Genomic DNA, 114961 nt, shown 5'->3' with positions numbered 1-114961 from the left:
CTCATTAGACCCGAGCGTGAAATCCGACGGGGTGATGTTGTGCTACAGCCGCAGCCGATCGATTTACCGGAAATCATTACGCCAAGCAATGGGGCGGCTGTTGATGGTTACGTCGTTGCTTCGTTAAACGCCCGCAACAAACATGGTAAGTACGACATGGTGGTGCTGGATAAAGGTGCTACGGACGGTGTTGAAGTTGGACAAATGTTCCAAGCGATTCGTCCTGGCGTATCGGTGTTTATGGATGGTGAGAAACCTGAGTTCGCCAACCTCTACAAACCTTACGATGATCTGTCTCGTAAATGGCGCGAATCGCTTCGCCTACCCGACCAAGCCAGCGCAGAGCTACTTGTCATAAAGACATTTCCAAATAGCAGTATGGCAATGGTCGTCGAAGCCCACGAGTGGTTCGAAGTCGGTACCTATTTCGTTCCCAAACTGATAGCGACTAACGATTAACGACTAACGATTAACGAATAACTAGCACAAGGAAGTGCCATGCAATTTTCACTCGCCGAGCTTTTGGCGCTGTCGCGCCTATCTGCAACTGATCGTCGTCAAGTCTACCGACTGAACACGATTGCGAAGTGTCGCGGGTTACTGCAACCCTATTTAGCTTCACTCCCGTCACGCTACGTTGATAACCTCGAAGGTTGGCTGAATAGCGGCTCCAGTGCTGGTCCACAGCGCGCAGTCGTTCACTGGTTTTCACCATTGTACCCAGAACGCTTAAGGCTTATTCACGATGCGCCTCTGGTGTTATTTGTAGCCGGCAACCTTGATTATTTATCTGCCCCGCAAGTTGCCATTGTAGGCAGTCGCGCAGCGAGTCATGAAGGGGTCGCCGAGGCTGCCTATTTTGCTGAGCACTTTACGCGCGCTGGACTTTTAGTGAGCAGCGGGCTGGCCAAAGGTATTGACCATCACGCACATCTCGGCGCGTTAAAAGCCGGCCCCACACTGGCTGTGCTCGGCACAGGACCCGATATATTTTTCCCCAAACACCACCAACAACTTCAGCAACAGGTAGAGCAGGCGGGGCTACTGGTTTCTGAGTTTGCACCAGGGATGGCGGCGCACCGTGATCACTTTACGCGGCGTAACCGTATTTTAAGTGGGCTTGCGTTAGGCGTGGTGGTGATTGAGGCAAAGCTACGCAGTGGTTCCTTGATTACAGCTCGTTTGGCACTTGAACAAAATCGTGCATTGTTTGTGTTGCCAGGCAGTATTTGGAACCAGCATCGCAGCGGCAATTTACAGCTGTTACAGCAAGGTGCAGCTTTAGTCGTTAAGGTCGATGATGTACTTAACGAATTGAATTTAAAACGCACGGCCCCCATTAATGCTGAGGAGGGGACCGAAGCCGATGAAAATAATTGTGGACGAAGCTTGGCAAACCCGCAATTGTTGGCTAATGTGGGCTATGAGGCTACATCGATAGACACTATCGTAGCACGCAGCGGACTACCGGTCGCTGTGGTTTCAGAGCAATTAGTGTTATTAGAATTAGAAGGCCGAGTAGCTTCAGTCACCGGTGGTTATATTAGAGTGGGGAGGCGCTAAAGATGTTTGATATCCTCATGTATCTGTTCGAGAACTTCATCCACTCGGATGTTGAGGTGGTAGTGAATCACGACGAGCTCACTGATGAACTCACGCGGGCGGGCTTCCGTCAGCAAGAGATTCACAAAGCGCTAGCGTGGTTAGAACGTTTGGCCGACCTACAGGACAGTCAGACGAAACCTTACCTCAATCGTTCTCAAAGCAGTGCAACACGTGTGTTCACCGCCGAAGAAACGGCGCGTCTTGATTGTGCAAGTCGGGGCTTCTTACTGTATCTCGAAAACCTTGGCGTACTTGATTTCGCAACCCGCGAAATGGTCATGGATCGCGTTATGGAACTCGACATGCCAGAAGTCACACTTGACGATCTGAAGTGGGTGGTCTTGATGGTGCTATTCAATGTGCCGGGTTGTGAAGACGCCTATAATCAGATGGAAGGACTCCTGTTTGAGGAACCAGAAGGTCTATTGCATTAAATGACCGATAACTTTCTCGAACCCCAATCACTGGGCGTACCTTGCCCCCGGTGCCAGCGGGACCTGCAACTCAAAAAAGGCCGTTATGGCCTTTTTGTCGGTTGTAGTGGCTACCCCGAATGTGACTATATGACCGCAGCCGATTTTGATCCTGGAACGGATGTGTCTTGCCCCAGTTGCCAACAAGGCAAGTTAGTCCAAAAGACCAGTCGATTTGGCCATTCTTTTTATGCATGCGATGGTTATCCAGCATGTAAGTTTTCAGTTCCGCTGCCACCTGTGGCAGAATCATGCCCTACCTGCAATTATCCGTTGTTGCTGCGCAAGAGAACCACAGCCGGTGAGCGCCTTGTGTGCGGTAATAGTGAGTGTGATTACAAATCAGAGATTCGTTGAGTAGGAGAATCGAATGGACTGGCAAGCCGCAAAACAAGCCTTCGCTGACGGCGAACTTTTGGCTTACCCGACTGAAGCGGTATTTGGCTTAGGCTGCGATCCGCGCAATGAACAAGCGGTCGAAAAGCTACTGGAATTGAAACAACGCCCGCGCGAGAAAGGCTTGATTTTACTTGCTGCGGACTACAGCCAACTCGTGCCTTTTGTAGCCGACTTGAAGATACCCCAAGACAAGCGTTTTAGTGTGTTTTCGCATTGGCCCGGGCCGATCACCTTGTTATTACCGGCGGCTCCGGCAACACCCGATTGGTTAACCGGCGGGAGCGACAAAATAGCCGTTCGCGTTACCGCACATGAGCCAGCCCGACAGCTATGCCGTGCGCTTGGCAGTGCTATTGTGTCGACGAGCGCTAATTACACCGGTGAACCATCGTTAACCACAGCGCAAGCCGTTAGAGATACTTTTGCTGAGCGTGTTGCTTGGGTTATGGATGACGCAGTGGGCGGTGCAACCAGCCCCTCTAAAATCATCGATCCACTTACCAACCAGGTTTATCGAGCTTAACTATGAGTCACCCTGCATTAGCTGAAGTTATCAGCTATTTGAAAGGTCTCCAGGACCGAATCTGTAGCGCGCTTGAAGAAGCTGATGGCGGCGCACATTTTGCCGAAGAGAGCTGGCAACGCGAAGGTGGTGGCGGTGGACGTTCCCGCGTGCTGCGTGATGGCGCCGTTCTCGAGCAAGGCGGTGTTGGCTTCTCTCACGTTTTCGGTGAGCAGATGCCCGCCTCGGCGACGGCCCATCGACCTGAATTAGCAGGTCGTAACTTTAATGCCTGCGGCGTCAGCTTGGTAATGCACCCGAGCAACCCTTATGTGCCCACGAGCCATGCGAATGTTCGCTTTTTTATCGCCGAAAAAGAGGGCGCCGAGCCGGTTTGGTGGTTTGGCGGCGGGTTCGATCTAACCCCTTTCTATCCGTTTGATGAAGATATCAAGCATTGGCATCAAGTCGCTAAGGCTGCTTTGGACCCCTTCGGAGCAGAGCTTTATCCGAAGTTTAAAGCTTGGTGCGATGACTACTTTTGGCTGAAACACCGTGATGAAACCCGTGGCGTTGGCGGGCTATTTTTTGATGACTTGAACGATCGCCCGTTTGAGGAATGTTTTGCGATTATGCGGGCTGTTGGCGATGCCTACTTAGAGGCTTATTTGCCAATAATCGAACGTCGCAAAAATACGCCTTATGGCGAGCGAGAGCGTGATTTTCAGCTTTACCGACGTGGGCGCTACGTTGAGTTCAACTTAGTTTGGGACCGCGGTACCTTATTTGGCCTGCAGACTGGCGGACGTACTGAGTCGATTCTCATGTCGATGCCACCGTTAGTGCGTTGGGAGTATGGTTACACACCAGAAGCAGATAGTCCCGAAGCGCGATTGTACACCGATTACTTGCGCCCGAGAGATTGGTTAAACGAGCTCTAGTCGGTGTTGATCATGTGATGGGCAAGGCGCGTGAACTGCTGTTTTAACTGCATGTGCAGAAGCTGATCGTGGACCTGCTCGTCAAGCACTTGATACATGCACAGCAGCCATTGGTCGCGCATTTCCACATCGATGCGAAAGGGCAGGTGGCGAGCGCGCAATTGCGGGTGACCGTACTTTTCAGTAAAAAGTTGCGGTCCACCCAACCAACCACTTAAAAACTCGAAAAACTTTTGGCGAATCGTGGTGAGCGGCTGAGGGTGTAGGGCGAGTAGATCTTGCGCCCGCGGGTCGCTTTCCATGATATCGTAGAAGCGTTCAGCCATGGCTCGAACACCCTGTTCGCCACCAAGTTGGTCGTACTGCGAGGTGGGGCCGCTGGTTTTTTTACTTTTCAAGAATGACAACATGATGAAATTTACTGTTTTTGGGAATCCAATTGCACATAGCTTATCGCCGTTAATTCATCAGCGCTTTGCTGAGCAGTTCGGTATCGAACTCGACTACACGCGCAGTTTAACATCGAAAGCTGGCTTCGCAGCGGCAGTAGCCAAGTTTTTTCGCAGCGGTGGCGCCGGTGCTAATGTCACCGTCCCTTTTAAAACCGTAGCTGCAGATGTCGTCACTCATTTGACCCCTCGTGCTGCGCATGCTGGCGCAGTGAATACGCTCATACCCCTGGGACATGGACAACTGGCAGGCGATACCACGGATGGTGAAGGTTTAGTGCGCGATTTGCAGCGTGTTTTAGAGCGTGACGAGTTGCCTTACGAAGTGCTTGTGATTGGTGCCGGTGGCGCAGCGAGTAGTGTGATCGAAGCGCTACAAGAAGCAGGGGCCAGAGTGGTAATGAGTAATCGCAGTGCCGCCAAAGTCAGCGCATTACAGGACGATTTTAACGACTTACAGGCTATACCGTTCAGTGAGTTAGCAAGGCCGCCAAGCCTAAACGGTCAAGTACAGCGGGTTGTGGTAAATGCCACGTCGGCGTCACTTAGCGGTGCTGAGTTGCCTATTCATTCGGCGTGGTTTCAAGAGAGTGTGCTGGCGTACGATATGATGTATGGCAAACAATCGACCGCTTTTCTTAAGCAAGCGCAAGCGGCTGGAGCAACTAAGGTGGCTGATGGTTTGGGGATGCTGGTTGAGCAAGCTGCGCTGTCATTTGCGTTATGGCATGATGGACAGTTGCCTAACGTGGAACCAGTGTTACCAGCTGTCCGGAGCGCGTTAGAAGCAAATTAATCGCGAATCTGGATGCTTGGGCTCAAGTCGACGTCACCAAGTTGATCGACTGTTGCGTAATCGCGATTACGTCGAACCACAGCCAAGGGCCCATGCGCTTGATTGCGAATAAACGCAAGTTCAAAGCCAAACTTGCTTAGCTGATAGACGCCAAATTTTTGATCCATCGAAAGGCGTTGCCACCACTCTTTAGAGTCAAAGGCACTACGACGTCGCTCTTGCACTGTAGTATCAACACTCTCAGTCAGTGCATGATTCATGGCTGTGTACTCCTTAGTCAGAAAAGCACTTGGGACCTAAAAAATTGATCTATGCGCTCACTAATATGACGATCTTCATAGAAAAGTTCAATAGCAAAGTCTGATTACAAAATAATCTAATAGCGCATTTTAATATGCGAAAAACATTCTAAAAATAATCATCGATCAGCTAGTAAAACGAACAACATGTGGTAGTCTTACTGTTCGGTTGGTTGAGACAACAGCCGAAGCTTCACGAAACTTAAGCGTTATAAGTAGTACGACCTTCTTGAAGCAGAAGATCAGTTTCCACAACTGACACAAAATAAAAAAATAAAGCTGTCAGGGAATATGAAGTCACAAAATTCCCCTAAAAACCAATAGGTTACACCAGTATCGACATCGTACGGCCGAGCCGTTTATCACGATGGGGTAAGCTATTGTCAACAGACTTATCCACATGCTATCCACACTAACTATCACCTTTATCCGCGCGGCAATGCTGGCGAGACGTAAGTGACTGTGGCATGCTTAGCGGCATCCGTAACCCAGCTAGAAAGCATGCAACTATGGCCGCAAAAGAAACGCCTCAAGTTCCCGAAAACCCGTTCATTCTGGTGGATGGCTCCTCCTATTTATTTCGTGCGTTTTATGCACCGCCACATATCACTACCAGTGCCGGTGAACCGACGGGCGCGATTTTTGGTGTGGTCAATATGCTCCGTAGCTTGATCAAAAAGTACAAGCCGTCGCACATGGCGGTAGTTTTCGACGCCAAGGGTAAAACTTTTCGCAACGACATGTACGAAGAGTACAAAGCGAATCGTCCGCCGATGCCGGACGACCTGCGCTCACAAATTGCGCCTTTGCATGCCATCGTGAAGGCACTCGGCTTGCCGCTCCTTTGTATTGACGACGTCGAGGCCGATGATGTGATAGGCACGCTCGCACAACAAGCCGGCGAGCAAGGACGTTTCACACTGATTAGCACTGGTGACAAGGATATGGCCCAGTTGGTCAACGAACATGTCATGTTAATCAATACGATGACCAACACGTTGCTCGACGACGCCGGCGTGAAAGACAAGTTTGGCGTGGCGCCCAGCCAAATTATCGACTTCTTGGCGCTAATGGGCGATAGCTCGGATAATATTCCGGGACTACCGAAGGTCGGTGAAAAAACCGCATTGGCGATGCTGCAAGGGATGCAGTCAATCGATGCAATGTATGAGGCTCCAGAAAAAGTCGCCGAACTAGGTTTCCGCGGCGCTAAAACCATGCCGGAAAAGTTGCGTGAGCACAAAGACATCTTGCTCCTCTCGCGAGAGCTGGCGACCATTAAACTCGATGTTGACCTCGACGGCATCACCCCGGAAGCATTAGAAATTCAAGCGGCCGATCGCGACAAACTGGTTGAGCTCTACACCGAACTCGAATTCAAACGTTGGCTTGACGAGTTGCTGCAAGAGGGCCCAGTGACCGAACAAGGTCAGGCGAGCGCGGTCGAAACACCAAGCGCTGCCGTCAGTCATGAAAACTACGAAGTGGTTCTGAGTGAAGACAAGTTAGATAGTTGGCTAAGAAAGCTCGAGCAGGCCGAGGTTTGGGCGTTTGACACTGAAACCACCAGCTTGAATTACATGGAAGCTGAATTAGTGGGGCTATCGTTTGCTTGCGAACAGGGTAAAGCTGCTTACGTTCCAGTTGCGCATGATTACCCCGGGGCACCAGAGCAATTGTCACGCGAACTTGTGCTGAAGAAATTAAAGCCTCTGTTGGAGAATAAAAAGCCAGCCAAAGTAGGCCAGAATCTTAAGTACGACAGCCATATTTTGCGTCGTTACGCGATTAGGTTGGCGGGTATTAAGAATGACACCATGTTGGCCTCGTACGTGTACAACAGTGTCGCGTCGCGCCACGACATGGACAGTCTTAGCTTGCAACATCTCGGCCACCGTCCGGTATCCTTCGAAGATATCGCCGGCAAAGGCGCCAAGCAACTGACCTTTAACCAAATCGGTCTCGATGAAGCCGCTCCATATGCCGCCGAAGACGCCGACATTACTTTACGTCTGCACGACAAGTTATGGGGCGAGGTAAGCAAAGAAAAATCACTGCTAAGTGTGCTGATGGAGATTGAATTGCCGCTGTTACCGATCTTGGTGGATATGGAGCAGCGGGGCGTACAAATCGATGCGCACTTGTTAGCCAAGCAAAGTAACGAAATTGCACTTGAGCTGGCCAAATTAGAAGAGCAGGCTTACACCATTGCCGGTGAAGAGTTTAATTTGGGCTCGCCGAAGCAGTTACAAACGATTTTGTTTGAAAAACTCGAACTGCCGATTCTCAAGAAGACGCCGAAAGGTGCACCTTCAACGGCCGAAGATGTGCTGCAAGAATTAGCGCTCGACTACCCGTTACCTGATGTAATTATGAAACATCGCGGTTTAAGCAAACTGAAGTCGACCTATACCGACAAGTTGCCGAAAATGGTGAATCCGCGCACCCAGCGGATTCATACGTCCTACCACCAAGCCGTGACAGCGACCGGGCGTTTGTCTTCTAGCGATCCAAACTTACAGAATATTCCGATTCGCACTGAAGCAGGGCGTCGCGTGCGCCAGGCATTTACCGCGCCTGAGGGATATCGCATTATGGCGATTGACTACAGTCAGATTGAACTACGAATTATGGCGCACTTGTCGCAAGACAAGAACTTGCTCGAGGCATTCTCGAAAGGGCGGGATATCCATAAGGCCACCGCTTCGGAGGTCTTCGGCGTGAGTCTCGAAGAGGTAACCAGTGAACAACGTCGGCGTGCCAAAGCGGTCAACTTTGGACTTATTTATGGTATGTCGGCCTTTGGCTTAGCACGGCAACTGGATATTCCTCGCAACGAAGCGCAAAAGTATATGGATAAATATTTTGAACGCTTCCCAGGGGTGCAAGACTATATGGAGCGTACGCGGCAACAAGCAAAGCGAGACGGCTATGTCGAAACGTTATTTGGGCGTCGCCTGCATTTGCCGGAAATCCGCGCGCAAAATGGTGCCCGCCGCAAAGCTGCAGAGCGTGCTGCGATTAATGCGCCGATGCAAGGCACCGCAGCCGACATTATTAAGTATGCGATGATCAAAGTGGCAGAGTTCATGCATCAAGAGGTGAAGGACGAGCAAGCTTGGCTGATCATGCAGGTCCACGATGAACTGGTGTTTGAAGTAAAAGAAGAGTTTGTTGAACAACTACAACAGCAGTTAGTCGAAATAATGGAAGCAGCGGTTGAGCTCGATGTGCCGCTCATCGCAGAGGCTGGAGTGGGCGCAAACTGGGACGAGGCACACTAACGATTTGCTCCGCCAAAAAACTTTTTTCAGAAATTTGGAATTTTTTTGAACTAATCAAAAAACAACCAGTCAGAGTTAGTGAAAGGCGCATTAAACGAGTTTATTTGTTCCGTTTGCGAAGTCCTTTCAGAGATGTTCTCTCCCTGGATTGTAAGTTTTTTGCCCGGCCTATGTGCCGGGCTTTTTCTTTTCTAGCGCTGCGTATTAAACGGTTGGCGCTTCCGTCTATTGGCAATCCACACGCCACTTAAAATTGCCGCAAGTCCAACACCTTGTTGTATGAAGAATGGCTCTCCGTCAAGGATACCTAGGATTAGCGCTACGATCGGAATGAGATAAGTCACCGAGCTAGTAAAGGTTGTATCCGTTATTTTCACTACCGTGTTGAATATCACTAATGCCATGGCTGTGCCGATTATACCGAGTACTAAAATGGCACCGAGCGGAAACCATAATTCAGGTTGCGTGACTTGTGCGGTAAACGGAGTGGCGAAAAGGAGATAGATGAGCGCAGCGGGCGCTACTAAAAATAGCGACACCCCAGTGATGGTCAAGGCCCCTAAATCCGGAATATGGTGCTTGATCAGGTTTAAATTGAGGCCATAGCAGATGGTCGCCGCAATAATCAGCAAACCGTAACGATTGAATTCAAAGTCGCCGTTGGCCGTAGCAGTGACCAGCAATAATGTACCGACCAAACCGATCACTACACCGATCCACTGCTGCACTAAAGCCGTTTGCTTGAACAAAGCGATGCCGATAATTAATGTGGCTAACGGGGTAAAGGTATTCAGTACGCCCGTGACGCCGGAAGGGAGTTCGGTTTGCGCAAAGGCAAACAAAAACGCCGGAATAAAGCTACCAACCAAACCCACGCAAATAAGCTTGAGCCAATGATGGGGCTGCACCGTTTTGAAGCGTTTTAAAATAAAGGGGAGTAACACGAAGCCAGCTGAGGCGATGCGAATAGCTGCGAGTTGATCAGGGGCGAAGCCGAGCAGGCCTTTTTTGATCAGTAGAAACGAGCTGCCCCAAATAAGTGCGAGTAAGCCAAGCAGTAACCAAGCCTTTAGCGGTGGCGTCTCACTCGTCATGCTGCACTAACCATTCGGTTAGCTTGGTTTCAACTTGTGGCAGACCAAGCTTGTTGAGCGAGGAAAACATTTCCACGGTAACGTCACCGCCAAACACCAATACCGCTTCACGTGCTTTCAGTAGTGTCGATTTACGTGGGCCAGGCTTGAGTTTGTCTGCTTTGGTGAGCAATACCAACACGGGGATTTCGCAGTCAGTCGCCCAATGCAGCAATTCTTGGTCAACATCACGGAACGGGTGGCGAATATCCATAAGCAGTACCAAACCGCGCAAGGACTCACGCTTTTGTAGGTATTCACTTAATGCGCGTTGCCATTTCTCTTTCACTGCGATCGGAACTTTGGCATAGCCATAACCCGGTAAGTCGATAAGGCGTTTACCAGGCAAAACCTCAAACACATTGATCAATTGCGTGCGCCCCGGCGTTTTACTCGTACGTGCAAGGTTACGCTGGCGCGTCAAAGTATTAAGCGCACTTGATTTTCCTGCATTGGAGCGGCCAGCAAAGGCAATTTCGACGCCGTCATCACTTGGTAGTTGACGGATATCTGCGGCGCTGGTGACGAACACTGTCGGCTGAAAGTTAAGGTTTGTAGGTTCCATGAGTTCTAAAATGCTTTGAAGGAATGCTTATACTATCACGATTAGGCGTTTAATCCTTAGAAGTTTTGTGTAAAATAGCGTCTGTTACAACATCCAGAGCAGAGATATCGATCATGAAAAAAATCGCATTGTTCGTTGGGCTGTACCTTGGTCTCACCGGTGCCGTAATGGCCGCTGAAGGTGATGCTGAAGCAGGCAAACAAAAATCGCAGGTTTGTGCTGCATGCCATGGTCCAACTGGTAGCTCGCCTTCAGATATGTACCCTAAACTGAACGGGCAGCATGCTTCGTACATCGAGAAACAACTGCACGATTATAAACTCGCGGCCGAAACGGGCGGTGAGCAAGGCCGTGCGAACGCCATCATGCAGGGCCAAGTGATGAATTTGAGCGATCAAGACATCGCTGATTTAGCGGCGTACTTCGCTAGCCAAGATCCAATGCAGGGCAGCGCACCGGAAGATGTGGTTGCTGCTGGACAAGCATTGTACATGGGCGGAGACGAAGAACGTAAAATCGCCGCTTGTGTAGCATGTCACGGTCCGCGCGGTGATGGCATGGGTCTTGCGAAGTTCCCAGACGTTTCAGGGCAGCACGCAGCTTACTTGAAAGCACAACTGGAAATGTTCCGCAGCGGCGAGCGTGCTAATGACATGAACGGCATGATGCGTGATGTGGCCGCAAAACTGACTGACAAGGATATCGAAATCTTGTCGCAATATATCCAAGGTCTTTATTAATAACGGCCTTAGAGTGCGTTTCAAGACGATTTGACTGAAAAAAGCAGCATGGAAATGCTGCTTTTTTGTTTTTATGTTACCAAAAACGCGTAAGAAAGCCTTTGAAAACCAAGCTATAAACCAATAGGGTATAAAAAAGAGGTTTTTTAGATCATAAAAATCATTGAATAAATATTTCGATTCAGTAGTCTGAATGCCATTCCAAATGACGGGAACTGCTGCGAAGCGTCACCCAACGGTTGCTTAAGCAACTTACAGTTTTAATCCAGGGAATAAGAATAGGCCAGGAGGCCACCTTTAGCCAAGCAAACAATAACAATCATAATGTTCGGTTAATGCGCGAAAAAATAACAATAATAATAAAAAACCTCACGGAAGTTATAATTAAAAACATGGATGAATTGACAACCGTTCTCGTGAATCGCACGTGCGCTGTGTGAGAAAGAGAGAATACCCTAGGCGATGCTTCGGCATCGCCTTTTTATTTTGCGCCGCTGTAAGTTAAACTACGTGTATTCATTCCATTGGAACCTCATCGTATATGACACGTAAAAAGAAGACGCGCAAAACAGGCCCGCTCGCTGCGCCGAAGAAATCCAAAGAAGAGCTAAAACGCAGCTCACCAGAGCCAACCAAGCACAAAGGTAAGGGTAAGAAGCCGGGGTCACGCTTTAATGTGGCTTCAGGGGCTTCCAAGGCGCCAAAAGCAGGCAGCAAGGCAGCTGACGATCCGCGTTTTGGCAGTAAAAAGCCGATTCAGCTGGTGTCGACAAACGCCCCCGTTACGCCTGCCACTGCGCAACCGAGACTTGACCAAGCCACCCTAGAAGCTGAACTCCGCAGTTTAGAAAATGATCCCGAATTACAGCGTTTACTCGCGGCTATTGAAGACGGCGAAGATCTAAGTGCGAGCGAAGAAGCGTACGTAGATGAACGTACCGAGCGGTTTGAGCAGTTAGCTGAACAGTTAGGCCTGACTCTCGACGACGATGAAGACGACGACTGGGAGGATAGTGATGTCTGAATTACCATGGTGGACTTGGGCGCTGTTAGTTGTTGGCGTCGTAACGATTGCCATACTAGCGTTTATTGCGGGCCGCCTACTGAGTCAATTGCAGAGCCAAAACAAGCGCCGCGATGAGGCCATAGGCAAACGTAACGAGCGTTTGCATGAGAGTATCGTGACCATCGCCAAAGCCATGGACCAAGGTCAGTGTCCATTGTCAGAGGGAGCGTTACGCTTGGTAGTACTGCTCGATCTACGAGTAGAGCCCAGCAAGATCGATTACGCCGAGCGCTATAGCGGTTTACACTCAATGTATGAGCGTATTAAGCATATGCCTACGCATGAAGCGCGAAAGCAGTATCCAAAGGCTGAGATCCGCAAAATGGATGATGAGCGGGAAGGTTATGAGAAAGAGTTGGAGGACGTCATACTGGCTGACGTCCGCCAACTGTTAAAGGATTTTAGTTAACGGTATTTTTGTACACCTTACCGTCTTTCATCACCAGGTTAAGATGACTCAACGCGTCGATGTTTTCCAGCGGGTTGCCTTCAGTGGCCACCACATCGGCGCGCTTGCCGACCTCTAAAGTACCAAAGTCATCGATGGTACCCAGCAAAGTAGCGGCCTCGAAGGTTGCGGCTTTGATGGCTTCTAATGCAGGCATGCCGGCTTCGACCATATAACCAAATTCGCGGGCGTTTTCACCGTGGTCAAACACCCCAGCGTCGGTACCGAAGGCGATTTTCACCCCTTGCTTGTATGCTTCGGCAAAGGTGCCTTGGATCTTCGGACCAATGGCCTTAGCTTTCGGCTCTACCAGTTTCGGGAAGTATCCCGGAATTTCTGCGCGTTCTGCGACAGATTTGCCAGCGGTAATGGTCGGCACGTAATAGACGCCTTTGGCTTTCATGGCATCCATCACTTCCTGGTCCATGTAGGTACCATGTTCAATCGAATTGACGCCCGCTTTGATGGCACGCAACATGCCTTCTTTACCGTGGGCGTGGACGGTGACTTTCATTTCATAATCACGGGCTGTGTTTACGATACCTTCAATTTCATCCATCATGAACTGCGGGTTTTGGCCACTTTTCGCCACACTCAGGACACCGCCGGTTACCGTCAGTTTAATTAGATCTGCGCCGTCTTGATAGCGAGCTCGGACCGCTTCACGCGCTTCATACGGGCCATTGATGACACCGTCAGCTGGGGTAGGTGAAGGGTAGAGGTCGGCCTTTGCACCGTTGGTCGGGTCTGCATGACCGCCTGTTGTGGCAATCGATTTACCAGAGGTGAAGATCCGTGGGCCTTCAACTTTTCCGGCATTGACCGCGTTACGCAAAGCAATACTGGCATCATAAGAGTCGCCCAAGTCACGTACGGTGGTGAAGCCGGCATGTAAGGTCTTCTTCGCGTAGTTGACCGAGTCGAGGGTGACATCAGCGGCACTCTTGGTGAACTTGTGAATATAACTGCCTTGTGACATCTCAGAGGTGAGGTGCGTGTGCATGTCGATAAACCCAGGCATGACCGTGCCATTGCGACGGTCAATCACGTCATCATCGGCAGTTGCCTGTTGAAAACCATCGACAATTGCTTTGATGCGACCGTCGGCGATAATGATGGTTTGATCCTCAACCGGCGCTGCACCCGTACCGTCAATCAGCTGCCCTGCGTAGATCAGAGTATCGGCATGGGCAAGCGTACTCGCAGCGAGCAAGCTCGCCGTTATTAAGGCTAGGGGCGTTTTCTTGGTCATCATTGGAGTCCTCTGTTTGCTGCTGATGAATTCTTCACCTTACGCCTTTCCGCCAAACGATGGCAAGCAAAGCGCCTTAAAGTTACCGCAGAAAACAGCACGGTTAACGCAAGGGGGCGGAAATTGGTATACTTAACCTTCAAGTACAAGTTTAGGATCAGAGCCTTATGTTTCAGCGCATCCGCGAAGATATTCAAAGCGTTTACGCCCGTGACCCAGCGGCGCGTAATTGGTTTGAGGTACTAACCACCTATCCAGGGCTACATGCTATCTGGTGGCACCGCCTTAGCCATAAGCTTTGGAGTTGGCGTTTCTACTGGCTGGCGCGCTTTACTTCGACGTTGGCGCGTTGGCTCACGGGTATCGAGATACACCCGGGTGCGCGCATCGGTCGCCGTTTCTTTATTGATCATGGTATGGGCGTGGTTATTGGCGAAACTGCCGAAATTGGCGATGACGTTACTATCTATCATGGCGTCACCTTAGGTGGAACGAGCTGGAACCAAGGCAAGCGTCATCCAACCCTGAAAGATGGCGTAGTCATTGGTGCCGGCGCAAAGGTGCTTGGCCCAGTAACCATCGGTCAAACAGCGCGGATAGGCTCTAATGCAGTCGTGGTGAAAGATGTGCCGGATGAAACGACAGTGGTGGGGATACCTGCGCGTGTGGCACATACCAAAGTAAGCAAAGAAGTTAATGAACGGCGTGCGGCGATGGCCAAGCAGTATGGCTTTGATGCTTATGCGATTTCACCAGATAACCCTGACCCCGTTGCCACTGCTATAGGCCGTATGCTCGACCATGTACATTTGCTCGATCAAAAAGTAGGGGATCTGTGCAGTGCAGTGAATCAGCTTGGTGGGAACGTCTGCGAAGAAATACCAGAAGTCGAGATGGACGATATGGATTTTATTTCGGCGGAACAGGAGGCTGCTGAACGGCGCAAACAAGAGCCTGAATCAGAGCAGGACAAGTCATAAAAAAAGCCGCTCAATGAGCGGCTTCTTAAAATTCGTTTCGCTAAATGCGTTGCGAAAGCAACGTCTTACATAGGTACTACGTTTTCAGCTTGTGGACCTTTAGGGCCTTGAGCGATGGTAAACTGTACAGTTTGACCTTCAGCTAAGGTTTTGAAACCTTCAGACTGGATAGCGCTGAAATGTACGAATACGTCTGCGCCTTGCTCTTGCTCGATGAAACCGAAACCTTTAGCTTCGTTAAAGAATTTTACTTTACCAGTTACAGTAGACATGCTGAATATTCCTCGTAATGCATGTGAAAATCTAGGGTCTTGCTAATAAAAATACGTGTATTACTTGGGACTTACAAAACGAGGTACAGCAATAGACTTCGTAACAGGCCACAATTAGACAGCCGAATTTTTCTAGCGGCGTTCAGTATACGCTCAATTAATCCCCTGTCAAATGAAGTTTTTTAGCAAGATCTAAAGCTTATCCTCGGATCCAGTTCTTGGTGATATGACGGAAAGTATCATTGCCACTGCGGTGCAGCCATTCGTAGGCGGCCATTTCCGAAGTAATGATTTCGATATTGTGCTGCCGTAGCCGTGCTAAGCCAGCTTGTTTATCAGTCTCACGACGTGAGCCGACGGCATCTTCGACAACAAACACCGAATAACCAGCAGCCTTCATATCAATGGCGGTTTGTAGAATGCAGACGTGGGTTTCCATGCCCATCAGTACAATTTGGCGCTTCTCGGCTTGTTGCACAGCATCGACAAAGGCTGGCTCTTGCCAGGCGCTGAAGTGCATTTTCTCAATCACGCGGGAGTTTTCTATCACCGCGGATAAATCGTCTACACTTATGCCCAGCCCTTTTGGGTATTGCTCGGTGACCACCATGGAGACAGATAATTCATTGGCGATTTCACCTAACCAACGCATACGACCAATAAGCTGATCGCGTTGATGAATAACTGGCGCAAGCTTTTCTTGCACATCAACAATCACAATAAGACTGTCGCTAGCATTGAGTAGCATGATAAAACCTCGTGAAAATAACCCATGATGATACGAGCATTGTGCCGCATTCGGCTTGCTATTCCTAGAACTAGGCGATAGCTTTGAGACAAAGGACTGGGAAATCTGATGCAGCGGACAGTTACGAAATCACACGCTTCTGCAGATGAGCTGTTGCAGAAGTTCAAAATCAAGGTCACCGGGAACATCATTTGGGCGGGTGGTATCACTGAGCTGCTTTTGTCGATCGCGCAATTCCTCTTGGGTAATACCGCACAAGCTTTAGTTATTCTTGCCGCAGGCATTTTCTTTACGATGATGGCATGGCGCTACCAAGGCCAGCGCATTCCAATTCTTATCCGCGTTGTATTTGTCGCCTTACTGACCGTTATTAGCGTGATGTCCATTTATTTAAACGGACATATTGGCGTTTACTGGACCTACCCTCTTCTGGTTGCCTGCTTTTTCGTATTTAGCGGCGCAGCCGGTATTGTTGCCGCAGTTGCGCTGACCCTTATTTTTTCAGCGACCGCTGTACTGACGATGCCCCTTGACGATGGTTGGCGGATTGCCACGACTTTAGTAATTATTTGTGTGTTGGGTTCGGTGTTCGTCGTTTTGCTCACTGAGCTGCAAAAGCTATTACGAAAAATGGTAGTGACGGACACCTTAACGGGGTTGAACAATCGGCACCTCGTCACCCAAGTTTTAGAACAATCGATTTATAGCAACGCGCGCTACGGCCGTGCAGCGACCTTGGTGATGGCTGATCTCGACCATTTTAAGCAATTAAATGACCAACATGGTCACTTGTTTGGTGACCAAATTCTCAAGCAGGTTGCCGAGCGCATGCGCACTGTGTTGCGGAAAGAAGACCAATTATTTCGAGTTGGCGGCGAAGAATTTTTAATTGTTCTTCCCTCGACCAAGCTCGAAGAAGCGATGCGGGCGGCGGAAAAATTGCGCGCTTTGGTTGCCGATACGGCTTTTAACGGCAAAAACGCAACAGTCTCTATTACCATGTCGCTCGGTGTCGCTGAGCTAAGCAAAGGACAAACCTGGGTAGAGTGGCTAAACGCTGCAGATACTGCTTTACTTGAAGCCAAACGTAAGGGTAGAAATCAAGTGCGTAAGGTCAGTAAAGCGAAGCCAGAGGCTCAGGCCATAACCTAGCTAGGCAAATAATCAGAAAGCAGTTAAAGTTAACAGCATAAAAACGAATTCGGACATAATTATGACGCCAGTATCTACAACTAGCCCATCTGCGACCTTCGATTTGTGGCAACACTTCCGCCTGCTGGCAATGCGTACCATCTACTTTGGTTCTGGATTGGTCATCGCTGGCACTTCTATCTACTCAGCTCTCGAAGGAAGTTATGCTGCGGCAGCCGCATTATTCTGTGTGGCTATTGGCTTTATTTTAATTGGCTACCTTTACCGCAACGAGCTCGCACCGCAGTGGATTAACTTCTTGGTTATCTGTTGTTTAGGGACGCTCGTCAGCGTATCGATGAAGTCTGCCGGCATCATGGGCGTGTATTGGATGTACCCGATACTTGCGATGGTCTTCTTTATGTTCGATAAGACCATCTTTGTGTTGGTCATCATGCTTATTTATGCCTTGTTCGCCGCCGTCATTTATCAAGTGTTACCCTTTGACTATGCGTGGCGTGTCGCAGTGTCAATGTTGGTGCTTATTGGTGTCGGTGCGGCGTTTTTGATCATGATGAGTAGCATGCAGCGTAAGCTCTTTACCGCAGCTGCGACCGACTCGTTAACAGGCTGCATTAAACGCGAGTATCTAAGTGATATGGTGATGCAGGCAATCCAAAAATCTGAACGAGCGAAGAAGCCTGTTTCGCTATTGCAAATTGATATGGACTCGTTCCAGAGTGTCAACGATCGCTATGGCTACCTATTCGGCGATAAAGTGCTCGAAGAGGCAGCGCGCCGCATCCGCAACGCCGCGCGCGAGCATGATAGTGTGATCCGTAGCAGTGGCGCGGAGTTTGTGGTGATTATGCCAAACACGGCAAGGAAAGCAGCAGCGGACGTCGCCACCGATATTCTCGATCGTATCCGACACGACCCGTTTACCGTGAAGTCGCTTACAGTGACCGTTACGGCAAGCGGTGGGCTCGCAGAGTTAAAAGCCGGTCAGCAGTGGGGCGAATGGATGGAAGCCGCGGATTCTGCGCTTTACCAAGCCAAAAGCCAAGGCCGCAACCGGCTAAAAGTCGCACAATAAATTTGCACCGAGCGGCGTGCCTAGCTACAATTCGCACCTTTCAAAAAGGAGCAGCTCATGGCACCCGTTCTCATTCTTATGGGCTCACAGTCAGACTGGCCCGTTATGCAACATGCCGCACAAATGCTGAAAGACCTTGGTGTTGAGTGGCGCGCTGAGGTTGTGTCTGCACACCGAACCCCTGATCTTCTTAAATCATCGATGGCGCAAGCCGAGCAAGATGGTGTTCCTGTCGTCATTGCTGGCGCCGGTGGCGCTGCCCATCTGCCGGGTATGCTGGCTGCGTACACGGCCATTCCAGTGCTGGGCGTTCCAGTACCAAGTAAGCAATTGAAAGGCTTGGATAGCTTATTGTCGATTGTACAAATGCCGAAAGGCGTGGCTGTTGGTACACTGGCGATTGGCCAGGCAGGCGCCGCAAATGCGGGCTTGTTGGCAGCACAAATCATCGGTACCACGGACGCGGCGGTGCGCGAGAATGTAAATGCGTTTCGTAAGGCACAAAAAGAAAAAGTGATGAACGGTCCAAAACTGGAGTTACCTGACGCATGAAGGTGTTGTTTGTCGGTGATGGCCAATTAGGTCAAATGTTAGGCGCCAGTGGCATCAGCCATGGCCATGAATGCCTGCTATTCAGCACGCGCACGCAAGAAGTGAAGCCACTTTCTGCGCATGTCGCTTTGCCATGGACGCTCGCTGAAGCAATTGACTGGGCCGATGTCGTGAGTTGGGAACATGAAGCGATTCCTGCTGATGTTATCGCTGCGGCACACGACAAATTCCTTATGGACCCGGCACGGATCAAAAGCCTGACCGACCGCCGTGCAGAGAAAAAATTGTTCGACGATTGCCGCGTTGGCACCTCGCCATGGCAAAGTTATGGCACGGTGAGCGAATTAGAGAAGCTCTTGAGCAAAGCCGAGCAGCCGCTGGTACTGAAGGCGGCTCGCGGTGGATACGACGGCAAGGGCCAATGGCGCTTTAAACCCGGCGATGACATTCAGGCGCTCGCTGCAGAAGCGGGCAAAGAGCCAGGTATTGCCGAGCATATGATTCCTTTCAATAAGGAAGTTTCGTTGGTCGGCGCTCGCGGAAAAGATGGCAGCGTTTGCTGTTATCCGTTGATCACCAACGTTCACACCCAAGGTATTCTGAGCTACAGCTTAGGCGGTATAGATGAGGTGCCGGAAGCACTGCAGCAGCAAGCTGAAGAAGCCTTTCACCGCTTAACCACGGCACTGAATTATGTAGGTGTGTTCGCAATTGAATTTTTTGTCGTCGGCGAAGGCAAAGAAGCTGAGTTATTGATTAATGAAGTGGCGCCGCGGGTCCACAACTCGGGACACTGGACCATGAGTGGCGCGAATTGCAGTCAATTCGACTTACACATGCGCGCGCTTACCGGCATGCCGTTCCCACAGTTGCATATCGAACCCACGCTGATGCTGAACGTTATTGGCGCCCAGCAAATTCCAGTAGGGTTGTGGCACCATCAAGACGCCCAATGTCATTGGTATAACAAGGATCCTAGACCGGGTCGCAAAGTCGGGCACGTGAATATTCGTACCGCGAACTTAGCGACTGCGAAAACTTGGGTCAAGCAATGGCGCGAGCGTTTACAGGTGCTCGCTTAACCACTTATTGATAGCAACGATCTGTTCGGCACAGACTTGGTGCTGCATCTGGAAGCTTTGATACTCCGCATGATAGCCTTGCTCGGTAAGCCACTGATAGGCATGCTTGCCGAGTGACTCGGGTACCACCGGGTCTTGGCTGCCGTGCTGAATGAGAATCGGAAGCTCTTTGTTGGCTGGGTCGAGTGCGATAGATTCATGGGTCGCCAAATAAGTGGAGAGTGCCATCAAACCACCGAGCTTTTCGTTGTGGGTTAATGCTGTCTCGTACGCCACCGCGCCGCCTTGTGAAAAGCCTGCCAGAATAATATGCTCGGCCGCAATACCACGCTCTTGTTCACGCGCAATAAGATCGCGTATGGCGGCTGCCGAGGCGCGTAATTGCGCATCATCCACTTTCCGTGCAATCGACATTTCTAAAATATCGTACCAAGCAGGCATACGCATGCCACCATTGATGGTGACGGGCATCTGCGGTGCATGAGGAAACACAAAGCGAATGTGGGCGCCCGCTGGCGCTTGAATGTGCGGGACAATCGGGGCAAAGTCATTACCGTCTGCGCCTAACCCGTGTAGCCAAATAATGGCACGGTTAGCGGGTTCATTCGGCTCGATTTCAACACATGGCAAAAGGGCCATTGACTACTCCTTGGCTTGTTTTTTGCCTAACCCAGCGCTGATAGTCAGCTGCAGGGCATCGGCAGGACTCATATCTATTGCTTCAATACAGCTACGTGGCACCATCACCATATAGCCGCCGACATTGTAACTCATCGGCAAAAACACAGCGACGTGGTCATCCTCAAGAAACTGCGCTAAGCGATCGCCGTCGCTACTTTTCTTGGTGACAATACCAATCAGTCGCACATCGCCGCCTGGCAACGTAACCAGAACCACCGACTCATCTGCGAAGTTCTTACCCGACATCATCTCAATGACATCGTTGATAGTGCCGTATACGGTATCCAGCACGGGCATTTTGTTCATAATTTTGCCGGGCAACTCCCATAGATTATTGAGTAATGCCCAGCGCGCACTGAAGCCAATTAAGAAGGCAAGGCCGAGAAAGCTTAAAAATGCGAGCCCCGGGAAGTAGTAAGTTTCGCCCAAGGCGGCGACCCAGATGGGCCTGAGCCCTGTTTCTATCGTGACCAGCAACCAGCGAACGACTGCAATCGTCACAATTATCGGTAGGAGTACCGCAAGACCTTTAAGTAAATACTGTATGGCTTTTTTCATTATGCTACTCTCTTGTGAGTTTGTTCTAGCTTAGCTTTTTCAGGACCTAACATGAAACTATTTGGCAGCTATACCTCACCTTTTGTGCGTCATTGTCGAATTGTCTTGGCGCGCAATGAACAGAAGTTCGAATTAGTGCCCACGGACTATGCGCAAAGTGCGCAGAATTCTCCGGCGAAACGTGTACCGTTCTTTACTCATAATGGGCTAAAGTTGCACGATTCGTCGTCGATTTTACGTTATCTTCGCAATTTGGCAGACCAAGGGTTTTGTGAAGACATCGAGGATTTTGACCTCTACTGCTTGGTCAATACCGCACTCGATACGACGATTAACCTATTCCTACTCGATCGCGACGGTGTTGCTATCGAAGAAATTGGCTATTTACAGCGTCAACATTCACGAGTGATTGCGATTCTCGATGAACTAAACGACCGCGATTGGCCCGAAGCGGATCCTGAAAACGACGCCCACTTACGCTTGGCCTGCTTCTTGAGTTGGGCGCAGTTCCGTGAGCGTTTGGATATTCATCAGTGGCCGAATTTGCAGAACTTTTTGGCCAGCGTGAACCAACAGCCTTGGTTCGCCAACACTCATCCAGCATTAAGTTAAATAATAAGAAGAAGGTAAATCTCATGCGTTTTATGATCACTATGGCGAGTGTAGCTGTGTTAGCAGCTTGCTCACCGCAACAAGAAACGAGTACTCCAGAAGTGGCGGAAAAGACAACAACGGTAAACACGCAAATGACGTACCCAACCACATTCCGTGGCAACGTGACCGATGAGTATTTCGGTACGGTTGTTGCCGACCCCTACCGCTGGCTGGAAGACGATCGTAGCGAAGAAACCGAAGCTTGGGTTAAAAAGCAGAATGAAGTCACTTTTGATTACCTAGAGCAAATTCCTTATCGCCAAGAGATTGAAGAACGTCTCACGGCGATGTGGAACTACGAGAAAATCAGTGCGCCGTTCAAAGAAGGCGATTACACCTACTTCTACAAAAATGACGGTCTGCAGAACCAAAGCGTGTTGTATCGTACCGACGCAGAAGGCAATACCGAAGTCTTCTTAGATCCAAATACTTTTAGCGAAGACGGCACCACCTCTTTGGCGAGCATTAGCTTCTCGAAAGACGGTTCAATTGCAGCTTACTCAATCTCTGAGGGCGGCAGCGACTGGCGTAAAATCATCATTATTGATGCGGAAACGAAAGAGCAGCTTGAACCTGAACTGGTTGATGTGAAGTTCAGCGGTATCTCTTGGTATGGCAACGAAGGCTTTTATTATTCAAGCTACGACAAGCCTGAAGGGAGCGAGCTTTCAGCGAAAACGGACCAGCATAAGCTGTACTACCATGAATTGGGCACCGAGCAAGCCAATGACCCAGTTATTTTTGGCGGTACTGACGCCGAGAAGCACCGTTACGTAGGTGGTTATGTATCTGAAGACGATAATTACCTCTACATTACGGCGGCCGTCTCAACCTCTGGCAATAAACTGTTTATCAAAGATTTGAGCCAAGAAAATGGCGAGCTAGTGACGGTCCAAGGACATACCGACGCCGATACTTATCCGCTGGATAATAAAGGTTCAACACTTTACCTCGTAACCGACTTGGATGCGCCAAACAAGCGTGTTGTTACTGTTGATGCAAGCAACCCAGGGCAGGAGAATTGGCAAGACTTTATCGCGGAAACCGAGAACGTGCTAAGTGTAGGTACCGGTGCGGGCTATATCTTCGCCGAGTACATGGTTGATGCGATTTCAAAGGTTGAGCAATACGACTTCGACGGCAACAAGGTACGTGATGTGACCTTGCCGGGCGTTGGCAGCGTCGGTGGTCTGGGTGGCAAAGCAGAAGCGGAAGAGCTTTACTACACGTTCACTAACTACAATACACCAAGCACGATTTATAAATTCGACCCTGAGACAGGCGAGTCGAGCGTGTATGAAAAATCGAAGGCCGATTTCGATAGCGAAGCTTATGTGTCGAAGCAAATCTTCTACAGCTCGAAAGATGGTACCGAAGTACCGATGATTATCACGCACAAGAAAGGCTTAGAACTCGATGGCACCACGCCGACCATTTTGTATGGTTACGGTGGCTTTAACGTCAGTTTGACGCCGTCATTCAGCATCACCAATGCCTTATGGCTAGAAATGGGCGGCGTATATGCTGTGGCAAACTTGCGTGGTGGCGGTGAGTACGGCAAAGCTTGGCACGACGCTGGCACGCAAATGCAAAAGCAAAACGTCTTTGACGACTTTATCGCTGCTGGTGAGTACTTGATTGCAGAAGGCTATACCTCAAGTGAGCGTTTAGCAGTGCGCGGTGGCTCAAACGGTGGTTTGCTGGTGGGCGCAGTGATGACTCAGCGTCCTGATTTGATGCAAGTCGCATTGCCGGCGGTCGGCGTACTCGATATGTTGCGTTATCACACCTTTACTGCTGGCGCAGGCTGGGCATATGACTACGGCACGGCGGAAGACAGCAAAGAGATGTTTGAGTACCTTTACGGTTATTCGCCGGTACATAATGTTGAGCAAGGAGAAAGCTATCCAGCGACCTTGATCACCACTGGCGACCATGACGATCGTGTAGTACCTGCGCATTCATTTAAGTTTGCTGCTGAGTTACAGGCGAAGAACACAGGCCCGAATCCACAGTTAATTCGGATTGAGACCAACGCAGGTCACGGTGCCGGTACGCCTGTATCAAAAACTATCGAACAATACGCAGATATCTATGGATTCACCCTTTACAACATGGGTGTAAAAGACCTAGCAGAGCTGAATTAAACACAGGAAAGCTAGGGATAGACGTAACAAAGGCCTCCACTAGGAGGCCTTTTTGATAGTGACAGAGAACAACCGACATCGGTCGACCAAGAAAGTGGTATTGATTAGCCGCACGGGGCTTCTGATGGGGCTTTGCGGCGTTACTATTGCTTGGGTCCGTGCAAGGTTATCGCAGAAACGTAGTTTTTCTCGATCGCTTTGGCTAAATCGGTATCGAGCACCTTGTGCGCTTCGGCAAATGGCACATTCAGGCTGACAATGCCCCATGCCTGATTGCGACCATGTACTTTGCCCGCATAGAGCGCTTTATCTACCAGTTGCAGCGTGGCTTCCCAGTCCATTTCTGTTTGATTGAGATCGCCGAATGGGTAGCCGATAAAGCCAGCCGTACCGGTTATAGATAAGTTGGCGTTGTCGGTAGTGATGGGCTTTTCACCAATGGCTTTAAGCATGCGCAAGACAAATCTTGGGAGCGCCTCTTTATCGGTGTTTTTCAGATAAATCAGGAACTCTTCGCCACCCCAGCGGATAACTTTGTCGTCGTCACGACAAATATCAAGTAGCCGTTGAGCGACCGATCGAATGACCTCGTCACCGGCGCTATGCCCGTGATGATCGTTAATGCGCTTAAAGTAGTCGATATCCAGCAGCACCATCGCGTCGTTTAACGGTTGTTGCTCGGTTGCTTGCCGTTGCAGCTCTTGTTGCATGGCGCGGCGGTTGAGTAGGCCGGTGAGAGGGTCACGCAAGGATTGATCTGCGAGTTGTGCATTGGCATGCTGCAACGCCTGATTCGAGCGTCGTGCCGAACGGTACAGATAAAATGCGAGCGCGGAGAGCAACAGCGCTACCGCGACGCCTAGAACAAGAATCAATTGGCGCTGGCGCTCGTTTTCTAGCAGCTGATCACTGAGTTGGTTTTGCTGTTGTAGCAGCTCGATTTGCTGCGCCTTGTCTTTCGAGTCATACAGGTTTTGCAGCTCGGTCACATTCTTCTGCAACTCGGTGTTAAAAACACTCTCGCGTAACTGGCGTTGTTCGACAAGAATTTCGTTGGCTTGCTTATGTCGATTTGCCATGGTGAGCGCTTCGGCATACTCTCCGAGCAATTTTTCAAACTCACTATTGCTCCATGTACCACGTGCTTCGTCGGCCACGCGCTGCATGGCTGCTAAGCCTTGTTCATATTGGCCTAAATGGACGTCAATAAAGCCTAAGTTGAAGCGGATGAGTTCTTCGCTTAGCACGTCGTTGGTTTCTTGAGCGAGTACAAGCGCTTCATTCAACACCTGAATTCCAGCCTCAAAACGCTGCGTACGAATCGCTAAATCACCTATATTATTGAGCACCGACGTATGCATGTAACGCCATTGAGCGTCCGCTTTGATACGGCGCTCGAGCTCGCTGTAGATATCGAACGCTAAGTCGTACTTACCTTGATTGGTTGCAGTGACCGCTTTCAAGAAGGAGATTTCAGGGCCGTACATGCTCTCTAAGTTGGCAGCTAACATGGCTTTTTCGGCTTCGTTAATTTGCTCTAAAGCCTGCGCAAAAAGCTGTTGCTCGTTATAGATTTCGGCAATTCGCAATTTAAGGAAAATACGGCGAATCGGGGTACGATCATTTTGCGTCTCGTCGACGGCCGCTGCGGCGGCGATGAGGTGCTCGAGAGCGCGCTCGGTATTATTCTTGGCGCGAAAAATGCTGGCGATAAGGTTATGTGCAAAGTAGCGCACGCGTGGCAACTGTGCGTCTTCTAAATGAACGGTCGCACTATTAATCAAGGTATAGGCTTCGGTCAACTTGCCTTCAATATTCTTCAGCAAAATACGTGTCGCAGCGACCTCTGTCTGCGCATCGGGTAGCTGGGTCGCACGTGCAAACTCGGCCGCTTTGTCGAGAACCGTATACGCCTCGTCCAGCCGTTCAAGGTAACCGAGCGATAAGGCAATGTAGGACTGTAGACGGACCTGACTCATTGGCGCGGTATTACTATCAATAGTTGCTTCAAGTTCGCGCATGGCATCAAGCATGGCTTGCTCTGATTCAGCAGCCTGCAGCAACCGATCTAGCTCTGCTTCAATTGGCGCGTCGAGCCGAGGGGCTGGCGTTTCATTGACTGCGACATCGGCGCTATCGGCACTGATAGGAATTTGCGTTTGGGCATAGGCAAAGCTGCTGCTCATAGTGAGCAACAGGGCAAACAAAAATGTACTCCAACCCTTGAGTTGGGTTATAACTGTTGTGTTGTTTTGTAAAGATGACAATTAAATTATTCCGAACGACATATCTGGTGCCAGCATACCATCTGGTCGGATCAGTTCAATAAGTATACGACAAATGACATGTATGAACGTTGACCGAGAGCAATGTTTTATTCGTGTTAATCTATGTCATCTTTACATAGATGTCGATGATAAATTCGGGAACAGCTAGAGTACCTTTGCGAATAGCTATAACTATTACTACCAAAAAAGAGGCCCCCAATGCCTAAAACATTGTTGAAAAACACTCAGCCATGGCTAGTAGCAACAGCACTGACCTTGCTCGTTGCGTGCCAACCAGCAACAGAACAACAGAGCGCAGCCGCAACTCAAGACGAGGCTCCGGTCGCCAAGCGTGAACCTTACACAATTGTTTCACCTCATGGAGAGCGCGTTGATCATTATTACTGGTTACGCGACGATGAACGCAAAGACCCTGAGGTCATCGCTTACTTAGATGCCGAAAATGCCTATTACGATGCTTATCGTGCCGAGTACCAAGGCCTGACTGATGAACTGGAGCAGGAGATTATTGGCCGTGTGAAGCAAGATGATAGCTCCGTGCCTTATCAGCGTGGCGACTATCTGTATCAAACCGATTACGAGGCGGGTAAAGAATATCCAATTTATTCGCGCACGCACATTGAGTCAGGCGAAAAGCAGATCCTCGTGGACGTCAACGTCTTAGCTGAAGGTGAGTCGTTTATGCAGGTTTCGAACCTGCAGGTCAGCCCAGATCAGAACAAAGTCGCCTACGTTGTCGATAACATTGGGCGTCGTCAATACGAACTGCATGTGAAAGACCTTACCACCGAAGCTGTGACTGAGACCGGTATCACCGGAATTTCAGCGGCAATTGCTTGGGCGAAAGACAACGAAACCTTGTTTGTGATTGAAAATGACCCGCAAACGCTACTGTCGAAGCGCGTCATCAAATATACGTTAGGCGCACCGCTGGAAACTGCGGAAGTTGTCTATGAAGAGCAAGACGATACCTTCTACATGTGGGTGAGTAACAGCTCAGACGATGAGTATGTGATGATCCAGCTCGACGCGACGGTTTCTGATGAGGTTCATGTTCTCGACGCAGACACGCCGAATGAAGATTTCCAAGTTTTGGCGCCACGTGAGCGTGATTTTAAATACTCTGCTGACCATATCGACGGTCGCTGGATTATCCTAACCGACTACCAAGCACCAAACTTCCAAGTCATGGAAGTTGCCCATGCGGATATCGGCGACAAGAGCAAGTGGCAGCCGTTGGTCGCACATGACGAAGCGGTTTTTATTCATGGCTTTGAATTGTTTGCCGATTACTTGGTGTTGAATGAACGTCGTGAAGGCTTACGACAAATTCGCGTCGTACCATGGGCAGAGCCAGCAGAAAGCTATGTCGTCAATGCTGACGAAGCGAGCTATGTCATGACGTTTGAAAGGAATGTTGAACAAGACACGGACGTGTTGCGTTATAACTACACCTCGTTAGTCACGCCAACGGTTACCTACGCAATGAATATGGCAACCCAAGAGCGTGAAGTCTTAAAAGCGACCGAAGTGCCGAACTACGATGCTTCCAAGTATACCACCGCACGCACGTGGGCGACTGCTGATGACGGCACGCAAGTACCGGTTTCACTGTTATACAAAAAGGATTTCAAACAAGACGGTACCGCGCCACTCTATCAATATGCTTATGGGTCGTATGGTTCAACGTCTGAGCCTTGGTTCCGTTCGTCGGTGTTCTCACTTGTTGACCGTGGCTTTGTTTATGCCATCGCGCATATTCGTGGTGGCCAAGAAATGGGCCGGCATTGGTATGAAGATGGCAAACTCGAAAACAAGAAAAATACCTTTACTGATTACATTGACGTAACCGAACACTTGATCGCTGAGAAGTATGCAGATCCTGATAAGGTGTTTGGTATGGGCGGCAGTGCTGGCGGCTTGTTGATGGGTGCGGTAGCGAACTTAGCCCCTGAGAAATACCGTGGTTTAGTCGCGCATGTGCCGTTTGTTGATGTGGTGACCACCATGTTAGATGAGAGCATTCCGCTGACCACCAATGAGTTTGATGAATGGGGTAATCCAAAGAACCAACCGTATTATGACTATATGCTGTCGTACTCGCCTTATGACCAAGTCAGTGCGCAAGAGTATCCCGCAATGCTCGTGACGACGGGCCTGCATGATTCTCAGGTGCAGTATTTTGAACCTGCGAAGTGGGTCGCCAAGTTACGCCATTTGAAGGTCGGCGATAATCCACTAATGATGAAGACGAATATGGAAGCGGGTCATGGCGGCGCTTCAGGACGCTTTGCGCGCCTGAAGGAAACCGCCGAAGAATATGCATTTATTCTAGACTTGCTGGAAAATCCTGAAGAGTAATTAGTACTGAGCGTTGTGATAGATGTTTTGGACATCGTCACAATCGTTCAGCATATCGAGGAATTTTTCCATCATGGCCACATCGTCACCGGCGATGTCGGTCATGACTTGCGGTAAATACTGAATTTCGTCGACTTCGAACTCGAGGTCGGCGAAAGCTTCTTGTAAGGCCGTTTTCGCTTTGTGCCACTCGGTGTGCGGCGCAAAAACTGTAATATGACCTTCTTCAGCTTCAATATCGGTTACATCAACATCAGCCATCATCAATGCTTCTAATGCGGCATCTTCATCATCACCGGCAAATTTTAAGATAGCGCAGTGGTCGAACATATGCGCAACACTGCCCGGTGCACCGATTTTTGATTTGGTCTTAGTAAAACAGTTACGAACCTCACCGTAGGTGCGGGCGTTGTTATCTGTCAAACACTCCACCATGACCATGCAGTTGCCCGGTCCGAAGCCTTCGTATACCGCCGGTGCATAGTCTTCGCCAGCGCCGCCTTTGGCTTTATCAATGGCCTTTTCGATAACGTGCGCTGGAACTTGGTCCTTTTTAGCGCGGTCGATTAAGCTGCGTAATTGCAAGTTGGCATCGGGTTCAACGCCGCCTTGCTTCGCCACAACATAAATCTCTCGGCCGTATTTGCTGTAAACTTTACTTTTAGCCGCCGCGGTCTTCGCGATCGACTCCTTGCGGTTTTGAAAGGCGCGACCCATAGTGAACTCTCGTTGCTGTTAATAAGAAAGGCGCAATTTTATACGCACTATGCGAAACAATGCAAAGGGATCCAGTTTAACTCTTGCTGCGAATCACGTATTTTAGCTGTAGCTAATGCATTTGAAGGAGAAGTAAACATGAGCGCTACCAGTCAAGCACAAGTCAAAGCATTTTTGGATGATGACAGCGAAACCTTTAGCTATGTGGTGTGGGACGCCGCTTCGCAAGCCGCGGTCATTATCGATCCGGTGTTGGATTTCGATTATAAATCGGGCCGTACAAAAACCACGGGTGCGCAACGATTGATTGATTTTGTTCGCACTAATAATTTGCAGCTCGAGTGGATCCTCGAAACGCATGCGCATGCCGATCATCTATCGGCGGCGCCGTTTGTCAAAAGCGAACTAGGCGGTCGCATTGGTATCGGCGAACACATCCAAGATGTGCAAAAGATATTCAAAGAAGTTTTTGACTTGGAAAAAGAGTTTCTCCCCAATGGGGCGCAGTTTGATCACCTGTTCACCGACGGCGAAACCTTTTCGGTGGGCAACATGCAGTTTGAAGTCATGCATACCCCAGGCCATACCCCAGCCGATATCGCTTATATTATTGACGGCGCCAAAGCTTTTGTCGGTGACACTCTATTTATGCCGGATGTTGGCACTGCACGTTGTGACTTCCCCGGTGGTAGCGCGACCACGTTGTATCGCTCAATTAAGAAGTTGCTGGCCTTGCCGGAAACGACGGAAATCTATATTTGTCACGACTACCCGCCAGCCGGACGCGAACATGAGTTTTGTACCACAGTTGCGGCCCAACGCCAGGAGAGTAAGCACGTGCACGACGGTGTCAGTGAGGCCGAATTTGTCAAAATGCGTGAAGAGCGCGATGCAACTTTAGAAATGCCGCGGCTTATTTTACCCTCAATACAGGTCAATATTCGTGCGGGCGAAATGCCACCTGCCGATGCGCAGGGTAAAGTCTATTTGAAGCTCCCTATTAACCAATTGTAGGTGTCTATGCTGGCTTGGTTTGGCGTTGTTTTAATTGCAGTATTAGCGCTCGGTGGCTGGATTTCATCGCCCCTGGCGCTACTGATAGGTTTTGTCTTGGCAGGCTTCGGTTGGGTGCCGCGGCATTTCAATCCTGCTAAGTACGCCAAACAATTGCTAGGCGTTGCCATCGTTTTGCTCGGCTTTGGTATTCACTTGGATACAGCGCTAGCAGTGACGGGCGATGCATTGGGCTTGATAGCGGTGTCGCTGGTGGCCACACTGGTATTGGCGTTGCTTATTGGTAAGGCGCTCAAACTGGAGCTGAGTACAGCACACCTTATCGGCTCTGGTACTGCTATTTGTGGCGGCAGTGCTATTGCTGCGGTAGGCCCAGCGATTCGAGCGCGCAGCGACCAAATGGCATTGGCGCTAGCGGCAGTATTTATTTTGAATGCCTTGGCGCTGTTCATTTTTCCACTAGTGGGCCATTATTTTGCACTCGACCAACACACCTTTGGTATTTGGGCTGCTGTTGCAATTCATGATACTTCGTCGGTGGTCGGTGCGGCCGAAGCCTATGGTGACGAGGCTTTAGTGGTGGCGACCACGGCCAAGCTCGCGCGCGCGCTGTGGATTATCCCGGTGGCTTTTGTCTCGGCGCTGGTTGCTGCGCGTTTCAGTGACAAACCTGGACAGTCGACGTGGGCGCTCCCATGGTTTATTGTGGGTTTTATCGTAACCATTTGCATTGCCACCTTTTTACCGCAAGGCGAGGCCGTGTACGATGGCATGTTCTTAGCCGGTAAACGGATTTTGGTTTTCTGTTTGTTCTTAATTGGGCTAAGCTTAACTTTGAAAAGAATCCGCGCCGCAGGATTTAAACCTTTGTTATTGGCCATTATTTTGTGGCTGGTGATTGCTGTAGGAAGCCTCGCTTGGTTGCTCATTTAATTAAAAAAGAGAAACAGAGAAAGACTTTACATGACGATACCTGAAAGTATCCGCCAACAAACCTGTCGAGACTGTTTGGCTGGAAAGGATCTCGGCTTTGCCATCGAAATGGCGTTTCAGCCCATTGTCGACTTGCAGACACAAAAAATTATCGCTTATGAAGCGCTTGTCCGTGGCCCAAACGGGGAGGGAGCGGGATGGGTGTTTGAGCAGGTTACGCATGATAACCGCTATTACTTCGATCAAGCCTGCCGTGTGAAAGCAATCGAAACAGCCGCAAAGCTCGGCTGCAAAGAGTTTTTGCACATCAACTTCTTACCCAATGCAGTTTATAGCCCTGAAACATGTATAAAAGCGACCATTGAAGCCGCTGATTTGTATGGTTTTGACCTCACTAAACTCGTCTTTGAAGTGACCGAGGGTGAAGAAATTATTAGTAAGTCGCATTTGCAGCGTATTTTTTCTAGTTATGCGGCGCGCGGCTTTCAAACGGCCATTGACGATTATGGTTCAGGTTATGCGAGTCACCAATGGTTGGTGGAATTACGACCACATATCTTAAAATTGGACCGAACCTTGATCATCGACATTGATCAGAGCCCTGAAAAACAACAAGAAGTTAAACAAGTTCTCGCTCAATGTGAACTGCAAGGAACGCGATTATTGGCCGAGGGCATTGAAACTGAAGCAGAAATGCAAACTTTGGCATCCTTAGGCCTGCGCTATATGCAAGGGTATTTATTTGCACGTCCCGAATTTAAAGGTCTGCCAGAGGTAACCTTTCCCTCCATGAGCTAAAAGCGAATGCGAAAGCTTATTTTTTAAGAATTTGTCGACTCAGCGCATAAATTATAAAAAATGTTATAGAGTTGATTTACGGGTATTGCTACCGTCAGATAGCATATTTCAAAATTTGTACTACGATCCTTCGTGAAATCAACAGATTTTTAGAGTTATCAGTTGTTGTTTTTATCTGTAACGTACTTGCAAAGATCTAACACCCTCTCAGCAGAATATGGCAAAAGAAAAGTGTAAGTTGCAAGCGTTCAAGCCGTTGTCGGAGGATTCGATATGACATGGTTTGATATATACTTATACGGACTCAAATGGCTCGCCATCGGCGTCATGGTGGTATTGTTTATCTTTGGCCTCGATGATCTCTTCATCGATTGCTACTACTGGATTCGCAACCTTTATCGTAAGTTAACGATCTATCGAAAATTCGACTATTCGGACCCCGAAACACAAGTTAACGCTAGCGCAGAATCACCTGCAGACCTTGCGCCTGTATGGTTTCGTGCAGGGGGATACGTCTCGTGATCTGGTCGCGATCGGTGATGCCGAATTAGGCGCGCACGGCTGGCGTTATCTGCTCCAGCAAGTGGTTGCCCGCAATATCGACTTTGGCGTGTTACAGTGGACACAGTACGGTACTGAGTCGTTTCAAAGTCCGCGACCTTGGCTGTTTGAAACGGCGACGTTATGGCAACACGAAATGCCGCTGTGGTTAGGGTTGCATACTGAGCCTGATTACTTTGCTGAAATGGCAAAAGGTGTTGAGGCGCAACAGACATTCTTCGACACCTATTTGCGCAAAGTAAATGCCAGCGCTGCGCAATGGCAGTTGTGGACGCAGCAGCATCAAGAGAGCTTTCTCGGTTGGTATGCCCCCTTAGAGTTGAGCGATGCCTACTTTGCTACCGAACAACAGCGGGCGCAGTTATACAGCTTCTTGGCCGCGTTGAAGCAACGCTTGGGAACAACACCCCCAGCGATAAGTTTGTTTATAAATGCTGATCTGAACCCACGTGAACTCGGCCATTGGTTGCAAGGTAGTGCTGATCAACGAAGCCTTTGTGCAGACCTCAGAAAAGCCTTTTCAAGCACGTCCAGCCCATCGTGAAGAGTTGCGAGAGGCAATCGCGCAACAACCTGACTGCCATCGCCGGATTCTGTTTTCCTTACGTTATTTTCCAGAAACCACGGGCTTACTCTACCTAACTGATGTGACGCAGGAATCCCAAGGGTAACGCATTACACCTGCGCCGATGGGCGCGCCTTCATCTGCTGGTACCACTTGTTGAGGTGGGGCAGACTTTCATCGACTCTTAACTGGATCACACGTGCGAAAGCTGTCACCGCAAAGGCGGTAAGGTCGGCAGCGGTGAGCTTGTCACAACAAATAAACTCGCGCTCGGCGAGGTGTTCGTTGAGAAACTCCATAAACTTCCGGGTCTCAGCGACGCAGGACTCCCCCCACGCTTGATTGGGCGTCATGCGGTCTTTGAAGTAGCCGCTGGTATGCTGAAAGCCCATGCCGCAAGGCACAAAATAATAGTAATCCAACCAGCGCGACCACTGCTCAATGAGGGCTTGCTCGGTGGCCGACTCGCCGAGTAATTTCGGCGTATCAGGGTAGGCCTCTTCAAAATAACGGCAAATCGCCATGGTTTCGGCAATGCACGTGCCATCATCCAATTCAAGTACCGGCACTTTTTTCATTGGATTCTTGGCGACAAATTCAGGCTTCAAGTTTTCGCCTTTTTGAATATCAACCTCGACGCACTCGACTTTATCTAGCAACCCTTTTTCGGCCAAAAACATGCGGACGCGGCGCGGATTGGGGGCGGTTTTGGTTTCGTAAAGCTTCATCGTTGGAATCCTTGTTGCGAGTTAGTCTTGCCACAGCTTAAGTGGAACCTGTTGCAATTGCACATAGTCGCCATTAGGTAACTGTAACTGCAGCGTACCATCTTTAAACACTTTAACATTAGAGACTTGCTGCAGCTCACGCAAGAATTGAGCTTCATAGTCCATTGCCGCAGGTGGGCACATGCGTTTAGTGACCGCGAGCGGACTGAAGCGTAGCCCTTCACCGGTTATTTCATAGCCGCCATTGAGGTAATTACAGCCGGCAAAACCACTAACCCTTTGATCTGAGTGGAAGGTCAATGACGGTGGTTCTGTAACCTCACTTGGTACGTTAATCACTTGCCAGCTTGCGCCTGCTATGAGTCGGTTGGGATCTCCGGCACAGCCTTGCAGAACCTCTTTTTCGGTATGTAGGTCGGCCGTGAACGGAAAGCTTTGCCCACTCATACTGTCATAGCAGATTTCCTCGAGCAGCTTGAGGGACCAGCCGTTGTCGAAATCGAGCGACGTCCGCAAAGGTTGAACTTGCTCAGGTTCGTTGCGGGTAAAAGTATGGCTGGACTCACTGCCCGGTTGGCGCAAGATGGCTTGATCGCCATTGATTTCAAGGAGCCAAAACGGTTCGTTGCCGCGGGCATTGAGCTGTTGCGGCAAGGTGCCATCGACCACGCATAACGGTAGCGAAAAACCCTCGGCGCTAAACTGTGCCTCGTTGCCTTTGCTCCAGAACTCGGTACCACTCGCGCTATCGGTAAATCGCGCGCCAGATGCACTGCGGCTCTGGGTTAGTGTGAGTTCTTGGGCGCCTTGCGCACCAAAGCGTAAGGTGAGCGTTTCACCCTCTAGCTCGGTGGTTAACGGCAACGCGCCGCAGTGATAGCTCACTTGTTTGCTAACGTTGTCGCTTGGACTGCAGGCTAGCAGGGGAAGCGTTACGAGCGCGACAGTTAAACCACGAAAAACTGACATATTAGGCACCTAGTGTTTGCGATAGCGGTACTCTATTATTGTCCTTTTGCAGTTGTTTTACGAGGGCCAGAAACTCCTTATCAGAAGTTTTACTCGCAGCATCAAGGCATTTAGATTCATGACGTCACCTTGTTGGCTGTTGCTTTGGGATCGTACTTGCGGGTGAGATAGGTGATAAAAATAGCGCCGATCACGCCTGGCAGTACCCAAAACAGGATCTGCCAATTACCGGGTAGCGAAATAAGGTGCCGCGCGCCAAAGGTGATGAAGGCAGTGTATGCTGCAATACCAGAGCCAATATAATTACCTAGATGTTCGGTCAGCCACTTTTTGCGTGAAACCTCACGCTTAAAAACAAAGTGCAAGGTACTGAATGTTCCAAACAGACCAAGGGCCCCGAAAATCAGTAGTAGCGGATGGGACGCTTGCCAGCCGAAATAGGTTATCAGCACACTTAAGACCGCAAGAATGCCGGTAAGCGTGAGAAACAAGGGGGTTCTAAAGAGCGCACGGCTCTGCTTGGCTTGCAAAACGAGTTGACCGCTATAGACCGTAAAAAAGGTAATATAGCCCAAGAACAACAGCAGTAGTGCAAAGAAGCGGACGTTGTTTAGCACGGCCTGTAAATCGTTGGCATTAAGTAGATTGGGTTTGACCGCGGTTGGCACAGCGAGCATCAACGCAGACATAGCAATACCGCACGCAGCAACAATATACATAAGTCGGCGATAATAACGGCCAAAGCGCTTATGCTGTTCCCCACCTTTAAGCGCAAAGACTGGCACCCAGAACAAAATAATCGCCATGACGCCGGCGGTCACATGAAAGTAAAATAGCAGTTGGTAAAAATGACTCATCACAGCACCCTCCAATTGATGATAGAGCTAGTTTAAGCAGGGGTGCGAGGAAAGGTGAGTGCCATGGGTCACGATCTAAAACGTGACTTTTGGCCTAGTCTGCGTTGAAATGGGACAACAGAATAACAACGAGGAAAGTTATGACTTCTACATATAAGTTACTTGTCGTCACGGCTGCGACATTGCTGCTTTTAGGCTGCCAGCCCGCAGAGAATAACAATGGCGCGACAGAAAATGACGCACAACAAAGCACAGAGAACGCCGGTGCGACATCTGGTGTCGCAATCGAGTTAGATCCGACGCCTAATGTCGCACAGGAATTTAGTGCGACAGATTTTGTCGAGGGCAAAGACTATCGGGTACTCGATACGGCACTCACCTTAGCCGACTTTGAAAAAGCGCCTGGTGAACGAGGCTTTGTTATGGAGTTTTTGTGGCCAGGGTGCCCCCATTGCCAGCACTTTAATCCGACGATTAATGCCTTTGCGTTGGAATATTCAGATGTTGCTATCGTGAAGCGTGCGGCGCCGGCGAACGAGCGTTGGGCCTATGATTCGCGGATTTTTTATACGCTGCGCCAAGTTGCCGATACGAATCTTGATGATGAAATGATCGAATTCTACGAGCGTACGCGTGAAAACCAAAACCGTTTACCGAGCCCCGAGGACATTCAGAGCTTCCTCGCTGAACACAGTATTGACGGTGAGGCTTTCGCTAGCGCCTTCGAAGATCCCACGCAAACTGACAAGCTGCGTAAAATCATGACTGACATGATGGACGCGGAAATCACCAGTGTGCCGACGCTAGTGGTTAACGGAAAATACGTTATTACCGCCACTGCGCCGCATTCACCAGAAGAGTCACAGCGTTACTTTGCGCTGGTAAATCATCTGCTTGAGCGCGACTAAGCATTAGCCGAGGTGCTGTTGCAGCCATTGCTTAAAATGCTGTGGCGGCAACGCACCTGCTTGTCGTGCAACTTCCTGTCCGTTTTTAATGATCATTAAGGTAGGTATACTACGAATCGCAAAATGCTGAGCTAAATGCGGCTCGGTTTCGGTACTCACTTTCACAAAACGTGCGCGATCGGCGTACAACTTAGCCACCTCGCTAAAGGTCGGCGCAAACTGCTGGCACGGTCCACACCAACTTGCCCAAAAGTCGATCACCAGCGGCAGCTCGCCATCGCGATGGGCGCGAAACTGATCGGCAGTGACGCCGAAAGCCTCGCCACTAAAAAGCTTTTGTCCGCATGCGCCACACTTGGCTTCTGCCCGCGCGCGGGACTCCGGCAGACGGTTTTTCTTATTACAATGAGGGCATGCAACAATAATTGAGTCTGACATGAGCGTCGATTCCGTTTAATTTAGTTACCCACGAAATATAGTGTCAATTTTGCGCGTTTCAAGTTGCTTTCAGCGATCCGTTAGCTATCTTTACGAGTATTAGTAGCAAGCTAATTTAAAGGGGAAAGTTGTTCCATGTTAAATATGGATTTCTCGAAGCGCGTCGTCATTGAAACCGCGACGGCGCAATGGCAGCCTAGTCCAGCCAAGGGCATTGAGCGCAAATTGTTGGAACGCGAAGAGGCTGAACGGGGGCGGGCAACGAGTATTGTCCGTTATGCGCCAGGTTCGCACTTCGCAACTCATGAGCACCCATTAGGCGAAGAGATTGTTGTGCTTGAGGGCGTATTTTCTGATGAGACCGGTGACTATCCTGCGGGGACCTACTTGCGTAACCCACCAGGTTCGTCGCATGCGCCCTTTAGCGAACAGGGCTGTACGCTGTTTGTGAAATTGCACCAGTTTTCACGTGCTGACCGTGAGGTGGTGCGCATCAATACCAACACTGCGCCTTGGCTACCCGGGCAAGGCGGGTTACAAGTGATGCCGCTGCATAGTTTCGAAACCGAGCATGTGGCGTTGGTGAAGTGGCCTGCGGGTGAGGCGTTTAAACCGCATCGCCATTATGCGGGTGAAGAAATTCTTGTGCTCAGTGGTGAATTCATTGATGAGCACGGTCACTATCCGCAGGGGACTTGGCTGCGCAGCCCGCACGCCAGCAAACATACACCTCGTGTTGATGAAGAAACCATTATTTACGTAAAAACAGGCCATTTACCGGTGCCAGAACTCGCCTACTAAACAGCACTTATGCTATTTTGGCGTTATCGAAAATCATACGAGAGGACATTCCGATGACGCCAGCGCAAGCGCGCCAACTGGTGGCAATGCAAATTGCCTTCAATCAAGTGATAGACCCCGATTATCCTGAAGCTCCTAAAGTAAAGCGCGATGACGTTAAAGCCATTTTAGTTGAGCTTGGCGAATACTTTGAGCACACGGCCTATAAGTGGTGGAAGAAGCAAGAGGCCGATTGGGCGCAAGCCAATATGGAGCTTATCGATATTCTTCACTTCGCGATCTCTGATGCGGTTGAGCATGCCTGTGAGCAAGGCAAAGATGTCGTAACTGCGACAGAATATGTCGCACAGATCTTGTTGGCCGGTGCTGAACATCATGGCAACGTGCGCGACGGTAAAGAATTAGTCGCAGCCTTAGCAGCCGATGGCGATGACGCAACCCCGCTGGTTTGCGGCGCAGTGTTCTTCGATAAGTTGATGACCATGTTGGTTGACGCGTATGGCGATGCGGATAGCGTCTACCTGACCTATATTGGCAAAAATGCGCTGAATAACTTGCGCCAGCAGCGCGGTTACAAACAGGGCACTTACATCAAAATGTGGCACGGCGAAGAAGATAACGAAGTGATGATGCGTTTGTTAAGCGAACATCAGGCCGAGATCATTGCGGCCGAGCAACCGTTAGTGCACGCACAAACCTTGTTACTCGACCACTATGATCGTGAGGTCGCTTCCGCTTAGTTGCGGTACGCTGGCATCAGATAAACTTCGCGGACGCAGTTGCGTGGGTGTGCGTTGAGCGCATACAGCACTGCGTCGGCAACGTCCTGAGGGTCAAGCTTGTCAGGCTTTGGCTCATCAAAGAATGGGGTATTCACCATACCCGGTGCAATCGTTGTACAACGGCCGTCCCATTCTTTCATTTCTTCTGCTAAGTTCTGCGCAAAGCCATGCACAAACCACTTGGTCGCACCGTAGACCGAACCTTTAATGGTATTGCGCCCTGCGGCTGAACCGGTCATCAAGAAATGGCCGGTGGTTTTGCGTAAATGCGGTAAGGTAAGGCGTGCGGTATACAGCAGACCATTAATGTTGACGTCAATCATGGTCTTCCATTCGTTGGCATCGCCTTTCTCAGTGCCAGGTGTTTGCACCCCGGTACCGGCATTCGCGAACACCGCATCGAGACGGCCAAATTTTTCGAGACCCTTCACTACCACTTGTTCGAGCGATTTGTAGTCACCAGCATCGGCAGCAACTCCCAGCGCTTGCTCGCTACCAATCTCGGCCACCAGCTCATCTAGCAACTCTTTCCGGCGTGCGGTAAGAATCAGTTTGAACCCTTCACGTGCGGCCGTCAGTGCGGTGGTTTTGCCGATACCACTCGAGGCGCCTGTGATCATCAATACTTTTTCGTTTTGCTCTGCGGACATAGTTGTTGCTCCTTTTACTGCTCGTTTTTCTCCCAACTTTGCAAGGCAAAATCTGGGAACTCAGATGCGTTTGACTGTTGATTCAGTTTAACAGTCGTTGCAAATACTTCATTACGGAACTTAGCGAGTTCAGACCACAATGCCTGGAATTCTGCTTTGGCTTGGCCTCGATTTGACTCTATATAGGTCTCCAATAACGGGCTTACTGCTTGAAAGCCAGCTCGGACCCGCTGCGCCTGGCGCTGTTCAAATGCCTGCACCTGTTGTTGCCATTCTGTAGCGCTGGCTGGCTGCGAAAACGTGCCATGCACAAAATAATTAGCAAAGGTTTGCGCATCGTGTGAGGCGGCATTGGTCCAATACTGCCAGTCGGATTTGTTCAGCACCTGACCATTTTCCGGATCAATGATCATAACGGTGGGCGTACCATAGTAGGTGGGCTGCCCATAGGCTTCCGTTATCTCAAAGCCGTACGTTAAATACCCTACATCCACCTTGCGCATAACAAACTTCTGCTGCAATTCAGCCTGCAAGCTGGGTTCGTTAAACCGATCCATAAGTGCCACGCTGTCATGGCACCAGTCAGCGCCCAGGACCAGCATTAGGAGCTTGTCTTCAGCAGCAGCTTCTTGCTGCGCTTGTTTAATATCAGCCAAGCTCGGTTGCTGACCGGTAAAGTATGGCTTCTCGGTAGCTGTCGCTGCAGAAAAGGGCAAAAGGAAGTTAACAACAAGCAATAAAGCAACGGCTTTAGACAGCATAAAATTAAACCTCGAGTTGTGGTGGAGTGTGTTGGTAACCTGCGGCCTCAAGTAACTTACCTAGGTGCAGCAAAGTATGTTCTTGGTGATGCTTGGCGGCAAACGAAAGACCGACAGGCAGGCCACTGTCGTTAAGCCCCGTGGGGACGGTCAGCACCGGTTGACCGGTTAGGTTATACAGCATCACAAAAGGGAAGCAATAATCAACATAAGGCACCTTTTCGCCGTCGAGCATTATCGATTCATGTTTATGATTATGCGGGAAGGCTGGCCCTAATGAGGTAGGGCTGATGACCACATCGACGTGCGCATACAAACGGTTCACTTCGGCAATCACTTCATCGCGCTCTTTGAGTGCCGCACTGAGCCGCTTCAGGCTTAAACCTAAGCCCGAACGTAGGGCTTTCGTTGCCGGCAAACTTGAGCGCTTGAGTAGCTTGCTGTATTGCCAGTAAATCAGTTTTCGTACCGGCCAACTTAACGTCTGCCCCATGACGAAACCAAACAGTTCGACCCACAGTGTGAGTAGCCTTCGCGCCAACTGCTCGTCGAGATTAATTTTTTCGACTGTTGCACCTTTGGCCCGTAAATCGGCAATGGTTTTATCCATTGCCCGTGAGACATCACTGCCGGCACCCAGCCCCATGAAATTATCGAGGTAACCAAAACGATACCCGGCGAGGCTCTCGGGCTGCTGTTGCGGGCATGCCACTGGGAGATAAAAGCGCTGTTGCCAATCCGGTTGATAAAGGATGTCGTAAGCCTGCTGCAAGCGCACAGCGTCGCGTGCTAAAGGCCCCGTGCTATTCATCATGTGGATACCGACATCGTGACCGGGTAACGGTGGGATATGGCCATCGTGCGCATGACCATTTTCCGTAGGCTTTAAGCCATACAATCCGCAAAAGTGCGAAGGATTACGGATCGAGCCACCAATGTCACTACCGAGTTCCAGGTCAACTAAGCCCGCAGCGAGCGCTGCTGCGCCTCCGCCGGTACTCCCACCGGGTGTACAGCTGAGGTCATAAGGGTTATTTGCGGTGGGGTAGAGCGGCCCAAAGGTTTGCGCATCGGCCAATAAGGCTGGCACATTTGATTTGCCAACAATCACGGCGCCGGCATCGATGAGTCGCTGCACTAACATTGAGGTTTTGTCAGCGCGATAGTTGCGTAGTGGCGGATAGTTGATGGTGGTTGCGGTGCCCTGAAGTGCATAGCACTCTTTGATTGAAATAGGGACACCGTGCAACGGACCGCGGGGCTCTATTTGATCGCATTGGCGTGCGGTCTGCAACGCCTGCTCATGGAATAACTCGACAAACGCATTCAGCTTCGGATTAAGTTTAGCGATACGTTCGAAACGCTCTTTTACCTGTTGTTCATAAGACATGACATGCTCACTATGCGGTTAAAGCACAATTTGCTGCGATTGACGCAGGCATCTAAACACCGTGTAAGTGCGTTTATGTGTTAGCTTAAAGTAAACACTAGAAAGGATAATAACAATGCTTAAAACGTTGAAAGTAAGCTCATTAGCGTTGGTTATCGGAGCCGGCGCCTTGTTGAGCGTGAGTACTGTTGCTCCAAGTCATGCCAACCCGGTCAAGCTGACCTATCAAGAACCTGCGCAAGCAATTATTGATATCGTGGATGCAGCACCGTCACCAGGTGGAAGCCTGAGTCCTGACGGCGATATCTTAATGGTCACTGGCTATCCTGCGCTGCCAACTATTGAGGATGTTGCTGCCGAGCAGCTTAAATTAGCTGGTCGCCGCATTAACCCTGCGAACTACACGGTCAGCCAAGCGCGTTATATCAGCGAGTTAAAGCTACTCAACGTCGCTGACGGTAGTGAGTTAGAGATTAAGGGGTTGCCAAGTGACTTAAAGATTCTCGGCGCCAGTTGGTCACCTAACGGAGACTACATTGCGGCAGCTCAGCAAACCACGGATAGCGTTGAGTTGTGGCTCATCGATGCCACCAACGGCAAGGCAACAAGTTGGTCAAGCACGCCACTAAATGCCGTTTGGGGCCCGCGCCTCGAGTGGCGTCACGATAGTAGTGGACTCTACAGCTACACCGTGGCTGAGGGCTTAACGAAGCCGCAAGCTTCGAATGTTCCAACGGGACCGGTGGTGACTGAAAGTGCAGGGCGCAACGCACCCGCGCGAACCTACCAAGATTTGCTGCAAAACAAGACGGACGAAGCCTTGTTTGACTATTACTTCACCAGCCAAATTCGCTTTTTCAACGTTAATGGTGAAGAGCAAAAAGTTGGCCCGCAAGCTTTGTACAATGGTGTAAGTGTCTCGCCAAGCGACGATTATTTATTAGTAAGTGAAATCAAGCGACCATATTCCTACGCGGTACCTTATTATCGCTTCCCGGAAACCACGATGGTCTGGAACCCCGCCGGTGAGAACATTTATACCGTGGTAGAACAAGGTCTGGCCGATAACCTACCGATTGCCTTTGATGCGGTCGTACAAGGACGTCGTTCAGTGCAGTGGCGTAACGATGCGGATGCTACGTTGGTATGGGCCGAAGCGACCGACCAAGGTGACCCAGCGGTCGAAGCAGAAATTCGCGACCAAGTGTTCCAGCAGGCAGCTCCCTTTGATGCTGAACCGCAGAAGCTGATTGATCTGAGCAAGCGCTTAGGTCGCGTATTGGCGGCCGACGAAGAGACGATTCTGATTTGGGAGCGTTGGTGGGCGGACCGCGATGAGAAGCTTTGGCTCGTAGATGCGACTTCGGACGCTGAGCCCAAATTGGTGTGGGATCGTTCATGGGAAGATCGCTACAACGACCCGGGGCAGCCATTTACCGTACAAGTTGACGGGCGGCGTTTATTGCATGTGCAAGACGGCAACATGTTGCTAAGCGGCACCGGTGCGTCGGCGGAAGGCGATCGTCCGTTTGTCGACCGCTTTAATTTGGCCAGTGGCGAGAAAGAACGCTTATGGCGAAGCGAAGCGCCTTATTTTGAACGTCCTTTGGATTTGATTGACGCTAAAGAGCTAACGTTCTTAACGCAACGCGAAGGCGTGGACGATCCTGCCGACTTCTTTGTGCGTGACCTTGATGATGCTGAACTGACTGCACTCACCGAAACCGCGCACCCTATGCCGCATACCAAAGGCATCACCCGCGAAATGATCACGTACGAGCGTGAAGACGGCTTAGCGATGTCAGCAGAGTTGTATCTTCCTGCGGGTTACAACAAAGAAACAGACGGTCCTTTACCAACCATGGTTTGGGCATACCCTCGTGAGTACAAGAGTTCCTCTGCGGCGGCACAAGTTTCTGGTTCGCCGTATGAGTTCGTGCGTATTAGCTATTGGGGGCCGCAGTACCTCGCCACGCAAGGGTACGCAGTATTAGCCAATGCCACCATGCCGATTGTTGGTGAGGGGGAGAATCGCCCTAACGATACCTTTATCGAACAGTTGGTGATGAACGGCCGTGCTGCCATTAAGGCTGGGGTCGACCGTGGCGTTACCGATCCTGACCGGGTCGCGTTGGGTGGTCATTCGTACGGCGCATTTATGACGGCGAACATGCTGGCGCACAGCGATTTATTCACCACCGGGATTGCCCGTAGTGGCGCTTATAACCGTAGCTTGACGCCGTTTGGTTTCCAACGTGAAGAGCGCACTGTTTGGGATGATACAGACCTCTACATCGGCATGTCGCCATTCTTCCATGCGCACAAAATCAACGAGCCGTTGTTGATGATCCATGGTAGTAACGACAATAACTCGGGGACTTTCCCGATGCAGTCTGAGCGCCTTTATCAAGCAGTGAAAGGCCTTGGCGGCACTGCTCGTTTGGTGATGCTACCGCATGAGTCGCATGGCTACCGCGCCCGCAAATCTGTGCTGCATATGCTATGGGAACAAACCCGTTGGTTGGATATGTACCTGAAAACTGAGGAATAAAACCGCGAAGCCCGCCTGCTGGCGGGCTTTTTTTATGGAGAGTCGTTAAGCGCGCGCCAAAATACGGTCAAGGTGATTGGCAAACTCCATGCGATCGCGTTGATTCAACGGCGGTGGACCGCCGCTTTGCACGCCGCTGGCGCGCATGGTGTCCATAAAGTCACGTACATTTAGGCGGCCTCGGATGTTGTCTTTGGTGAAAAGCTCGCCACGCGGACTCAGTGCTTGTCCGCCCTTGGCGATCACCTCGGCAGCTAACGGGATATCGGCGGTGATGACCAGATCGCCTGCTTCGCACCGCTTGACGATTTCGTCATCGGCAACATCAAATCCGCTGCTGACCGTAAGTGTTTGAATAAACTTTGAGGGCGGCACGCGCAAAGGCTGGTTGGCGATAAGTATAAGCTGAAGTCTTTTACGTTCTGCCGCACGGTACAAAATCTCTTTGATGACCGTTGGACAGGCGTCAGCATCTACATAGATTTTCATGATGGACTCTTATTGAGGTAGTCTCAGTAGCATAGCATGAGAGCTTAAGGACCTTAGTGGAATGCGTAAATTATTATTTGCCCTTGCGGCACCTTTATTGCTGTTGCAAGGCAAGCGGGTGCGAAAACAAACAGTGCGTCTGCCGGAGCCTCCTGGGGCGAGACATGGGGCGCGCGAGGGTGACGAACCTGCGTTGCAACTGCTGTTACTTGGCGACTCCGCAATCGCGGGTGTGGGCTGTCAGACACAAGAAGATGCGGTAGCCGGCCAATGGGTTGCGCTCACTCCTGCAGAACGAGCGTTACGCTGGCAACTGATTGCGAAATCGAGTTTAACCTGCGCAGGAGTTCTGGCGTTACTACAAGAGCATGAGGTGTACGTTAAAGCACCGGATGCGGTGCTGGTGTCGGTCGGAGTCAATGATGTGACACGGCGCACCAGCATAACCCAATGGCGTTGTGATCTGGAGCAGCTAACGCAGTATCTGACGGAGCAATTGCACGCCAAGCAGATCATTTATACCGCCTTGCCGCCGATGCATAAATTTCCTGCCCTTCCGCAACCCTTGCGTTGGTTTGTTGGACAGCAAGCTTTCGAATTAAATCATCACCTTGCTGAGCATTGCCAAACACATACCAACACCGAACTGTTAAACTTCGACTTACCTTATGAACCAGAGTACATTGCAGCTGACGGCTATCACCCCTCTGCACAAGCTGCAGCTATTTGGGCGAAAGCGGCTGCAGAAAAATTAGGAGTAACAAAAATTGATTCGTAAGACGCTGCTCTTTTTACTGTTGGCATTGGTCGTAGTGACGGTGATGGACTTATGGCGCGGCAAAGATCTACCCAAGGGCGCGTTGCCTGATACGCGTTGGGTCACTCTGGACGCGCAACATATCGATCTCGTGGAACAAAGTTATGGTGAGCCGGTGATTGTCTATTTCTGGGGCTCTTGGTGTCCGGTATGTCATGTGCTGACACCTTCGGTTGATTGGGTTGATAACTATCTGCCGGTCGTCAGTGTCGCGATGAGCTCGGGCTCCGCCCACCAAGTACAAAACTATTTGCAGAGCAACGACTACCAATTAGCGGTGGTCAACGACCCCGATGCAGCAATTTCAGGGCAGTGGGGCGTGCCTGTGACACCGGCGTTCGCCATTGTTCGCAATGGTGAAATTCATTCTTTTACCGCTGGGGTCACAACCCCTCTAGGCCTATACGCACGTTGGCTATGGGCTTATGCGGCAGGTTGATAGCGTATTTTGACCTCGTTACGACGCAAGAACGGTAATGTCCACGGCGGATCATAGCGAGCAAGTTCTGGAGCGCATAATCGTTCTCCAGCTAATGCTTTACATTACGCAGCGGCATCAACGGAGATCACGCCTTGCTTAAATTTAGATCCTTTTCTGTGAGGCTGCCGTTTATTTTATGACCACAGCCGTAAAAGAGGGTCGTAAAAATGGGCGAAAAGAAATTAAGCTATTGGGACACCCATGAAGAGCTAGGTCCACAGCCACCTTGCGCTGGAGCAGAACTCGATAATGAAACGGGGCAACCGGATTATAGCTATTGCGCAGCGCGTGAAGACGAAAGCACAACAAAAGACGACGAAGCACAGTAAAGCGGAAGTAAAGCCTGCTGTTGTTCACAGGCGGTTTTTGGGTAGAATGGCGCTTGATTAAAAAGAGCTAGGATACCGAATGCGACGATTGTTAATTAGCTTCAGCCTCACAACTGCCATGTTGCTGTTAGGCTGTAGCGATGCGCCTGAGAATGTTGCGCAGAATGCTACGGAGAATGTTACGGAGAATGCGGCTGAGGAACGAAATAGCACGCCTCAGGCAGGAGCACGCGAAGATTCTGAGGTAGCACACAACACCTTAGAGCCTACTGAAAAGCCCAAGCCCACGATTCAACTCGCTAGCCCTAGCTCGGCTGAGCCGCGCATTACTGCGCGAGAACGCGATTTTTTAGCTATGTCCAACGAAGTACAGCTGGTGACGCTGAAAAGCGGACAAACCGTCTCCTCATTGCTTTCCAAACAAGGCTTTAGCGCCCAACAAATTGCTAATTTAGCGATTGCGCTGCGTAAAGTCGTCCCCCTCAACAAATTGCAAGCCGGCAGTATCCTCGCGATTGATGAGGTCGCTGGACAGCGACAAGTCAGTCTAGCCGGTGAATATGCAGTGCGAGTGGACGCAACGTTAACTGGTGATGAATGGCTGGTAACCAAAAGTAAGGTTCCAACCCGGATTGAAGTCGCAGAGCATGCCATCGTGATCGGCCATAGCTTGTATGGTGACGGTGCAGCAGCAGGTATTCCTGGAGATGTTATCAACAGTGCCTTGCTGGCGCTCTCACATTTCATTGATTTCCAACGACAAGTCTACAATGGTAACCGGTTTGAAGTCGTCTTCGAGCGCACCCTTGTGACCGAAGATGAAGCTTTGTTTGCCCATCAGCAAACGCCATTACAACCTACGTACTTGCGCTTTAAAAATAGCGAAGATGATTTACGTTTGTATCGCTACAACGATGCGTTCTATCTCGAGGATGGTCGTCTCGCTGAGAGCTTTTTGTTGAAAACCCCTTTAAACGGCGCACGCTTATCATCGCATTACGGCCAGCGTAAACACCCACTGTTGGGTTATACGCGCATGCACAAGGGCATTGATTTCAGTGCGCCGGCAGGCACACCCATTATGGCTGCGGGTAACGCCACCGTTAAACGTGCCGACTGGTATGGCTCCTACGGTAACGCTGTCGTTTTGCAACATGATGACGGTTACGAAACGCTTTACGCCCACTTGAAAGGCTTTGCGAGCGACATTAAACCGGGCGTGAAAGTTAAGCAAGGGCAGATAATTGGCTTTTTGGGTAACACCGGCTTATCGCAAGCGCGCCATCTGCATTACGAAGTCTACCGCAACGGTAAAAGCGTGAATCCGCTCAACCTGAAAAAGCTCACGACGGAGCGTTTACAGGGCGAAGAACTTGCACAGTTCACCGCTTTTGTTGAGGGCCTTGAAGACCGTACGATGCGCTTAGCGCAGTTTGCCAGCGGCGATAGTGCAATCTATCCGCCACTGACAAGTGAAGCACGCTAAATCACTCCTGCTGAAGGTAGTCCAGCACGCGTTCGAGTTTAGCTTGCGAGCTAAGCTCGGTCGCGGCCATGAAATCCAGTGAAACATCAGGCGTTACCCCATCGGCTTTCAGATCGCCATTAGGGCGGATGATATGCGCTTTCGGATACCCTACCTCGACACCTGTGTGATCCAATGTGAAGCTCTCCATGGCTGCGTAAGTGGTTGCTAAGTCCGCGGTCTTTTCACCAATCACCGTAGCAAAACCATAATCTTGCGTGATGGCCGCGACTGAAACCGCATTGCTATAGGAATAGCGGTCAATCAATACATAGACGGGCGTGTCACCCACCGATTTGTCCGCTCCATGGGGCACAGACTCCTCGACTGGAAAGGAAACAATATCCCCTTGTTCATGTGCGGCAAAAAGCTCGGCAAGCTGACGCGAGGTTTCATTGTTAGAGTCATCACCAGTGAGCCGACGCTGGTTCGAGGCGCGCGATAGCTCAGATGCTTTGATGCGAAAATCTGCAGCAAACTTAAATGGTCGGTCAGCAAACCAAGCCAGCATGTGGTCGCTGAAACTATTGGAACCGCCAGGATTATTGCGAACATCGATAAGAATTTGCTTCACGTTATGGGCGACAAAGGTGGCAAAGGCGTCATCAATAAACGCATGAAACTCTTCGGTGTCCCAAATTTCCGCATGCGAGGTGGCGTAGACGTTGTAAAAAGGACCAGGCTTGAGATAGCCAATGCTGCCTCGCATAATGGCAAAGTCGCGGATTTTTTCTTCGCTTGGCGATGTCGCTGTGGCGCCGTCGAGCGCTGCGACTTGTTGATCTTGCGCTAACGTCGCCTGCGTGTATTCATAAACTTCCCCAGTCGTAGCGCTGCGCAAGCGTAATTGATAGCTATCACGCTCACCTTCATGCAGCCATAATAGAGGTACAAGTTGGCCTTCTGTCAACGAAGCCATGATCTCAGTATTGTCGGCGGCAATATAGGTTTGAATCGCCGCAAGCCAGTCTTGGACCGGTTGCCCATCGACGGCAATAACTTCGTCGCCGACCTTAATCGGGCTTTTGCTATCGCTATCGTAATAGTTGCTGATTGTAATTCTGCTAGGGGTAACTGAAAAATCCATGGGCAGCGTTTTACCGTTGCCCTGCATAAAAGCTCGATAAGCATCAACAGGGAAATCGATTCGGGTGTGTGCAATCTTGGCGAGAGCTGCAAACTGCATAAAGAGTTTGTGGGCTTCGAGTTGTGTCATTGGCCCTTGTATTTGTTGCATCAACGTCTGGTAGGCTTGTTCATACTCAGCTTGTGACGTGTGCACAAAAAGATCGTAACTACCCTGCTGCAAGTTTTCATATAGCTGTGTTAGATCGGCACGAACTTGCTCGGCTTGGTAAGTCTTTGGCGTAGTCTTGGTATCCCTTTCGCTACTATGTGTTGGTGGTGAAATAAAGGCGACAGCAGCTAGTAAGAGCGATAAAGTTAAGTAACGGCGCATTTTCAAATATCCTTTGTTGTTAGTTAGGCTCGATAGTTCGGCCGCAATAGTAGAAAATGCATGCATAGGAGTCCTGACAATACTAACGGATCTTTCGGACAAAAACCTGACAAGGTTAACAGACTGAAATGGAACAAAATTTCCTTACTGGTAAGGTAAAAATAGGCGATTGGCAGGTTGACTTTGATAGTGGTCAACTCAGTGCAGATGCCACCAAAACAATAGAAAATGATGACGCATCACGACGTTTGGAGCCTAAATCCTGCCAAGTGCTCGCCTATTTAGCTGCGCATCCAGGCGAGCTGGTGACCAAGCAAGCGCTTACAGAGGCGGTATGGAGTGACACCTACGCGAGTGACGATACGATTGCGCGAACCATTTCACGCCTGCGGACAAGCCTTGGTGATAATTCGCGGGCGCCGCGCTATATCGAAACTTTGCCGAAGCGTGGTTACCGTCTGTTAGCAGAGGTGCAACCGTTAGCGGGAGCGTCGCCTGCGGCAGCAACACCTGCTGCAGAAGCGCCAGCTGAAAGACGACCGCGACGCATGTTGGCGGTAGGCGTGCTCCTGATTGCTGCGCTGGTTTTGGTGATTATTGCGAATTTGAATTTGTTTAGTGCGTCGGGTGATGACACTGTTTCGCCAACAAGCGAAAAACAAGATGAGTTGCTCACGCGCGCTGACGACTACTACCATCAAATGCGGCTAGCCGATAATGAGATGGCGATTTCGCTCTATCAACAACAAATCGAGCTCAATCCAGATGCCGCACTCGCCTATGCAGGCCTCGCAAACTCATTGGTTCAGCGCGTGGTGCGGTGGTCGGGAGACACCGGCGATACGCCGGTAAAACTGACTGAACGGGTTGCCTCCGGTGCGTTAGCAACCGAGACGGCACAGCGCCAGTTACAGCGGGCGAAAGTCCTCGCGGAAAAGGCCGTCAACTTGGCACCAGAAAATGCCACCACCTTAAAAGCTTTGGGGTTTGTGCAATCGGCACAAGGCGACTATCAAACGGCTATCGCAACCTATGATAAAGCCTTGCAGGTCGACCCGATGGCCTGGCAAGTATGGTTAAATCAAGCTGAACTGCAGAATGCGTTAGGTCATAAAGCTGAGGCGTTAGATGGTTTCATTGCAGCGTTTAAGGCCATGACCACCCGCTACCAAAACGATGAAGTACAAATCAGGCCTTGGTATGCCGACTTAGGCAACCTTATTGGCGATCAATACCTTGCCAAAGAAGACTATCAAGAAGCAGAAAGCTGGTTTCGACGCGTGTTAAGCTTCGCTCCCATACATGAACAAGCAACGCTCGGCCTTGCCGTCGTTTTGCAGCAAACTGGCGATGAGGCGGGGGCACTTAGACTGTGTGAAGAACTTAAACGCCGATTGCAGGCGCAGTATGCTTGTCCACAGGAGCTCGCTGAAAGAAAATCACGCGCTGACTAATGATCTCGCACGTGAGGCCGAAGCGTTCACTTAGCCATTGCATGGTTTTTGGCGTGTAGAAGCTGACATGCGTAGGATCGTTTTTGTATTGCCAGGCTAAAAAAGCTTCTGGTGTTTCCCGGGTAAAGAGCGAGGTCATAATCGCCAACCAAGCTCCCTCTTTAAGCAAACTTACCAAGGTGGGCCAACTCGTCGCTGGCGCATTAAAATGCTCCACAACCTCAGTACAGGTCACTACATCATAACGCTGCTCTAATGGCGCCTTATCGGGATAGTAAAAAATATCGTAAAGCGCCATGCGAATACCGGCATCTTCGAGCATCAGATGCAGAGTAGGGCCGGGGCCACAACCAAAATCAAGGCCTTCGGCGCCGAGTGGTACGCGCTTGAGTAGTGGCTCGGTAAGTAGGCTGAGAAAGCACCGGTAACCTTCATCTGTTGGGTCGTTTTGGTGAAGGTCGTAGATCTCTTTTTCGGCGATTTTTGCCAAATTTGCACTAGGATCGGCGAAAATAAGCTCACATTCGCTGCACTTGAAGAAACGGCGAAACTTGTCTTGCGCGAATTCTGTCGCCGCACTTTGACATAGGGTACACACTGGGCTCATGACAGATTCTCAACATACAATGCCGAAACACTCTGGCCTTTCGCATTAATTCCATTGACCGACCAAGCACCCGTGACAGGGTTCTGCGTCACGCGACCTTGCAGCGTCGCGCACTCGCCATCGTCAAAGGTCACATGAATTTTGCAAAAGTGATTTTTCTCTAGCTTGAAATCGTCGACTTCTACACTGACCGGCTTCGATTCAGCGTTCGGCTTACGGCGTTTGTGCCAGTTCAGCTCTTGAATAACAAACGGCATGCTTCGCTCCTTCTATGTAGCTAGTCTACCGAAATCCGCTTAAGGTTTGCATAAAAAAGGCAGCTGAAGAGCTGCCTTTCAAGAGGTAACTGCGCATTAATCGGTATAACAAACTTCGGCATGTGCAACCACGTAGATGGTCTGGGCACTGCTCGGATCAATAGCTAGTTGATAGGGTACCAATGTTTGCGGTGTCGCAAACTCTTGGGTATTACCAAACTGACCGGGTGCAGTGGTGGTGATCATCACATCATCAGCGTAGAGATGGGTTGCGTTCCAAGCAAAGCCAGCATAGGCAAAGAAATCTGCCAGCAAAACACCGTTGCTATAGCTGTACTGTAACTCACCGGCTAAATCACCGTTCGCAATTACGTTATTGCCAGCTGCTGCATAGATAGGTGTTGAACCGCTTTCACCATCTTGTAGTGTTAGTTGCCAACCCCAGCGATTCGAACCCCCAACAACATCAATCAGTGTAGCTTGACCGAAGGCAAAGCCTGTTTCTGTGCGCGTGCAATCGTCACCTGGGTCACCACCATTATCACATGGCGCAAAATAGCTAAACCACGTTGCCCAACTTCCGCGTGGCGTAAAGCGGTTTCCCGCACCCCACGCCGTTTCGGTGGTGTCGCCATTGCTAACGACCGCATGCGCTGCAATCACCAGTGTTGTGTCGCAAGTTGTATCGAGTTCACTGAATGGAATCGTGAAACTATAACTCTGTGACGTAGTCGTTGCTGAATAGGGAAACAAGCCTATTTTTGGGTTTCCGCTCTTAGTTGTTGGTATGTCGCCAAAATCGGTACCAACGAACAAATGCATTTCGCCTAGTGTCCAAGCACCGGTAGTGGTGAAGGTGACGGTCACTTCTGTGTCGTCATTAGCAACACAGACGGTCCCAACATCGAGCGTTTGACCAGCATACAATGTTTGACATTGTTCAGCGTTTGCCTGTGGTATGGCAAACAGACAGAGAAGGAAAAGAAAGAGACTTACTAATTTTTTCATGATTCAGCCCTCCGTGGGCTAAATAGGCATAACCTCGCACATCATGTGCATGACAGACCGGCCCCTTCCTTGAGGTGAAAAGTAATTTAGTACAGCCTAAAATAAAATCATTATGCCGTTTGCAATAGCGTCCCGTTAGCAAAAAAAGGTACGTTTTAAGTGATTGAACTTGGCCAAAAAATAGACGTCCAATAGCTAAATGAAAGCTAAAAAAAGGTGAAACTATGAAATGTCCGGTATGCAAAGAAGAGAGTCTAGTGATGGCCGATCGTCAAGGTATCGAAATTGATTACTGTCCAAGTTGTCGCGGGGTTTGGTTAGATCGCGGTGAACTCGACAAAATCATTGAACGCTCAGCGCCACCAGCTGGGGCAGAGCCTCAGCGGTCGCGTGAACCAAGTTACGACCGTAGCCATGGCTATGGTGCTTCGCATGGTCACAAGAAATACAAAAAGAAGAGCCTACTGGGCGAGCTTTTTGATTTCTAAATGTGCGATTCAAACACGCGTGAGCCAATCATGCGTATCAGGTGTTTTGCCCCACTGCACAGCATTAAGCGCGGCACGAAGCTTTTCGGTGGTGGGGCCTTGCTCGCCTGAGCCCACTTGATACTCTTTGCCATCTTCAATTAGCGTGCCAACAGGCGTAAGTACGGCGGCTGTACCTGATAGCGCCGCTTCGGAATGAGGCTTGCTGGCGCGTTCTAACAGTTCATCGACACTCAAATTGCGTTCACTAACGGTCATGCCCATGTCGCGTGCAAGGGTCAAAATAGAATTGCGCGTGATGCCGTGTAAAAAGGTGCTATCAAGTGCTTTGGTGATGATCTCGTTACCGTCGATCAGCAAAAAGTTCGCCGCTCCGGTTTCTTGCACATCGCCGTCAGGACAGAATAATACTTGGTCGGCATTCACCGCTTTGCGTGCGGTCAGAATAGGTTGTAAGGCACTGGCGTAGTTGCCACCGCTTTTGATCATGCCCATATGTGCGGCACAGCGCGAACCGTTTTGCTCAAGCAGCAAGCGCAGAGGGCGGATACCACCTGAAAAGTAGTCTCCTACTGGTGATAGCAAAACATAGAGCATAGAGGTGAGGCTTGGGTTAGCTGCCTTGCCAATCGCTGGCTCGGTGCCGATATGCGTAGGGCGGATATACATTGAGCCCGGCGGCTCAGGCACATCAGCAGCGAAACGCTTGACGATGCTAATGATCATTTCTTCAAGTTGTTGCGCTGAGGGTTCCGGCAACGAAAGTAGACGGCTGCTCTGGATCATCCGAGCAATATTGGCGTCCATGCGAAAAATATTGATTGACCCATCGTCATGACGAAATGCTTTAAGCCCTTCAAAACAAGTACTGGCATAGTGCAACACATGAGCGCCTGGGTGTAATGAGATGGCGTCGGCATCGACAATTTCCGTAGCGCTCCAACCGTTGCCATCAAAGGTAGTAAGTGCCATTTCGGGCATAAATACGGAACCAAATGCAGCCATGCTGTTGCCTCTTGTTATCGAAATTATGGACCGACGAGTGTACTTTGCCTGTCGAGCTCGCGCAAATGACAGCAAAAACGCCCCAGCGAAAGCATGGGGCGTTTTAAGTTACGTAAGGACTGTAGTGAAGGTTTAGTCGACTAGGTCAAAGCGGTCGGCGTTCATCACTTTGGTCCATGCTTTGACAAAGTCTTTAACGAACTTCTCTTGCGAGTCGTCTTGGGCATAGAGCTCGGCATAAGAACGCAGTACCGAGTTTGAACCAAACACAAGGTCGACACGTGACGCAGTGTATTTGGTCTCACCAGACTTACGTTCAACAATGTCATAGGAGTTCCAGCCTGTTGGCTTCCAGCTGTACTTCATGTCCGTTAAGGTCACGAAGAAATCGTTGGTTAAGCTGCCAACACGGTCCGTGAAAACACCATGCTTGCTATCGCCGTAGTTAGTACCAAGAACACGCATACCACCAATCAACACTGTCATTTCAGGCGCTGTGAGGCCTAGCAGTTGTGCGCGGTCAAGTAAGAGTTCTTCACCGGTGACTTCGTAATGCTTTTTCTGCCAGTTACGGAAGCCATCGTGTACCGGTTCGAGCCACTCGAAGCCTTCGACGTCGGTTTGCTCTAGTGTGGCGTCACCGCGCCCTGGAGTGAACGGTACTTCGATGGCATAGCCAGCATTTTTAGCGGCCTGCTCAACGGCGTAGTTACCGCCGAGCACAATCACGTCGGCAATACTTGCACCCGTTTCAGCTGCAATTGGCTCGAGTTTCGCTAGGACTTTCTGCAAACGTTCAGGCTCATTGCCTTCCCAGTCTTTTTGCGGCGCTAACCGGATGCGCGCACCATTGGCACCACCGCGCATGTCGGAGTGACGGAAGGTCCGTGCACTGTCCCAAGCCGTTGCGGCGAGTTCGCTAATCGAAAGCCCTGTATCTGCAATTTTCGCCTTCACTGCGTTGACGTCGTAGTCCTTCGAACCGGCAGGAATAGGATCTTGCCATAGCAGTTCTTCGTCTGGTACATCCGGGCCAATGTAGCGATCCAGCGGGCCCATATCCCGATGGGTAAGTTTGTACCAAGCCCGCGCAAATACTTTCGAGAAGTACTCAGGGTCGTTATAGAAGCGCTCTGAAATCTTGCGATACTCAGGGTCCATCTTCATGGCCATATCGGCGTCCGTCATGATCGGATTATGGCGAATCGACGGATCTTCGGCATCAACCGGTTTGTCTTCCTCTTTAATATCGATAGGTTCCCATTGCCATTTACCGGCAGGGCTCTTCTTCGATTCCCACTCGTAGTTGAGTAGTAAATAGAAGTAGCCATTGTCCCACTTGGTCGGCTCTGTGGTCCATGCACCTTCAAGGCCACTGGTAACCGCATCACGGCCAATGCCTCGGGTTTTGTGGTTGTTCCAACCAAGCCCTTGCTCTTCGATATCAGCAGCTTCAGGATCAGGTCCTAGGTTTTCTTCTTTGCCATTACCGTGACATTTACCGACAGTGTGACCACCGGCGGTCAGGGCTACGGTTTCTTCGTCGTTCATCGCCATGCGCTTGAAGGTTTCGCGCACGTCTTCGGCGCTCTTCAACGGATCGGGAATGCTGTCGCGACCTTCTGGATTGACATAGATAAGGCCCATTTGCACCGCTGCTAGAGGGTTTTCGAGTGATTTACCGTCGTCTGAATCACCGTAACGTTCTTTGGTGAGCCACTCTCGTTCTGAGCCCCAGTAAATATCTTTTTCTGGATGCCAAATATCTTCGCGACCGAAAGCAAATCCATAAGCAGGCAAGCCCATTGACTCATAAGCCATGGTGCCGGCGAGGATAATCAAATCCGCCCAACTAATTTTGTTGCCGTACTTCTTCTTAATCGGCCATAACAGGCGCCGTGCCTTATCGAGGTTGGCGTTATCGGGCCATGAGTTCAGCGGCGCAAAACGCTGGTTGCCAGTACCGGCGCCTCCGCGACCGTCAGCAACACGATACGAGCCTGCTGCGTGCCAAGCCATACGGATCATTAAACCACCATAGTGACCCCAATCGGCTGGCCACCAATCTTGGCTGTCGGTCATGAGCTCTTTGACGTCTTTCTTCAATGCTTCAACATCTAGCTCTTTGAGGGCTTCGCTGTATTTGAAATCGGGGTCTAACGGATTGGTCTTGGTGTCGTGCTGATGCAAAATGTCGAGATTGAGGGCATTTGGCCACCAATCCATATTCGATTTGCCCGCTGCGGTATGACCGCCATGCATCACTGGGCACTTGCCACTACTGTTGCTCATTTGAGACTCCTTTGGCGTTTACTTATTAAAGTTATGATTCAACTGTAGTCGGTGAAACCAAAGGAGTAAACGCTATTAAAGCGACTGCTTTAATAGGTTTTTTCGATGCATGGAGGGTCGTTTAAATTGTTATCGCAGCGGACGTTGGTGCACAGCGGTGTCGGTGTATTGCTGAAAGGACACGGCTTTGCCGCCCTCAAGTTTCCAGACATGGGCGAAAGGCGCTTTAAAGCTTTTGCCGGTCGCCTTATACGAACCACTGTATTCGCCCAACGCAACAATGGTCGACCCTTCTGCAATGAATTCGTGCGGAACAGCGGTAAAATTGTCCCACTCGCCGCCTAGCCTCATAAATACATTCTCAAGCACGGCATCTGGACCGATGAAAACACCACCGTAGGGGCCGCCTTCGGCTTCGGTCCAGCGAATGTTGGGTGCAAGTCTTCCGAGAACAGAGGGAATGTCACCTTTGGCAAACGCGCGGTAGACGTTTTGAACCAGATCGAGGGCAGTGCTCATGGAAACCTCTATAAGTGTTGAATTGAGGTTTAAAGGTAGTTCAGTATGAAGCAAACCCCAAACCTGACGCCAGGAAAGAGGTTTGCGAGGCTTCACTTAAATCGGTGACCTAAAAAGCGGATTCAAGCTTCGCAATGTTGGCATGACCGGCAAAGCGAGTTTTGAACTCCTCGAATACCTCTAATGCAGCGTCACGCTGACCTTGCTCAAGCAAATTCAAAATCAACTGCGTGTCATATTCTGGGTGCGAAAAGTACTTACGAATGGTTTGCATAAGAGTTAGTTCGCGAGGTTTGTCTTGCGTATCAGCAATGCGATAGGCGTAAAAACCGTACAGCGCAAGGTAGTTCATGTCGTAGCTGTCTGTGTCTCGAGCGAGTGCAAGATCAAGCACGGCGGCACCGGTTTCACGAGCTTTGGAAATTAATTCCATTGTCGCTTCATCCTTAAAGGCTTCACGCGTTTGTAGCGGCAAACCAAGAGCCAATACTGTCGCTTCGGCGGCCTTAGCAACGGAACCCGGATTTTGTGCAGTGATCAAATTTCCGTCTACGGCAACATAAGGCAACATCGGTGCGTTATTGACGAAGATAGCGCCACGTTCTTTTAGTTTATCTTCAAGTAAGAACGGGAAGTGTTCGATATGCTCTGCTGAAAAGGCATGCTCTTCAGTGTTAGTAAAGCTATTCATGCGTTTGCCTTCGACAAACCAACTGCCATCGGCAGTGTGCAAATTAACTAATGCTGCAGGGCCGTGACAGACGGCAGTAATGGTCATATCGCGAGCTACCGCCGAACTCAGCAGCGTTTGTGTTGCGGCATCGGCAGGCAAGTCAATCATGGCCCCTGCACCACCAATCACAAAAACAGCGTGGTAATCGCTCAGGTTTACAGAGGCTGGCGCCAAGGTGTTCTCAAGCTGGCTCAGGGCAAGCTGTTTAAAGCGTTGAATATAAGCCAAATCGTCCTTGTTGTTCTTTACTAGCACGGGACCGCCTTTCGGGCTCATGATGTCGACCTGAACGCCGTTGTCGTGCAGCACTAAATAAGCTTGCGCGAGTTCTTCAAGATCGTAGCTGAGTTCCAGTGCCTGCTCGGTGCCGTTACTTGAGATGAGCATAACTACGCGTTTTTGACTATCGCCACCCTCAGGTGTTTGCGCAGGTGTCTGCGCCATGGCAGTCTTCAGACAGCAACTACCAAGTATCAACGCTGCTGCGGTTAAAAATAGAATGACGTTTTTCATTGTGTGTCTCCTGGTTAAGGTTCTCGAGCATCCTAGCGGGCGCGCTGTCGTGAGAATGTGAAGAAAAATTGCACAGCCTCGACAAAGTCTTCACATAGGTTCGCGTAGTCTGTGCCGAAAGCATTAGGAGACGACCATGAACACATTAAAAGCGATTCTACTTTTCACCGTTTTATTCCTTGGTGGCTGCGCGCAGTCCCATTTAGATATTTTTCCGGATCTTGAAGATCCAAGCTTAATGGACCGTGAAATCTCAGTGGCAGAACTTCACCAAGACATTGATGCCTACGTAGCTGGCGTGCGTGCCCGGCATCCTGACTTCGATGGTTATGCTGACGAGCAAGTGCTACAGCAGCGGGTGGTGGAACTGAAGCAGCAAATTGACCAACCCATGACGCGCGTCGAGTTCTTCCGCTACGTCGGACAGTTGTCACATTTATTCAATGACGGACACAGCTTTTTGCTTTGGCCTTATCAGGAGTACACCGCGGCAGTTGCGGCTGGACAACAGCCATTTCCTTTTGCTGTTAAAGAGCAGAACGGTGCGCTCTACCTCGCGCGGGGCTATGCTCAAACAGCAGCAAACGGAACGCAATCCCTTCCGGCGGGCAGCCAGATTCTCTCGATTAACGGTGTAGCAGCCGAGCACATTATCGAGCAGGGGCAACTCTACGTGGGTGGCGAAACCCGACGCCTGCGCGATGCATTCGTTGCGGAGCGTTTTCCATATATGCTGTGGGCAGTGTTTGGAATGCTCGGCGAGTTTGAGCTAGTGCTGAAGCATGAAGCACAAACCTACTCGGTCACAATCACAAGTGATGAGCAGTGGCAGTCACAAACTGCGCAAGCCGCAAATGAAGATCTAGAACTACAGCTTTTGGAGCCAAACCTTGCTTATTTGCGTGTCGGATCTTTTGATGTCGATCCGGAACAATTTGCCGGCGCGGTTGCTACGCATTTTGCCACGCTTAAAGAGCAAAAGGTTCAGCACCTGATCATTGATATTCGCGATAACACCGGTGGTAACACCGATACCGCGACTGAGCTAGCCAGCTACCTTGCCGACGCACCCTTCAAGCTGGTGTCGCACGTTACCGAGCGACTCAACGAGGACAATCGCGGTTGGTTCGGCTATAAAGGAAGTGTAGGCGATATGATTCACACGCCGTGGACTGATGAAGTGAGTCCAAAAAGTGAAGCCAAACGCTTTGCTGGCGATGTCTATGTGCTGGTAGGGCCGGTGACTTATTCGGCAGCCATTGTGTTCGCAACCACAGTGCAGGACAACCAGATGGGTACGCTTGTCGGTGAGCCGACCGGCGGCTATGCAAATCAGACTGCGCAAGGGAATCTATTTAACTTACCGCATTCGCAGTTGCGCGCGTATGTTGCCACACGACTGTTGGTGCGCCCGAATGGCGCGAGTGAGGTTACGCCTGTTATGCCTGACGTAAGGGTGCAGCCCGACATGGCAAGCGGCAGTGATACCGCGCTGACAAAAATAAAGGAGCTGGTGCAATGACCTCATTAACGGTCTTGCTGGTTGAAGATACCTTAGCTATTGCGACTGAGGTCTGTGACTACCTTGAAGAGCAGGGCGTGCAAGTCGATTTTGCCGCAACTGGGCGGCATGGGCTGCAATTAGCGCAAGAGCAAAATTACGATGTGGTGATTTTGGATGTGATGTTGCCGGACATGACGGGTATTCAGGTCTGTGAAAGTATTAAGTTGACCTGCGATCCGGTGCCGCCGGTGCTGCTACTGACTGCACGCGACAGTATTTCTGATAAGTCCGTGGGCTTTGCGGCCGGTGCCGATGACTACTTGACCAAACCATTTGACCTGCAGGAGCTGTACTTGCGCTGTCAGGCCTTGGCACGTCGTCAGCAGTTACATCAGGCGCAGACGGTGAAAATTGGAGAACTCGAAGTCAATGAACGGCAGCAGTGGGCGCAACGTGAGGGGCAACTACTCAAGTTGAGCAGCACGGATTTCGCAATTTTGCTGTTGTTGGTCCGCGCCTTTCCAAACGCGGTCAGTCGCCAGCAGGTTATCAGTAAAATTTGGGGCGATGACATGCCCGATAGCGATGTGCTGCGTTCGCATATTTATACTTTGCGACAAGCGCTGGATAAGCCCTTCGCTACACCGATGCTCGCTACCTTGCACGGGGTGGGCTTTCGGTTGCAAACCAGTGAGAGTGAATAGCAAAGTGGATGTGACCGGTAAAAGTACGAGCATCAATCGCACTTTACAGACCGCGGTCGTAAGCTTCGCGCTTATCCTCGCAGTCTGTTTGGTGGGTTTACTTATCGCTTATGCCTATGTGGTTGAGGACAATGTGTTCAATCGACTGGTAAACAGCGAAGCGACCTACCTTGAGCAAGTTTATGCCGAGCAGGACCGAATAACACAACCACGTTTTCCGTTCATGACGGTTTACGCAAGCTGGCACGAGTTGCCGGCGAGCGTTTACGAACTTCGCGAACGTTCACCCGAACGTGTCGAATTTCCGACTGCAACAGGCGGCACACTGCATGTGCAAACTCTGCAATTAGGCGGTAACGAGTGGATTCTTGTGGCCGATGTAACTGGCTTTGAAGTGTCACGCGATTACTTACCGCGTTTAGTGCCCTGGATCGGATTGATTTTTGCCATCGTGCTCGGGGCAGCATGGTTACTGAGCTTCTATTTAGGGCGAAGCATTACCCAGCCATTAACACGCCTATCCAACAGCTTTAAACAGTCAAGCGACACCGCTGCGCCGATAGAGCTGCCCCAGCATTTACCGCCTAACGAAATAGGCTATCTTGCCGACGTGGTGAAAAGCAGCGTCGACAAACTGCAAGCTGCGTTGCAACGCGAGGCCGACTTTACTCGTGACATTAGCCATGAGTTACGCACACCGACCACCGTTTTGAAGTTTCTGGTTGAGCGCGTTGATGACGCCAAAGGGCTAACTGCACAGCAGGGTAAGCAGCTCAGAGAAATGGTTACGCGCATTGAAGAAACCACCACAGTGCTGCTCGCGCTAGCGCGCGAAGAATCGGTACAAACTGAATCTTTAAGCCTGTTGGCTGAGCTGGAAAGCTGCGTTGTGAGCCACCGAAAGCTATCCGGTCTTGACGATTTTGAGCTGCACATCAATGTACCGAGCAGCTATCGTATTCAAGCCAACCAGAATCTACTGCAGTTAATTCTGACCAACCTTATCAATAACGCAATATTGCATGCGAGCGAACCGGTGCTGCATATTGAGCTGAAGGGACACGCATTGCATTGGAGTAACCCAGTAGGCGATCAAACGCCAGAAAATGTCACTGAAAGCAGCGTAAAAGGGCCTGCTAGCCGAGGTCTTGGGCAAGGACTGCATTTGGTGAAGCGTATCTGTGAACTCAGTCAATGGCAGCTTGAGACAGTGGTTGAGCCGCCAATTTTTCGGGTTGTAGTTCAATTTAAATGACTAAAATAGAGTTTTTGATCAAAAAGTACGCCTTAGTGTACTTATTGCAATATAAGTTTGCTATATCAAACTAAATGATCGATATTTATAATTTAGTTCACTAAAAGCAACTTTATTGGGCGAGTACATGAAGGGTCATATTACAGAATTAAAGCAGCAGACGCGCAGGCTTTTGCAGGAGCTCGAGCGAATCGAGGCAGCCGAACTTGAAGATAAAGAGCTATTTCCGCTGTCTGAATTAAAGGATCGTGTGACTCAATACGTGAAAGAGAACGATATTACCATCGACACCTTTTGCGACTTAGCGATGATAAGTAAGACAACACTTTACGCAGCGTTTAATTCACCTAGCTCAACGAAGTGCTCAACCATTGAGTCAATTATTGCTGTATTTGGCAACTATACATTGTATGTAGGCCGCTCCGATGCACGTTAATCGCATCGCGACCGTTTTCGTTAACGGTGTCAAGGCGGGCCTACTCACCGAATATCGGGCCTCGCAGGATTTATCTGCTCGAGAGTCTTATACATTTGTTTATGCGGAAGATTACCTCTTGCAAGGCGCGCCAATTGGGCATCATCTCACGCTTACCAAAGCCCAGTATGAGTTTGATGCTTTACCGCCTTTCTTTACCAATTTACTTTCAGAGGGTTGGCTAAGAATTCACCAAGCGCAGAAGGCTCGACTCGATAAAAGTGACGAGTTTGGTTTGTTGTGCGCTAATGGCGAAGAACTTATTGGTGCCGTATCAGTGGTAGCGGGAGAGGTCGACGCATTACCAAACCCGCGATTGATTGAGCTACCAATACCGAAACCAAGCACTTTAAAAGATAAGGGCGTTACTATTGTTGGCACGTCACGCTCTTTCAATGAGTATGCCGTCGATCACGCCAACGGACATTCCATATCAGGTGTGCAGCGAAAGCTGATGATGAAACTTGAGGGGCAAAAACTGGTGCCAACGACTCGTGGCGGACAATATATTGTCAAACCCGCCCCCGAAGGTGTGCCACATTGCCCTGAAAATGAGTTTTTTGTCATGAGTTTAGCCAATAAGATTGGCCTTAAGACTGCTGAATGTGGCCTTGTCCCCTTTGAAGACGGAGAATTCGCTTATGTGACGAAGCGTTTCGATATTCTTAGCAACGACAAGCGTTACTTTGTCGAAGATGGTGCTTCTTTATGCTTGGTACACCCAAAGCATAAGGACAGCGATGCGTTAAGTTATGAAACCGTTTTAAAAAGGCTAAGTGAGGCAGCCGGAAACAGCAAAGCGGTGACGCTCAACTTATACTTGCAAGTCGTGTATTCGTACCTTGTTGGCAACAATGATTTGCACTTGAAGAATTTTTCGTTGGTGCGCAAACCTTCTGGACAAGACGCAAAGATGGATAGTATCGCGCCCATCTATGACGTACTCAGCCTCGCCCCTTATCCCAGTTTTGATCGCGCTTGCTTTATGTCGATTGGTGTTCTCGCAACCGAAGAGGGAGACGAGGGCTATTTCAGTGATGCCTACGAGCAGTTTGGCTTTTATAGCCAAAGCGACTTTGTGCAGCTTGGTGTGAACGTGGGTCTGCCGCAAGCACTCGTGGAAAAACAACTAAAACAGCTCATGAGCAAGCTATTAAAGGTGATCGAAAGCGGTTTTCGAACGCCACTACCGGACAAAATGTATGCAACGATAACGGATCGTATTCGTGAGCGGTGCCGCGCATTGGAGCTACCCTACGACGAAGCGTAGGGTAGAGAGTTCTCCAACGTATCCAATCATGGTTTTTGCGGCAAGCGCGAAATTCCCCAAAAGAATACGCCCAAACCACAGCCCATTAAGAACAGGAATAACCCGATCCCAACAGGCGAACCCCAAGATAAAATCACACTTAGTTCATACATTAGTTTGCTCCTTGAGCAGCGATGGCTGCATGATTATTTAAGATGCTGCTGGAACCAACGATCGATTTCAGCAACAACCGTCTCACGTTCACCACGAATCATGTGATCTTCACCGCTGAACACTTTGAGATTATGCGACCTAATATGAGTGTGCAAGCGCTCGGAAAGCGTCCGCGCTGACTGTACTGAGACGCGCTCGTCATCCTCGCCGTGCAATTGCAACACACCAACGTGAGCGGGTAATTTCTCCGGCCATAGGCTCACCGAACGTGTGTAAAGCTGCTCTGCTTGTTGCGTGGCGTAATTGGGAATGAGGGCGCGATAGACACGTTCCATTTCTGGGCGAAAGTCTTTCATCTCGATCAAATCAACAAGGCCACCAATCACCGCCACTGCGCGGTAGTTGTTCGTCGTTTCTTTTGGTGCATCGCGTAAGGCCATAAAGGTGTTCATCGCTCCTCGCGACACGCCTAACATGAAGCGTTGCGAACTATCGGTTTCAGGCATTGCTGCCACCAGTTCGCTAAGCGCGAGAACATCTTGCACGTCGCGGCCGCCAAATTCATCTTGGCCTTCTGAGCGGCGACTCCCGCCACGGTATTGCGTTGCAGCGACGACATAACCTTGTTTGGATAAAGGAATGATAAAATCCAAAAGTTGCGCCAGTGTTACCGCACCAAACCCCTGATTGCCGCCGCGGTTGTAAAGCACCATAGGTAGCGGTTCTTTCACTTGCTTAGGTTTGACGATAAAGGCTTGTACCATGGTGCCATCGGTACTGGGGTAGATGCCAACGGTGCAATCTACACTCGCAACGGCATCGTTAAAGCGTTCTTCATCGTAGCGCCAGGAAATGATCCACGTTTTGAACCAACCATTGCGTTCACGCATCAGGTCGATCCAAGCATCGTAGGTGGGGAAGGCCTTAAAGCAGCTACCACCAGCGTAAAATTTCGCTTCTTGGTTGGCTGCAAGTGTTGCGCTGGGCGCCATCATACTTAGCGCTAACAGCAGCGTTAAAACAATTCTTTTAAACATTAGATGTCCTTAATAGGGCTATAGTTGATCTGGCTGCACACGCTATCGATATCCTCGATCCCAGGTTGCACGAAGCGCTCAGCTGAACTCATTTGTAATCGTTGTGCGCGCGTAGCCGCGAACATGGCTTCGAGCCACGGTAAGTGAGCAGAAATACGGGTATAGACTTCGTTCACGCCATACTCGCCGACGTCTTTGAACCAAGAGTCCGCACGGGAACTAATGCCGAGGAGCCAGTAGGTGTTGCCGCGTCGCATAAAGGCTGGCCCGCCACTGTCACCGTTGCCCGAAACACCTTCTAGTGGCAGTGCTTTGTCGCCACGGTCAAAAACGAATGAAATTTCATTGCCACGGGCTTTTTCCACGCGATTCTGTGCCTTGCGCAGCACGCCGGCGTTGGCCTTGTAATTGACCGTTGGCCCAGTTAAGCCGTTGCCGGTTGCGCCAGAGCCGATAAACCAAACGTCTTTGCCTGCCTCGTTACTTCCTGCATAGAGGCGGGCAGGGGTTGGCGATGTGAGTGGCTGCGCTAGTTCGATGAGTGCGATATCGTTGTCGCCACCGCGTCGGTAGTCAGGGTGGCTGTATCGCGCTTTCACTTCGACGATCTGGTCACCGATGCGAATCGCGGTCCCTGGCGTAACACAAAAAACCGTGTGCGCTGCGGTCACAACCCATTGCGGTTTTACCAGCGTGCCGTGCGCACCAATCTTGTAGAGCGTCGCGAGAGGAGGGAAGTCGTCCTGTGTCGCCAAATAGTGAGTGTCTTTAACGTCATGGCGAATCACAATGGGTTTTGCCAAAGCATTGATTGCGAATAGACACAGGCCGATACCGAGCATGCCATAGAGCCAAACAGATAAACTGAATTTGCTGTTCATAAGCTGTCATCCGCGACATAAACCAGGCTACCGCCCTGAAAAACGTGTGTGGGAGCTAACAAGGCTTGGGGATCTTCTAAGGGATCACGTTGCAGCAAGTTAAACGTCGCCGTTTTGCCTTGTGCGATACCACCTTGCTGCTGTGCCATGTCGAAAGCCAAAGCATTGCCAATGGTTAAAGCCTGAAAAATCGCCGCAGCATCAACCCCTGCGCGCTGCCATGCGCGAATTTCTTCTGCGACAGCAACGGCGTGTAGGGTTCCCGGATTTCCTGCATCGGTACCAAAACCAACCTTCAAGCCGGCCTCAAGCGCAGCACGTAAATTGCTGAATTGCACCTGCAATATGCGTTGTGAGAAGAGGGCTTCGAGCTGTTGTACGATGGCTTGTTCTTGAGCTGATAACGCGCTACGTTCTTCTGGACTGGCATCGACTAAAGGCACATAGCGGGTAAAGATCTGAAACATCTGTTCCGTCGCAGGAAGATTTTCCTGTAATTCGACGAAGGAATTCAGCACATAGGCGTCGGCAAACCGCTGTTCGAACTCAGTAAACGTGAGTTGTTGTTTAAAAATCGAAAGATAGTGCTCATAAGCCGTGAGCGTGGGCATGTAGGTAACATCATGCGCTTGCGCTAATTCGATAAACTCGCGGTCGATAGCTGCAGTCATAACGCCGTGCACCAAAATATCTGCACCTGCACGTATCGCTGCCTTGGCGTAGTCCAAGTCTTGCGCATGCACGGCAACAATCTGGCCATGGGCTTTCGCTTCAGCCATTGCGGCATAAAAATGCTGTTGCAACTGCTGCGGACTCAAACCTCCTTCGTTAGTAAAGACAAACTTGCTAATTTGTGCGCCAAAGCCGCGTTGCATTTTGACCGCGGCCGTTGCCTCTGCTGGCGTTTGGGTCGTCATAAATGTCGGACCGTCGTTACCGGTCAGCGGGGCTACGGGAACAACACTAATTAATTCGCCAGCGCTTAAAATGGTGGGGCACCCTGTCGTGCAGTCAAGCTGATTACGGCTGTGAAGACGTTGCGTCGGACCGCCTAAATCTGCGATGGTCGTGATTCCGAGGCGAAGGTAGTCATGCAAGATATCTGGCAACTGATTGGTAAGCCATGCCTGATCTTGGTCATAGCTGTGTAGCGCCGTTGCACCAATAATATCAGGCCGCGTGAAGGCGCTACCACTCTGCGATAAGTGCACATGGCCATCGATGAGGCCTGGAATGAGCCATGTATCCCGCGCATCAATCAGTTGTGCTCCGGCGGGAATTTCCTCATTGATTTCGGTAACTGCGGCGATGCTATCGCCTTCGATGATCACCGTTGCGGTGCGCCAATCGTTGCTACCCATTCGCTGAACTTGAGCGCCGTAAACCGCTTTTACTGACGCTTCGTTCTGGGCTTGTTGACAAAATTCCGCATCGACAGCATAGAGTTTGACCTGTTGCGCTTGATGTACTTCAACGCACTGAACATCTTCATCGAGCTGTTGTTTACTGATGACGGCAAATTCGCCTTTGCCTTGATGGTAAAGGCGGTAGCGAATCGCTTCATTCGAGCCATCAGCGAGGGCGCTGACGACGCCACCGACGAGAACACCGGCGAGCACACCAGAAATCATATCTTCGGAATCACCATCAAGTTCATCGAATAAACCATAACTTGCTCCCGTTACCATCCCTTCAGGTACGCGTGAGTTTAAAGTTACTGGCTCTTGGTCCAGCACCACTGCATGGTAGCGCTGAATTGTTTCATCGAGATCTGAGCGGTCGATACCCGAGCTAGAACATGCCGTAAGCGCGGTGACAAGACCACAATACATAAGTGATTTAGCGAGAGACTTTATTTTCATGTTTACATCCTCTGTTCGTTGTCGGAACAGCATGGCAAGACATGAAGGGAAAGGCTTAGAACTCCTCTATAAGAACTCTATAATTTATAGGTTTATGATTTAATTGATTTAATCTTGTAGTCTTCAATGGTGGACTGGACCATTTCGAGGTTGCGTTCAAGAACTATTTGTTCAGCGAGTTGTAACTCAGCGCGCGCTTTCGCGGTGTTTCCTTGCGCGAAGTAAAAGTCAAAATAGTCCAAATGCCCTTGCACGATACCAAGTGGGCAATTCAAGAGCTGTTGATAGCGAAGTGACTCGGCTAGAAGAGGCTCCGCTTCACTAAACCGCTGTTGTTGAATAAGTACCTGACCTTGCATTGCCTTTGCATACGCATGATATAGCCAGTCCTGTTGAGCCTCGGCTGTTTCTTGTGCGGCGCGGAGAAAATGACTCGCCGCTGGCAGGTTATTGGCCATAAGCGCAACACCTTTCAAATAAAGAAGTCGCCCACGGAGTGGCTGTGGGGGCAGAGCGTCAAGCGCCGTAAGTCCGGCTTCAATATGCGGCAGCGCGGATTCCGCTTGGCCCAAATGCAAGTAACTGCGCGCGAGCAAAAAGCGCTGCATGGGTTCTTCAGGGTGCTCAAGCACCGCACTTTCGAGGTAGGGAATCGCCGCTTGGGTTTCGCCCTGTGCAAGCAGTGTCATCGCTCGATGCGTTAAAGTCGTGGTTAACAGCGAGGAAGCGCCGCGATGAGGGCGCGCTAATTCACCGAACAACTGCAGCATCAGCGCTTCGGTATAATCGCTAATGACCTGTTCAAGGGTTCCGCCGTGTAACACGCCATGGCGTTGCGTACCGTCTCTATGCCACACGGTAAAAAGCAACGAGTATTCACCGGGTACGCCACTTAGCTTACTACTAATGATTTGTGTTGCCCCCGAGACGGCAAAATAGTCCGCTGGCTCGGCAACCGGCTTACGGTCCATGATGTCCAAAACATCACTGGCCTGAAAAACGGTACGGTCGCTGTCGGTCGGTAGCCGCTGGAGAACGGTTTGCAAGGCACCAAAACCTAGGCCGCGGTCGTCGTTGGTGAGCGCGGTAGTATCCGTAGGCAATACCATCAAGGCTTGGTGTTTGGTTGTTTTCGAGCGCGGCCTTTCTTGTAGCCACGATGACCTCTCGCCGGTATCAACGAAAGAAAACCAACCGATGGTCACAGAACCCAGCAATACAGGCACAAGAACGGACAAAAGCAGCCAGCGCGGTTTTGAGCGCTTCGTAGCCGTTTGCGTTTGCGATTGAATGGCAGGTTGTGAGGTAGTGGGAAGTAACCACGCATAGCCACGACGCGGATAGGTTTGAATCACCGCAGTGGGCGCAAATTTCCGCCGGATCTCGTTAATCGATTGGAAGACGGCCTGATCTTCAACAAAGCTGTTTTCCCACACCGCATTCATGATCGTTTCTTTGGAACAGACTTGTTGTGGGTGTGCGGCTAAGAACTTCGCTACCGCATAGGTTTTCGGACGCAACTCAATGCGCTCATCAGCGAATACCAGAGTGCCGGTGGCGTCGTCAAAATAGACGGGCGTTGCATTATCTTGGTCCATCTAACGGGTTTCCTACCTTTTCCTATGAACTCTTTGAATCACTCAGGGTCTGTAAGTTCATTATGTCGATTGAGTATTCAAAATGTTAAAACTCACTTCTATCTTATTGCTTGGCAGCGCCTTGCTCTTCGGCTCAGCAGCAGCTATGGCTAGTGAACTGGATGCCAGTGCTTATCAACAAAAGCTGGAACAGCACTTAGCCCAATTGCCGGTCACACCAACGGATACACTACAGGTTAATCTTAATGCCAGTTTTGAGGCACTTAACCTGCGCAACGACAAACGTGAGTTTGGACAACTCACGACAGCGGTGCGGACCAGCGCTGACGGCCTACAAGTCAGTTACCCAGCGGAAGTGATTCGCCTGTTAAATCAAGGCCGCAGTGACGACACACCCTCTGAAACTGCGTTCGCCATGGAGTATTTTGACGTTGCCGAACTGGTTGACTTGTTCCATCCGCGTGATGCCATTATCGAGCGAATTCGCATCGGTAATCTTGTTCGCGTGGTAGCTATGCCCGAACAACAACAGTTGCGGTTCGAGTACGCGCTGCCTCTGGATGCGCTGATCGATGACGAAGAATTGCGTGGTTACGTCAACGAGTTTGAGGCCGACTATCACTTAACTGTTACCGAAGAGCTTTACCCAGTTAAAGCTGAGCTTAACTTTTATGGTGATGGCAGCGCCTACTTCTTTTTTGATGTAAACGCTGCGGGTAAAAGCATAGAACACTATGCACTGCATGACGGCTATTTATTTGTAAGCGAAAGCGAATCGAGTCAAGACTTCGAATCGACGTTCAGCGAGCGCCGTTTTAGTACCTCTTTTGTGGCTAACCAAATAGCAGATAATTCAGATGCCGAGCGACACTCAACAGCCAGCCTGAATGATGATGTGCCTCAACTTGCAGTTGATTGAGGTCTGCACGGTCAAAAGCGCGACCTTGTTGAATCACCATCATCGGGTCGCGCAGGGTTTCTACCTTGCTAAGTGGGTTGTCGTTTAGCACGATCAAATCGGCCTGAAAACCAACCGCAACGCGGCCAAGTTGTTGGTCCATGTCGACGCTGTGCGCAGCGTTGACTGTAGCCGCGGCAAGAGCTGCGTGCGGTGCAATACCAGCGGCAACCATCAGCTCTATTTCATCAATGGTGGCGGGGCCTGGCAATCCAGTTAACGCTCCGGCATCGGAACCCAGAACTAATGTTACGCCACGCTCGTGCATGAGTTGGGTCAGATGATGCAGGTACGCATCAACTTCTAGGTTGTAAGCCGCTAGCTCTGGCGATGCATTGAGCCAGCGTTTAAACGATGTCTGCTCATAAATAAAGCGCGCGAAAGGCGTGATTGCCGCTTGGTCAGTTTGCTGCAAGTACTCATATTTTTCGTTGCTGAGGCGGGTTAGCTCACGATTAACCGCCAAGGTGGGTACGAGCGCAACATCGTGGTCGACAAAAAACTGTGCTGCCGTTTCGGCTTTTGAGTCGTCAAAAGTTTGCGCTAAAAAGCCATCGTAGATTTCTTCGCTATGCTCAAAGGTCCGCAGCGCGCCATGCTCAGCTAGGTTTTTGTGCATTAAGTCATACGAAGGGTGCCCTGCGACCATTACCCCAAGCGTGTTTGCTTCGGCTAAGATGGCGCTGTACGTTTGCGCATGTAAGCCTTCATAAACTTTAATAAAATCGTAGCCTTCGGCAATGTAGTCGCGCACTGCCTGACGCGCAAGCTCAGGATCATTCACCCGGAAGTGTGCAAGCGGATCGCCTTGTTCGATACTATTAAATATAGGGCTAGAGACGACCATGCGGCTGCCGAACCACTCACCGGATTCGAGCTCTTTGCGCCACTTTAGGTGGTAAGGAAAACCGCCCATGTTGCGCACAGTGGTCACCCCAGCCGCTAACGCCGACTTAGCATAGCTACGATCTAAGACATGCACGTGAGCGTCAATAAGCCCCGGCATGACGTAGGCTTGTTTGCCATCGATGATTGATAGATCATCGGCGGTGACTTGCGTCATGGGACTTAATTCAGTGATGACACCATCGCGCACCACGATCGCCTGATCTAAAAGCACTTGCTGGTCATTCATTGTCAGTACGTTGACATTGGTAAGAACGAAGCTTTGCGATCTATCGAGATTCAGTTTAGTTTCTCCGCTCTCTAGGTCTTGATAGAGCCACAGCAATGCTGCGAGGGTAAAAAGCGCGAGCAAGAGTATGGCAGTGCCGCGCAGGCAACTCCGCGGAAAGGTTTTCAATTTGCTAGTTTTCATATGGGTAGACTCCAAGCACTGTTGTTTGTGCCTGTAGCCTAGTTTGCGGGTGACCGAACGGCGACCAGAATCAAGATTCTAGACTTTTTAAGTAGCGACTGGGTGGCATGCCGGTCTGTTTTTTGAATACCGCATTGAAAGAAGACTTGGAACTAAAACCAGCATCTAGCGCGATATCCAGCAGTGATTTTTGTGGTTGCGATTGCGCCATCTCAACCACTTGCGCAATGCGTAGTTGGTTGATGTAGTCGGAAAAGCTCGTTTGCCCGCCCTGATTAATCGCCCACGAGATATCTTTGGCATTGAGGCCTGTGAGGGAAGCAATATCTTGCAGCGCCAGGCGCGGCTTGAGAAAAAGCTCTTCTGTTTTGACTAAGCGATCAATTTCGGTGAAGAGACCAAGCGCCTGTTCATTTGAAGCTTGCGCGTTGGCTTTTTCAGCTTCCTCGAACTCCTGCAAATCATCGAAAACTTCAGGCTGGCGAACAATCCCAACCAGAAAGCCGGCGAGCAATAAAAGCAGAATGACTTGGTCGATGAAATACCACTGATTGCGCAGTTCGTAGGGTAGGAAAGGTTGCAGGTTGGCGCGCACGATTTCAATGACGATTAAGCCCATTAGAGTGAAAAGCAACCACATTAGCCAGCGCAGTTGCAAGCGCTCGGTGTCAGCCCTGCGCTCCTTAATTGCGCGCTCGTAGCGCAGCAACAACACCAGTGACAGTTTTAAGTAAATGAGTTGACTCAATGCGCCCAGTGCGAGAACCCAGCCGATGTGGCTGGCGAAAAAGAGGGCAACGAGTGCCGGCACAAAATGCACGGCATCACGCCCTACGAGCGGTTGCTCCGGCCGCACCAAAACCCTGACAAATAGATAGAGGCTTGGCCCACCGGCAAGGCTCATGGCTGGTGTAACGAACACTGGCACAAACCGCAGTTCTTCTAAAAAATTAAAGAGCACAGCGAGGGCTTGCACCAAAAAGGCCAAAACCAAACCGGTGTAGCGAGGTTGCCCTCGTAGCATGGCGATTGCTAACACACTCACGAACAGCATGAGAAGTTGAACAACGTTCACCGGTAGTAGTTCGATAGGTGCAAGCATCATGACAGTGGTTTAAGCCAAATTAGGTTTCATCAAACCAAAATACATCAATAAGGCTTTTGTTGAAAACTTTGGCAATACGAAAAGCCGTTTCCAAGGACGGTGAGTAGCGACGTTGTTCAATCGCCGCTATCGTTTGGCGTGTCACACCTACCCGCTCGCCCAGTTCGCCTTGGGTCATATCACCGTTTTCTGCGCGTAATTCGCGTACGCAGTTTCCGATAGGCAACATGATCAATAACCTCGACGGAAGCTAGCAATTTGCACCGCGTATTCGACGACTTGAGCCACGACTAAGCTCAGCAAGCAACTATAAAAGAGCAGGTTGCCATCACTTAAGAACAGAAAATGGATGAGCGAGGCGACAACGCCAAATGCTAATACACTGCCCGCTGCAGCTTGCCCCCGACGAATGAACACTTTTTCTCGCTCATCGGCTTTTTGCTCAGCCTGCTTATGATTGGCGATAGCCAGCACGATTTGGCCGATCACACTTAGAATAATTAAAGTGACCGTGAGTTTAATAAATACCGGAAGTACCGCAGGAACTTGCTGAAGTTCCATGTATGTATGCACGACCGCATACGTCATGTAGAGCCCAACTACCAAGGTTGCAATTAACATTAGCCAGGCTGATTTTTCTTTAAAAGCCATGTGTATTTCCTCAAGTTAAAAATAGTTAACATGGCGAGTTTATGTGCAGAAATTAACCATGTCAAATATTTTTAACTTGGCTCGGCGTTCAAATCAGTCCCAAATAATCTCACTGCTGTCATCACCCACAACCGCTATGCTAAGGCTGGTGACGGCTTAAAGAAAGAACGGCCATTGTTGGCCTTGTCGGCCGTTGTAATCTTGCGCGAGTTTTTGATAGTCGGGATCTGCAGCTAGGGCATCATTGAGCTGCAGCAGTTCCTCAAGACGATAATCATGCATCGCATCAAATTGGCCGATGAAACGTGCAATGAGCACCATCGAGAAAACCAAAACTAAACCCACGTTCACTTCGACCTTCCCTGTGTTAACCAACAAATGGTCAAGCAGTACATCAACGCTTTTTTGGTAGTTCGCAACGCCGGCCCCACGCATGAATTTACTTTCTTGGCTGGGGCCAAATTGACGTTCCAGAAGGTTCGCGCGAAACAAAAAAATCAGTGTCGCTTCAAAGTCGCAATCGCCCAGGCGAAACAGTTTGGCGTCCGTGGTGCGGTGCCAGTCGTGTCCCAACAACCGCAGTATAATCAGCAGTGAGTCGCTAAGGACTTCCTCTTTAGCGATGAGGGTGGGAACTTGTACCTTAGGATTGCACTCAACCAGCAAGCGGTGACTTTTCATGGCATCCCAAGTGAGCAAGTGTTCACTATGTTCCATTTCACTTTGCAACATTAACCACTTAATTGAGCGTGAGAATGGCGAATCAACAACCCATATCAGTTTGTTCATTTGCGTTCCTATGGCGTTACAAACGAAAATTCTAGCCAACTTAAACCCCAACGATCAAAGTCTTTCCTTAATACAGTCAATTCCAACGGCTGCGGTCCGGCTTCTAGATACACTTTGTGCCGGTCGGAGAGCGCATCATCAACCGAACGGTCAAAGCGAACAGTACCGGCAAGCTTTCTACCCTGCCAGAGTTTAAAAAATTCGCCGTCTTGAAAACTGGTGCCTTTGTACTTCAATTCATACCAGCCTGTTTTAGCTACCTCAGTATCGAACCGCAGGGTCACCATACTTTGTTTGGCCGCTTTGTTAGTTTTAAACACTAAGTAACGCTCGGGTTTGTCCTCGCTAGCAGGAAAGTAATATAAAGGCGCATCGCTTAGTTCAATTAACTGCTGCATATCGATACGCCCCGGAATAGCTGATACCTCAACTGGTGCAGGCTTCACAGCCGTTGCAGACGGCACACCCAGCATCTGACCTGAGCGAGCAACGACAATAAAGCTGCCCCCGCTATCCGGAAGGGTAACTTCAAGCTCTGTACCATTAGCAGCAACCGCATAGGCTTTGTCGTAGTGGTTCTGGTAAAAACCGCCAAGCAAGTGCGCTTGCTTTAGCGTGGATCGGTAAATGTCATAACCCGTTACCCGCTTATCTTTTGATGGTAACCAGCTAAGTATAAGTTTGCCTGCGTTGTTCTCAAGGAGCCTTAGGTGAGTTACAGCAGGCAGTAACTGTTCACGCCGTGCTAGGCGCTTTTGCTGTGCTTTGTGGAGTTGCAGTTCAAACTTCTGGCTTGAAGGCGCAACGACATTTGCATGACCGTCCATCGCTAGGCGAAACCCGATGTTCGCAGCTACGTTCCAGCCTTCAGGTTTAAATCTGCCGCGGTTGGTGTGTGGCTGAGCAGGGTAGTGCCAATTGCCACCGCGGGTAGCGATAAACTCGCATGATGCTGTATCGGCGGGATCAGACACATAACCTTGTGGGTTAAAACAGCTGTCCAGGTATTGGCTCACGTTACCCACCATGTCATACAACCCAAACGGATTGGGTCGGTATAAGCCCACAACGGCATTGTAGGCTTCGCCATCGTCGCAATTTAGATGTTCGATAAATCCCTTGTTGCTGTAGCCATACAGTTGGTTGTTGACCTGTTCGCCGGTTAAATCAGCAAAGTTACCGTACTTGCAGGCCTCCGTTTGCATTGGGTCATCGCCCCAAAAATAACGGCTACTCGTGTTGGCTTTGGTGGCATACTCCCACTCCCGCTCAGTGGGCAGTCGATAGCGCTGGCCAGTTTGCTCGGATAACCAAGCAGCATAGGCATTGGCATCTTGCCATGAGATACAGGTGACTGGCTGATAGTCGCTATAACTGTAACGGTGTTTATCCCAGCGGCCACTGCCAATGTGCTCGGGCCCTCTTAGGCCTTCAGAATCAATGAAATCGTTACAGGTACGGTCGGGGTTGTAACCTGTGGCAGTGGCGAACTTGCGAAACTCAGCGACGGTTACCGCATACTTACCGAGCTGAAATGCTGCCAAACGGACTTTGTGCACTGGCTGGGCTTGTTTCTCGCCGCCAGTGGTACCCATCATAAATTCACCGGAAGGAACATTAACCATCGGCGGGACAATGTGGTCAGCTTGAGCATGAGCCGCTGGCAGCCAACAGATCGTAGTCAATGAAAGCACAAATAGTGTTCGCATACTATGTTCCTCAACCGTTTGCGCAAATCGTGTAGCCTGGTGGACAGGTTTTCGGCGTAAAATCGCGCGTCCATTGGGTGAATTCTTCCATGCTGAAGCGGCGCCAACCACGAATATCAACCAGCGTCTCGACGTCAATTCCGAGGTCGTTTAAGGCGTCAGCAAAGCGCACCATATCGTGATAGATCCGTGGTTTTGTGGTTTTTAAATCGGTAACGTAATGGTCTTCAGCGAGCACCATCTTGGCGGCAGGTAGATAGGCCAATAAATAATGGCTGGAGTGCGCGGTAGCAATATCAAATAATTCTAAACCGCCCAATTTAAATGCTGCTCGCGGCGGGAGCGAAATGATCTTGTGGTCGTCCTCTGTGACTGTGATATGGCTTAAAATCGTATCTCTATGCTGTTCCGCAACTACTAATGAAGCACCTAAAGCGAGGGCGTTGTCTAAGCCGCGAACGTTGGCATTATGATGATGTGTGACGACAAAGTAGTTAAGAGGTTTCTCTTGTTGAGAGAGCTCTTTCGCCGCAGCGAAATTCTCCGCTAAGGCATCTGCTGAACCCATCGCGATATAGTGATCGGGCTGTTCAATAAACACCGTAAGTGCGCGACCCGAGCCGGCTTGATAGACGCCATCGGAAATCGCTTTAACGGTTAGCTCAGAAGCGTCAATCGTTTCGCCCCAAGGGGTAAATTCGTCAAAACCTTGAAATGCGGTTTCAAGATCTGGGTTAAGCTCAATCGCACGGTGTACTGAAGTTAAACGCAGCTCGCCATTGACAAAAAAGTTCATGTCGCGAGCAAAAGCGACTTTGCTGTCCGTGCTGTGATTAGCAAAAACATAAAGAAGACTGCCGGCGCGAGAGTGTTGTCGAAGCATTTTGTGGATAAGCCCATTTGCCTGGTCAACGAAGTAGGTGTAACGCTCGCCGGAGTCGGTTAGGTAGGTCAGTTTCTGTTGCAAACGTCCACGGAAATAGTCATTCCCAGCATAGTCTAACTCACCTTTCAGACTCGCCAAGCGTCGAGCGTGCAACGTGTCGCTGCTGCGTTCAAGTGACGCTCCTAGTCGCGCAAAAGTCGCCCAATTTTGCTCGGAGTATTTCTCATGCAGGATGTCGTAAACGATGGTTCGCTCACCCTGTTGAATCCACTTTTCCAAATCTATTGTGGTTCGCGGTACGCGATAAGACAGTAAGCTTTTGCGCTGTCCCGCGAAGTCTATCGTTAGCTCTTCATTGATTCGCCATAACTCGGGAATATCTGGCGTTTCGCCCTCGCCAGGCCACGGGCCTTTGTTGTAATCAATCACTTTAATGCTATTGGCGAGTAAAAGCGCATCACCGCCATAAGCCGCGACCACTTTATCGACAATCGCTTGCGTAAAATTATCCGTTGGAGTGGTTGACTGAGCGGCGACTGGCAATGCTTGAAGCAGGGTAGAGGCCAGAATGACTAAGATGAGTTTTTTCATGATTCTTTCCTATAGGTTGCGCGAGCCAGTGAGTGTGACATAGCAAATGTCAGTTTTTTGTGAAGCGATTGTACGGGGGGCACGCGTTCTCGATTCTGGCTTTATTTATAAAGTTCAAGAAGGTGGTATTGAGGCACTGCGACAATGTTTGGGAAATACACTGGGTCGGCTCAGCAACATGTTTCGCCTACTGTAGGTAACTAGCGTGTCAGTTCAGCCTTGACGAAATCTTCACGCTGGTTCGACTAGGTTTGACGAACATGTCAACTCAGGGACATTTACCGGAGACAAATATGGTTAAACCTCGCACCTTTTTGGCAATACTTTTATCGCTATCGGTTCTCCTCTCTTATTCAGAAGGGAAGGCAATTCAACCGCAGCAGAGTGATGATCTAGCTGCGATTACGCAAACGCTTGAGCTGTATTTTTATGGATCTTCACACAGTGACGCTGAAACGTTGGCGCAGGCCTTTCATCCCGACGCATTGCTTTATTTAGAAAAAGCGGATACCCCAGTTTGGCAAATTTCGAGCGAGGAGTATCTGAGTTGGCATAAAGACGAGAACAAGGGCCGTGATAATGGCCGTATCGGCCGTGTTTTGCAGATTGATGTAGAAGGCAACCTCGCGACTGCAAAAGCTGAAATATTAATACCGCATAAGCAACTACGCTATGTCGACAGCTTTCTGCTGAAGAAAGTCGCCGGCAAATGGCAAATTATTAGCAAATCTGCTGCCGGAACCGACAGCAACGCTAACGGTCAGCGCATTCTGTTTATTCTTTCTAGTGCGCACTTTCACGGTGACTCAAACCTCCCGACCGGCGTGAGCTTTTCGGAAATCGTGAATGCGTACGATGAGTTTATTAAAGCGGGGTATAGCGTTGATTTTGTAAGTCCAGACGGTGGTGCTTTGCCCTTGGCTTATATCAACACTTCGGAGCCCATACATAAAAAATACCTGTACGACGCAGATTTTATGTATGCGATTGGCAATACGCTAACTCCTGCCGACGTGGAGCCAGCAGAGTATCGAGCGGTCCACTATGTTGGCGGGACCAACGCCATGTATGGCGTGGCTGACAACGCTGAAATACAGCGCATATCAATGGAAATTTACGAGCAGCACAATGGCATCATTTCTGCGGTATGCCACGGTACTGCAGGTATTGCGCACCTTCGCTTACAAAACGGCGAGTACTTGGTCAAAGGCAAACGTATCAGCGGCTACCCTGACGAATATGAAAACCCTGACCGACCGTACTTTAAAGAGTTTCCGTTTCATATCACCAAAACCATTGAGGCGCGCGGCGGTAACTTTTTGTATAGCCCACGCGGTCAAGAACATGTGGAGGTTGATGGCCGCGTGGTAACGGGGCAAAACTACCAATCATCGGCGGGCGTAGCGAAGGCAATGATTGCGATTTTGCAGCAATAAGTCGAAATTTGACCTTTGTTGGATGAATAGGGCCATGACCTCGATAAACCTATGGCAGCGCTTGCGCTGCCTTGGTAGACAATGACTAGATTTTAGCTTTTATTACCTTCAGAAAAACGCCCAAGACGAGCAAAAGAAAGGCTAGTAAGGCTGGCATAGCATACTGTTTAATTAACAAGCCTTGATAAAGCTTCTTTGCTTGTCTGTTGTCTGGAGCTAATGCAAGTGCAATGCGTATCGTCTCTTTCGCATCCGCTTTATTACCTCGGGCAAGCTGTATTTTTGCAAGAGAAATATAAGGAATGGGAGAGCTAGGGTTTAGTTCCACAGCTTGTTCGACCCATAGCTGTGCTTCAGCGAGACTACCCTTTTTTGCGGCATTAGCTGCCCGAATGAAAAAAAGCCGGGGCGTCTTTATATCGATTATTGCGCCTTTGTCACTGAGTTCGATTACGAGCGGCTCTTTACGGTCTAAAATAACAAATCTATCATTCTGTAGATGACGGGTTTCAAGCATTCCTTCTCCCCAGTCAACAAACAATTTCCCGTTTAAAAAGCTTACTCTGATGGGCGGTAGATTATCTAAACTAATGTACTGCGTTTTAAACTGGTACTTACTGGGTACGGTTTTGACTTGAGGCAATCGCTGTGTGGCTTTAACTAAGCTTTGATTTGGATTGCGCTGGCCCTCTGAAGCAGAAACAATACCCGCTAAGATTTTTTTAATCGTTTTGATTGCTACAGACTGTTCTAAAAAGGTATCTACCCGAAGAACGACGACGAGATTGAGAGATGGATAAACAGCTAAAGTATGTCCTCCGCTTCCTCTTGCACTAAAGCTACCGTCTTCCTCAACCCACCACATAAGCCCGTAATAGGGAGGGTGCTTACCGCTCATATATGTGCGATTTATCGCGCTAGTGCTTTGAACAATCCATTGTCGAGGAATCAGTTGATCTCCTTTCCACACTCCATATTTCGCATATAAGAGACCGAACCTTGCTAGATCACGGGAAGACATATTAATTTGAAAAGCGGGGTGCTCAGATGTTGCCTTAACATAATAGCCGTCTGTAATTCGATAATCCTGCATTTGCAAAGGGGTAGCTAAGTGAGTTTGAATGGACTCGAGGATCTCCTCTCCAGTAATCTGCGAAAATAAAGCTCCTGCAGCGTTAAAATCCCAATTGTTATACCACCAATAGCTGCCAGGTTTATGGCTTCCTCTAACGGGTTTATTCGATGCCATTTCGTTACTCTCGGCTGCCGCTGGCAGGTAAACACCAGAGCGAGATGAGATAAGGTCGAATAGCGTTGCCGATAGCTCTTCTTCGGTCAACATCGAGTTATCATTGAAATTAAGTGCCTTCAAGCTGGCCTCAAAGTCTATGGCGCTGGAATGCTTTCCATAGAGCGCGCTCAAAATACTTTTTCTGATGGAGTGTATGGGGAATCTTCGCTCGTTCTCGCCCCAATCTATGGCAATAGCGCCATCTTTTATGACTAAAAGAGCTGAGAACGCATTCTCTTCGTAAAGTTTTTTTACTTTATCTACTCGGCTTGGAACAAACCCAGCGTCCTCAGGGGACGAGTATTGGAGCCAAACAGAATCAGGATACCTATTCATAGCAAATGGCGCATTAGCCAAGAGCACAGTAGATAGTAGCAAAGCCATTATTGAGAGAACTTTAATTTTTAACATTTTATTTCAGGTTAAGAATGTTTAGTCGCGTTCTGTCGATGTTTGATTTGGACTGTCTTTGCTTTTCCATTGTTGCCCAAACGGTTGAAAAACGAAAATCGCCAGAACAGCGATGAGCACACAAAAGCACAAAAAAATAGTGAGTAATGGGGCTAAATTTTCGCCGTCGTTGTAGTTAGGCAGCATAAATATAAGAAAGACTGCGATTAGGAAGGCAAAAAAACCGTAGAAATACTTAAGACTCCTTACGTTCGCCTTCATTTCGCCTTTCTTTGGGGCTACCTCTGGAGCCGTTTCTTCTTTCCTCGTTGAGACTGACGTGTCATTTTGTATAACGTGAGCAAGCTCCTGCGGCGTGATCTCAAAAACAGAAGCCAACGACGTTAACGTTTCAACTCCGACACTTTCACCTTTCTCTACGCGTTGGATCGTACGTATATTTAAACCGCTTAGTTGAGCTAAGTGTTCTTGTGACCAATGCTTCTCGAGTCTTAATGATTTCACCTGTAGTACCTTTTTTGTTCTACTTCGTTCAACGTTGCGAACTATACATTACGGATTTGGTGTCGGCCACGACAAACAGGCGACAAAATACCGACAGTTAGGGTCATCTTCAATTTGTACCGTACAATTCGATCAGACCGTAGTAGAAAGCTAGAAACATTACGGTGCCGTGCTGCTCATCGGCAAAGTATTTGGACGTCACTTTAAGCTGCTCATTATTAATGGTTGAAAGATTGTTGATGAAATCATTTCCCCATTGACGGTTTCTAATGCCAATTTCGCCGATATGGTCATTATTTGCCAGACCAATGAACACATTCGCTTTTGCGTCGTTCAAAACCTGCTGAGATTTCAAAAACGTTTTGTTGAGGTAATTATCATCCCAAATGTAAGTCGCGTCAGCGATTAGAAAGTGGCTAAACATATTCGGGCTATTCAAAAGAATGTCCGCAGCAAGCAAGCCACCTAACGACATACCAACAAGCCCTCTAGAGTCATTGGTACGAAACTTAGAGTCGATGTCTTTAAACAGTTCAGTTTTAATGAACTCAGAAAACTTTCTAGCACCACCACTGTTGTGCTTCATATTTTGCAACACTTCCCCATTGTAGGCTAAGTCATTTTGAGTTGGTGTCATATCGAAGTTTCTATTGTCACTTTCGATCGCAACGACGATGAACTGTGGGATCCGCTGACTTAGGTCGTAATGTGACAACGACTCTACCATACCAACGACACCTTTAATTCTTACACTGTGGCCATCTAGAACATATAAGACAGGATAGTGCTCGGATTCATTCTGATCATAATTAGGAGGTAAAGAAACGGCATACCTTCGGGTTTCCTTTAAAATATCTGACTGAATCTCATGCCATGTGGCAACTACAATCTGCTCCGACGGTTGTGAGTCATCCGCTGCTAAATTAGCAGAAAACAAAGCCAATATAAGCATAGGAAAAACTGATTTAATATTAAGTTTTAACACTGCTTTCTCCATCTATTGTAAATTTTCTATAGGTTTAATTCTCGTTGGCTTATAGTTTACATTCCTTCAGAGATAAACGATTCCCATAACAACTGCTGTTTTTTCGTTGCTGAGCTATCTCTAGACAGTTTTTCACCGTCATACTTAAGGCCCACCAATTTAGCCGCTTCAAAAAAGGGAATAACACTAGGAGAGGTCGCATATTCTTGTAACTCTAATGCTATTGAGTCACCATATAGTTTTGCTGCCGACTTATATAGCTCATGTAAGTTCATCTTTTTTCCACCTTTTGGGTAATTCTGTAGTAGATATCGCCAAAGCTCATCTAAATTTTGCTTCCCTTCGCTCTTGGCTCGGATTTTAAAATCAAGAGTAAAAGCTGCAATCATACCTCCCCAATAAATAGTGGTAGATTTATTGGACTTATCAGCACCAGCACTAATAAGAGTTAACTTCCCATCGGCTTCCTTCTCATATTCTTTCATCCTATAAACAATACCATCCAAAAATTCAGATTCATTTTTTATTCCTACCCTTAATAGGGCAAGTTGGGAAGCGTACTCAGCTCCAAACCCTTCGTTAAACCACTCATATAATGATGCTTGGTCTGCTTTGTCATCAACCTCTAGCTGGTTAAATGCAAAACCGTGAAACAGCTCATGGGCTATTAGTCGTGAAATACCTAAGGGTATTTTGCTATTTTTATCTAACATCTTTTTGTCTGCTGGACCTACCGATATTGATATAGCTTTACCCATGACTTCACCCCCTCCATCATTTCGGTCAGCAATTATAAGAATCATTCTAGATTTTAGAGGTGATTGATATTGAGCACCGTAATACTGAAAGAATTGGTCAACTCTTTGATTTATATCGTCAACCATTTTGTGAGTATACTCACCCGAGAAAGCCGTTCTCAGCTGCACATTTCCTATTTTAAAAGACCCTTGGGTATGTTCACCGGCGAATAACGCGGAGTTTTGCAAGTCGTTTGTTCCCTCCACATAGAACTCAGTAGAGGCATCATTAACGCTCTCCCAAGAAGTCGTAACATTCCAAAAGTTGGGGATTTCGAATTTTACATGTACTTTCTCACTTGGCTTCCCTGCAATAAAAAGTGCGCGACCTGACCACATGACGCCATCTTCGGTTGCGTAAGCAGCTCCATTGTCGCCAAACTTTATCTTAGGAGTTACTATGTCATGACCTAAAGCAACATCATATGAGAGGGTAATCTTTCCTTTTTCGTATCCGACTAGTTGCCATTTACTATTTTCAACTCTAGAAATCTGAATGGTTTTCCCATCATCACTAGTCACATTAAGGTTTTTTACGAATCCGCCCCAGCCATTTTTTAAGCCATGAGCATTTTGTTCATTCATGTAGATAGTGTCGCCATTCGGATATAAAACTGCTTTAATCTTGGCTAGTCGAGGTTGCCTTTCAGAGATAAAGACTGTGTAATCATCTGCCATGGCTGAACAGGCATAAAAAAAGAAGTAAAAAGCTAAGGAAAGTGTAATAGTTATATTTTTGAACATATAAAACCTGCAAAACAGTGTGAATAGGTAACCAACATTGAACCTACCTTTCTGCAAGCGTTGGAGGGGCAGGCGTGTTTGGTCGTTAAATCGAAATGGCTACACTATTTGTATTTTTTTAGGCCTGTCTTCCTAAATCATGATTCAGGACTAAATAAATCCAATTGTCCGTTTCCCCGTTAGGGATATCGGACATTTAAAATTGGTGCAAAGAGGGTACGACCAAACACTTACGTCCCACGGCCTTTGCGTGAGCAACTTCGGGCGGGTATTGATTATGATGCAAGGTGTTACGCATAACCTCAAGACTAATGGTGCTGTGACTAACGTTCAAACGCCTGCCAATTTCCCTGAAGCTAGAACCCTCGCGCAAATAGGCTTAGATCTGGTATCGTTGCCCATGGGTCAACAGTTTGTAACTCATGACGATGACCCTTTTATTTGGCGACGTTTGAATACCATCAACAGTCAGTTGGTTGTCTGTCAGCTCTTAACCACAAGTGATGCAGTTACTGTCTGAATTCGGGGAGTAGAGTAGGCGCTATCGACTATATGGCATAATAAGGGAAATAATGTTTTCGCAAATAATTCAACTACAACCAGTAAATGTTTTGCAAATAGTCTTTACTACAGTGGCACTGCTGGGAGCAATCTTGGTTTGGAAAATGGATCGATATCGAGGTTTTTTACTCCTTTTTATATATTACGCCATTTTAATGATGCTTAATTTATATGAAGAAACACGAAGTAATCGTGAGATCTATATCATTACCCCTATTTTTACATTGATTAAGGGGCCAATCGTTTACTTTTTAGTAAGATCGCTAATTAATGAAAAGCCTATTACTTCTAAATTGAAGTTATTACACTTGACGCCTGCGATTTTAGCTTTACCCTTTACGAAAAATGTGCAACTCCTTATTTTGATTGCCACATTTAGTCAAATTGCCTACCTAATTGCTTCTCTAGTTTTAGTAAAGCGATATCACTCGGTATCAATGGCTGTCCGTTCTGACGCACTTTCATTAAAGTTGGATTGGGTAAATAAGATTATTTATGTTTTTTTACTATTCGCTCTAATCGATCTTTCCAGATTAAATTTGCAGCCATTTAACGCTTTTGAAATAAAAGCCGTGTGGTATTTTATCGATCTATTAGTCGCTTTCTTCTTGGTGTGCTTTCTAATAATAAAGGCCACTCATAAACCCGAATTGTTTAATGACATGGTCCCCTATGAAAATCTGGAAATTAGGTATCGAGAATATAATGTTCAACCTGATCTGAGATTGGCGAAGCAAATATTTGCAGACATTAAGAAAGTAGTCTTAGAAAAAGGGCTCTATAAACAGCCAAGGTTGTCACTAATAGAGGTTGCGAATGAGACTGGTTTTAAGTTGAAAGATGTTTCATGGTCTATAAACTTTGCCAGTGGTTATAACTTTTGTGAATTTATTAACGATATGAGAATCGATGAAGTGAAAAAGCAAATTGCTCAACAAGAAGAATCCCAAAAAAATATCTTGGAAATAGCTTTCGATTCTGGCTTCAATTCAAAATCTGTTTTCTACAATACATTTAAATCCACGGTAGGAATGACCCCTAGTCAATATCGAAAGTCGCAAAAAAATAGCATACACACTGAGCCCACCTCCCCCCTAAACTGAGAGATATTTTTTTAGAGTTTTCTGAGGTGATGACCCTCACAGCCCTTTTATTTCAGCTGTTGCGCATCTTCAGTGGACAAGATTGCTTTTCGAACTTGTAAGTTGTTTCCACTCGCCCACTTGATGGGCGGGTGGCTCTAATGTCCTTCTTACGTGGGAAGGGCGAACGGGCTGAAGCCATCTCGTATTATCGCCTCATGAGAGTAGGTCTTGAGTAACGAATATGAGGTTCGGTATGTCGATTGAAACGATGCGTCACTGTCAGGTAAGTGACTCGAAATTATCTCGCTTTGGGTCGCTCGCATTCTTTTTAATGCCAGTGTGCTATCTCGGCATGTTTATAATCTTTGGCGCATTGCTTGCGATACCCCAAGGCCCGGATATCAACGAGAGAATTATGTATGTAATGGCCGAGCAGGATCTCATTGGTATTGCTTACCTGTTGGGCTACTTCATTTTTGGATTTTTATTACTCGTTGCGGTGCAAGCTATCCATAACAAGTTGTCGGGCGTAAGTCGGCATTTACTCAACAGCGCCAGTCTATTTGGCTTCATCTGGGTCGTGCTCATGATGTGTGCAGGAATGATCGCTCTGGTGGGGATGAACACCATGATCGCGATGTACGCAAAAGACCCACAAGCGGCAGCCATCCTATTTTATAGCTACACCATGGTTGTGAATGCGCTTGGCGGTGGAATTGAACTGGTCGGCGGTATGTGGGTGCTACTGTTAAGTATTGTTGGTCTGCGTTCACCTATCTTTTCAAGGTCGTTGTGTGTTGTAGGCTTATTCGTCGGGGTATTTGGCGCCCTCACGGTCTTTCCAAGTTTGCCTTTTATGAAAGAAGCTTTTGGCTTAACTCAAATCGTTTGGTTCGTGTGGGTCGGAACGGTGTTGTGTCGCAACAAGGAAATTAACTATGAGTAAAAATTTCAAAAGAACAGCTGCCTACAGCACTTTAGTTTTAGTGCTTGGGTGTGCCGCATTTTACGCATCGATGCAAGATTATCAGAAAGAGAACTTTTCAAAGTTAGTCACCCAATTCTTTTCAGGATAGGTTTTTTAGAGTTGAAAGCCATTCTTCCAAACGGCTTGTGGGTGAAAAAGCGCCCGCAAGTTCGTTGTGGTATCCGCATCAAGTAACAGTAGATCCGCTTTCATTCCTTCGGCAATGCGTCCTTGATGCGGCAGCGCGAAGGCTTGTGCTGGCGCCGCGGTTGCTGCGTGCAACACTGCTTCGAGTGGTAAGCCAGCGCGCTGCAACATTTCAAGCTCAACCAGCAGTGACCAGCCGTGAGCGGTACTTGGATTGGGTGCGTCGCTACCGGCTAATATCGGCACTCCTGCTTGGTAGAGCCGCTCAGTGGTGAGTAGCAGGTTGTCATAAAAATGCGTCGGGAATTGAGTGTTGCCAAACGACTGATTGAGGCTGGCCTGAGCGCTCGCTGGGAGCTTTATGTTTTCTGCGGTTAACAGCGTTTCGTTTAATTCACCTCGCAGCATACCCTCATACAGCGCCATGGTTGGGATGATAAAAGTGCCGTTGCTGCGCATCAGTTGCACCAGTTCATCGCTCGCGGGGCGGTCAAAGAAACTATGCACTAGGCCGTCGGCACCCGCTTTGACGGCGTCCACTGCTGAAGCATGATCGGCAACATGCACTACAGCAACCTGTTGTGCTTGATGGGCAGCCTTAATGGTGGCTTCCAGCTCCGCATACGAAATCGAAGGCGCATGTTGATAAACCGCATCGGCATGGGTGTAAACGATTTTGATAAAATCAGAGCCACTGTCGAGACGCTCAGCAACAGCTTCGGGGGCTGCGCTAGGAGCACTTAACGTCGGTACCGAAATACCGTATTGCGTGCCATGGCCGTTAGGTGCAGTGACTAATAAGCCAGCGCCAAAGATGTCAGCATGTTTAGCTTGTTGGGTTTCCGCACGGGCGGCTTTATGCTGTTGCAAAAAGTTAGGGTCACCGAACATATCGATCACGGTGGTCACACCGAAGTCGAGACTTTGCGCTAGAGCATCCCCCCAGACGTGCACGTGCGCGTCGATTAAGCCTGGTATCAGCACTTGGCCTTGGGTTTCACGGTAGGGTAAGTCAAGGTCAGGCCGTTGCACCGAGAGCTCAGTAATCCAGCCTTCATGCACAACCACGAATTTCTCATCGCGCCATTTTTCGCCGTCAAAAATGTTCACCGGACCGACCACGAAGCTGTTGTCGCTCCCCACGTCAGCAGGTTTCGGAGTTGGTAAACTCAATACGATGGCCAGTACCGCGCTAACAACGGCGATTAATAGAAGTATCTTTTTCATAGGTATTAGGCTCATTTAAATTAGTGCGAAAGCCGCTGGTAACGCCAGCGCACGATAGCGGTGAGTAGCAAGGTAAAGCCGACAAGAGCAGCCAAGTGCAGCCAAATGCTATGGCCCTGACTCGTGCCAATCACAGCATGTGCGAGTTGTGCATAGTGGTAGGCGGGCAGGCCATAGGCAATGTATTGCACGGTTTCCGGTAAAAACTGAATGGGTACCCACAAGCCAGATAAGAAGGCCATCGGTAAATAAACCAAGTTGACCACCGCGGGCGCACCTTTGTCGGACAAACAAAGACCGAGCAATAAGCCGATAAGGGCAAACGGCAGGGTACCGATGAGCAATACCAGCAACAGCGTAAGCCATTGCCACGTATAGAGTTCGACGCCGGCAAAAACGCCGCCGGTGACAAAGAGGATTAAGGCAATGCACAAGGCGAATACCAAGCTACTGAAATACTTCGCTGCTACGTAAGCGCTCAATGGCATAGGCGCTACACGCTTCAAGGTAAGCCAGCCATGGGCGCGGTCACTGGCGACGGCGGTCGCATAGTTGAACATAGCCGGACCCATCATACCAAAACAGGCATAAGAAACGAGCATGTACTGACCACTACCCGAGCTAAAATTAAAAACGATACCGAAAAAGATATAAAAAGTGACCGGAAATAAAATCGCCGGTAAAAAGAACGCGGGTGTGCGCCATAAACTCAGTAAATCATAGCCCGCTTCTTTAGCGTATAAATTCGCATTAAACATGACGTTGCTCCTGCATGTTGGCCAAGTAAGCTTGCTCCAGTGAACCGTGATCAGCTATCACCTCGGTCAAAGTACCTGCTGCGATCACCTCGCCGTCACGTAACATTGCGACACGGTCCGCCAAGCGCTCAGCTTCTTCGATGTAATGAGTGGTCAGTACAATGGCTGTGCCCGCTGAGCGGTAGTCCTGAATATGCTGCCAAAGCGCATGACGCGCCTCGACATCCATGCCCACGGTAGGTTCGTCAAGAAACAATAAGTCGGGCTTACCAGCCACCGCGAGGGCGAAAAGGACTTGCTGGCGTTGGCCGCCAGAGAGTTTGCCAAAGCGTTGCTTGGCGATACTATTGAGGTTGAATTTCTCAATAAGCTCAGTAACTTGAAAACCGTTTTGGTAATAGCTACAGAACAGATCCAACTGTTCGTAGACAGTTAAGTTCGCTGCCAGTGCACCGAGTTGCATCATGACGCCTAAGCGCTGCCGTACTTCTAAAGAGCGTTGCTGCGTCAACATAGGCTGACCCAATAGCTCGAGCTGATCCGCTCGGTAGGAGTGCATGCCAAGTACACTGTTGATCAACGAGGTTTTGCCTGCGCCGTTTTTACCAAGTACCGCAAGAACCTCGCCGCTGTAGGCGGTGAGATCCACATCGCAAAGCGCTTGATGTTGGCCATAGCTTTTGCTTAAGCCTTGAATAGATAAGTGTGCGACTGCCATGGGCGATCTCCAGTAAATAATGTTATCGCAAAGTTTAGGGAGGCAGGGGCTTACGCGGCAGTAGCTTTTGTCAGCAATTGAAGGTGACAAATGTCACTGGTCGAATGGGCTAGTAATGGCCATAATGAGATGACTTCGAGCGGAAGAAGCAGATGATGACCAGCGATAACAACACACAAAAAGCCTCTAACGAAGAAGCGAAACACGCTTGGGTTTACCTATTTAACTTAGGTTTTTACATCCTACCGATGGTGCTATTCCCCTATACGATCAGCGAGGTTGTGTTGCTTTCGCTCGCCATGTTGGTATTTGTCGGGCTGTATTTTTATTGCTTCTATTTGCCTTACCAACGCATGCTTTGGCCGATTATCGGTATGTATGTTATTGCCTGCGCGGTCACGCCGTGGAACCCTGGTTCCGTCGCCTTATTCAGCTACGTCGGTTTTTTCGTCGGCTTTGCCTACCGTTGGCCGTATGCCTTAGCTGCAGTTGTGGGGCTTATCGGCACCTTGGCAGTGTTTCAGTGGCATGTGGGAACCCACTGGGACCTGTTTTTTCATTATGGCGGAGTCATCGTCATCACCGTTGCAATTTTTGGTCGGATTGAGCGCTTACGGCAGCGGCACGCCGCCGCAGAGCGTCGTAGTGCGGACGAAATCGAACGCCTCGCAACGAGTGTTGAGCGCGAGCGCATCGCCCGCGACTTACACGATATCTTGGGGCATACACTTTCAAGTATTGTATTGAAGTCGGATTTAGCCAAAGCGCAACTTGGCAAACAGCAGTACGATGCCGCAGCGCAGCAGCTACAGGAGCTCAGCGAAATAGCACGCCAAAGCTTATCGCAGGTGCGTCAGAGCGTGTCGGGTTATAAACATAGCGGGCTTGCGCTCGAATTAAAACGCTTAGAACAACGCTTGCATGATGCCGGCTTTCGCACCGACATTTTAGGTAAGCCGCCGCTGTTGGATGCGCCACGTGAAACCGCCTTAGTGCTTGCCATAACCGAGTTGGTTACGAACGTTATCCGGCATAGTTCAGGCCAGATCTGTACGATTCATTTTGATGAAAGTGCCGATGTCTATCGCGTGCAGATTACCGATGATGGCAGCCATGCTGAAGTCCAAAGTGGTAACGGCCTATTAGGTGTTAAACAACGAATACAAGAGCTCGGCGGCTCCGTCGAAGTGTCCACCGCACGGGGCTGCGCTGTGGCTTTGCAGTTACCGAAGCTTGAATTGACGAATACCGACGGAGCAGCGACATGAAGGTTTTGCTCGCCGAAGATCAAACTATGGTACGTACCGCATTAGCCAGTTTGCTTCGCTTAGAGGCAGACTACGAGGTCGATGAGGCAGTTGATGGCGCGGCAGCGCAACAACAGTTGCAGCAAGAAAACTATGACATTTTGCTGACCGACATCGAAATGCCGCACCTGTCTGGCATTGAGTTAGTGCAATGGGTGCAAAAGCATCAGCCACAACTTAAAACTGTGATTATTACTACGTTCAATCGTGCAGGTTATATTAAACGCGCCGTTGATGCTGGCGTGAGTGGCTTCCTGCTTAAGGATGCGCCCATCGACACACTCATTGGTTCATTACAAAAGGTCTGCGCCGGAGAGCGCGTGATCAGCAACGAGCTGTTACTGCAAGCGCTTGGCCAAGATGACCCTCTTACGGAGAAAGAGCGCAAGGCGCTGCGCCTAGCAGGACAGGGCATGAGCACTCAAGCTATTGCCGAAGCATTGTTTATTGCTGAAGGCACTGCCCGTAATTATCTCTCAGAGGCGATCAGCAAGCTGCATGCGAGTAATCGCGTCGAAGCGGCACGGATTGCGCATCAAAAAGGGTGGTTGTGAATATGAACGAACTCAAAACCAACTATCAACGCGCGGCGAGTGCCGCAAAGCACTCGATTCTGCGCCACCCTGCACGGTCGATGGCCGAAACGCTGCGCCGCTGCGCTGAGCGTGCCGAGGGCTTTACTAGCCCAGATGTGTATGGCGCTGGCGAGCTTATTGAACAATTCGAAACTCGTATCGCCAAGTTGCTTGGCAAGCCTGCTGCGATCTTCTTACCTAGCGGCACGTTGGCGCAGCCGATGGCCTTACGTATCCATGCTGAACAAAGGACACGCACGGGTGTGGCCCTGCACCCAACGTCGCATCTGGTCTTGCATGAACAGAATGGCTATCAGCAACTCTGGGGCTTGCAGGGTCACCAAGTTGGGCAGCCTGAAAAGGTACTAACGATACAAGATCTGAAGGCTTGTGATAGCCCTGAGCGACTTGGTGCGTTAGTGCTCGAGCTTCCCATGCGTGAAATTGGCGGACAGTTACCGACGTGGGAAGAGTTGCAAGAGCAGGTCGCCTGGGCACGCGAGCATGACCTGGCAGTTCACCTCGATGGCGCACGGTTGTGGCAGTGTGAGCATTATTATCAGCGTTCATTTGCCGAAATCTGTGCGTTATTCGATAGTGTTTATGTCAGCTTTTATAAAGACTTAGGCGGCATCGCTGGTGCGGTGTTAGCTGGTGCGACCGAATTCGTCGCACAGGCGCGCGTTTGGTCAAGGCGCGCAGGTGGAAACTTGATTTCGATGTATCCGTATGTATTTGCCGCCGAACAAGGTCTAGAAGAAAACCTATCGGCCATGCCAGAAGTGGCCCGTTATGCGCAAGAATTGGCACCATTATTGGCAAAGCTGCCTGGCGTGCAAGTCAATCCGACGCAACCACAGGCAGGGATGTTTCATTTGCATATTGAGGCAGACGAAGCCACGTTGATTAAGGCCGTGACACGTTATGCAGAAGAGCATGATGTAGTGGTACTGCCCCTGCCACGCGCTCAACATAATGGCCATTGCGTTTGCGAAATCCCTTTAGGGCGCAACGCATTGCAGCATTCTGCCGACTTTTGGCAACATCATTTGTCGGCATGTTTAGCTATACTTAAGAAATGAACCCAAGCGAAGGGTGAGACGACGCGATATGGCAAGACTCAAAGATAAAGTCATTGTGATCACTGGGGCCGCGAGAGGCATTGGCGAAGGCGTTGCACGCGCCTATCACAACGAAGGCGCTATCGTAATTTTGACAGATATACTCACCGAAGAAATTGAAGCGCTTTCAGCCGAACTCGGCGAGCGCGCTCACGCCTACACGCTCGATGTGAGCCAGGAAAGCGAGTGGCAGTCGCTCATGCAATGGGTAGAGCAAAACATGGGGCGTCTAAATGGCTTATTTAATAACGCAGGGATTACCGGCCTTGAAGCCGCGACAGGTCCACATGATCCTGAACATGTCTCGTTAGAAGATTGGCATCGCGTACATGCGGTGAACCTCGACGGTACCTTCTTGGGGTGTAAGCATGCGATTCAGTTGATGCGTCGTACAAAAAGTGCTGGGAGCATCGTCAACATGTCATCGCGTTCGGGATTGGTCGGTATTCCGGGAGCCGCAGCCTATGCTTCGTCAAAAGCAGCCATTCGTAATCACACGAAAACCGTTGCGCTTTATTGCGCTCAACAAGGGTTGCCAATTCGCTGCAACTCAATTCATCCGGCCGCCATCCTGACGCCAATTTGGGAGCCAATGCTGGGTGAAGGTGAGCAACGCGAGAAAAACATCCAGAAGATTGTTGCTGACTGCCCCATGCACCGCTTTGGCGAAGTCAGCGAAGTGGCCGCGGTCTGCGTGCTGCTTGCTTCCGACGAAGCCAATTACATGAACGCGTCAGAAATCACCATTGACGGCGGCGTGCTCGCCGGCAGTTTCAACGCCAGTGCAGGAGATTAACCCGATCTGCTCAAAACTTCCTTTGTAATTTGCCGCCAAAACACGTAGATTACGCGCCTATTTTTTAGTCGGGTGCTTTTAAGTGATATCTGCTGCAAACATCACCATGCAATTTGGTGCAAAACCTCTTTTTGAAAACATTTCTGTGAAATTTGGCGAAGGGAATCGCTATGGTCTGATTGGCGCGAACGGCTGCGGTAAGTCAACGTTCATGCGCATTTTGAGCGGCGAGCAAGAACCTTCTACGGGTAACGTTTCAATTGAGCCGAACATGCGTGTGGGTAAACTACGCCAGGACCAGTTTGCCTACGAGCAATACAGTGTGGTCGATACGGTGATCATGGGTCACGAAGAGTTGTGGCAGGTGAAAGCTGAACGCGATCGTATCTATAGTTTGCCGGAGATGAGCGAAGAAGAGGGCATGCAGGTTGCAGATCTCGAGGTGGCCTTTGCTGAAATGGACGGTTACACCGCAGAATCACGTGCCGGCGAATTACTGTTGGGTGTAGGTATTCCGCTAGAAGCTCACTTCGGCTTGATGAGCGAGCTGGCGCCGGGCCTGAAATTACGTGTGTTACTAGCGCAGGTGTTGTTCTCTGAGCCGGACATCATGCTGCTCGATGAGCCCACCAACAACTTGGACATCAACACCATTCGTTGGCTTGAAAACGTTTTGAACGAGCGTCAAGCGACCATGATCATCATTTCGCACGATCGTCACTTCTTGAACAGCGTCTGCACGCACATGGCCGATATCGATTACGGCGAGTTACGCGTGTACCCAGGTAACTACGACCAATACATGTTTGCAGCGACGCAAGCACGCGAGCAACTCCTCAACGAGAACGCCAAAAAGAAAGAAAAAATTGCTGAGTTGCAGCAGTTTGTGAGCCGCTTCTCGGCGAATGCGTCAAAAGCTAAACAGGCGACATCACGCGCTAAACAAATTGAAAAAATCCAACTGGCGGAGGTGAAAGCTTCTAGCCGCGTCAGCCCGTACATTCGTTTCGAGCAGGAGAAAAAGCTGTATCGCTTAGCGCTTGAAATGGAAGGTGTGCAAAAGAGCTTTGACGACCTACAGGTGCTGAAAAACATCAGTGCCATGATCGAAGTGGGCGAAAAAGTTGCCATTATTGGCGCCAACGGTATTGGTAAAACGACCTTATTGAAGAACCTTGTTGGCGATTATCAACCCGACAGTGGTCTCATCAAATGGTCAGAAAACGTCAACATTGGCTACTACGCACAGGATCACGCTGATTGGTTTAAAGAAAAGCTCACCGTGTTTGATTGGATGAGTCAGTGGAAGCAACCACACCACGACGAGCAGGCTGTGCGTGGTGTGCTCGGGCGTATGTTGTTCTCCCAAGACGACATCAAAAAACCGGTGACAATTTTATCGGGTGGTGAAAAAGGTCGCATGATCTTCGGCAAGCTGATCATGCAGCGCCCGAACGTGTTGATCATGGATGAGCCGACCAACCATTTGGATATGGAATCCATCGAGGCCTTGAACTTAGCGCTCGAGCACTACGACGGCACGCTGATTTTTGTCAGCCACGATCGTGAGTTCGTGTCGTCTTTGGCGTCACGGATTATCGAGCTCACCGACAACGGTATGCGTGACTTTGCCGGCACTTACGACGAGTACCTCGCTCAACAAGCTTAACGACCTCGCGTACAGAAGAGACTTACCTGACATCGGATTGGTTTTGTTGCATGATGATAAGCACTTGGCCCGTTCGATGAAGGTAAGTCTATGAGCACGTTATTAAGCACCGCAGCATTGTTAGTCTCGGGAATTTTGACCCCAGCACAAGTCACTTCCGAATCCACACATCAACTCACTCTCAGTGAAGCAGACAAGCTCATCACTTTGCCATTGCATTGCGTCGAAACGCCCTATCCTTATAAGACTGGGATCACCCTAGGTAGCGCCGAAGACTTAAAAGAACCAGAGGAGCATCATCCTATCTTTTACGGGTGCTTTGACTGGCACAGCGCCGCGCATGGTTATTGGTCGTTGGTGACGCTGCTCCGACAATTCCCCGACATGGAGCACGCCGACGAGGCGCGGACTATCCTTAAGCGGAATATCACCGCCGAAAACGGTGCGCAAGAAGCAGCGTTCTTTAGTAAAGACATCAACAAGTCGTTTGAACGAACCTACGGCTGGGCATGGCTTCTCAAGCTGGCGGATGAACTTAAAGCTTGGGATGATCCCATGGCTAGCGAGTTGTCCGCGAATCTACAGCCACTCGTAGATGTGATTGTGCAGCGCTACACCGAATTTCTACCGAAACTGGTGTATCCGGTACGTGTAGGCGAGCATACCAACACGGCGTTTGGTTTGAGTTTTGCCTATGATTACGCTGTAAATCAGAACCTTACCGAGCTAAAAGAGCTGATTGAGCAACGCGCGCGTGACTACTTCATGCAAGATGAAAACTGCCCCATCAGCTGGGAGCCTAGTGGCTACGATTTCATCTCGCCATGTCTCGAAGAAATTGGCCTGATGCAACGGGTGTTACCTAAGGATGAGTTTCTTCCGTGGCTGCAAGACTTCATGCCGCAACTCGCGAATAAAGACTATCGTCTTGAAGTGGGTCGTGTGAGTGACCGCAGCGATGGCAAATTGGTCCACTTAGATGGCTTGAACTTCAGTCGCGCATGGAACCTTTACGCCCTAGCTAATGCTTATCCGCAGTACGCACATTTGCGCGAAGTCGCTGACGAACACATGGCCTATTCCTATCCAAATCTGATTGGTGATAGCTACGAAGGTGGACATTGGCTAGGTAGCTTCGCCATTCAGGCGTTGAATCAGGCGCGCTAGATTTAGGCGACAACTACCTGATCGCGACCGGTTGCTTTGCCTTGGTAGAGTGCGTCATCGGCGTGTTTGTACAGCTCTCCGAGCGTTATGTCTGCATCGTTATGAGCTGCCACACCAAAGGTTACCGTCACTTTAAGCGGGGCATCTTGTACTTCGATGGTTAACTCCGCGATGGCTTGGCGTAGTGCTTCACAAACGCTTTGGGCACTGCGAGCATCGGTGTTGGGCAAAAGTAAGATGAACTCTTCACCGCCCCATCTTGCTGCAATGTCCTGCTTACGCAACCGATTCTGCAGTACGCCAGATATTTTCTGCAGTACTCTATCGCCAACATCATGGCCATGGCGGTCATTCACTTGTTTAAAATGATCGACGTCGAGTAATGCTAGGCCTATAGGCTCGTTTCGTTCCTGTAATTGTTGCTGCAACTGAATAAAGCGCTCACTGAAGCCGCGGCGATTGAGTAAGCCAGTCAGTGGATCGGTTTGGGATTGTTGGCGAAGCTGCGCATTCAAGAGCTCTAATTCGTGTGTGCGTAATTGCACCTCCTCATCGAGCCGTTTGTTGGCCGTTTCTAAACTGCGGTAACGCAAACGGAGCAGTAGATAGATAGCCAAGATCAAACAAACGATACCTAGCGTTAGCGCCCAGGTGGTTTGCCACCACGGACGTAAGATGATTATGGCAAGCTCGGTAGGTTGCGCAGAGGTGATGCCTTGGCTATTCCGTCCCTCAATTTGCAAAACATAATCACCGGCGGATAAGCCCGCAAAGGAGATTTCGCGGCTGACACTCCAGTTACTCCATTCTTCACTTGCCCCTAGTAAGCGATAGCGGCCGTTATTGCGCGAGGTATCGTGAAAATCCATGACACTGTATTGCACTAGTAAGCTTTTTTCGTGAGGTTGCAAGGTCACTCGTGGCGCATTGAAACTAAGGTTTTCAGTGCGGTCCTCGCCGTTAATCACGAGTTTCGTCAGTGCAACTTGCGGTGGATCAGTATCGAGAGCGAGCTCCGTAGGCGTAAAAGTGAACGCACCTTGCACCGAACCTACAGTCATTTGGCCTGTAGCATCGCTGGCAATCGACTGGCGGAGCATCACTTCTGCGGGTAAGCCATCGTTGACGCCAAAGTTGATAGTTTTGCCTTGCTTTACATCATAACGAACGAGGCCCTGGCTGGTGAGCAGCCAAAGGACGCCTTGTGAATCTGCTTGCACACCTACGACACGATCCGCTGGTAAGCCTTGCTCAACACCAATTTGCTCTAGATCGCCAGTAGCTGCGTCAAATCGCCACAGGCCCTCAACACTACAAAACCAAAGTGTTTGCGGAGGTTGTGCATAAACACACAAGAAATCATCCGCACCTTGTAAATCATCTTGCTTTACTGGAAAAGGTTGCCATTCACGGCTGGATAAGGGGCGGTGAAAAACGCCTGAGTAACGGGTAGCGGCAAAGTGCCCATACCCCTCAAGGTAGACAATGTCATAGACCTGATTGCCACGCAGGCCTGCCAAGTCTTGGGATTGCCATGCGGCGCGCTGTTGCACTGGGTCAAAAGCCGCAATGCCTTGTCCCCAAAAGGCAAACAACAACTCATTTGGGCCGGTTTCATAGATCGCATTGACGGCTTGGTCGGTAAGCTTCAGCTGCTCATGAAGTAAGCGATAGCGCTGCAATTCAGAGGGCTGGCGCGCATCTGCATGATACAGCTGGGAATTAGTTGCGACCCATAGGTTGTCATGGGAATCAACGTAGATAGTCTCTACTTGATTGACAAAGTCTTCAGCTGGAAAAGGTAGCCACTGCCATTGCAACGTGGCGGCATCACGGCGTAATACACCCTCTGCAGTGCCTAGCCAGAGGTCATTATTCTGGCTGTAATACACAACATTGGTTGCGCGCTGTTGCGCTAATCCAAGCTCGGCAAGTTCGGCTAAGCTTGGGGTTGATGCAAAAGTCTGTTGTTGTCGCCGCCCGAAGTAAATCCCTTGATCGCGCGTGCCCACCCACATATCAGCCACGTTATCAAAAGCAATACTTCGCACATCGGTATCAGCGAGTTTATTCCATTTATCGCCTAGCTTTACATACTGCTTACTCTCGCGGTCAATGAGGTACAAGCCTCCCCAGCCGCCTGACCAAAATTGCCGCGTCTCGCGTGCGCCGGGATCCTGCACGAGGACGTTGGAGCGCACCTGACTCAAGTCTTCGGCGCCTTCCGGATATTGGACTGGTTCAAACTGCTCGTTTTGCTGATTGAAAAAGAAGACGCCGAAGTCTGTCCCAATCCAAACTTCGCTATCAAAAACAGCGACGGTGCGAACTTCATTTTGCCGATTTGGGCCTTGTTCAGCGGGGTTTAACAAGAATTGATGCCACTCACGCAGGTCGTCCGATAATCGATACAAGCCTTGGGAGGTTGCGACCCACAAGTAAGACGGACCTTGGGCTAGCCACCAAATGCGTTGTGTACGAAGCGGGTGTTCAGCCGGTAGGCCGTGCATTTGCCACAGCCCCTCCTCGGCGAGCTCAAGATAACTTAAGCCGTTAAGCGTACCCACCCAAAGTCGTTGTTGACGATCATGAAAGAGCGTTTGCACGCGGTCATCGCGGAGGCTTTCGTCAATCTCAGGGGCGTGTAAAAATTGACTCGCCGCTTGCTTATCGGCACGCCAACCCACCAGTCCATTTCCCCAAGTGGCGGCCCAAAGAGTCGTATCTGGGGTCATCAGCAACGAGGAGAAACTGGTTTTTTCTTTGCTGGAAATAAGTTGCTCGGTCCATGACAAGTACTCGTAACCGTCGTAGCGCAGTACTCCATCAGTGTCGGTTGCGAACCACAAAAAATCTTGCGGGTCTTTATAAATGGCGTAGACCGACGACTGCCGCCCGCCAAGTTGGTCTGCAAGTCGCTCGAACTCGTCAAATGATGGTTGCGCAGCCAGTGCAGTTGACCATGGCAGCGTTGAAAAAATAGTCAGGATAATAGCGAAAACAGTCAACCGCATAAAAACTCGCGCCACACATTCAAATAGTTGAATACTAGATTGCAAAGGATACGGCTATTGTGACCAATTTATAACACTTTTCCTACCCTTATCTTCAGTAAATGCGGCATCGCTAGAGCTTAAAGCGCGCATAAAGTGGATTGTGGTCAGACACTTTACTGGTATCAATCGCCGAGGTTTCTTGCAGGGTAAGGTCGCGATAAAAGATGAAATCCAGCGGATGTTGACGATAGGTTTTGATGTGATGCGGGTCAACCATAATAGCTTTACGTAGCCCTAAACTACGACAGAACTGCAGCAAACGTAAGCGGCGTTGACGGCTCCACACGTTAAAATCGCCAGCGACTATGAGCGGGCCTTGGTGTCCCAATAGTTCTACTTTGATGAGCTCGATCTCTTTAGAAAATTGCTTGGTGCTGACAAAGTTAATGGCATGCACGTTGACGACGAGCAAAGAGCCTCCTTCTACTAACGCATGATGCGAGAGCATGTAACTTTTGTGCGTCGCAAACATGCCCTCGCGCTTTTGGCTCAGTCGCGGTTGGGCTTCGGCGAAGGCATATTGGCTTGCGGTGAGAACACCATAAGTCGAGCGGCGGGTTTGCATGTTCGGTGCCACAGCGTAAGACCAGTGCGGCAGCAGCCAATTGCTTTTGGCACTTAGTTTCGCTTCTTGGAGCAATAAAAACAGACAGGGGAAGTCCGTTAAAATGTCCGCTAATACACGTTGAAAGCTAGGTTTTTCGGTGAGCTTCTGCGTATTCCAGCACAACACGCCGAATTCCTCGCCGTTACGGATAGGTTGTTCGTGTATGAACTGCTGTGGAACGACTACCTTGGGTTTAAACACATTTCCGCCTATGAAAGTAATAAAGCTATCGCCATCAATGCAGGGATACTTAGAGTAAGTATAACGTTAACTGCAAGAAGTGACGGAGGTAACTTTAAAGGCGTATTGGTTCGCAAAACACCACGATACAACCATATTGCGGCAGGCAAAGTGGCGAAGCTAATCCAAACAAGTGGGGGCAACTGTTCAATTGCGATCAAGGCTCCAAGTCCAAGAAAAGCAGAAACTAAGAAGCCACGGTAGATCCTATTGGCGGTCCTAAACCCGTATGCGGTGATGACGTTATTGCGCTGCACCTGTCGGTCGGCTTCAACGTCAGGCAATTGATTGAGTAAAAGTAAGTTATTGACCAAAAGAAATGGCACGAGCGAAACAACAAAAACCGAAAACGTTAGGGTGCCAGTAAAGACCCAATAAGCCCCACCTAGCATGATCGGACCGAAACCTAATCCGGGTGCGATTAAGCAAAGCCAAGGAAGACGCGTAATGAGTGGGGTGTAAGCGATGACCAGCACGAGGCCAACAAGCCCGAGGGGGAGTAGCTCCCAGCCCCGCAATGAGACAAAATAGCAGCCGAGCAAAACAACGACTGCGATGAGCAGCCAGCCGAAAATTGCGGCAGCGCGTCGTGCTTCGGGGTGAGCTTGCAACGCGCCACTTCCGCCGCTAAATGGCGTACGTGTTGTCAGTTCATCAAGACCCGAAGCTGCATCGTGAACTTCGTTGAGTACATTCACACCCGCATGAGCGCAAAGAGCGCCGAGTAGCACCATGCCAACCAAGTGAGGTGTAATACTTTGGCCATGATAAACCGCTAGTGCAGCAGCCAGCGCAATAAGCACAAGAGTTAAAAGCAGGAACGCGGGGCGAGTTGTCTTTAGTAAGGTGGCAAGCATTTTGGTCGTCGACTGAAGTCATAATTAATCTCATCATATCTCACCGCAAACCCATTCGCAGTATCAAGTTTTTCGACTTGAACATTTCCAACAAGTTGACCATGCTTTCAGTAAATGAATGTGAGGTATTAATATGGGTTTCGAGAAGTGCCCTGAATGCGAAGACCAAGTGTTAGATAACAACTACAGTTGCCCCGCCTGTGGCTACGTAAAACCAGATAAACCGAAACAGCAAAAGCACCCTGAAAAAAGTAAGATCACTACCAAGAACACCTCAAGACAGCTGCAAATCGAAGGCGTAATTGCGTTGATTGTGGCAGTAGGAGGCTTGCTATGGTTTTATCTCACGGGCGAAGAGTATGAACAGCGCAATGAACTGAATATTTTAGCGTTACTCATGTTTGTGGGTGGTTTTATCTGGTATTTGGTCGTTCGTTTTCGGATCTGGCGCGAGCATGACTGACTCTAATCCAACGCATCAGTTTTAGCCTGTGAAGGCTCTAAACTAGGCATAGCTAAGAAATACAGCACTAACAGTACGCCGAAAGGGACGAGATACAGCCATTGCCACCAGATACTTTGCCCGGCATCTCTAAGTCGGCGACTTGAAACTGCCAAAAAGGGAACGAGCAAAATAATAGCCACAATACTCGCCAGCACCACGTGTAATGTTTCAGCGAGCGCAAGCAGTAATACAAAAAACAAGAAAAACCACCAGAACTCATAACGACTTGAGCGACCTTGGAAATCATCAAAGTTTTTTAGTGTGTTAAGCACGCTTGTTGCAGCGCCTTGCGGAGTATTTGCCTGCGAGCGCAGCAATGTATCGACGCCGACTTCAAATACCGCGGCCAATGCCTTGATTGTTTCTGGCGATGCACTGCCTCTCTTCTCAAGTCGCTGAATAGTTCGTAGGTTTACACTACACAATTCACTCAACTGCTCTTGAGACCAGCCTCTTTCAGCGCGCAATCGTTTTACTGTTTCGCTATTTATATTCATGCAGTAGCCAGCCCTTGTGGTACCTAATGGATGACTTAGAAAGTACCAGATTCCGCGAAAACTACTACGGCATTTGTGCGGCAGCTTGCCGGCAGCAGTTGCAAAGAGCAGTATTTAAGTCGAGCGGAGTATCTCAACCACGCGGTCATAGAGGATTTTAGTTAACATCACGAGGTCGTTACCGGTAGTACTGACAAACTGAATGACTACCATATCTTCCTCAGGATGGTATCTCGCGATACTTTGATAACCTAACACCCAGCCGGTGTGATTATATGGGTAGAGAGATGCGTATATTTCCTGTTCTTTTTCGGTAAAAAAAGTCCCCTCATTCAAGGCTCGCAAAAATACTGCCACCTCTTTGGCTGACGACACGTAGCCGTGCTTTAAATGACGTAAATCATCTTCATAGCCCAAGTGGTAACCACTCATCATTTCCTCTTTATCGACGTCATTGATTGAGAAAAATGTGCGCTTTAAGCCAAGCGGGCTCAGTAGCGTCTGCTTAATGTATTCTCCGTGAGGAGCGCCTGTTATCGCAGTAATAATTTTAGCCAACAAAAGGTAATTTGAGTTGGAGTAGGCGTAATCCGCGCCTGGGGCAAAATCAGCCTCTTGGTCCAACACTAGCTCCATGACGTCTATATTTAATTCACCCCAGTGAAACGAAGGGTGATCGGTATAATTAGGGATGCCGCTTCGATGCTGAACAAGCATTCTGATAGTAATGGAGTCTGCATTCTCTATACGTCCTTTAGTAAAAGGTAAGTAGTCTGATAAATATCGGTCCAACGACAGCTTACCCTCGCCAGCCAGCTTGGTGATCGCAGCTGCATCGTACAGTTTTGCTATACTGCCAATCTTAAACAATGCATTGGGGCGAATTGGACTATGCTGCTCTCGATTATCAACTCCGCTAGTGTAGTAGCGCGGCTCGACCCCTTTTCTATCAACATAGACAATGACACCATCAACATCCTCGTCGATAAAGTTATTTAGCTCTTGCTGAACATTATCGGGCAGCGGCGTGAGATAATATAAGGCATATTCCCAAGGTGAAAAAATATAAACGCTTAAAAGCGTTATGAAAACAGCCATCACTCTCAATATATTTTTTAGACGCTTATTCATGTTTATAGTCACAGCTGCTTAACTTGCTAAAGTTGAATATAGCACTCGTCTTCGGTGACGTCTCCCCGTGACCTCTGCCTTGCGACAAAAAATCTCAATCATCGACCTAAAACCTGAGTTTTGAGGTGGAAAAAACTCCACCTGATTTGGCTTATCGATAGGTTATTGGTTTAAAATATTTTAAATAAAAGCGCTAATAGTACTGACATAATCAAAAATATAAACTAAGCTGTGGTTTAAAATAAATCACAAGTTAGTACTATGAGCTCGAGTCTACCATCAAAATTAAACCGACTACTGAGTGCCCAACCATCGGGCGTTGTGCTCTGCTCATCTTGGCTTGTCGAACATGGCTATAGCCTCGACTTGCAGCAACGCTATAAAAAGAGCCAGTGGTTTGAAAGTATAGGTGCAGGTGCATTAATACGCTATGGCGACCAAGTCGATTATCTAGGTGGTGTATACGCCATGCAAACCCAGCTCGGGTTATCGGTTCATCCTGGCGGAAAAACCGCACTGGGGTTGCAAGGGAAGGCGCATTATTTAGAGCTTTCCCCAAAGCACGCGCAGCTATTTGGCGCTCAAGGCGAACACGTGCCGCTGTGGTTTAAAAAACACGATTGGACTGTTAACGTCAAGTGTACGCTTTCTAACTTTTTGCCACCCGAAGTTGGTTTAACCGAAATACCGTACAAGCAGTTTACGGTCAAAGTATCGGACCCTGCGCGCGCTATCATGGAGTGTTTGTATTTAGCGCCAAAATCACAATCGCTACTGGAAGTGTATGAGCTCATGGAGGGCCTGAATAACTTGCGACCCGCTTCCGTGCAACAGCTCTTAGAGGTCTGCAGCTCAATAAAAGTGAAACGCTTATTTCTTTATATGGCCGATAAAGCGAATCACGACTGGGTGCAATATCTTGATTTAAACAGAGTAAACCTAGGCACGGGCAAGCGTGCGATAGTATCCAGCGGTGTTTACATCACGAAATATCAAATAACCGTACCAAAGGAGCTGGAGTCAATGGAATGAATGAATCCTATAAAAAGCAGGTGAAGCTGCTTCTCGATGTGTTACCCGAAATCGCTAAAGAAGAATGCTTTGCTATGCATGGTGGTACAGCTATCAATTTGTTTCTGCAGAATATGCCAAGACTGTCTGTGGATATTGATTTAACTTACGCAGGGGTAGAAGCGCGGGGACAAGCGCTTGTCGAGATAAATGCTGCGTTACTGAGAATAAAAGATCGTGTTGATAAGTTGCGGGCAACGATTAGAGTTCAGCACAAGCCGGATGTGTGCAAGCTTCAAATAAGTGAACAGGGCGTTCAAATTAAAGTTGAAGTAAACATGGTCGGGCGCGGCTTGCTTGCCCCAGCAAAAAAATTAGCACTTTGTTCTGCAGCACAAGAACAATACAACGTGTTTTGTGCGATGTCGGTTGTGCCGGTGGGGCAACTATACGGTGGGAAAATCTGTGCAGCTTTAGATAGACAGCACCCACGCGATCTCTTTGACACCAAGTTATTATTAGAAAACATAGGTTTTACCGACGAAATTAAACGCGGTTTTCTATTCGCACTCATTAGTAGCAATCGACCCACGCACGAAATGCTTGAACCAAACTTGCTTGACCAGAGAGCTGTTTTTGAAAATCAGTTTGAAGGTATGAGTAATATTGTATTCAGTTACGCCGATTTTGAAGCGACACGAGACACGCTTATCGACATCATGCATCGGAGTTTGACCGAGTCGGATAAGCAGTTTCTACTGAATTTTAATAAATTAGAGCCAGATTGGTCTGTTTATGATTATCAATACTTCCCGTCCGCTAAATGGAAGTTGTTGAATCTGGCTAACTTTAAAAAAGAAAGGCCGGCCGATTATCAGCGACAGTTAGATAAGGTTGCTAAATTACTTAATAATCCATAATTCTACTCGTAATTGCTCCGATTTTTCGGAGGGGGTACAAGACCAGCCTCTTTCAGCGCGCAATCGTTTTACTGTTTCGCTATTTATATTCATGCAGTAGCTAGCCCTTGTGGTACCTAATGGATGACTTAGAAATTACCAGATTCCGCGAAAACTACTACGGCATTTGTGCGGCAGATTTCCGGCGGCAGTCGGAAAGCTGCCTCGAGTACCTATTAATTTCGTGGAGCTTGCGGCAGTTATAGGGGCACAGGCACTTAGAACTAACAATAGCGCCCATGCCCTAAGCTTTATTGACTAATCCTTTTCAGCTAAGTCTTTTATTGAGCAACAACCCGCATACGGAGAATAGAAGATGGTCCCGACGGCAGCGCAACAATCTCGGGCACTCCATCTTGTACTCTGATTTGGTAGCTTTGCTTATCTCGGTAAACAAGCGCTGAGCCTTCCGCTGTTAGTTCCAGAAGTCGAAACAGCTCAACGCTGCAGAACGAAGACGTGCAATTCATTGGATTTCCATTCCAACCGCCATTGAATCGTCTAATGCTGTCGTTGCTGAAGTCCCAATTAAACTGCGGCGCAACTCTCACTGTCGCGGAACATCCCTTAGGAAGGTGCTCGTGGGGATTTTCCGAGGAAAAGTATTGAGGATCGCAGCTAAAATCGCTAAACGCGTAACTACCAGTGCCATTGGCGAGGAAACTATAAGGATAAACGTAAGAATTCTCGTAAAACCGCTCGAGTTGACTATCAAAACGAGGATCTAAAGCCAGAACTAGCATTTCTGGATCGGTTTTGTCGTTAAGACCTACTATTGCCTCTGGAGGCATCGGCTCATCAATACGACCACCATAGCTAAGAAAACGATAACCAACATAGCCCGAAACGCTCACCTCATTAAGCAGCGCATACTCGGAACCGTGCACCATTGCTTTGTGAACTCTCACGTCGACGTTAGGTTGTTCGTCGAGCGTCAATGTTAATTCGGTCTTGCTTTCATTTAGCGTCCACGCACCGCTTCTTTCGTATTCATCTAGAGCTGGAATGTCGACCTCAGCGTCAGCCGCGGACGTTATATAACTTCCAGACATATTGGTGGTTGTGGAAAATTCAGCTAGGTCACTACCTCCGCCGTAACTGTATAACTGTGAAAAATCAACAATAGGTAAGACAAGTTGACTTCCTGCTGTAATTGAAAAACTATCACCTGTTAATAAAGAGTCACTATCTACTTGGTTAAGTAATCGTAACGATTGCTTCTCGATCACAACTTCGTCAGTGGTGAAATTGCCATACCCCATGAAGGAAAAATCTGCCGGGGGCACATAGTCACGTGTCGTTATGAGTGTTAGGTATGCGTCGCCAATTCTGCGTAATGGCTTTAAGGCAACAATGGCACGTTCACAAGGTAAGTTGAGGGTATATCGGCTAGCAGAATAGGCCGCATCAACAAAAAACTGTTCAGATGTCAGAGCCGTAGTATCGTGAGTACAACTGCTTAAATCAGTGCTCATAGGTCGAGTTGCGGCGTCTTGGTCAATGACGATTTCTCCGTCGACTAAAGTGTAACTTAGCTCAGCTTCTGCAACAGGGCCTACGGTGGCCGTTATGGCAGAAGTAGAATAGTCGGCATATAGTTTGGTCAGATCGCCTGAGGCGTCGTTTGTAAACTCAAAATATTCGCCATAGGGAAGCTCAACGCCGTCATTCTGATCTAGCACTTCATAAAGCTGTTGCTCTGCCTCTTGGGCAAGCACATCCAACCTGGGACGCCCCTGTATAGCTGCATCGAATGCTTCCCGGTAGGCTAAATTTGAACTCAGTATTGCAAAGATATTAATGTCCTCGCCGAAAGCGTTGGCGCGCTCACCTGACTGGTATAGGCTTAGCAGGTGCCCGCGCCTGAGCAGGGTATCGGGTACAAAAACTTGCTCAAATTCGGCCAGCGCTTCGCGTGTCGGACTTTCCATTTCGGTATATGAAACCGCATAGGCGGCAAACGCGGTTGAAACGGTATCAACACGGACCGATGACAGGGCATCAGGTTCTTCCAGCTTGGCTAAGTCATCAGGCGTAAGCATTAGTGCGTATTGCATCGCTCGGTCATCATCAAGTTGTCCAGAAATGACCACAATCAGAGCTTCTTCAAAGCCTGTTGTGAAACGACTTTCTGGAACCGATAGTGAAAGCTTACCTTCGCCATAGTCAATTTGGATAGCATCACTCGGATAGTTGCTCGAGACGGATGTGCTTCCTAGCGCTGCGACGTCATCGCTTACCGCTATTGTTGTGGAGACAACAGATTCGGCGAATGTGACTTGCACCGTACAGGCTTGATTAATGGCGCCTGTCGTATAGCTAAGGTCTGTTAACGAGCCATTACAGCCCGATGCAGATGAGACCGAATAGCCCTCATCAGGCGAGATTTCAAAAGTTGCTGTACTACCAGACTCAACAGACGCTGTTGTCGGTGAAACTGCACCACCAGAATTATGATCAACGGTTACAGTATACTTAGAAATTTCCGGAGTTGGTTTTGGGGTATCCGAGCCACCGCCGCAGGCAGTTAACGAGGTCAATAGGAATACGAGAAGAGCCGATTTTTTTAATTGCATAATTGTTATTATTTTATGTATTGTTGGTAAATGCTACATAAAAGTTATTGTGATATCTAGGTTTTTTTGAATTCGCTTGCGCAGCTTTAGCTACGACAGCCTTGGTAGTGCGCAAACCGGAACGGACAACAGCGGTGCGATTCTCTGGCAGGAAGCGTACACGCCATATGGCGAAGCTCTTAATGACGTCACTGTCAACCAAGACTTAGCTGGCTTTACCGGGCATATTAAAGATGATGCGACCGGCTTAAGTTATATGCAGGCACGCTACTATGATCCAGTGATTGGGCGGTTTTATTCGAATGTTCCCGTTGGCTCTACTGGTCACCTAGTAAGCCTCCAAGGTGTTCAAGGGTTTAATCGTTATACCTATGCGAATAACAACCCATATAAGTATACTGACCCTGATGGTAGAGAGATTAAAGTACAATGGCATGAAGTAGCCTTCGGCCACTCTCACACCTTTATCAGAATAAAACCTGACAACCAGAACGGATTAGATAAAAGCATATTCTCAAATTTTGACTCTGATGGAAAAAGATATGCCACATTAGGAGCAGGCCCAGAAGGCTTTCTGGGAGAAAATTTAGTTAGTAATATCAATGAGAGGCAGATGCTGCACCTCACTCTGGAGGCTTAGATGTTAAGGTTCCTAGCTCGTTTAAGAATGAAGATGAGTTTATTGATAAACTTTTCGAGTTAGATGGAAATTATGACGATAAGGCTGACTATGACTTTTTCCCGAGTAGTTCGGAAGAGGGCAATAACTCAAATTCTTATGTTTCAGGAATCTTGAAGGCAGTTGGAGCAACTCCGCCTACCCCTACCGTATCGACACCAGGGTATGACAAGCCACTCGATAAAAAAGAGTTTGAAAAACCATGAGAATTTTAAGGTATCCGATAACATTATTAACAGCTTTCGGCGCGATCGGTAGTTACATTGTCAAGGTTACTGAAATGCAGTACGACGATTCAATTTTCTCACTAGCCTTTTTGATTCTAACTTGGTGCTTGTCTGCTCTTATAAGTCTTTCTGAGCAATTCCTTGTAGCTCTTAAAATTGAGTCTCTAACCACCAATACTTATTGGCTTTCGTACATTTTTGGTCTAGCTATTGCCTGTATATTAGATGTCAAATTGGTCAGTAAGATCTTTCGAACGAAAAAATGACTTCTCCCCGAGATGGAGAACTACAGGGGCAATCAATTTGCAGACTACAATCATACTAGATTGCGCTAGAGTCATTCGAAATGGCGCACCCGGCAGGAGTCGAACCTGCGGCCTCTGCCTCCGGAGGGCAGCGCTCTATCCAGCTGAGCTACGGGTGCGCATTAGAAAGGTAATGCTGGGGCTTGCGAACAAGCAGGCGGGAATTCTAGGGAAAAACCGCCGTATTGTCTACCCACTTCATCGATTAATCACTTGTTTTCATAGGCTCCGTGGGGCATCTTTAGCCCAGTTTTAAATCGTTCTAGGAGCAACAAACGCATGAAGAAGAATGTATTAGCAGTCGTGTTAGCCACTGCATTAACAGCTAGTTATACGATGAGCAGCGCGGCGCACGCACAAGCGTCCTTTTCGGACTATGTGCAAACTCAACACAGCTTTGCTCATGAGCATATGGACAACGTAGATGTGTTGGTGCTGCTCGCAGCGGAGAGCGACGATGGCAGCATTGCGCTTCCGCAAATGTGGAGTGAAGACACTCGAAACATGATTCAGAACGCACTTGCGATTGAAGAGTTCACTGGCAAAAACGGGCAGCAGGTTGAGCTATTAGCTTTGCCTGGTTTTTATGCCAAGCGCTTATGGGTTGTGGGTACGGGCGAGACGCTGCAGCGTAAGGATGCCGAGAAACTGGGTGCGACCCTAGCGGCCCAGTTGAGCGATAAAACCGACAACGTCGTTGTTCATGCCAAGGGCTACAGTGACGCACAAATCGCTGCAATGGCGCACGGCATGGACCTACGCAACTATCGCTTTGATAAATATAAAAGCGAGCCAGCTGCGCGGCCAGACTACACCGTGCATTGGCATGGTGACAATGGTTCTGCGGCTGCTGCAGCGTACGCAACCACTCAACCGTTAGCGCATGGCGTCTTTGTAGCTCGTGACATTATCAATTTGCCGGGCAGCGACGGTTATCCGCAAGCCATTGCCGAGTTAGCGCAAGAAGCGGTGAGCGGCTATGACGACATCAAAGCTACCGTCTATACGCCAGAGCAAGTGAAAGAAATGGGCATGGGCGCACTCTATGGTGTGAGCCAAGGTAGCCAGCACAAAGCTCACTTGTTGGTGGTTGAGTACCAAGGTGGCAACGACGAAGCGCCTATTGCGTTAGTCGGCAAAGGCAATACCTTTGACACGGGTGGCTACAACCTGAAAACCTCGGGCAGTTCAATCGTACGCATGCAAACCGACAAAGCTGGTGGTGCTGCGGTGCTGGGCGCGGTGATGGCGTTGGCAGGTAAGGATGCAAAAGTGAACGTTGCCGGCGTGGTACCTTTGTCGCACAACTTGATCTCGGGTAGTGCAACCCTGCCAGGTGACGTCTTAGTTGCCGGTGACGGTACGCGCATTGAAGTGGTGAATACCGATGCTGAAGGCCGTCTGATTCTCGCCGATGGTATTTGGTATGCACGCGATCAGCTGAAAGCGCGTGCGATTGCAGACATCGCGACCTTAACCGGCTCAAAAGTGGGTGCGGTAGGCACTGATTATTCTGCGGTCTTCAGTGATCATTCAGCATTGCTTGAGGCAATGAAAACCGCCGGCGAAACCACCGGTGAGCTGGTTTGGCAACTACCGTTAGGCCCTTATGACGGTATCATCGACAGTTGGTTAGCAGACGTACAGAACGTCGGCTCACCTGGTGCGCAAGCAGGTGCACGCTTCTTGCAGCACTTCGCCAAAGATACCCCGTGGATTCATATCGACATGGCTGGTAACGCTTACGCAACCGGCGCGAATGGCATTCATCCGGCCGGTGGTAATGGTTATGGTGTGCGCCTACTGGCTGAGTGGGTTGAAAACTATAACGCAGCCAATAAGTAACCCGACAACTTACGGCTCGACGCGCTCGAGCCGTAAGTTATGAAAGTCAAAGCTAAAGTCGGTAAAGTCGGTCACCGCTTCCATACGTGCGCCCTGTACGGCGTTGTCGCGGCTCACATCGAAGTCGATAAAGGCGTCGGCTTCTAATAACGGCTCATCCCAGCGGACCACGAACGTATCGCCGTTATAGTGTTCGAGACGGCCTTTTAATAGCTCGGTGTGGGTGAAATCGATGCGTAATTCCTCATCAACCAACTGTAGTTTCACATCTCCGTACCAAGGGTCATTGTAGGTGCCTGCATAGCTGGCTAACGCAAGTGATTCACGCACTTGCTCCGGTGTCTCAAGCACAAACTCAGCTTTGCTTGCCATGAAATCTTGGTGAATTCCCTGCATCTGCGTGAGCCACTCACGGTCAGGCAAATCGAGTAACTCCTCTAGAGCTTCTTCGGTGACGACCGTGAGCGCACCGAAGGCTTGTTGGTTGCTGAGTACAACCATGCCAAAGTTATGCTCTGGGATGAGCGTAGTGAGTGACAGCATGCCCAAGATGCCACCGCTGTGTGAGACGTGTTTAGCACCGTAGTAGTCTTTCAAAAACCAGCCGAGGCCAACACCGCGAAACTTGGTCGCAGCATTACTGTCTGCCGGTAATGGCGTGGCAACGTTCCACATGGTATTTTGCGTTCCTTGGCTAAACAAGCGCTCGCCGTTGGGAGCCTCGCCGCCATTTAACTGTGTAAGTAACCACTTACTTAAGTCGTTCACGCTGCTCGCCATAGCTCCAGCGGAGCTAAAGTCTTCTAGATAGTCGAGCGGGAAGCGATGCAAATCGCCTTCATACTCAATAGTGCCCACAGCGAAGTTAGCGTTGTCGGCAGGAATATTAGAAAAGCCGACGCGGGTGTTGTTCATGTCTAAAGGCTGTAAGAACGTTTGGGTGATGTAGTCGCCGTAGGGCATACCGCTTACTCGCGCAATCACTTCACCGGCGGTGACAAACATTAAATTGTTGTAGGCAAACTGCTGACGTAAATCATTCTCCACTGGCACATGGGCAAGACCTTCGAGCAGATCATCGATGGTTTTGTCGGTATTTGGCCAGATCATCAAGTCGCCGGCACCAAGGCCTAAGCCCGAGCGGTGACTGAGTAGGTCACGAATGGTGAGGCGGGCGCTAATGGTTTCATCAGCAAGACGAAACTCAGGGATATATTCTATCACTTTGTCGTCCCAATTGAGTTTGCCTTGCTCGACCAAAGTTGCCACGGCAGCACTGGTAAACGCCTTGGTATTTGATGCAATACCGAACAAAGTATCGGCATCGACCGGCTCGCCGCTGGCGATATCGCGCACACCAAAGCCTTCAGCCAGAATCACCTCACCATCTTTCACCGCGACCACGGCGATGCCGGGTACCTTGAACGCATCAAGCACTGCTTCGGCATTGGCGCGGATACTCTCGGCTGATTGGGCGAAGGTGGTGGCCGGTGCTGCGGCAACAGAAAGAATAACGCTCGAGAGTGTCAGGACACGTAACAATTTGATAGCCATGGGCTTTACCTGTTTAACCAAAGTAGAAAGTTAGACTACTTTATTTTAGCTACACTGCAAATCACTTATGTCGACCGACTTGATGCCATTATCCCAAAGGCCGAGATAGAGCCGGGTTGTACTTGAATCTTCAACGAGCAGCAGACTTTTCACGCCGCCATGGCTGGTTTCGTCACTAAAGTCGTTGGTATGCCAAGTGATACCGTTGTCGGTGCTGCATTCGACAACCAGCTCTTGTGTCGGTGAGCCTTTATCGTAACGAGCGCTATAAAGTATACCTGATTCCGCAAGCACAATATCGAAATAGAAGCGGTGATTTACATCGCCAAGCGGCTGCGTCCATTCAGCGCCATAATCGTCGCTACGAACGATGCCACCTTCACCACTGAACAACATCAAACCCTGATCGGTGGGGTGGACGAGACCCCCTTTGAAGACCGAAGGATTGGGCAATAAATCATCCCAGCGTTGTATCTCCCTTGTGGCGCGGTCATAACGTATGAGAAAGCCGTTCTCAATGGCACCTTGTCCGCCGTACCAAATAACGTTAGCGATGCTGTCGATGCGTAAAAGGCTTAGCCCAGTACCAAAGGTGTCCCACTGCCCAGCTAAAAGTGTCCAATTCTCAGCGTTACGATCGGCTACTGCCAATGCGTCTGTACCTATTGCATAGATTTGGTCGGAGAGCGCGTCGTACTGAAGACCTCTTATCGGCGTGGCTTGGTTGCCACCAAAGTTATGGTTCACCGCTTGCCATGTCAGCCCTGCATCAATGGTTTTGAAGAGCCGTGCTGGGCTGCTATCATTTCCGGCGAACGCAAGTAAATAATGGCCTTGCTCAATAATGGCGAGTGCGGTGACGGGATCGGTTATTGGCGATCGTGTTTGCCACGTCGCTTGCGAGTTGGCGCGCCATAAAAGGCCATTGGTTGTTGCCGCAAGCTGCGCAGCGCCATCAAGCTGCAGCAGCTCAACCGTTTGCGTACCGCTTAGTTCGGTTTGAAGTGCGGAACCTGCCGGCGGAGGTGGTGGGTTTCCTGAATCAGGTGGCGTGCTGCTGCCGCCTCCGCCACAAGCAGTTAAACCAAACGTTGTGAAAAGAACTGCTTTCCATAGGTGTTTCATGATCGTGCTCCTTTTTTAACCAAGATGCACGATCGGCTGGAATTGTGACCGTTTAGAGTTTAAGCGAATTTGAATTGGTTGCGGCCGCCGGCCTTCGCTTCGTAAAGTGCCGAGTCGGCGGCATTGAGCAAGTCGCTGAGTTCGCGACGGCTGGAGATACTGAAGATACCGCCAATACTGACGGTTAATTCTATTTTTTCGTCATTGTGCTCAAACACCTGCTGCGCAATTCGTTGGCAGAGTCGGTAGCTGAGGAGTTCGGCCTGGTTCCGATCGACATCGCTTAACGCCAACGCAAACTCTTCGCCGCCGATACGCGCGGCAACGTCATTATCGCGCACACTTTCGTGAATAATGCGGGCCACTTCTCGTAAGCAAGCATCACCTGCGGCATGACCGAAACGGTCATTAATTTCCTTAAAATGATCTAAGTCGAGCATGAGTACACAGAAAGGTCTGCGCAGTACGCGGTTTTTGGCCAGCAACATACTGCCGCGTTCGAAGAACGCACGGCGATTATAAAGCTGGGTAAGTTCATCGAAGTTGACGATTTCAAGTAATCGACGCTCACTCATAGCGAATGCAAACACCGGAAACAGCGTGACGGTACCGGTGGTGAGTAATAGGTGAGTAATGAGGATCAATTTTAAAATCGGCTCAACGGTAATTAACTGTTTGGCGCCGAGATTCTGAAACAGCATGCCTGCCATACCGAGCATTAACGCCCCATGCAGCAAAAACAGTAAAAACAAGACATTGCGTGAAAGTGCCGGCGCTTGCTTAATCGTTAGCATATAGGCCGCAGCAAAGAGGTAAATTGCAGCGGTGATAACTGCGGTTAAAGTCTGAGCATGCAGCGGTGAGGTATAGAGATAGACCAGCGGCAAGGCGCTGTAACTCATAACCAGTGCGACCAGCTTCAACGATACTGGGCCTTGCACTTGGTATTGTCGGAGTCCATGCAGTGCCAGTAATGGCGCAAAAATGATGCAAAGGTCAGCCATAAAGACAGTTAACCAAGGCTGGTCATCAACAATTGCGCGCATGCTGGTGAGCATAACTGCAACAGCAAAAACCGCACAAGCGAGTGCCCAAGTAAGAAAACTTTTTTGCGAACGTCGGACCTGATAAATAATAAACATCACCCCAGCCAACAAGACGTTGAGGGTAATGGTTGTAATGATCAGGGTTGGCAGATGCATTTCCACGGGCGCACGGGCTCTTTTTTCTACTTCTTATAATGGAGAAAGGATAGCCCGAAAGGCCCGATTTAACAAAGCTTACCACGGAATAAATTGATAAAACGCCTGCTCAAATTTAGCTAGATTTTCGAAGCCCAATTTTGACGCGATAATTTCGGGATCTTTTTCTTGCGCCACGTGTAACCATTTATCAATTGAAATTTGTTCTGGTTGACGCATTAGAAACTCGGCGAAATAGGCGGACTGGCGATAAAAGTCGGCAAAGTTCTCATCTTCAACGGTTAACTTGACGACGCTCTGGCCGCCACTCTTTTTCGCCTTCTGGGCTGCAACAGCCGCTGCAATTTGCGCCTGCATGCGCTCGTACACGGGATGCATTTGGGTCAGGTAAGTGGCCAGAGGAATAAAGCTGAAGTCGGCTTGCCGACGTTGCTCGGCGAGGGCGCCTTGCTCGCATGCTACGGCAACCATTTCGTCAAACCAATCATTGAACTGACTGTGGCCATAGCTGGGCAGGTAGCCTTGTTTGACTTGTTCAAGTCCGCGCTGCTTAGCGAGTTCGATAAGCCACAAATGGCATGCTTCATGAGCGACTACCGAGGCCATGGTTTCGTTTGCCCGTTGTTTCTTTTCGAGCAAATCTTCCGACAAGATCAGGAGCGGCTCGCTTGGGGCATTTTGTTGGTAGTTTTGATTCTCGGTCGCGGTCTTATTGAGCACAATCTGTAAGTGGGGGATTTCACTTGGCTCGATTGCGAGTAGTTGAGCAAGTTGCTTGCTAGCCTGCTCTAAACTCGGTTGGTAATCGTGGATGGTGTTGCCTTGCAGGGTAAATGCGGGTGACTGCGCGGCGACCGTAATGGGTAGACTACTCAGGCAAACGATTAGAAATACGCGAAAATTCATGGTGGGTGCTCCGTTTTTTAAGAAAGACGGGAGCACCCAGTAAAAAGTTGTTACCAGCTGCGCTTTTTGTGACCTTTGATGCCGTACCAGCCGATTATAAGGTAGCCAACGAGCAATAAACTGTACGCGCCTTTGTTGCCTAGCCCTTCAGCCATGGCGCCATAGACCAGCGGTAAAATTGCGCCACCGGCGATCCCCATGATCAAAATCGCTGAGCCACGCGCGGTGAACTTGCCTAGGTCAGCCAACGCCAGTGGCCAAATCGCTGGCCACACCATGGCATTGGCAAAGCCGAGAAGCGCTAAGAAAGCTACAGAATCGGGCACTAACGGTACGCCGCTCCAGCCCCACAATACGCTGGCAATGGTGGTGCTGGCGTCGGAGCTAATCAACAACAGGCCAGTGAAAATTAAGCCAAGCAGCGCTGAGCCGGTTAGGGCACCCTGTTGGCTGAGCCAGCGCGGAATTAGAATCAAGCCAAGCACATAACCGACGACCATGGCTGCCATTACGTAAGAGGTCAGGCTGGAATAATTGGCCAGACCTAACTTCGAGCCATACATTCCAATGGTGTCGCCGGCAATGACTTCTACACCTACGTAGAAAAACAGCGCGATCGCGCCGAGTACGAGCTGTGGGTATTTTAAAACCGACTCGTGTACCGCAGCACCCGAAGGCGCTTCCTCTTTTATTTTCGGCAGGCGCACCATGAAAAACGCGACTGCGAGCACAAACATGGCGACGGCCATGCCAACATAAGGTGGAA

Annotated in this window: 110 protein-coding genes, 1 tRNA gene and 1 pseudogene (2 of these 112 only partly in view); 54 read left to right on the top strand and 58 right to left on the bottom strand. The window is 49.4% G+C overall.

Features of this window, described 5'->3' with window-relative positions:
* The 6 genes in view from CWE21_RS10070 to hemF are tightly spaced (at most 39 nt apart) and all read left to right on the top strand, a layout consistent with a single transcriptional unit that may run on beyond the window.
* Positions 1-459 carry the 3' end of a LysM peptidoglycan-binding domain-containing protein gene (locus CWE21_RS10070; protein ID WP_126834315.1) on the top strand. Its footprint begins 654 nt before the window's first position, so only the last 459 of its 1113 coding nucleotides appear in the window; the start codon falls outside the window, past its left edge; it ends in the stop codon at positions 457-459.
* Positions 460-498: 39 nt separating this feature from the next.
* Positions 499-1563: a DNA-processing protein DprA gene (dprA, locus tag CWE21_RS10065; protein ID WP_126834314.1), complete on the top strand. Its 1065-nt coding sequence runs from the start codon at positions 499-501 to the stop codon at positions 1561-1563.
* Positions 1564-1565: 2 nt separating this feature from the next.
* A complete protein-coding gene (locus CWE21_RS10060) occupies positions 1566-2039 on the top strand; it encodes a DUF494 family protein (protein ID WP_126834313.1) in 474 nt (157 codons plus the stop codon).
* A complete protein-coding gene (locus CWE21_RS13600) occupies positions 2040-2435 on the top strand; it encodes a DNA topoisomerase family protein (RefSeq protein ID WP_126834312.1) in 396 nt (131 codons plus the stop codon).
* A gap of 13 nt (positions 2436-2448) precedes the next feature.
* Positions 2449-3000, top strand: a complete 552-nt coding sequence (gene tsaC / locus CWE21_RS10050; protein WP_126834311.1) for an L-threonylcarbamoyladenylate synthase type 1 TsaC — start codon at positions 2449-2451, stop codon at positions 2998-3000.
* 2 nt (positions 3001-3002) lie between these two features.
* Entirely contained in the window at positions 3003-3920 is a 918-nt protein-coding gene (hemF, locus tag CWE21_RS10045) for an oxygen-dependent coproporphyrinogen oxidase (protein ID WP_126834310.1), read from the top strand.
* Here the strand turns inward: hemF and CWE21_RS10040 are convergent.
* Positions 3917-4330, bottom strand: a complete 414-nt coding sequence (locus CWE21_RS10040) for a group II truncated hemoglobin (RefSeq protein ID WP_126834309.1) — start codon at positions 4328-4330, stop codon at positions 3917-3919. The genes hemF and CWE21_RS10040 overlap by 4 nt on opposite strands.
* On the opposite strand from CWE21_RS10040, the gene aroE reads away from it, so the two are divergent.
* Positions 4329-5165, top strand: a complete 837-nt coding sequence (aroE, locus tag CWE21_RS10035) for a shikimate dehydrogenase (protein WP_198675104.1) — start codon at positions 4329-4331, stop codon at positions 5163-5165. The genes CWE21_RS10040 and aroE overlap by 2 nt on opposite strands.
* Here aroE and CWE21_RS10030 read toward each other — a convergent pair.
* The gene (locus CWE21_RS10030) at positions 5162-5425 is read right to left on the bottom strand and encodes a hypothetical protein (RefSeq protein WP_126834308.1); all 264 of its coding nucleotides are present in this window, start codon (positions 5423-5425) and stop codon (positions 5162-5164) included. The two genes, aroE and CWE21_RS10030, sit on opposite strands and share 4 nt — an antisense overlap.
* Positions 5426-5973: 548 nt before the next feature.
* Between CWE21_RS10030 and polA the strand changes: the two genes are divergently transcribed.
* Positions 5974-8748: a DNA polymerase I gene (gene polA / locus CWE21_RS10025; protein ID WP_126834307.1), complete on the top strand. Its 2775-nt coding sequence runs from the start codon at positions 5974-5976 to the stop codon at positions 8746-8748.
* A 191-nt stretch (positions 8749-8939) separates the two neighbouring features.
* Here the strand turns inward: polA and CWE21_RS10020 are convergent, their stop codons facing one another.
* Positions 8940-9842, bottom strand: coding sequence for a DMT family transporter (locus CWE21_RS10020; protein ID WP_126834306.1), 903 nt, complete (start codon positions 9840-9842; stop codon positions 8940-8942).
* Positions 9832-10446 (bottom strand): ribosome biogenesis GTP-binding protein YihA/YsxC, encoded by a 615-nt coding sequence (gene yihA, locus CWE21_RS10015; protein ID WP_126834305.1) that lies wholly within the window; start codon positions 10444-10446, stop codon positions 9832-9834. The genes CWE21_RS10020 and yihA overlap by 11 nt, the downstream gene beginning before the upstream one ends.
* Positions 10447-10559: 113 nt before the next feature.
* Between yihA and CWE21_RS10010 the strand changes: the two genes are divergently transcribed.
* The 3 genes from CWE21_RS10010 to CWE21_RS10000 all read left to right on the top strand — a co-directional run bounded on the left by CWE21_RS10010 (position 10560) and on the right by CWE21_RS10000 (position 12661).
* Positions 10560-11186, top strand: a complete 627-nt coding sequence (locus tag CWE21_RS10010; protein WP_126834304.1) for a c-type cytochrome — start codon at positions 10560-10562, stop codon at positions 11184-11186.
* Between the two features lie 541 nt (positions 11187-11727).
* Positions 11728-12210 (top strand): Der GTPase-activating protein YihI, encoded by a 483-nt coding sequence (gene yihI / locus CWE21_RS10005; RefSeq protein WP_126834303.1) that lies wholly within the window; start codon positions 11728-11730, stop codon positions 12208-12210.
* Positions 12203-12661, top strand: a complete 459-nt coding sequence (locus CWE21_RS10000; RefSeq protein ID WP_126834302.1) for a DUF2489 domain-containing protein — start codon at positions 12203-12205, stop codon at positions 12659-12661. Before yihI ends, CWE21_RS10000 begins: the two co-directional genes overlap by 8 nt.
* On the opposite strand, the gene CWE21_RS09995 is transcribed toward CWE21_RS10000, so the two are convergent.
* On the bottom strand, positions 12654-13952 hold the full coding sequence (locus CWE21_RS09995) for a metal-dependent hydrolase family protein (protein ID WP_420821131.1): 1299 nt from the start codon (positions 13950-13952) through the stop codon (positions 12654-12656). The two genes, CWE21_RS10000 and CWE21_RS09995, sit on opposite strands and share 8 nt — an antisense overlap.
* A gap of 167 nt (positions 13953-14119) precedes the next feature.
* Here CWE21_RS09995 and cysE point away from each other — a divergent pair, with 167 nt between their 5' ends.
* The gene (gene cysE, locus CWE21_RS09990; RefSeq protein WP_126834300.1) at positions 14120-14932 is read left to right on the top strand and encodes a serine O-acetyltransferase; all 813 of its coding nucleotides are present in this window, start codon (positions 14120-14122) and stop codon (positions 14930-14932) included.
* 65 nt (positions 14933-14997) lie between these two features.
* Here the strand turns inward: cysE and CWE21_RS09985 are convergent, their stop codons facing one another.
* The gene (locus tag CWE21_RS09985; RefSeq protein WP_126772172.1) at positions 14998-15204 is read right to left on the bottom strand and encodes a cold-shock protein; all 207 of its coding nucleotides are present in this window, start codon (positions 15202-15204) and stop codon (positions 14998-15000) included.
* 199 nt (positions 15205-15403) lie between these two features.
* Positions 15404-15952, bottom strand: coding sequence for a hydrolase (locus tag CWE21_RS09980; protein WP_126834299.1), 549 nt, complete (start codon positions 15950-15952; stop codon positions 15404-15406).
* 108 nt (positions 15953-16060) lie between these two features.
* Between CWE21_RS09980 and CWE21_RS09975 the strand changes: the two genes are divergently transcribed.
* From CWE21_RS09975 to CWE21_RS09960, 4 genes are all read left to right on the top strand, one after another.
* Positions 16061-17104, top strand: coding sequence for a GGDEF domain-containing protein (locus tag CWE21_RS09975; protein WP_126834298.1), 1044 nt, complete (start codon positions 16061-16063; stop codon positions 17102-17104).
* Positions 17105-17165: 61 nt separating this feature from the next.
* Positions 17166-18179, top strand: coding sequence for a GGDEF domain-containing protein (locus CWE21_RS09970; protein ID WP_126834297.1), 1014 nt, complete (start codon positions 17166-17168; stop codon positions 18177-18179).
* A gap of 57 nt (positions 18180-18236) precedes the next feature.
* The gene (purE, locus tag CWE21_RS09965; protein WP_126834296.1) at positions 18237-18731 is read left to right on the top strand and encodes a 5-(carboxyamino)imidazole ribonucleotide mutase; all 495 of its coding nucleotides are present in this window, start codon (positions 18237-18239) and stop codon (positions 18729-18731) included.
* Positions 18728-19813: an ATP-grasp domain-containing protein gene (locus CWE21_RS09960; RefSeq protein WP_126834295.1), complete on the top strand. Its 1086-nt coding sequence runs from the start codon at positions 18728-18730 to the stop codon at positions 19811-19813. Before purE ends, CWE21_RS09960 begins: the two co-directional genes overlap by 4 nt.
* Here the strand turns inward: CWE21_RS09960 and CWE21_RS09955 are convergent.
* On the bottom strand, positions 19796-20452 hold the full coding sequence (locus CWE21_RS09955) for an alpha/beta hydrolase (protein ID WP_126834294.1): 657 nt from the start codon (positions 20450-20452) through the stop codon (positions 19796-19798). The genes CWE21_RS09960 and CWE21_RS09955 overlap by 18 nt on opposite strands.
* A gap of 3 nt (positions 20453-20455) precedes the next feature.
* A complete protein-coding gene (locus tag CWE21_RS09950) occupies positions 20456-21052 on the bottom strand; it encodes a DUF502 domain-containing protein (RefSeq protein ID WP_126834293.1) in 597 nt (198 codons plus the stop codon).
* Between the two features lie 51 nt (positions 21053-21103).
* Here CWE21_RS09950 and CWE21_RS09945 point away from each other — a divergent pair, with 51 nt between their 5' ends.
* Positions 21104-21664 (top strand): glutathione S-transferase family protein, encoded by a 561-nt coding sequence (locus CWE21_RS09945; protein WP_126834292.1) that lies wholly within the window; start codon positions 21104-21106, stop codon positions 21662-21664.
* Positions 21665-21687: 23 nt separating this feature from the next.
* Entirely contained in the window at positions 21688-23853 is a 2166-nt protein-coding gene (locus CWE21_RS09940; RefSeq protein WP_126834291.1) for a prolyl oligopeptidase family serine peptidase, read from the top strand.
* 143 nt (positions 23854-23996) lie between these two features.
* Here CWE21_RS09940 and CWE21_RS09935 read toward each other — a convergent pair whose 3' ends face one another.
* On the bottom strand, positions 23997-26039 hold the full coding sequence (locus CWE21_RS09935) for a tetratricopeptide repeat-containing diguanylate cyclase (RefSeq protein ID WP_126834290.1): 2043 nt from the start codon (positions 26037-26039) through the stop codon (positions 23997-23999).
* 300 nt (positions 26040-26339) lie between these two features.
* Here CWE21_RS09935 and CWE21_RS09930 point away from each other — a divergent pair, with 300 nt between their 5' ends.
* Positions 26340-28502, top strand: coding sequence for a S9 family peptidase (locus CWE21_RS09930; protein WP_126834289.1), 2163 nt, complete (start codon positions 26340-26342; stop codon positions 28500-28502).
* Here CWE21_RS09930 and CWE21_RS09925 read toward each other — a convergent pair whose 3' ends face one another.
* Entirely contained in the window at positions 28503-29219 is a 717-nt protein-coding gene (locus CWE21_RS09925) for a YebC/PmpR family DNA-binding transcriptional regulator (protein ID WP_126834288.1), read from the bottom strand. It lies immediately after the preceding gene.
* 138 nt (positions 29220-29357) lie between these two features.
* Between CWE21_RS09925 and CWE21_RS09920 the strand changes: the two genes are divergently transcribed.
* From CWE21_RS09920 to CWE21_RS09900, 5 genes are all read left to right on the top strand, one after another.
* Entirely contained in the window at positions 29358-30233 is an 876-nt protein-coding gene (locus CWE21_RS09920) for an MBL fold metallo-hydrolase (RefSeq protein WP_126834287.1), read from the top strand.
* A gap of 6 nt (positions 30234-30239) precedes the next feature.
* On the top strand, positions 30240-31166 hold the full coding sequence (locus CWE21_RS09915) for a YeiH family protein (protein ID WP_126834286.1): 927 nt from the start codon (positions 30240-30242) through the stop codon (positions 31164-31166).
* Between the two features lie 30 nt (positions 31167-31196).
* Positions 31197-31964: an EAL domain-containing protein gene (locus tag CWE21_RS09910; RefSeq protein WP_126834285.1), complete on the top strand. Its 768-nt coding sequence runs from the start codon at positions 31197-31199 to the stop codon at positions 31962-31964.
* A gap of 273 nt (positions 31965-32237) precedes the next feature.
* Positions 32238-32486: a hypothetical protein gene (locus CWE21_RS09905; protein WP_126834284.1), complete on the top strand. Its 249-nt coding sequence runs from the start codon at positions 32238-32240 to the stop codon at positions 32484-32486.
* Positions 32464-33069: a DUF4434 domain-containing protein gene (locus tag CWE21_RS09900; protein ID WP_157982760.1), complete on the top strand. Its 606-nt coding sequence runs from the start codon at positions 32464-32466 to the stop codon at positions 33067-33069. Before CWE21_RS09905 ends, CWE21_RS09900 begins: the two co-directional genes overlap by 23 nt.
* A gap of 131 nt (positions 33070-33200) precedes the next feature.
* Here the strand turns inward: CWE21_RS09900 and CWE21_RS09895 are convergent, their stop codons facing one another.
* The 3 genes from CWE21_RS09895 to CWE21_RS09885 all read right to left on the bottom strand — a co-directional run bounded on the left by CWE21_RS09895 (position 33201) and on the right by CWE21_RS09885 (position 35644).
* Positions 33201-33818, bottom strand: a complete 618-nt coding sequence (locus CWE21_RS09895) for a glutathione S-transferase family protein (protein WP_126834282.1) — start codon at positions 33816-33818, stop codon at positions 33201-33203.
* Between the two features lie 21 nt (positions 33819-33839).
* Positions 33840-34787, bottom strand: coding sequence for an META domain-containing protein (locus CWE21_RS09890; protein WP_126834281.1), 948 nt, complete (start codon positions 34785-34787; stop codon positions 33840-33842).
* A gap of 116 nt (positions 34788-34903) precedes the next feature.
* On the bottom strand, positions 34904-35644 hold the full coding sequence (locus tag CWE21_RS09885; RefSeq protein WP_126834280.1) for a hypothetical protein: 741 nt from the start codon (positions 35642-35644) through the stop codon (positions 34904-34906).
* Positions 35645-35784: 140 nt separating this feature from the next.
* Here CWE21_RS09885 and CWE21_RS09880 point away from each other — a divergent pair, with 140 nt between their 5' ends.
* Positions 35785-36552: a thioredoxin domain-containing protein gene (locus tag CWE21_RS09880; protein ID WP_126834279.1), complete on the top strand. Its 768-nt coding sequence runs from the start codon at positions 35785-35787 to the stop codon at positions 36550-36552.
* Positions 36553-36555: 3 nt separating this feature from the next.
* Here CWE21_RS09880 and trxC read toward each other — a convergent pair whose 3' ends face one another.
* Complete coding sequence (trxC, locus tag CWE21_RS09875) at positions 36556-36990, bottom strand: thioredoxin TrxC (protein ID WP_241970276.1); 435 nt, start codon at positions 36988-36990, stop codon at positions 36556-36558.
* 135 nt (positions 36991-37125) lie between these two features.
* On the opposite strand from trxC, the gene CWE21_RS09870 reads away from it, so the two are divergent.
* Both CWE21_RS09870 and CWE21_RS09865 read left to right on the top strand, forming a co-directional pair.
* Positions 37126-37791: a cupin domain-containing protein gene (locus CWE21_RS09870; RefSeq protein WP_126834278.1), complete on the top strand. Its 666-nt coding sequence runs from the start codon at positions 37126-37128 to the stop codon at positions 37789-37791.
* Between the two features lie 53 nt (positions 37792-37844).
* Positions 37845-38531: a dUTPase gene (locus tag CWE21_RS09865; protein ID WP_126834277.1), complete on the top strand. Its 687-nt coding sequence runs from the start codon at positions 37845-37847 to the stop codon at positions 38529-38531.
* Here CWE21_RS09865 and CWE21_RS09860 read toward each other — a convergent pair.
* Genes CWE21_RS09860 through CWE21_RS09850 form a run of 3 tightly spaced genes read right to left on the bottom strand, consistent with a single transcriptional unit; the run spans position 38528 to position 41374 of the window.
* Positions 38528-39223 (bottom strand): SDR family oxidoreductase, encoded by a 696-nt coding sequence (locus CWE21_RS09860; RefSeq protein WP_126834276.1) that lies wholly within the window; start codon positions 39221-39223, stop codon positions 38528-38530. The two genes, CWE21_RS09865 and CWE21_RS09860, sit on opposite strands and share 4 nt — an antisense overlap.
* A gap of 14 nt (positions 39224-39237) precedes the next feature.
* Positions 39238-39984 carry a thioredoxin family protein gene (locus tag CWE21_RS09855; RefSeq protein WP_126834275.1) on the bottom strand — a complete coding sequence of 249 codons (747 nt, stop codon included), beginning with the start codon at positions 39982-39984 and terminating at the stop codon, positions 39238-39240.
* Between the two features lie 4 nt (positions 39985-39988).
* Positions 39989-41374: an amidase gene (locus CWE21_RS09850; RefSeq protein ID WP_126834274.1), complete on the bottom strand. Its 1386-nt coding sequence runs from the start codon at positions 41372-41374 to the stop codon at positions 39989-39991.
* 115 nt (positions 41375-41489) lie between these two features.
* Between CWE21_RS09850 and CWE21_RS09845 the strand changes: the two genes are divergently transcribed.
* Positions 41490-43925 carry a S9 family peptidase gene (locus tag CWE21_RS09845; RefSeq protein WP_126834273.1) on the top strand — a complete coding sequence of 812 codons (2436 nt, stop codon included), beginning with the start codon at positions 41490-41492 and terminating at the stop codon, positions 43923-43925.
* Between the two features lie 45 nt (positions 43926-43970).
* Here CWE21_RS09845 and CWE21_RS09840 read toward each other — a convergent pair whose 3' ends face one another.
* Positions 43971-44414, bottom strand: coding sequence for a YaiI/YqxD family protein (locus CWE21_RS09840; protein ID WP_126834272.1), 444 nt, complete (start codon positions 44412-44414; stop codon positions 43971-43973).
* A gap of 61 nt (positions 44415-44475) precedes the next feature.
* Between CWE21_RS09840 and CWE21_RS09835 the strand changes: the two genes are divergently transcribed.
* The 4 genes from CWE21_RS09835 (at position 44476) to CWE21_RS09820 (ending at position 47527) form a co-directional block, all read left to right on the top strand.
* Positions 44476-45192: an SGNH/GDSL hydrolase family protein gene (locus CWE21_RS09835; protein WP_126834271.1), complete on the top strand. Its 717-nt coding sequence runs from the start codon at positions 44476-44478 to the stop codon at positions 45190-45192.
* Positions 45182-45670, top strand: coding sequence for a protein disulfide oxidoreductase (locus tag CWE21_RS09830; protein WP_126834270.1), 489 nt, complete (start codon positions 45182-45184; stop codon positions 45668-45670). Before CWE21_RS09835 ends, CWE21_RS09830 begins: the two co-directional genes overlap by 11 nt.
* Before the next feature lie 209 nt (positions 45671-45879).
* Positions 45880-46041 carry a hypothetical protein gene (locus CWE21_RS13370; protein WP_157982758.1) on the top strand — a complete coding sequence of 54 codons (162 nt, stop codon included), beginning with the start codon at positions 45880-45882 and terminating at the stop codon, positions 46039-46041.
* A gap of 79 nt (positions 46042-46120) precedes the next feature.
* Complete coding sequence (locus tag CWE21_RS09820) at positions 46121-47527, top strand: M23 family metallopeptidase (RefSeq protein WP_126834269.1); 1407 nt, start codon at positions 46121-46123, stop codon at positions 47525-47527.
* Between the two features lies 1 nt (position 47528).
* Here the strand turns inward: CWE21_RS09820 and CWE21_RS09815 are convergent, their stop codons facing one another.
* Positions 47529-49025 carry a S41 family peptidase gene (locus tag CWE21_RS09815; RefSeq protein ID WP_157982757.1) on the bottom strand — a complete coding sequence of 499 codons (1497 nt, stop codon included), beginning with the start codon at positions 49023-49025 and terminating at the stop codon, positions 47529-47531.
* A 128-nt stretch (positions 49026-49153) separates the two neighbouring features.
* Between CWE21_RS09815 and CWE21_RS09810 the strand changes: the two genes are divergently transcribed.
* Positions 49154-50479, top strand: coding sequence for a winged helix-turn-helix domain-containing protein (locus CWE21_RS09810; RefSeq protein ID WP_126834267.1), 1326 nt, complete (start codon positions 49154-49156; stop codon positions 50477-50479).
* Here the strand turns inward: CWE21_RS09810 and CWE21_RS09805 are convergent.
* The 3 genes from CWE21_RS09805 to CWE21_RS09795 all read right to left on the bottom strand — a co-directional run bounded on the left by CWE21_RS09805 (position 50409) and on the right by CWE21_RS09795 (position 52351).
* On the bottom strand, positions 50409-51086 hold the full coding sequence (locus CWE21_RS09805; protein ID WP_126834266.1) for a class I SAM-dependent methyltransferase: 678 nt from the start codon (positions 51084-51086) through the stop codon (positions 50409-50411). The genes CWE21_RS09810 and CWE21_RS09805 overlap by 71 nt on opposite strands.
* A complete protein-coding gene (locus tag CWE21_RS09800; protein WP_126834265.1) occupies positions 51083-51343 on the bottom strand; it encodes a hypothetical protein in 261 nt (86 codons plus the stop codon). The genes CWE21_RS09805 and CWE21_RS09800 overlap by 4 nt, the downstream gene beginning before the upstream one ends.
* 96 nt (positions 51344-51439) lie before the next feature.
* The gene (locus CWE21_RS09795) at positions 51440-52351 is read right to left on the bottom strand and encodes a hypothetical protein (protein ID WP_126834264.1); all 912 of its coding nucleotides are present in this window, start codon (positions 52349-52351) and stop codon (positions 51440-51442) included.
* 224 nt (positions 52352-52575) lie between these two features.
* On the opposite strand from CWE21_RS09795, the gene CWE21_RS09790 reads away from it, so the two are divergent.
* Positions 52576-52839, top strand: coding sequence for a TFIIB-type zinc ribbon-containing protein (locus tag CWE21_RS09790; RefSeq protein WP_126834263.1), 264 nt, complete (start codon positions 52576-52578; stop codon positions 52837-52839).
* A 9-nt stretch (positions 52840-52848) separates the two neighbouring features.
* Here the strand turns inward: CWE21_RS09790 and CWE21_RS09785 are convergent, their stop codons facing one another.
* The 4 genes from CWE21_RS09785 to CWE21_RS09770 form a co-directional block, all read right to left on the bottom strand.
* The gene (locus tag CWE21_RS09785) at positions 52849-53844 is read right to left on the bottom strand and encodes a branched-chain amino acid aminotransferase (protein WP_126834262.1); all 996 of its coding nucleotides are present in this window, start codon (positions 53842-53844) and stop codon (positions 52849-52851) included.
* A gap of 132 nt (positions 53845-53976) precedes the next feature.
* Positions 53977-56136: a catalase/peroxidase HPI gene (gene katG / locus CWE21_RS09780; RefSeq protein ID WP_126834261.1), complete on the bottom strand. Its 2160-nt coding sequence runs from the start codon at positions 56134-56136 to the stop codon at positions 53977-53979.
* Between the two features lie 129 nt (positions 56137-56265).
* Entirely contained in the window at positions 56266-56655 is a 390-nt protein-coding gene (locus tag CWE21_RS09775) for a nuclear transport factor 2 family protein (protein ID WP_126834260.1), read from the bottom strand.
* A 109-nt stretch (positions 56656-56764) separates the two neighbouring features.
* Positions 56765-57901 carry a type 1 glutamine amidotransferase domain-containing protein gene (locus CWE21_RS09770; protein ID WP_126834259.1) on the bottom strand — a complete coding sequence of 379 codons (1137 nt, stop codon included), beginning with the start codon at positions 57899-57901 and terminating at the stop codon, positions 56765-56767.
* A 136-nt stretch (positions 57902-58037) separates the two neighbouring features.
* On the opposite strand from CWE21_RS09770, the gene CWE21_RS09765 reads away from it, so the two are divergent.
* The 5 genes from CWE21_RS09765 (at position 58038) to CWE21_RS09745 (ending at position 63109) form a co-directional block, all read left to right on the top strand.
* Positions 58038-59423, top strand: coding sequence for a S41 family peptidase (locus tag CWE21_RS09765; RefSeq protein ID WP_126834258.1), 1386 nt, complete (start codon positions 58038-58040; stop codon positions 59421-59423).
* Complete coding sequence (locus CWE21_RS09760) at positions 59420-60109, top strand: response regulator transcription factor (protein WP_126834257.1); 690 nt, start codon at positions 59420-59422, stop codon at positions 60107-60109. Before CWE21_RS09765 ends, CWE21_RS09760 begins: the two co-directional genes overlap by 4 nt.
* A complete protein-coding gene (locus tag CWE21_RS09755) occupies positions 60102-61364 on the top strand; it encodes a sensor histidine kinase (RefSeq protein WP_198675103.1) in 1263 nt (420 codons plus the stop codon). The genes CWE21_RS09760 and CWE21_RS09755 overlap by 8 nt, the downstream gene beginning before the upstream one ends.
* Positions 61365-61491: 127 nt before the next feature.
* Entirely contained in the window at positions 61492-61800 is a 309-nt protein-coding gene (locus CWE21_RS09750; RefSeq protein WP_126834255.1) for a hypothetical protein, read from the top strand.
* Positions 61790-63109 (top strand): type II toxin-antitoxin system HipA family toxin, encoded by a 1320-nt coding sequence (locus CWE21_RS09745; RefSeq protein WP_126834254.1) that lies wholly within the window; start codon positions 61790-61792, stop codon positions 63107-63109. The genes CWE21_RS09750 and CWE21_RS09745 overlap by 11 nt, the downstream gene beginning before the upstream one ends.
* Before the next feature lie 185 nt (positions 63110-63294).
* Here the strand turns inward: CWE21_RS09745 and CWE21_RS09740 are convergent, their stop codons facing one another.
* The 4 genes from CWE21_RS09740 to CWE21_RS09725 form a co-directional block, all read right to left on the bottom strand.
* The gene (locus tag CWE21_RS09740; protein WP_126834253.1) at positions 63295-64299 is read right to left on the bottom strand and encodes an alpha/beta hydrolase family protein; all 1005 of its coding nucleotides are present in this window, start codon (positions 64297-64299) and stop codon (positions 63295-63297) included.
* Positions 64299-65180 (bottom strand): S1 family peptidase, encoded by an 882-nt coding sequence (locus CWE21_RS09735; protein WP_126834252.1) that lies wholly within the window; start codon positions 65178-65180, stop codon positions 64299-64301. Before CWE21_RS09735 ends, CWE21_RS09740 begins: the two co-directional genes overlap by 1 nt.
* A complete protein-coding gene (locus CWE21_RS09730) occupies positions 65177-67042 on the bottom strand; it encodes an amidohydrolase family protein (protein WP_157982756.1) in 1866 nt (621 codons plus the stop codon). Before CWE21_RS09730 ends, CWE21_RS09735 begins: the two co-directional genes overlap by 4 nt.
* Positions 67043-67134: 92 nt before the next feature.
* Positions 67135-68640, bottom strand: a complete 1506-nt coding sequence (locus tag CWE21_RS09725) for a winged helix-turn-helix domain-containing protein (RefSeq protein WP_126834250.1) — start codon at positions 68638-68640, stop codon at positions 67135-67137.
* Positions 68641-68722: 82 nt separating this feature from the next.
* Here CWE21_RS09725 and CWE21_RS09720 point away from each other — a divergent pair, with 82 nt between their 5' ends.
* Complete coding sequence (locus CWE21_RS09720; RefSeq protein WP_126834249.1) at positions 68723-69559, top strand: hypothetical protein; 837 nt, start codon at positions 68723-68725, stop codon at positions 69557-69559.
* On the opposite strand, the gene CWE21_RS09715 is transcribed toward CWE21_RS09720, so the two are convergent.
* The 7 genes from CWE21_RS09715 to CWE21_RS09685 form a co-directional block, all read right to left on the bottom strand.
* On the bottom strand, positions 69474-70916 hold the full coding sequence (locus tag CWE21_RS09715) for an amidohydrolase family protein (protein WP_126834248.1): 1443 nt from the start codon (positions 70914-70916) through the stop codon (positions 69474-69476). The genes CWE21_RS09720 and CWE21_RS09715 overlap by 86 nt on opposite strands.
* A 70-nt stretch (positions 70917-70986) precedes the next feature.
* Entirely contained in the window at positions 70987-72021 is a 1035-nt protein-coding gene (locus CWE21_RS09710; RefSeq protein WP_126834247.1) for a helix-turn-helix domain-containing protein, read from the bottom strand.
* 19 nt (positions 72022-72040) lie between these two features.
* The gene (locus tag CWE21_RS09705) at positions 72041-72250 is read right to left on the bottom strand and encodes a helix-turn-helix transcriptional regulator (RefSeq protein ID WP_126834246.1); all 210 of its coding nucleotides are present in this window, start codon (positions 72248-72250) and stop codon (positions 72041-72043) included.
* Between the two features lie 2 nt (positions 72251-72252).
* Positions 72253-72672 carry a hypothetical protein gene (locus CWE21_RS09700; RefSeq protein ID WP_126834245.1) on the bottom strand — a complete coding sequence of 140 codons (420 nt, stop codon included), beginning with the start codon at positions 72670-72672 and terminating at the stop codon, positions 72253-72255.
* A gap of 156 nt (positions 72673-72828) precedes the next feature.
* Positions 72829-73461 (bottom strand): glutathione S-transferase N-terminal domain-containing protein, encoded by a 633-nt coding sequence (locus CWE21_RS09695; RefSeq protein WP_126834244.1) that lies wholly within the window; start codon positions 73459-73461, stop codon positions 72829-72831.
* Between the two features lie 8 nt (positions 73462-73469).
* Positions 73470-75170: a formylglycine-generating enzyme family protein gene (locus tag CWE21_RS09690; RefSeq protein WP_126834243.1), complete on the bottom strand. Its 1701-nt coding sequence runs from the start codon at positions 75168-75170 to the stop codon at positions 73470-73472.
* Between the two features lie 10 nt (positions 75171-75180).
* Positions 75181-76647, bottom strand: coding sequence for a hypothetical protein (locus CWE21_RS09685; protein WP_198675101.1), 1467 nt, complete (start codon positions 76645-76647; stop codon positions 75181-75183).
* A gap of 293 nt (positions 76648-76940) precedes the next feature.
* Here CWE21_RS09685 and CWE21_RS09680 point away from each other — a divergent pair, with 293 nt between their 5' ends.
* Complete coding sequence (locus CWE21_RS09680) at positions 76941-78083, top strand: nuclear transport factor 2 family protein (protein ID WP_126834242.1); 1143 nt, start codon at positions 76941-76943, stop codon at positions 78081-78083.
* Positions 78084-78168: 85 nt separating this feature from the next.
* Here CWE21_RS09680 and CWE21_RS09675 read toward each other — a convergent pair whose 3' ends face one another.
* The 5 genes and pseudogenes from CWE21_RS09675 to CWE21_RS09655 form a co-directional block, all read right to left on the bottom strand.
* A complete protein-coding gene (locus CWE21_RS09675) occupies positions 78169-79785 on the bottom strand; it encodes a serine hydrolase domain-containing protein (RefSeq protein ID WP_126834241.1) in 1617 nt (538 codons plus the stop codon).
* A gap of 21 nt (positions 79786-79806) precedes the next feature.
* Positions 79807-80289, bottom strand: a complete 483-nt coding sequence (locus CWE21_RS09670; RefSeq protein WP_126834240.1) for a helix-turn-helix domain-containing protein — start codon at positions 80287-80289, stop codon at positions 79807-79809.
* Between the two features lie 109 nt (positions 80290-80398).
* Positions 80399-81274, bottom strand: coding sequence for an alpha/beta hydrolase (locus CWE21_RS09665; RefSeq protein ID WP_157982755.1), 876 nt, complete (start codon positions 81272-81274; stop codon positions 80399-80401).
* 56 nt (positions 81275-81330) lie between these two features.
* The gene (locus CWE21_RS09660) at positions 81331-82815 is read right to left on the bottom strand and encodes a M61 family metallopeptidase (protein WP_126834238.1); all 1485 of its coding nucleotides are present in this window, start codon (positions 82813-82815) and stop codon (positions 81331-81333) included.
* A 226-nt stretch (positions 82816-83041) separates the two neighbouring features.
* Positions 83042-83188: pseudogene (locus CWE21_RS09655) on the bottom strand (helix-turn-helix domain-containing protein); the annotation flags it as partial.
* Between the two features lie 199 nt (positions 83189-83387).
* On the opposite strand from CWE21_RS09655, the gene CWE21_RS09650 reads away from it, so the two are divergent.
* Together CWE21_RS09650 and CWE21_RS09645 are read left to right on the top strand one after the other, a co-directional pair.
* On the top strand, positions 83388-84479 hold the full coding sequence (locus tag CWE21_RS09650) for a helix-turn-helix transcriptional regulator (protein ID WP_126834236.1): 1092 nt from the start codon (positions 83388-83390) through the stop codon (positions 84477-84479).
* A 235-nt stretch (positions 84480-84714) separates the two neighbouring features.
* A complete protein-coding gene (locus CWE21_RS09645; protein ID WP_126834235.1) occupies positions 84715-85407 on the top strand; it encodes a hypothetical protein in 693 nt (230 codons plus the stop codon).
* A 135-nt stretch (positions 85408-85542) separates the two neighbouring features.
* On the opposite strand, the gene CWE21_RS09640 is transcribed toward CWE21_RS09645, so the two are convergent.
* Genes CWE21_RS09640 through CWE21_RS09630 form a run of 3 tightly spaced genes read right to left on the bottom strand, consistent with a single transcriptional unit; the run spans position 85543 to position 88278 of the window.
* The gene (locus CWE21_RS09640; RefSeq protein ID WP_126834234.1) at positions 85543-86802 is read right to left on the bottom strand and encodes an amidohydrolase family protein; all 1260 of its coding nucleotides are present in this window, start codon (positions 86800-86802) and stop codon (positions 85543-85545) included.
* A gap of 20 nt (positions 86803-86822) precedes the next feature.
* The gene (locus tag CWE21_RS09635; protein WP_126834233.1) at positions 86823-87560 is read right to left on the bottom strand and encodes an ABC transporter permease; all 738 of its coding nucleotides are present in this window, start codon (positions 87558-87560) and stop codon (positions 86823-86825) included.
* Positions 87553-88278, bottom strand: coding sequence for an ABC transporter ATP-binding protein (locus CWE21_RS09630; protein ID WP_126834232.1), 726 nt, complete (start codon positions 88276-88278; stop codon positions 87553-87555). Before CWE21_RS09630 ends, CWE21_RS09635 begins: the two co-directional genes overlap by 8 nt.
* Before the next feature lie 152 nt (positions 88279-88430).
* Here CWE21_RS09630 and CWE21_RS09625 point away from each other — a divergent pair, with 152 nt between their 5' ends.
* From CWE21_RS09625 to CWE21_RS09600, 6 genes are all read left to right on the top strand, one after another.
* A complete protein-coding gene (locus CWE21_RS09625) occupies positions 88431-89546 on the top strand; it encodes a sensor histidine kinase (protein WP_241970275.1) in 1116 nt (371 codons plus the stop codon).
* Complete coding sequence (locus tag CWE21_RS09620; RefSeq protein WP_126834231.1) at positions 89543-90139, top strand: response regulator transcription factor; 597 nt, start codon at positions 89543-89545, stop codon at positions 90137-90139. The genes CWE21_RS09625 and CWE21_RS09620 overlap by 4 nt, the downstream gene beginning before the upstream one ends.
* Before the next feature lie 2 nt (positions 90140-90141).
* Positions 90142-91242, top strand: a complete 1101-nt coding sequence (locus tag CWE21_RS09615) for a threonine aldolase family protein (protein WP_241970274.1) — start codon at positions 90142-90144, stop codon at positions 91240-91242.
* Positions 91243-91270: 28 nt separating this feature from the next.
* A complete protein-coding gene (locus CWE21_RS09610; RefSeq protein ID WP_126834229.1) occupies positions 91271-92077 on the top strand; it encodes an SDR family oxidoreductase in 807 nt (268 codons plus the stop codon).
* A gap of 82 nt (positions 92078-92159) precedes the next feature.
* On the top strand, positions 92160-93746 hold the full coding sequence (locus CWE21_RS09605; protein WP_126834228.1) for an ABC-F family ATPase: 1587 nt from the start codon (positions 92160-92162) through the stop codon (positions 93744-93746).
* Between the two features lie 90 nt (positions 93747-93836).
* On the top strand, positions 93837-94913 hold the full coding sequence (locus CWE21_RS09600) for a DUF2891 domain-containing protein (RefSeq protein WP_126834227.1): 1077 nt from the start codon (positions 93837-93839) through the stop codon (positions 94911-94913).
* Between the two features lie 2 nt (positions 94914-94915).
* Here the strand turns inward: CWE21_RS09600 and CWE21_RS09595 are convergent, their stop codons facing one another.
* From CWE21_RS09595 to CWE21_RS09585, 3 genes are all read right to left on the bottom strand, one after another.
* A complete protein-coding gene (locus CWE21_RS09595; RefSeq protein ID WP_126834226.1) occupies positions 94916-97927 on the bottom strand; it encodes a ligand-binding sensor domain-containing diguanylate cyclase in 3012 nt (1003 codons plus the stop codon).
* Between the two features lie 112 nt (positions 97928-98039).
* Entirely contained in the window at positions 98040-98777 is a 738-nt protein-coding gene (locus CWE21_RS09590; protein WP_126834225.1) for an endonuclease/exonuclease/phosphatase family protein, read from the bottom strand.
* A gap of 8 nt (positions 98778-98785) precedes the next feature.
* Entirely contained in the window at positions 98786-99673 is an 888-nt protein-coding gene (locus CWE21_RS09585; RefSeq protein WP_126834224.1) for a prenyltransferase, read from the bottom strand.
* A gap of 133 nt (positions 99674-99806) precedes the next feature.
* Between CWE21_RS09585 and CWE21_RS09580 the strand changes: the two genes are divergently transcribed.
* Positions 99807-100136 (top strand): DUF5337 family protein, encoded by a 330-nt coding sequence (locus CWE21_RS09580; RefSeq protein WP_126834223.1) that lies wholly within the window; start codon positions 99807-99809, stop codon positions 100134-100136.
* 2 nt (positions 100137-100138) lie between these two features.
* Here the strand turns inward: CWE21_RS09580 and CWE21_RS09575 are convergent, their stop codons facing one another.
* Positions 100139-100675 (bottom strand): DUF805 domain-containing protein, encoded by a 537-nt coding sequence (locus CWE21_RS09575; RefSeq protein WP_126834222.1) that lies wholly within the window; start codon positions 100673-100675, stop codon positions 100139-100141.
* 114 nt (positions 100676-100789) lie between these two features.
* The gene (locus CWE21_RS09570) at positions 100790-101806 is read right to left on the bottom strand and encodes a serine hydrolase domain-containing protein (protein ID WP_126834221.1); all 1017 of its coding nucleotides are present in this window, start codon (positions 101804-101806) and stop codon (positions 100790-100792) included.
* 261 nt (positions 101807-102067) lie between these two features.
* Between CWE21_RS09570 and CWE21_RS09565 the strand changes: the two genes are divergently transcribed.
* Both CWE21_RS09565 and CWE21_RS09560 read left to right on the top strand, forming a co-directional pair.
* The gene (locus tag CWE21_RS09565) at positions 102068-102838 is read left to right on the top strand and encodes a type IV toxin-antitoxin system AbiEi family antitoxin (protein ID WP_126834220.1); all 771 of its coding nucleotides are present in this window, start codon (positions 102068-102070) and stop codon (positions 102836-102838) included.
* The gene (locus CWE21_RS09560; RefSeq protein ID WP_126834219.1) at positions 102835-103737 is read left to right on the top strand and encodes a nucleotidyl transferase AbiEii/AbiGii toxin family protein; all 903 of its coding nucleotides are present in this window, start codon (positions 102835-102837) and stop codon (positions 103735-103737) included. The genes CWE21_RS09565 and CWE21_RS09560 overlap by 4 nt, the downstream gene beginning before the upstream one ends.
* Positions 103738-104057: 320 nt before the next feature.
* Here the strand turns inward: CWE21_RS09560 and CWE21_RS09555 are convergent, their stop codons facing one another.
* Complete coding sequence (locus CWE21_RS09555) at positions 104058-106352, bottom strand: hypothetical protein (protein WP_126834218.1); 2295 nt, start codon at positions 106350-106352, stop codon at positions 104058-104060.
* Between the two features lie 76 nt (positions 106353-106428).
* Here CWE21_RS09555 and CWE21_RS09550 point away from each other — a divergent pair, with 76 nt between their 5' ends.
* Positions 106429-106992 (top strand): RHS repeat-associated core domain-containing protein, encoded by a 564-nt coding sequence (locus tag CWE21_RS09550; RefSeq protein WP_157982753.1) that lies wholly within the window; start codon positions 106429-106431, stop codon positions 106990-106992.
* A 613-nt stretch (positions 106993-107605) separates the two neighbouring features.
* Here CWE21_RS09550 and CWE21_RS09545 read toward each other — a convergent pair.
* Positions 107606-107682 (bottom strand) — tRNA-Arg (locus CWE21_RS09545).
* A gap of 160 nt (positions 107683-107842) precedes the next feature.
* Between CWE21_RS09545 and CWE21_RS09540 the strand changes: the two genes are divergently transcribed.
* Positions 107843-109408, top strand: coding sequence for a leucyl aminopeptidase family protein (locus CWE21_RS09540; RefSeq protein WP_126834216.1), 1566 nt, complete (start codon positions 107843-107845; stop codon positions 109406-109408).
* 9 nt (positions 109409-109417) lie between these two features.
* Here the strand turns inward: CWE21_RS09540 and CWE21_RS09535 are convergent, their stop codons facing one another.
* From CWE21_RS09535 to CWE21_RS09515, 5 genes are all read right to left on the bottom strand, one after another.
* Positions 109418-110962 (bottom strand): serine hydrolase, encoded by a 1545-nt coding sequence (locus CWE21_RS09535; protein ID WP_126834215.1) that lies wholly within the window; start codon positions 110960-110962, stop codon positions 109418-109420.
* A 45-nt stretch (positions 110963-111007) separates the two neighbouring features.
* The gene (locus CWE21_RS09530) at positions 111008-112087 is read right to left on the bottom strand and encodes a beta propeller repeat protein (RefSeq protein ID WP_126834214.1); all 1080 of its coding nucleotides are present in this window, start codon (positions 112085-112087) and stop codon (positions 111008-111010) included.
* A gap of 59 nt (positions 112088-112146) precedes the next feature.
* Positions 112147-113289: a GGDEF domain-containing protein gene (locus tag CWE21_RS09525; RefSeq protein ID WP_241970278.1), complete on the bottom strand. Its 1143-nt coding sequence runs from the start codon at positions 113287-113289 to the stop codon at positions 112147-112149.
* A gap of 78 nt (positions 113290-113367) precedes the next feature.
* Positions 113368-114195, bottom strand: coding sequence for a hypothetical protein (locus tag CWE21_RS09520; RefSeq protein WP_126834212.1), 828 nt, complete (start codon positions 114193-114195; stop codon positions 113368-113370).
* 50 nt (positions 114196-114245) lie between these two features.
* Positions 114246-114961, bottom strand: partial view of a sugar MFS transporter gene (locus tag CWE21_RS09515; RefSeq protein ID WP_126834211.1) — the 3' portion only. The gene runs 562 nt beyond the window's last position; only the last 716 of its 1278 coding nucleotides appear in the window; the start codon falls outside the window, past its right edge; it ends in the stop codon at positions 114246-114248.

It is taken from the genome of Pseudidiomarina aquimaris (assembly GCF_003987395.1).
GTDB lineage: Bacteria > Pseudomonadota > Gammaproteobacteria > Enterobacterales > Alteromonadaceae > Pseudidiomarina > Pseudidiomarina aquimaris.
The sequence above is the reverse complement of the archived record's forward strand: the minus strand, read 5'-3'. Positions and strand labels throughout refer to the sequence as shown.

Bases quoted from the DNA above. Each gene is read 5' to 3' on its own strand.
- dprA (WP_126834314.1), top strand. From the start codon at position 499: ATGCAATTTTCACTCGCCGAGCTTTTGGCGCTGTCGCGCCTATCTGCA.
- CWE21_RS10060 (WP_126834313.1), top strand. From the start codon at position 1,566: ATGTTTGATATCCTCATGTATCTGTTCGAGAACTTCATCCACTCGGAT.
- CWE21_RS13600 (WP_126834312.1), top strand. From the start codon at position 2,040: ATGACCGATAACTTTCTCGAACCCCAATCACTGGGCGTACCTTGCCCC.
- tsaC (WP_126834311.1), top strand. From the start codon at position 2,449: ATGGACTGGCAAGCCGCAAAACAAGCCTTCGCTGACGGCGAACTTTTG.
- hemF (WP_126834310.1), top strand. From the start codon at position 3,003: ATGAGTCACCCTGCATTAGCTGAAGTTATCAGCTATTTGAAAGGTCTC.
- aroE (WP_198675104.1), top strand. From the start codon at position 4,329: ATGATGAAATTTACTGTTTTTGGGAATCCAATTGCACATAGCTTATCG.
- CWE21_RS10040 (WP_126834309.1), bottom strand. From the start codon at position 4,330: ATGTTGTCATTCTTGAAAAGTAAAAAAACCAGCGGCCCCACCTCGCAG.
- CWE21_RS10030 (WP_126834308.1), bottom strand. From the start codon at position 5,425: ATGAATCATGCACTGACTGAGAGTGTTGATACTACAGTGCAAGAGCGA.
- polA (WP_126834307.1), top strand. From the start codon at position 5,974: ATGGCCGCAAAAGAAACGCCTCAAGTTCCCGAAAACCCGTTCATTCTG.
- CWE21_RS10020 (WP_126834306.1), bottom strand. From the start codon at position 9,842: ATGACGAGTGAGACGCCACCGCTAAAGGCTTGGTTACTGCTTGGCTTA.
- yihA (WP_126834305.1), bottom strand. From the start codon at position 10,446: ATGGAACCTACAAACCTTAACTTTCAGCCGACAGTGTTCGTCACCAGC.
- CWE21_RS10010 (WP_126834304.1), top strand. From the start codon at position 10,560: ATGAAAAAAATCGCATTGTTCGTTGGGCTGTACCTTGGTCTCACCGGT.
- yihI (WP_126834303.1), top strand. From the start codon at position 11,728: ATGACACGTAAAAAGAAGACGCGCAAAACAGGCCCGCTCGCTGCGCCG.
- CWE21_RS10000 (WP_126834302.1), top strand. From the start codon at position 12,203: ATGTCTGAATTACCATGGTGGACTTGGGCGCTGTTAGTTGTTGGCGTC.
- CWE21_RS09995 (WP_420821131.1), bottom strand. From the start codon at position 13,952: ATGACCAAGAAAACGCCCCTAGCCTTAATAACGGCGAGCTTGCTCGCT.
- cysE (WP_126834300.1), top strand. From the start codon at position 14,120: ATGTTTCAGCGCATCCGCGAAGATATTCAAAGCGTTTACGCCCGTGAC.
- CWE21_RS09985 (WP_126772172.1), bottom strand. From the start codon at position 15,204: ATGTCTACTGTAACTGGTAAAGTAAAATTCTTTAACGAAGCTAAAGGT.
- CWE21_RS09980 (WP_126834299.1), bottom strand. From the start codon at position 15,952: ATGCTACTCAATGCTAGCGACAGTCTTATTGTGATTGTTGATGTGCAA.
- CWE21_RS09975 (WP_126834298.1), top strand. From the start codon at position 16,061: ATGCAGCGGACAGTTACGAAATCACACGCTTCTGCAGATGAGCTGTTG.
- CWE21_RS09970 (WP_126834297.1), top strand. From the start codon at position 17,166: ATGACGCCAGTATCTACAACTAGCCCATCTGCGACCTTCGATTTGTGG.
- purE (WP_126834296.1), top strand. From the start codon at position 18,237: ATGGCACCCGTTCTCATTCTTATGGGCTCACAGTCAGACTGGCCCGTT.
- CWE21_RS09960 (WP_126834295.1), top strand. From the start codon at position 18,728: ATGAAGGTGTTGTTTGTCGGTGATGGCCAATTAGGTCAAATGTTAGGC.
- CWE21_RS09955 (WP_126834294.1), bottom strand. From the start codon at position 20,452: ATGGCCCTTTTGCCATGTGTTGAAATCGAGCCGAATGAACCCGCTAAC.
- CWE21_RS09950 (WP_126834293.1), bottom strand. From the start codon at position 21,052: ATGAAAAAAGCCATACAGTATTTACTTAAAGGTCTTGCGGTACTCCTA.
- CWE21_RS09945 (WP_126834292.1), top strand. From the start codon at position 21,104: ATGAAACTATTTGGCAGCTATACCTCACCTTTTGTGCGTCATTGTCGA.
- CWE21_RS09940 (WP_126834291.1), top strand. From the start codon at position 21,688: ATGCGTTTTATGATCACTATGGCGAGTGTAGCTGTGTTAGCAGCTTGC.
- CWE21_RS09935 (WP_126834290.1), bottom strand. From the start codon at position 26,039: ATGAGCAGCAGCTTTGCCTATGCCCAAACGCAAATTCCTATCAGTGCC.
- CWE21_RS09930 (WP_126834289.1), top strand. From the start codon at position 26,340: ATGCCTAAAACATTGTTGAAAAACACTCAGCCATGGCTAGTAGCAACA.
- CWE21_RS09925 (WP_126834288.1), bottom strand. From the start codon at position 29,219: ATGGGTCGCGCCTTTCAAAACCGCAAGGAGTCGATCGCGAAGACCGCG.
- CWE21_RS09920 (WP_126834287.1), top strand. From the start codon at position 29,358: ATGAGCGCTACCAGTCAAGCACAAGTCAAAGCATTTTTGGATGATGAC.
- CWE21_RS09915 (WP_126834286.1), top strand. From the start codon at position 30,240: ATGCTGGCTTGGTTTGGCGTTGTTTTAATTGCAGTATTAGCGCTCGGT.
- CWE21_RS09910 (WP_126834285.1), top strand. From the start codon at position 31,197: ATGACGATACCTGAAAGTATCCGCCAACAAACCTGTCGAGACTGTTTG.
- CWE21_RS09905 (WP_126834284.1), top strand. From the start codon at position 32,238: ATGACATGGTTTGATATATACTTATACGGACTCAAATGGCTCGCCATC.
- CWE21_RS09895 (WP_126834282.1), bottom strand. From the start codon at position 33,818: ATGAAGCTTTACGAAACCAAAACCGCCCCCAATCCGCGCCGCGTCCGC.
- CWE21_RS09890 (WP_126834281.1), bottom strand. From the start codon at position 34,787: ATGTCAGTTTTTCGTGGTTTAACTGTCGCGCTCGTAACGCTTCCCCTG.
- CWE21_RS09885 (WP_126834280.1), bottom strand. From the start codon at position 35,644: ATGAGTCATTTTTACCAACTGCTATTTTACTTTCATGTGACCGCCGGC.
- CWE21_RS09880 (WP_126834279.1), top strand. From the start codon at position 35,785: ATGACTTCTACATATAAGTTACTTGTCGTCACGGCTGCGACATTGCTG.
- trxC (WP_241970276.1), bottom strand. From the start codon at position 36,990: ATGTCAGACTCAATTATTGTTGCATGCCCTCATTGTAATAAGAAAAAC.
- CWE21_RS09870 (WP_126834278.1), top strand. From the start codon at position 37,126: ATGTTAAATATGGATTTCTCGAAGCGCGTCGTCATTGAAACCGCGACG.
- CWE21_RS09865 (WP_126834277.1), top strand. From the start codon at position 37,845: ATGACGCCAGCGCAAGCGCGCCAACTGGTGGCAATGCAAATTGCCTTC.
- CWE21_RS09860 (WP_126834276.1), bottom strand. From the start codon at position 39,223: ATGTCCGCAGAGCAAAACGAAAAAGTATTGATGATCACAGGCGCCTCG.
- CWE21_RS09855 (WP_126834275.1), bottom strand. From the start codon at position 39,984: ATGCTGTCTAAAGCCGTTGCTTTATTGCTTGTTGTTAACTTCCTTTTG.
- CWE21_RS09850 (WP_126834274.1), bottom strand. From the start codon at position 41,374: ATGTCTTATGAACAACAGGTAAAAGAGCGTTTCGAACGTATCGCTAAA.
- CWE21_RS09845 (WP_126834273.1), top strand. From the start codon at position 41,490: ATGCTTAAAACGTTGAAAGTAAGCTCATTAGCGTTGGTTATCGGAGCC.
- CWE21_RS09840 (WP_126834272.1), bottom strand. From the start codon at position 44,414: ATGAAAATCTATGTAGATGCTGACGCCTGTCCAACGGTCATCAAAGAG.
- CWE21_RS09835 (WP_126834271.1), top strand. From the start codon at position 44,476: ATGCGTAAATTATTATTTGCCCTTGCGGCACCTTTATTGCTGTTGCAA.
- CWE21_RS13370 (WP_157982758.1), top strand. From the start codon at position 45,880: ATGGGCGAAAAGAAATTAAGCTATTGGGACACCCATGAAGAGCTAGGT.
- CWE21_RS09820 (WP_126834269.1), top strand. From the start codon at position 46,121: ATGCGACGATTGTTAATTAGCTTCAGCCTCACAACTGCCATGTTGCTG.
- CWE21_RS09815 (WP_157982757.1), bottom strand. From the start codon at position 49,025: ATGCGCCGTTACTTAACTTTATCGCTCTTACTAGCTGCTGTCGCCTTT.
- CWE21_RS09810 (WP_126834267.1), top strand. From the start codon at position 49,154: ATGGAACAAAATTTCCTTACTGGTAAGGTAAAAATAGGCGATTGGCAG.
- CWE21_RS09805 (WP_126834266.1), bottom strand. From the start codon at position 51,086: ATGAGCCCAGTGTGTACCCTATGTCAAAGTGCGGCGACAGAATTCGCG.
- CWE21_RS09800 (WP_126834265.1), bottom strand. From the start codon at position 51,343: ATGCCGTTTGTTATTCAAGAGCTGAACTGGCACAAACGCCGTAAGCCG.
- CWE21_RS09795 (WP_126834264.1), bottom strand. From the start codon at position 52,351: ATGAAAAAATTAGTAAGTCTCTTTCTTTTCCTTCTCTGTCTGTTTGCC.
- CWE21_RS09790 (WP_126834263.1), top strand. From the start codon at position 52,576: ATGAAATGTCCGGTATGCAAAGAAGAGAGTCTAGTGATGGCCGATCGT.
- CWE21_RS09785 (WP_126834262.1), bottom strand. From the start codon at position 53,844: ATGGCTGCATTTGGTTCCGTATTTATGCCCGAAATGGCACTTACTACC.
- katG (WP_126834261.1), bottom strand. From the start codon at position 56,136: ATGAGCAACAGTAGTGGCAAGTGCCCAGTGATGCATGGCGGTCATACC.
- CWE21_RS09775 (WP_126834260.1), bottom strand. From the start codon at position 56,655: ATGAGCACTGCCCTCGATCTGGTTCAAAACGTCTACCGCGCGTTTGCC.
- CWE21_RS09770 (WP_126834259.1), bottom strand. From the start codon at position 57,901: ATGAAAAACGTCATTCTATTTTTAACCGCAGCAGCGTTGATACTTGGT.
- CWE21_RS09765 (WP_126834258.1), top strand. From the start codon at position 58,038: ATGAACACATTAAAAGCGATTCTACTTTTCACCGTTTTATTCCTTGGT.
- CWE21_RS09760 (WP_126834257.1), top strand. From the start codon at position 59,420: ATGACCTCATTAACGGTCTTGCTGGTTGAAGATACCTTAGCTATTGCG.
- CWE21_RS09750 (WP_126834255.1), top strand. From the start codon at position 61,492: ATGAAGGGTCATATTACAGAATTAAAGCAGCAGACGCGCAGGCTTTTG.
- CWE21_RS09745 (WP_126834254.1), top strand. From the start codon at position 61,790: ATGCACGTTAATCGCATCGCGACCGTTTTCGTTAACGGTGTCAAGGCG.
- CWE21_RS09740 (WP_126834253.1), bottom strand. From the start codon at position 64,299: ATGTTTAAAAGAATTGTTTTAACGCTGCTGTTAGCGCTAAGTATGATG.
- CWE21_RS09735 (WP_126834252.1), bottom strand. From the start codon at position 65,180: ATGAACAGCAAATTCAGTTTATCTGTTTGGCTCTATGGCATGCTCGGT.
- CWE21_RS09730 (WP_157982756.1), bottom strand. From the start codon at position 67,042: ATGAAAATAAAGTCTCTCGCTAAATCACTTATGTATTGTGGTCTTGTC.
- CWE21_RS09725 (WP_126834250.1), bottom strand. From the start codon at position 68,640: ATGGACCAAGATAATGCAACGCCCGTCTATTTTGACGACGCCACCGGC.
- CWE21_RS09720 (WP_126834249.1), top strand. From the start codon at position 68,723: ATGTTAAAACTCACTTCTATCTTATTGCTTGGCAGCGCCTTGCTCTTC.
- CWE21_RS09715 (WP_126834248.1), bottom strand. From the start codon at position 70,916: ATGAAAACTAGCAAATTGAAAACCTTTCCGCGGAGTTGCCTGCGCGGC.
- CWE21_RS09710 (WP_126834247.1), bottom strand. From the start codon at position 72,021: ATGATGCTTGCACCTATCGAACTACTACCGGTGAACGTTGTTCAACTT.
- CWE21_RS09705 (WP_126834246.1), bottom strand. From the start codon at position 72,250: ATGTTGCCTATCGGAAACTGCGTACGCGAATTACGCGCAGAAAACGGT.
- CWE21_RS09700 (WP_126834245.1), bottom strand. From the start codon at position 72,672: ATGGCTTTTAAAGAAAAATCAGCCTGGCTAATGTTAATTGCAACCTTG.
- CWE21_RS09695 (WP_126834244.1), bottom strand. From the start codon at position 73,461: ATGAACAAACTGATATGGGTTGTTGATTCGCCATTCTCACGCTCAATT.
- CWE21_RS09690 (WP_126834243.1), bottom strand. From the start codon at position 75,170: ATGCGAACACTATTTGTGCTTTCATTGACTACGATCTGTTGGCTGCCA.
- CWE21_RS09685 (WP_198675101.1), bottom strand. From the start codon at position 76,647: ATGAAAAAACTCATCTTAGTCATTCTGGCCTCTACCCTGCTTCAAGCA.
- CWE21_RS09680 (WP_126834242.1), top strand. From the start codon at position 76,941: ATGGTTAAACCTCGCACCTTTTTGGCAATACTTTTATCGCTATCGGTT.
- CWE21_RS09675 (WP_126834241.1), bottom strand. From the start codon at position 79,785: ATGTTAAAAATTAAAGTTCTCTCAATAATGGCTTTGCTACTATCTACT.
- CWE21_RS09660 (WP_126834238.1), bottom strand. From the start codon at position 82,815: ATGTTCAAAAATATAACTATTACACTTTCCTTAGCTTTTTACTTCTTT.
- CWE21_RS09650 (WP_126834236.1), top strand. From the start codon at position 83,388: ATGTTTTCGCAAATAATTCAACTACAACCAGTAAATGTTTTGCAAATA.
- CWE21_RS09645 (WP_126834235.1), top strand. From the start codon at position 84,715: ATGTCGATTGAAACGATGCGTCACTGTCAGGTAAGTGACTCGAAATTA.
- CWE21_RS09640 (WP_126834234.1), bottom strand. From the start codon at position 86,802: ATGAAAAAGATACTTCTATTAATCGCCGTTGTTAGCGCGGTACTGGCC.
- CWE21_RS09635 (WP_126834233.1), bottom strand. From the start codon at position 87,560: ATGTTTAATGCGAATTTATACGCTAAAGAAGCGGGCTATGATTTACTG.
- CWE21_RS09630 (WP_126834232.1), bottom strand. From the start codon at position 88,278: ATGGCAGTCGCACACTTATCTATTCAAGGCTTAAGCAAAAGCTATGGC.
- CWE21_RS09625 (WP_241970275.1), top strand. From the start codon at position 88,431: ATGATGACCAGCGATAACAACACACAAAAAGCCTCTAACGAAGAAGCG.
- CWE21_RS09620 (WP_126834231.1), top strand. From the start codon at position 89,543: ATGAAGGTTTTGCTCGCCGAAGATCAAACTATGGTACGTACCGCATTA.
- CWE21_RS09615 (WP_241970274.1), top strand. From the start codon at position 90,142: ATGAACGAACTCAAAACCAACTATCAACGCGCGGCGAGTGCCGCAAAG.
- CWE21_RS09610 (WP_126834229.1), top strand. From the start codon at position 91,271: ATGGCAAGACTCAAAGATAAAGTCATTGTGATCACTGGGGCCGCGAGA.
- CWE21_RS09600 (WP_126834227.1), top strand. From the start codon at position 93,837: ATGAGCACGTTATTAAGCACCGCAGCATTGTTAGTCTCGGGAATTTTG.
- CWE21_RS09595 (WP_126834226.1), bottom strand. From the start codon at position 97,927: ATGCGGTTGACTGTTTTCGCTATTATCCTGACTATTTTTTCAACGCTG.
- CWE21_RS09585 (WP_126834224.1), bottom strand. From the start codon at position 99,673: ATGCTTGCCACCTTACTAAAGACAACTCGCCCCGCGTTCCTGCTTTTA.
- CWE21_RS09580 (WP_126834223.1), top strand. From the start codon at position 99,807: ATGGGTTTCGAGAAGTGCCCTGAATGCGAAGACCAAGTGTTAGATAAC.
- CWE21_RS09575 (WP_126834222.1), bottom strand. From the start codon at position 100,675: ATGAATATAAATAGCGAAACAGTAAAACGATTGCGCGCTGAAAGAGGC.
- CWE21_RS09570 (WP_126834221.1), bottom strand. From the start codon at position 101,806: ATGAATAAGCGTCTAAAAAATATATTGAGAGTGATGGCTGTTTTCATA.
- CWE21_RS09565 (WP_126834220.1), top strand. From the start codon at position 102,068: ATGAGCTCGAGTCTACCATCAAAATTAAACCGACTACTGAGTGCCCAA.
- CWE21_RS09560 (WP_126834219.1), top strand. From the start codon at position 102,835: ATGAATGAATCCTATAAAAAGCAGGTGAAGCTGCTTCTCGATGTGTTA.
- CWE21_RS09555 (WP_126834218.1), bottom strand. From the start codon at position 106,352: ATGCAATTAAAAAAATCGGCTCTTCTCGTATTCCTATTGACCTCGTTA.
- CWE21_RS09540 (WP_126834216.1), top strand. From the start codon at position 107,843: ATGAAGAAGAATGTATTAGCAGTCGTGTTAGCCACTGCATTAACAGCT.
- CWE21_RS09535 (WP_126834215.1), bottom strand. From the start codon at position 110,962: ATGGCTATCAAATTGTTACGTGTCCTGACACTCTCGAGCGTTATTCTT.
- CWE21_RS09530 (WP_126834214.1), bottom strand. From the start codon at position 112,087: ATGAAACACCTATGGAAAGCAGTTCTTTTCACAACGTTTGGTTTAACT.
- CWE21_RS09525 (WP_241970278.1), bottom strand. From the start codon at position 113,289: ATGCATCTGCCAACCCTGATCATTACAACCATTACCCTCAACGTCTTG.
- CWE21_RS09520 (WP_126834212.1), bottom strand. From the start codon at position 114,195: ATGAATTTTCGCGTATTTCTAATCGTTTGCCTGAGTAGTCTACCCATT.